This is a genomic window from Streptomyces sp. NPDC001902 (assembly GCF_042891295.1).
Classification (GTDB): Bacteria; Actinomycetota; Actinomycetes; order Streptomycetales; family Streptomycetaceae; genus Actinacidiphila.
The window spans coordinates 148,443-260,153 of record NZ_JBIATA010000002.1; the positions used below are offsets into that span (position 1 = coordinate 148,443).

Here is a 111,711-nt window from a genome sequence, read left to right on the forward strand (position 1 = left end):
CAGCGGGGGGCGGAGATGTCCTCCAGGTTCACCCCGCCGAAGGAGGGTGCGAGGCGCACGACGGTGTCGACGATCTCGTCCACGTCGGTGGTGGCGAGCGCGATCGGGACCGCGTCCACGCCGCCGAACTGCTTGAAGAGGATCGCCTTGCCCTCCATCACCGGCAGGGACGCCTCCGGGCCGATGTCACCGAGGCCCAGCACCGCCGTACCGTCCGTGACCACGGCCACGACCTGGGACTTCCACGTGTAGTCGTGGACCAGCTCGGGCTGCTCGGCGATGGCGGTGCACACCCGGGCCACGCCCGGCGTGTAGGCGAGCGACAGATCGTCGGCGTTCCGCACCGGGACGGTGGCGGTCACCTCCATCTTGCCGCCGCGGTGGAGGGCGAACACCGGGTCCACGGGGCTTTCCGGGCCGTCGCTGTCGGCGCTCTCCGCGTGATCGGTGCTGTCGGTGCTGTCCGTGCCGTCGGTGCGAGGATTGACAATCTCCGCTGCCACTGTTGACCCCTTTGTCCGAATTGTCTATGAGGGTACTACCCCCTACAACAGGGGATAGGTGGGCTCGGCTTCCGTACACCCGGACTCGAGTGGTCCCGGGCGCGACGGAGGCCAGGCGCGCCGCACGCACGCCGAGGGGCCCCCGGTGAGGGGTAAGGGTCCGTTGTACCGGAAGACGGTTTCCGCTGACGAGTCTGTGCGCCGCACCGCGGTGTCGCACATCGGGAACTTCTGCGCACAACGCAACAAGTCGTCCGAATAGCGGGACAAGGAAAGTGATGCACGCAACTTCGCAGCACGGCCCCATCACGGTCCGGCCTTGGTGTACCGGCCTGGTGGGGGGCCAGGGGATCGCCCGTTATGCGATTTTGACACATCCGGACACCCAAGAGGACGTGTCCGGATGGCAAGATGCGGAGATCACACGCGTTCGCGACACCCGAACATGTGTACCCGGAAGATCGGCTGCTCCCAGGATTCCCCGCAGGAGGAACCAGCAATGACCGCACGTACCACCCGTCGCTCGACCGTGACGAGCCGCTTCGCCGCGGTCGGAGCGATCGCGGTCGCCGGCGCCCTCGTCCTCACCGGTTGCGGCGACCAGACGGACAAGGGCGGCTCCTCGTCCGCGTCGAGCGACGCGTCCAAGGCGCCCCTCTTCGACAAGCTGCCGAAGTCGGTGCAGTCGGCGGGCGTGCTCAAGGTCGGCTCGGACATCGCGTACCCGCCGGTGGAGTTCGTCAAGGACGGCAAGAACGTCGGCATCGACCCGGACCTGGCCGACGCGATGGCCAAGCAGCTCGGCGTGAAGGTCGAGTTCAACAACGGCACCTTCGACACCCTGCTCACCGGTCTGCGCGCCAAGCGCTACGACATGGTGATGTCCGCGATGAGCGACACCAAGGACCGCCAGGAGGGTGTCGACTCCTCCACGGGCAAGAAGGTCGGCGAGGGCGTCGACTTCGTGGACTACTTCACCGCGGGCTCCTCGATCATCGTGAAGAAGGGCAACCCGGAGGGCGTCAAGTCGCTCGCCGACCTGTGCGGCAAGAAGGTCGCCGTGCAGCGCGGCACCACTTCCCAGGACCTGCTCAAGGCCCAGAAGTGCGACAAGCCGATGTCGATCCAGGCCTTCGACACCGACACCGAGGCGCAGACCCGCCTGAAGGCCGGCGGCGTCGTCGCCGACGTCTCCGACTTCCCGGTCGCCGCGTACGCCGTGAAGACCTCCGGCGGCGGCAACGACTTCGAGCTCGCCGGCGAGCAGGTCGAGGCCGGCCCGTACGGCATCGCGGTCGCCAAGACCAACACCGAGCTGCGCGACGCGCTGCAGGCCGCGCTGACCGCCGTCATCAAGGACGGCTCCTACACCAAGGTCCTGGAGAAGTGGGGCGTCACCGACGGCGCCGTCACCGAGGCCAAGATCAACGGCGGCTCCTGAGTCACGACAGCAAGAGGCTTCCCTCCATGTCCGAAGCGAATGACAAGGTCCCGGCCGGCACCCCGGCCGGGACCCCGCCCGCCGAGGCCTCCCGCCCGGAGGCCATCAAGGCGATCCCCGTACGGCACTACGGCCGCTGGATCTCGGCGATCCTGGTGCTCGCCGTGCTCGGGCTGCTGGTCAACGCGTTCGCCAACGCGAACGTGAACTACGGGGCGATCCCGGACTTCCTGTTCGACTCCGCGGTGCTCAAGGGCCTGCGGAACACGGTCGTCATCACCGTGGTCTCGATGGCGCTGGGCCTGGTCCTGGGCATCGTGCTCGCGGTGATGCGGCTGTCGAAGAACCCCGTGACCTCCTCGGTGGCCTGGGGCTACATCTGGTTCTTCCGCGGCACCCCGGTCTACGTCCAGCTGCTCATCTGGTTCAACCTGGCGCTGATCTTCCCGGTCATCAATCTCGGCTTCTACAAGGACGAGATGAACCAGTTCATGACCCCCTTCATGGCCGCGCTGCTCGGCCTGGGTCTGAACGAGGCCGCGTACATGTCCGAGATTGTGCGGGCCGGCATCCAGTCCGTCGACGAGGGCCAGACCGAGGCGTCGCACGCGCTGGGCATGACCCAGGGCCAGAACCTGCGCCGTGTGGTGCTGCCGCAGGCGATGCGGGTGATCGTCCCGCCGACCGGCAACGAGTTCATCAACATGCTGAAGACCTCGTCGCTGGCCGCGCAGGCCGCCCAGTACGCCGAACTGCTGCGCTCCACCACCGACATCGGCAACACCACCGGTGCCACCGTGGAGATGCTCTTCCTCGCCGCGGTCTGGTACCTGGTCCTCACCTCGGTGTTCTCGGTGGGCCAGTACTACCTGGAGCGCCGTTACGCCCGCGGGACGACCCGGAACCTGCCGCCCACCCCGTGGCAGCGGGTCAAGGCCAACCTGGGCACCTTCCGCCGCCCGGAGGTGGCACGATGACCGACTTCAGCAAGGGCACCGGCGCCCACCCGATGGTCAAGGCCGAGGCGGTGCACAAGCACTTCGGCCTGGCCCACATCCTCAAGGGCATCGACCTGGAGGTCGCCCCGCGTGAGGTGTTCTGCCTGATCGGCCCGTCGGGCTCGGGCAAGTCCACCTTCCTGCGGTGCATCAACCACCTGGAGAAGATCAGCGGCGGCCGGCTCTCGGTCGACGGCGAGCTGGTCGGCTACCGGCAGAAGGGCGACAAGCTCTACGAGCTCAAGGACCGCGAGGTCGCCGCGAAGCGCCGCGACATCGGCATGGTCTTCCAGCGCTTCAACCTCTTCCCCCACATGACCGCGATCGAGAACGTGATCGAGGCCCCGGTGCGGGTGAAGAAGGAGGCCAAGGCCGTCGCCCGCGAGCGCGCGCTGGCCCTGCTGGACCGGGTCGGCCTGCGCGACAAGGCCGGGCACTACCCCGCCCAGCTCTCCGGTGGTCAGCAGCAGCGGGTGGCCATCGCCCGCGCGCTGGCGATGGAGCCGAAGCTGATGCTCTTCGACGAGCCCACCTCCGCGCTCGACCCGGAGCTGGTCGGCGACGTCCTGGACGTCATGCGGGGCCTCGCCGAGGACGGCATGACGATGATCGTGGTCACCCACGAGATGGGCTTCGCCCGCGAGGTCGGCGACGCCCTGGTCTTCATGGACGACGGCGTCGTCGTCGAGTCCGGCCACCCGCGCGACGTGCTCACCGACCCGCAGCACGACCGCACCAAGGCCTTCCTCTCCAAGGTCCTCTGACCCGCGCGTGCGTGAGGGGCGGCGCCGATCGGCGCCGCCCCTCACGCGTTCCCCCGCTGCGGCGTACGGATCACTTCAGCCCGAGGACGATCGCATCCGACACCGAACGCCAGACCACCCGGGCCTCGCCGAAGCCGGCCTCCCGCAGGGCCGCGGCGTGCCAGGCCGGGGGCAGCTCGTCGCCGTCGGCGTGGGAACCGTAGATCACGAACCGCTCCTCGGTGGGACCGGCCAGCACGGGGTCGGCCTTGGCGGTGGCCCACCACTGCTCCCAGTCCAGCACGCCCTGCGCCCTCCGCCGCTCGCGGCGGGCCCGGTCCAGCTCGCGCACGGCCGCGTTGAGCCGCGGCGTCGAGGCGTCGGGCATGTGGTCGGCGTTGAGGAACACCCCGCCGTCGCGCAGCAGGCCGGCCAGCGTCCCGTACAGGGCCTGGAGCGGCCCGGGCTTCAGCCAGTGCAGGGCGGTCGCGGTGAGCACCGCGTCGTAGGTGTCGTACGGCAGGGCCTGCGGCCAGTGCGGGTCGCGCAGGTCGGCGGTGACGAACTCGATCCTGCGCTCGCCGGCGAAGTGGCCGCGGGCGATCGCCAGCAGCGCCGGGTCGAGGTCCACGCCGGTCGACACGGCGTCCGGGAAGCGCCGCAGCAGCCGGTCGGAGATGCTGCCCGTGCCGCAGGCCAGGTCCAGCACCCGGGGTGCGGGGCCGACCAGCGCCTCCACCATGTCGAGCATGACCCGGAACCGCTCCTCGCGGTCCGGCAGGTACCACTCCTGCTGCCGGTCCCAGCTGTCCTGCCAGGCCTGCCAGTCGGTCACCGCCGCAGTGGTGTCGGACATACGGTTCCCCCTCCAGTCGTAATACCCTTAGAGCAAGAGCAGTCATTACCGACCTTAGAGCGCACGCGTAAGGACTACAAGTGGAACTCGCCTATTACTCCGACTACGCCGTGCGCCTGGTGAACAGCGAGGAGCCCGAGCGCGGCCTCGACCATCTGACCTCGGTCGATGCCGTGCGCGAGCTGTTCGGTCCGGCCAGCCAGGCGGCGGGCCGCGTGGGCGACGCCGACGTACAGCGGCTGCGCACCGTCCGGACCCGGCTGCGCGGCGTCTTCGAGGCCGCCTCCGAGGGCGACGAGGTGCGCGCCGTGGACCTGCTGAACGCACTGCTGCTGGAGTTCCCGGTCAGCCCGCAGATCTCCGGCCACGAGTACCTCGACGAGAGCGGCCGGCCGGACTGGCACATGCACCTCGCCGAGCACGCGGCCACGGCGACCGCCTCCTACGCCGCGACCGCCTGCATGGGCCTGGCCTTCCAGCTCACCGACCTCGGCGTGGACCGGCTCGGCATCTGCCAGGCCACCACGTGCCGCAACGCCTACATCGACACCTCGACCAACCGGTCCCGCCGCTACTGCTCGGACCGCTGCGCGACCCGCGCCAACGTCGCGGCCTACCGCGCCCGCAAGCGCCTGGAGAACGAGCGGTCCGCCCTGAGCGGCCTGACGCAGGACACCAGCCAGCCCGCCACGCCGGCCGCCGACCGCTGAACCTCGCGCGGCGGCCGGAAGCGCCCCCGTCCCCGGGCGAGCACCAGCTCGTCCGGGACGGTGCCGAACTCCCTGCTGTCGTTCTCCACGAAGGTGTTGTCGCCCAGCACCCACCAGCCGCCCTCGCGGCGCTCCACGGCGCGTTTGACGATCAGCAGGTCCTGCTGGAGCGGATGGCGCAGCACCACCACGTCACCCTCGCGGACCTCCGCGGCGCTCCTGACGTGCTGCACCAGCAGCCAGTCGCCGTGCTGCAGCGTCGGCACCATCGACGGACCTGTCACCTCGACCAGCTGGTACGGCACTCTCCTCCTCTGCCCAAGCCCGGGCTCACGCATGCTCAGCCTCCTCCTCCATGCTCCACCAGCCCAGGGTGACACCAGACTTTTGTCCTAAGCACCAAGGGGCACCCGAGAAAACCACTCGACAGGGGAGTAATCTCCCTGGTGGAAAGACGATCACGAGGAAGGACAGTCATGCTCGCTCGCCTGTTCGCGCCCAAGGTCAAGGTCAGCGCCCACTGCGACCTGCCCTGCGGTGTCTACGACCCGGCCCAGGCCCGCATCGAGGCGCAGTCCGTCAAGGCGGTCCAGGAGAAGTACCAGGCCAACGAGGACCCGCACTTCCGGGCCCGCGCCATCGTCATCAAGGAGCAGCGCGCGGAGCTCGTCAAGCACCACCTGTCGGTGCTGTGGAGCGACTACTTCAAGGCGCCGCACTTCGAGAAGTACCCGCAGCTGCACCAGCTCTTCAACGACGCGCTGAAGGCGGGCAGCGCCGCCAAGGCCTCGACCGACCCGGCGACCGGCCAGAAGCTGCTCGACCTGATCGACCAGATCGACGCCATCTTCCAGGAGACGAAGAAGGCCTGACCTGGCGTCGGCGCACCGCGCCCGGTCCGGGCGGCCCCGCAGGGGCCCGCGCGGACCGGGCGCGGTCGTACGCGCCCTCCGATCGGACCGTGACCTCAGGACGGCGCTTCCCGGCGCGCTTTGAACGGGCGCCATGCCGCTGCGCTCCTCCCGGGTCCTGACCTCACGCCCCCGCGCCCTGGCCGCACTCGGCCTGGTGGCCGCGCTGACCGCCGGTGGTCTCGCCGGCGCGGTCGCCCTGGCACCCTCCGCGCACCGGGGCGGACCCGCCCCCTCCCCCTCCGGCGGCGCCGACACGCTCCCGGACGTACCGCCCGCCCAGCCGCCGCCGTACGGACCCCCCGGGCCGGAGGCAAGTGACGGCCCGGGGGGCGCTTCCGCGGGGTACCGGCGCGCCACCCCCGAGCTGTCACTCGCGCTCCCGCGTGCGCGCAGGCACGCGCTCCGGAAGGGCGGGGGCAATACCGCGGAAGTCCGTGTGCGGGGGGACCGGTCTTTGATGGACTCGCCCCCGTGGCGGTTCCGCTCCCGAGGCCCGGGGTGAAGGTGCAGGTGAGGGGGTGTGGGTCCGGGTCGGGTGGGTGGGGCCGCTGTAGACTCGATCTCACTCGTACGGGTCAACCGACGTGCTAGCAGGAAGAATCCATCCCGTGGTGAACGCACTGCAGGAACTGATCAAGCGCCGGCTGGAGCAGCGGGGCTGGTCGTACGGTGAGGTGGCGCGGCGCGGTGGCGTCCCGCGGTCGACGGTGCATCACCTGGCGACGACCGCGCGGGTGGCCCGGATGCCGCAGCAGTCCACGCTGGAGGGCCTGTCGCGGGGGCTGGAGCTGCCGCTGGAGGCGGTACGCCGCGCCGCGGCCGAGGCCTGCGGGATCCACCTGTACGTCGAGGACGGCACCGGCACCACCCCCGACCCCGAGGTGGCCACCCTCATCGCCAGCGTCCAGCAACTGTCCGAAGCCGACCGCCGCCACGTCGCCGCCCTCGTCGAATCCCTCCTCCGCAGCCCCACCCGGTCATAGTCCGCCCGCCGCCGGGCCGTCCGGCGCCGCGCCGTCCGGTGGTGCTGCGCCGTGTGCGGAGCGGCAGCGGTGCAGGAAGTCGTCCTGGTCGAGGCCGCACAGCGCCGCCATCGGTTCGGCGGGCGGTGGCTCGAAGCGGTACGCCGTCAGCGCGCCGAGCAGCGCGCGGCCGTACGCCGGGCGCGGTGTCCTGCGCTCCGGAGGGGCGGTCCGGAACATGTCAGCACGCCGCCGGTCTGACGACGCGCAGCCAGCCGATGACCGCGTTGACGGTGGCGTAGTCGAGTTCGGCGATCCTGGCGACGGCGTCCGCGTCGTCCCGGCGGACCGGGACCCCGGCGGCGTCGAGGGCGCAGTGCAGCATGACCTGGTGGGCCTGCGTGGGCGGCAGGGTCTGGCCCGCGCGGATCTGGGTGCGCAGCAGGTAGGAGATCGGCAACGGGGGCGTCGGTCTGTCCACGGTCATGCTCGGGTTCCCTCGAAGTAGTCGGACAGGGCTGTGGTGAGGTCGAGCCGGCTGTGCCATGTGCGGTGGTCGAGGAGCTCGGTCTGTGTCCGGGCCCAGAAGGCGCCGATCACGGCGTGGTCGTTCCGGTCGGCGACCAGGCCGGTGGGGGGCGCCAGTCCGCGGGCGTGGGCGCGTTCGGTGAAGACGAGGGTGGTGAAGCGCCCCTCGGGCCGGGGCCCGGGGTGGACGGAGTGCCGCAGCACCGCCCTGCTCAGGGCGTCCGCCGCCACGGCGGCGGCCGGCGCGGAACCCGTGCTCCAGCCCATCAGCCGGCGGGCGTGGGCGTCGAGCACGATCACGCAGAGCAGTTCGCCCTGGCGGGTGGCGAGTTCGACGGCGTCGGTCACCCAGAGCCGGTCGGGCACGCCGGGGCGGCCCTGGAGCCCGGCACGCCGCATGAGCAGTTCTACGGTGCCGTGGCTGATGGGGATGCCGTGCCGCAGGGTGAGCTCCTCGTGGATGCGCCGGTACCCGAAGGTGCCGCGCGAGGCGGCGTGGATGGAGCTGATGAGGTCCGTCAGCCACAGGTGCCGGGTGGAGCGGGGCGAGGGAGGCCGGCCGCGCCAGGTGAAGTACCCCGACTCGGAGATGCCGAGGACGCGCGTGGCGGTCCGGATCGGGAGCCCCTCACCAGCCATCACCTGCACGGCCTCAAATCGCCTTTTGGGGACACCACATCGCGCAGCAGCTCGGTGACCCGCCGGTGGACGGCGAGTTCGGTCTCCAGTTCGGTGATGCGCCTGCGGGCCGCGGTCAGCTCTGCGGTGCCCATCGGTGCGCGCCGCGGCCTGCCCAGGTGCGGCAGGTGCGTGCGCCGCCATTGGTAGATCGTCTGGTCGCCGAGGCCGAGGTCCAGGGCGACCTTCTTCACCGGCTCGCCCGCGACCAGCAGGTCGAGGGCCTTGCGGCGCAGCTCGGGCGGGTATCGCTTGGGCACTTCGTCCTCCGGAAGGCCGGTCGTGGTCCCGGGCCGGGGACCCGTCTGGGGGTTTGGGGAGGTGAGGGACGTGCCCCCGGCCCGGAAGCGGTGGGGGCGTCAGCTGACGTGGCGGTGCATGGTCACGGTGGGCCGGAACTCCCGCAGCGTGCTCGTTCCGGCTCCGGCCGGGACGGCGGCCGCCGCGCGGTCGAGGACGGCCCTGACCTCGGCGGCGAGGGCGTCCGCGCGGCGCTCGATCTCGGAGATCGGGTCGCCGCACCGCCTCAGCTCGGCCACCCGGCGCCGGATGTCGGCGAGCCGGTCCCGGTCGCGGGCGCTCAGGGAAAGCGGCCGCGGGGTCGCCACGATGAACTGGTAGGCGCCCGCGAAGGTCTGGCATCCGCTGCAGTGCTGGTTGACGGCACGGCTGATGTTCGTCGCGTTGATCCGCCGGAGGTCGACACCGGAGGTGGTGACGATCTGGAAGGAGAGGGCGATCGAACGGCACGGACGGGAGAGCGAGCAGCCGACGGAGGCGGCGACCGCCCGGTTGTGCGCCGCGGCGGCGACGAGCGGCCCGAACTGGTGGATCGAGAACTCCTCGTCGTACTGGACGGGGTGCGCCCGGTTGGCGAGGGTGTGCGCCTCGTCCACGGCGGCGCCGACGCTGCGGGGGATGTGCGACCCCGATGCCGCGCCGGCCGGGGCCGCGGTGGCGAGGGCGACGAGGCCGGCGGTGGTCAGCATGCCCAGCCGGACGGCCTTGCGGCCCACCGTGCTGGTGTGGGGCTTTCGGTGCGTCACGGACTTCTCCTGTACCGATGGAAGGGATGTCGGGGGAAGGGGGAAGGGGGAAGGGAAAGGGGAAGGGAAAAGAGGGAGGGCCGGCCCGCGTCAGGTCGGCAGGGGCGCGGGGAAGGACACGGTGAAGCTCGGGATGGGGGGCTCCGAGGGCGTCGCGGAGTCCGACGGTGTGGCGGAGGGCGAGCCGTCGGACGGGCTCGGCCCTGCCGTGGCCGTGGTCCGGGTGCTGCTCGGTTGCGGTTCGCTGCGCGAGGCCCGCGGGCTGGGCGAGTTCGACGGCGAGGGGCTGCCGCTCGCCGAGGCGGAGGCGTCGGCCGAGCCGGACTCCGAGGGTGCGGCCGAGGACGCGGTCGCCGACGGCTCGCCCACCGCCACGGTCACCGGGGGTGTGGTGACGCTGGGCAGCGGTGCGGGGGCGACCGGGCGCAGGGGCCTGATCTCGGGCACTCCGGGCTGCAGGATGGGCGCGATCGGCGGCTGCGGCGGCAGCGGCTTGGGGGTCACCCCGCCCACCCACGCGGCGCACAGCGCCGCAGCTCCGGCCAGTGTGGCCCCGCCGATGAGGAGCCTCAGCCGGAGATTCCCCTCCGTGGCGCGGACGACGTAGCGGACGAGCCGGCCCCCGAGGCGCACCGACAGGTACGCCGCCCCCGCCAGGGGGAAGATCAGCATCAGGCTGCCGATGACCCCGACCGTCCCGGCGGCGAACTGGCCCTCGGCGAAGGCGGAGCCGGTCCCGGTCAGCTGCTCGACCAGGGACCGCAGGCTCGTCTCGAGCAGGCGCGGCAGGTTCCACAGCACGTAGCCGAGCTCGGCCAGCAGCAGGGGCACCATGGTCAGCACCCAGGTGGTGACGATGATCCGGGCGGAGCGCTTGAGGTCGGAGACCTCGGGGGGCACCGGGCGGCCCGGCAGCATGCTGCGCAGGATCGGCTTGATCTTGCCGAAGAGGTCCGGGACGCCGGCGAGGTCACCGAGGATGTAGTAGCCGTCCAGCCGGACGGCCGGCATCAGCTGCTCGATGATCTCGAAGTGGGCCAGGTAGATGGCGGCGAGGAAGAAGGACTGCCCGGTGGCGAAGTAGCCGCCGGCCAGGGCCAGTATGAAGACGACGTTGAAGTAGACGCCGCCCAGGTCGGTGCGCATGCGCCCGCCCCGGCCGATCCGGTAGACGTCGGTGACGTCGGTGTACATCGACGGCCAGATGAGGAAGATGCCGCAGCCGATGGCCCCGGGGCGGGCCCCGCCGTAGCGGCACGCGGAGGCGTGCCCGAACTCGTGGAAGACGAGCGAGGCCACGGTCAGCGCGAACACCACGAGCATCAGCACCGGCTGCTCCAGCACCTGGAGCACCGGGGTCATCGCCCCGTGGACGGCGAACAGCCAGATCTCCATGGCGACCGCCGTCGCGAGCACCAGCGTCACCGCCAGCGGACGGTGCAGCCAGGCCAGGGAGCGGGCGATGCGGGCGACCTGCCGCTCGCGGAAGATGACCCGGTGGCCCTTCAGGACGAGCAGGAGGTCCGCGGTGGGCCCGGTGACCTCGTCGTCCTCCTGCCCGAAAGGGACGGTGACGCCCAGCGGCTGGAGCTTGTTCTCGATCAGGTAGTGCACGTTCTCGGCGCTGACCTCACGGCCGAAGCGCCCGCTCACCCGGTGCGAGATGGCCTCGGTGTCGCGCCGTCCGTCGATGGCGCGGGCGACCAGGTACAACAGCCGGCTCAGCTGGACGACCTGCCCGTCCCCCCGGCGGACGATGTACCGGGGTTCGGTGGTCCCCGAGCCCTTGTACTCGCCCAGGAGTTGCAGGCCCGCGCCGAGCCGCGGGACGGGGAAGCCCGTGTCGTGGAAGGGAGGTTCCATCACGTCCGCGCCGTACACCGCCGTTCCCGTGGGGCCGGGGCCGTGAGCAATGTGACTTTCCGTCACCGTCCTGCTCTTCCTCCCGAGACGGACCGCGCCACGACGGGCGCGGTCCGCACACGTACGGGTGTTGTTACTGGCGGATGTTGATGGCCTGGACGGCCTCGGACTGGGCGACCGCGAACGGGGAGAACTGGTTCGCCGCGAGCGACTCGTTGTGGGCGTCGACGTGCGCGATGTTCTTGGTCACGTGCGTGGTCTTGACGAAGCTGAACTTCAGCTTGCCCAGGGCCTCGCGGCCGGGCAGCAGCTCCGCGGACTCGGCGTCGAGCTGGTCCATGTTCATGGGAGGGGGATACCTTTCTCGGTATGCGGAAGGAGGTGGAACGCCGACTACTGCTTGATGTTGATGGCCTGGGTGGCCTGCGACTGGGCGACCGCGTACGGCGACCACTCGTTGGCCGCGAGCGACTCGTTGTGGGCGTCGACGTGGGCCACGTGCTTGGTCACGTGCGTGGTCTTGACGAAGCTGAACTTGAGCTTGCCCAGGGCCTCGCGGCCGGGCAGCAGCTCCGCGGACTCGGTGTCCAGCTCACGCATGTCGAGCATGGGGGATCCTTCGTACGAGGGGTGCGGACGGGGGCCGGGTCCCAGAACCCGTCCATCCACACCGGACGATCTGTCTGACGGCGTTGGACAGTAGTCGGGCGCCACGGGCCCGGCAAGCGATTCGGATCCATGACTGTCCGTCAACGCGGCGGCTGCACAAGGGAAACGACAGGTGGGAGCACCGGCGAGGGCACCTCGGGCACCCGGCCCCACCCCCCGGATATCACTCGAACGGGTCAATCCGCCCCCTGCCCGATGTGGGGAAGTCCCGGCAGAGGGGGCGAAGCACGACGAACCGGTGGCTATCCTCTCGATCCCCGAGGCGCTTGGGCCGACCAAGCCTCCGGTGAGAGGGGTGCACGTGCTTGTCGTTCAAGGGGCGACCGCCACCGCCGTCGTCCGCCACCGGACCGGAGAGCCGGTGGTCCTGCTTTCCGGCGAACTCCCCGCGGTCCTCACGCCGGCCGCCCTGAACGAACTGCTGAATCTGGCCGCGGCCGTCCTCACGGCCGAGGAGATGACCCTCTTCCGCAGTTGCCTGACCGCACTGCGCTGCGGGGAGAAACTCCAGGAACGCCGTATCGAGGTCAGCGGCGCCGTCCTCACCGTCTACAGCAGCTGACCCGAACCGAATTCCACCCTTTTTGGATTGCATTTCCCGGGGCATTTTCAATACGTCCCGAGTGGGCGACATGCCGAATGCAGATCACCCTGGAGGGTGTTTCCCCCGCCTCTCCCGAGGGATACCCGAGCATCAACTCCCGAAGCTCAGGAGCGGTTTTTCCCCGGAAGCGGGGGCAAGCCGACGGGTCGCCCGTTCGGCCGTGCGTCACCGATCGGCGGAATGAATGCGGCACAAGTCCCGAGTAACGTCTGGCGGGCCATCCGGCAATTCACCGAGTTTGAGGAGAAATGCGGTGAGAAAATTCGTTCGCGCTGCCGCAACGGCGGCACTGGCCACGGTCGCCCTGGCGGTCCCCATGACGGCGACGGCCTCCGCAACCCCGTCCCACTCCGCGTCCGGCCACTACCGGAACGCCGGGCACGGCAACTGGGGCGGGGACTACGGCCGCTGCGGGCCACGCCAGTGGGGGTACGGCAGGTGGGACGATCGCTGGGACCGCGGCCGGGGCCACGGCCACGGTCGCGGCCACGGTCGCGGCTTCGCCCACCAGCGGTACGACCGCTTCGGGTTCGGCCGGTACTGGCAGGACCGCGACTGCGACTGCCGCTACCGCTACTGAACCCGCCGGCCATGACGTGGGCCTCCGGGAAGGGGACTTTCCCGGGGGCCCACCCCTGTGCGCATTCCGTTCCGCCCGCCCCGCCGCTCAGCTGCTGTAGACGGTGAGGACGGCGCCGCTGACCTCGATACGGCGTTCCTGGAGTTTCTCCCCGCAGCGCAGTGCGGTCAGGCAACTGCGGAAGAGGGTCATCTCCTCGGCCGTGAGGACGGCCGCGGCCAGATTCAGCAGTTCGTTCAGGGCGGCCGGCGTGAGGACCGCGGGGAGTTCGCCGGAAAGCAGGACCACCGGCTCTCCGGTCCGGTGGCGGACGACGGCGGTGGCGGTCGCCCCTTGAACGACAAGCACGTGCACCCCTCTCACCGGAGGCCCCGGGTCCACGAACTCGTCGTCCCGAGACTGGAGAGAATATCCCCGTGCTCCCCACTCTTTGTCCGTTCTGGGTTACTTCACCACCACACGCCCCGTCAGGCACGGCATGGGCATGGCCAATCGAACGCCGGGTACCGGTCAGCGGACAGCAGCAAGGGCCAAATCAGCACGCTGCTGCACCAGATGGACCGGGCCGTCCGCAGTAGACGCCGAGCGGCGTTTGGCGTTGCGATGTTCCCTGCGCCGGCGCGCGCCCCCAAGGGTCAGCCGGACTCCGGACCGGACGCCGACCGGGGCTCGGTGGAGCTGCGGAGGAGGGATTCGACGAGGGCGGCGACGTGGCGGCGGTCGGCTTCGGACAGTTGCTGGACGCTGGCGATGAGGGTGGCCACCTCGGGGTCGGGGGTGGTGCCGGTGCCGTCCTCGACGTACAGGTGGATCCCGCAGGCCTCGGCCGCGGCGCGGCGTACCGCCTCCAGCGGCAGCTCCAGCCCCCGCGACAGGCCCTCCAGCGTGGACTGCTGCGGCATCCGGGCCACCCGCGCGGTCGTCGCCAGGTGATGCACCGTCGACCGCGGGACGCCACCGCGCCGCGCCACCTCACCGTACGACCAGCCCCGCTGCTCCAGCCGGCGCTTGATCAGTTCCTGCAGTGCGTTCACCACGGGATGGATTCTTCCTGCTAGCACGTCGGTTGACCCGTACGAGTGAGATCGAGTCTACAGCGGCCCCACCCACCCGACCCGGACCCACACCCCCTCACCTGCACCTTCACCCCGGTGTGCCACGCCAGCCGGACCGAACTGCCGCGAAATGCTTGCCGCGGGGCGCGCCAGGGGCTAGCGTCCAATGTCATCAGACAACTCGTCCGATGGCCATGGACAACGCGGTACGGACCCGCTTCCGCCCGACCGCCCCACCGGGCTCCCCTGCGAAGGCGGTCCGCACCCCGGAATCCCGACAGTGATTCTGCGCTTCCCCGGGCGGTTTCATCCGGCGTCGCCAAAACTGCCCTCCCTCCTCCGAAACCCGTACCTTCAACGCTCCGGGACGCGGTGCGTCACGCCCGGCGCCGGTGACGTCGGACGGAATCTAGGGGTGATCAACGCCCCCGAAACCCGGTTGCCCAAAACTGGCCGCTTTTGCCCCATCCGATCAAGTGATTCAACGTCATGGGCATTGCTCTCCGCACATGCCGACAGCAGATATATGCATGCTTCGTCGGCTCCCCCGGCCGGACGGTGTCCGTGCGCCGATCACTCGCAGCAGAATCCGGGAGTGGTATGTGCGACGAATTCTGCGGGCCCGCCCTCGCGGCATGGCTCGCCCGAGGAGCCGGTGACCCACGGCGCCGCCTGGACGAGTGGGCCCGCGCCAGGAACCGGGTGACGCTGCTGCCGGCCGGCCACCGGTGGGACGCCGTCAGGATCCCCGAACGACCGGGCCACGAGGTCCTGGCACGACTGCAGGACAGCACCGCGCCCGTGGGACCCGTCATGTGGGACCGGCGCTGCGGCTTCCTGTACTTCCTGGTGCCGCCGCGCGCCGAGGACGTCTGGTCCCCGCTCGGGCTGCGCTTCCTCGCCCTCGGCGGGTGGCTGGCCGCCACCGACCCGCGCAGGCCGGCCCGGCACCCGGCCCTGTGGATCCACTCCAGGAACGCCGTGGAACTCACCGGCCCGGCATATCTCTACATCGCCTGCCTGGAGGTGCTGACCGCCGGCGCCCGCTCCCTGCCGCGCGTTCCCGCGCCCCTGTGAGACGGCCGCCGGCCCGTCACACCCGCAGCGCCCGCCCGCGGCGCACGGCACGCACGCCCCGCACGGCGCGCAGGGTGCGCACCACCCGGCGCACGGCGCGGTGACGGCGGAGGGCCTCGGCGCGGACCGGGCTGCCCCCGGGCAGGCGCAGACTGGTGAGGCGGCGCCGCTTGAAGTACTGGGGGTGGCGCGGCAGATGACGGCGGAGCCACTCCTCGGCCTCCGGGCGCAGCCCGGGGTGGAGACGGGCCTGCATGCAGTAGCCCACGGTCCGCAACAGCGGGGCGAGGGTCCCCTCCACCACCTCCGCGGTGAGGGCCGGCGGGCGGCCGACGAGGGCGGCGTCCCGCTCCAGGTCCGGGAGGGCGGCGTCGACGAGGGTGAGCGGGATGCGGTCCTCGCTCTCGTACGGGGCGACCCGGTCCAGCAGCGGCCCGGTGCCGACGCGTGCGGCGGGGATGCCGTGCAGGGCCGCGGCGGTGAACAGGGCGGTCGAGGAACAGCCGACGACCAGCGCGGGGCGGAACCGCGCGAGCAGGGCCTCGGCGGCGACGGGCCCCTCCAGGACCGCCAGTTCCACGCCGAGCCCGGCGGCGGCCCTGCCGAGCGAGGACGTCAGGTCCTCGGGCGCGCCGGGATCGGGGGCGTAGACCAGCGAGGTGTGACCGGCCGCGACCGCTCCGCGGAGCATGCGCACGTGGAGCCCGGCCTCCTCCCGCCCGTCGACGAGGCCGCTCGCGCTCAGGTGCTCGCCGAGCAGGAGTGCGGTGTGCCGCTCGGGAACCGGCGGGACGAGGGCGGCCATGCCCTGGAGCGTGTTCAGCAGCACGTCCTCGGGGACGGCCACGGGCTCCACCGCGTGCTCGGCGAGCAGCAGCGGGCGCAGCCCCGGCAGCAGGTCGACGTGGAGCAGCCGCGCGATACGGCGACCGGGACCGGCCGGCAGCCGGTCGGCGGTGGGTCCGTAGCCCGTCAGGCCGGCGGCGTACACGTGGACCGGGCTCTCGGCGAAGATCTCGGCGACCGAGCGGGCGGGCGGCGAGTGCGGCGCCTCACAGACGATCTCCACGGGTCCCTCGCCCAGCTCCCAGGCGAGCCGCAGTGCCCGCTCCCACAGGGTGAGGTCCTCCTCGCGGGGCGACCAGTCGGCCGGGTGGTGCGGGGCGATGGCGGCGTTCCAGGAGCGCACGGCGTCGAACTCGGGCCGCAGCGCCGCGAAGCCCGGCGTGCGGTCGAGGGGCGTGGCGAGCTCGGGGACGGCCGAGACGTCGCTCACCACGAGGAGACGGCGGCGGCCCCCACGGGGTCCGAACAACCCCGCCCGGATGGCCGCCGTGACGGTCGCCGCCGCGTAAGGGGTGGCGGCGAAGAAGATCTGGGTCATCCATTCGTCCTTCATGTCGCCGCGCGCCCGGCGCGGCATCCGGTCCGGGGCGCGGCGCTGCCGCTCGTGGCCCAGCATCACGGACCCGTTCGTCCCGGTCCAAGCCGTGGCGCCGGATGTCACCGGTCCGAGTGAGCGGGGCCCGGAACGGCCCCGGAGCACGTCCGCGCGAAAAACTTCCTCCGACGTGTCGATCCGCGCGCCGCCCGTTCGACGCGTAGGCAGGAGCGGGGAGGATCCCCACCCGTGCCTGAGGAACCCGTACCTGAAGAAGGAGAACGCGATGCGTTTCATGTCCCTGATCCGGATCAACGAGGACAACGTCCCCGAGGGCGGCCCCGACGAGCGGCTGATGGAGGAGATGGGCAAGCTCATCGAGGAGATGTCCAAGGCCGGCGTGCTCCTGGACACGGCCGGTCTGCGGCCGACCTCCGAGGGGACCCGGCTGCACTGGGACCACGGGAAGCTGTCCGTCGTCGACGGGCCCTTCACCGAGTCCAAGGAGTTCATCGGCGGCTACGCGATCGTCCAGGCGAAGTCGAAGGAGGAGGCCGTGGAGTGGACCAAGCGCTTCCTGCAGGTCCACGGCGACGCCTGGGAGATCACCTGCGAGCTGCGGCAGGTCGAGGAGGCCCCCGAGCTCTCCTGAGGCGCCCGGAGCGCCGCCGGTTGCCCTCGCCCGGAGCGGCTGCTCTGATGGGTGGCTGTGACGGCTTCGGCTCCAGGTACCGATGACGCCCGCCGCGCGATCGAGGCGGTGTGGCGGATCGAGTCGGCCCGGGTGATCGCCGGTGTCGCGCGGATCGTGCGCGACATCGGCGTCGCCGAGGAGCTCGCGCAGGACGCCCTGGTCGCCGCCCTCGAACAGTGGCCGGGCGCCGGCGTCCCGGACAACCCCGGTGCCTGGCTGACGACCACGGCGAAGCACCGGGCGATCGACCTCGTCCGCCGCAAGGAGGTCTTCGCGCGCAAGCTCCGGGAACTCGGCCACACCCTGGAGGGCGGCCAGGCGTACGAGCCCGACTTCGCGGCCGCCGAGGCGGCCGCCGACGGCGACATCGAGGACGACCTGCTGCGGCTGGTCTTCACCGCCTGCCACCCGGTGCTGTCCACCGAGGCCCGCGTGGCGCTCACCCTGCGGCTGCTCGGTGGTCTGACCACCGCCGAGATCGCGCGCGCCTACCTCGTCCCCGAGGCGACCGTCGCCCAGCGCATCGTGCGGGCGAAACGGACGCTGGCGAAGGCGGACGTGCCCTTCGAGCAGCCGCACGGGCCCGACCGGGTCGAACGGCTCTCCTCCGTCCTGGAGGTCATCTACCTGGTCTTCAACGAGGGCTACTCGGCGACCGCGGGCGACGACTGGATGCGCCCGGCGCTGTGCGAGGACGCGCTGCGCCTCGCCAGGGTGCTGGCGGGGCTGATGCCCAAGGAGCCCGAGGCCCACGGCCTGGCCGCGCTGCTGGAGATCCAGGCCTCCCGTTCTGCCGCCCGCACCGGCCCGGACGGGCAGCCCGTCCTGCTGGCCGACCAGGACCGGCGGCGCTGGGACCAGCTGCTGATCCGGCGCGGCTTCGCCGCCCTGGCGCGCGCCGAGGCGGCGGGCGGCCCGCCGGGCCCGTACGCGCTGCAGGCGGCCATCGCCGCCTGCCACGCCCGCGCCCTGCACGCGCGGGACACGGACTGGCGGCGGATCGCCGAGCTCTACGCGGCCCTGGCACAGCGCGCGCCGTCCCCGGTGGTGGAACTCAACCGGGCGGTCGCGGTCACCATGGCGTACGGACCGCAGGAGGGGCTCGCGCTCGTGGACGGGCTCACCGACGAGCCGTCGCTGCGCGGCTACCACCTGCTGCCGAGCGTCCGCGGTGACCTGCTGGAGCGGCTCGGCCGGTACGCCGAGGCCCGCGAGGAGTTCCTGCGCGCCGCCTCCCTGACGCGCAACGAGCGCGAGCGTGCCCTGCTGGTCGAGCGCGCCGCCCGGGCGAGCCTGGCGGCTAAGCGGTAGGCGGCCGGGCGCCGGGTCCCGGGCCGCGGCGGCGGCCGGCGGTGCCGTCGATGGCCTCGACGACCGGGTGGCGGTGCGCCTCGGACCCGCGCAGGGCGTGCAGCATGACGAGCATCATCAGCGGGCACATCAGGGCCACGGCGAGGATGAAGATCGCACCGATCGGCACACCGAGCCCCACCGCGACCACCACCGCGGCCGCGGCGACGAGCCCGTACAGCCCGTAGTGCCGGCCGGTCGCCCTCGTCCTGTCCATCGCGGCCTCCCGCGGTCTCGCCGACGGCGTGGATTTCATCGTACGGCCGCGGGCGCGTGGCGCATCCGGACGCCGACGGCCCCTGCGCGGGGCCCGGGTGACGGGTGGGCCAGGGGGACGGCGCGCGCCCCCGCAGTCACCCGCGGACTCCCGCGCGCCCTCACCGAGCGGGTGCCGGGCGGGTGGACATACGTCCCGCTCATGGGATCATCCTGCGGTGCGCCGCCCGCGGCGCGGCGGGAACCGCGGCCCGCACGCGGGACACCCGACGTCGTCGACACCCGAGAGGGACAGGGCATGACCGGAACGGCGAGCCGCTACCTCTACCTCACCCGGCACGCAGAGGCGCTGCCGGACGGGAGCGGCCTGACGGAGAACGGCTTCCGGCAGGCCGGACTCCTCGGCGAGCGGCTGGGGGGCTCCCCGGTCTCCGCCGTCCACCACGGTCCGCTGCCCGGGGCAGCGCAGTCCGCGGCGCTGATCGGCGAGCGGCTGGGGAACGGGGTGCCCGTGACGCCCAACGAGCTCGCGGGGGACTACCCGCCGTACTTCCCCGCGGAGTCCGAGCTGCCGCCGGACAGCGCGTACTACCTCTCCCGCTTCCTCGACCACTTCTCCGCCGAGGAGCGCGCCTGGGGACCGCACTGGGCCGCCGAGGCGCTGACCCGCTTCGCCGGGCCGATGGCGGCGGGCAAGGCGGCGCACGAGCTGGTCGTGACCCACAACTTCCTGATCGGCTGGCTGGTCTCGGCGGCGCTGGACGCGCCCCGCTGGCGCTGGCTCAGCCTCAACCACGCCAACGCCGCCCTGACGGTGATCCGCTACACCCCCGGCCGGCCGAACTCTGTGCTGCTCCTCAACGACATGCGGCACCTCCCGGAGGAACTGCGCTGGACCGGTTTCCCGGCCGAGCTGCACTTCTGACGGCGGTCGCCCGGCTCCTTGCCGGCCACCCGACACCGGGCCCCGCGCCGCGCCGTACGCCCCGCGCGCAGGCCCGGCACCCGGTCCGGGGACCTTGTGGCCTATGGCAACCTCAAACCGGGCAGTGTTAGAAATGTCGGCATGGTCGACGTTTTCGACCGATTCGGGGCGTCACAATGCGGTCACTGACCGAGAAGAGCCCGCGGAGCGTCGCCGGACAGGTCTTCATCCTGCAGGTGGCGATCGTCGTGCTGCTCGTGGCGGGCGGCGTGTTCGCGCTCGTCGTGCAGTCCCGGCACGACAGCGAGCGCGAGGCCGTGAACCGTTCGATCGCGGCGGCGAGCACCTTCGCCCGCTCCCCCGGCCTGGTGGACGTGCTGAAGGAACCGGACCCCTCCAAGACCCTCCAGCCCATCACCGAACTGGCCCGCAAGGAGGCCGGGGTCGACTTCATCGTGGTGATGGACACCAAGGGGATCCGCTACACGCACCCCATCCCCGGCCGGATCGGCCAGCAGTTCGTCGGCACCATCGGGCCGTCCCTGCAGGGCAGGGTCTACACCGAGAGCGTGCAGGGCCCGCTCGGCCACGAGGTCCAGGCGGTCGTGCCCGTCTTCGACCCCGTCGACGACCCGCACGGCCAGGTCGTGGCACTGGTGTCGGCCGGCATGAAGGTGAAGAACGTGACCGGCGTGGTCGCCAAGCAGCTGCCGATCATCCTCGGCGCCGGCGCGGCCGCGCTCGCCCTGGCCATGGGCGGCACCGCCCTGGTCGCCAGACGGCTGCGCCGGCAGACCCACCGCCTGGACGCGGCCGAGATGACCCGCATGTACGAGCACCACGACACCGTGCTGCACTCCGTGCGGGAGGGCGTGCTCATCGTCGACGAGGACGGTCGGCTGCTGCTCGCCAACGACGAGGCCAAGCGCCTGCTCGACCTCGCCCCCGACGCCGAGGGCCGGCGGATCACCGACCTGCACGGGCTCGACCCGGGCACGGTCGAGCTGCTGACCTCCCAGCGGGTGGCCACCGACGAAGTGCTGCCGGCCGGCGACCGCCTGCTGGCGGTCAACCAGCGTCCCACCGACGGCCACGGCGGCCCCAAGGGCTCGATCGTGACCCTGCGCGACTCCACGGAGCTGCAGGCGCTGTCCGGCCGCGCCGAGGACGCCAGGGAACGCCTCAAGCTGCTCTACGACGCAGGCCTGGGCGTCGGCACGACCCTCGACGTGGTGCGCACCGCCGAGGAGCTGGCGCAGGTCACCGTGCCGCGCTTCGCCGACTTCGTCACCGTCGACCTGGCCGACCCGGTGCTGCGCGGCGAGGAGCCCAGCGGCACCGCCGGCTCCGACATGCGCCGCACGGCCGTCAACGGCATCCGCTCCGACGCCCCGCTCTACCCGCTCGGCAGGCTGATCGACTTCCTGCCCTCCACCCCGCAGGCGCGCGGCTTCGGCAGCGGCCGCGCGGAGATCGTCGCCGACCTCTCCGCGGACGCAGGCTGGCTCGCGCAGGACCCCGAGCGCACGGACCGGGTCGTGGGGTACGGCATCCACTCGCTGATCGCGGCCCCGCTCAAGGCCCGCGGCGTGGTGCTGGGCATCGCCAACTTCTGGCGTTCGGAGAAGCCGGAGCCGTTCGACGAGGAGGACCTCTCGCTCGCCGAGGAGCTCGTCGCCCGCGCCGCGATCAACATCGACAACGCGCGCCGCTACACCCGCGAGCACGCCCTGGCCGTCACCCTGCAGCGCAGCCTGCTGCCGCGCGCGCTGCCCGAGCAGAGCGCCCTGGACGTGGCCCACCGCTACCTGCCCGCGCAGTCCGGCGTCAGCGGCGACTGGTTCGACGTGATCCCGCTCCCGGGCAACCGGGTGGCGCTGGTCGTCGGCGACGTCGTCGGCCACGGGCTGCACGCCGCCGCCACGATGGGGCGGCTGCGCACCGCGGTGCACAACTTCTCCACCCTCGACCTGCCGCCCGACGAGCTCCTCGGGCACCTGGACGACCTGGTCGGCCGCATCGACCAGGACGAGTCCGGCACCGGCGTCGGGGCCGGCGTCATGGGTGCCACCTGCCTGTACGCGATCTACGACCCCGTCTCACGGCGCTGCGTGATGGCGCGGGCCGGGCACCACCCGCCCGCCCTGGTCCGCCCCGACGGCGGCGTGGAGTTCCCCGACCTGCCCGCCGGGCCGCCGCTGGGCCTGGGCGGCATGCCGTTCCAGACGGCGGAGCTGGAGCTGGCGGAGGGCACCCAGCTGGTCCTGTACACCGACGGGCTGATCGAGGACCGCAGGCGGGACCTCGACGTCGGCATGGAGATGCTGAAGCAGGCCCTGGCCGCCCACCCGGACCGGCCGCCCGAGGAGAGCTGCCAGGCCGTGCTGGAGGCGCTGCTGCCGGGCCGTCCCAAGGACGACGTGGCGCTGCTCATCGCCCGCACCCGGTGCACCCCCGCCGATCACGTCGCCGAGTGGGACGTGCCCCTCGATCCCGCGGCCGTGTCCGGGATGCGGGCCGCCGTCGCGGAGAAGCTGGACGAGTGGGGCCTGTCGGAGCTGGCGTTCGGCATGGAACTGGTGCTCAGCGAACTGATCACCAACGCGATCCGCTACGGCTCCGCGCCCATCAGGGTCCGGCTGCTGCTGGACCGCACGCTGACCTGCGAGGTGTCCGACGGCAGCAGCACCTCGCCGCACCTGCGCTACGCCGCCACCACCGACGAGGGCGGCCGCGGGCTGTTCCTGGTCGCGCAGGTCGCCGAACGCTGGGGCACCCGCTACACCCCCGAGGGCAAGGTGATCTGGGCGGAGCAGCCGCTGCCCGCCTGGGCGGACCGCGCCCTGGACGCGGGCGCCCGGCTGACGGGCGCGGTCGACGCCTCGACGCGGTGAACGCCCCGGGGCTCAGCCGGACGTCTGCGCCAGCACACGGGCCCGGCACCGGGCCGGCGTACCCCAGGCGGAGCGCAGCGCGCGGGCCTTGGTGAGCCACAGGGACAGGTCGTACTCGGCCGTGTAACCGAGGGCGCCGTGCAGTTGCAGCGCGGTCCGCGCGGCCCGGTAGGCGGCCTCGCCGCAGGCCACCTTCGCGGCGGCGACGTCGGCGCCGGTCCCGGTCACGGCGGCGCCGTGCAGCAGGGGCCTGGCGAACTCCAGGGCGATCAGGGTGTCGGCCAGCCGGTGCTTGACGGCCTGGAAGGAGCCGACCGGCACCCCGAACTGGTGGCGCCGCCGCACATGGTCGACCGTACGGGCCAGCAGCGCGAGCCCGACGCCGAGCGCCTGGGCCGCCGTGACGAGCGCCGCCCGGTCGGCGGCCCGGGCGGCCGCGGCCGCGACGGCGGGCCCGGCGGCCAGCACCGCCGCGGTGCCCTCCTGCGGGACGGCCAGACGCCGGACGGGGTCGAGGGAGGCCAGGACCGGGCCATGGTGGCGGGCCAGGAGCAGCCGGTCGCCGCTCACGACCAGGACGGCGTCGGCGGCGTCGGCGTCGAGGGCGTGGCCGCCCTCCGGCGCGGCGAGGCCCAGCACGGCCCGTCCCGCGGCGACGCGGGGCAGCCACTCCTTGGCCGGCCCCGGGTCGGGCAGCGCGTCCAGGAGCGCGGCGGCGGCCACCGTCTCGACGACCGGGCCCGGTACGGCGTGCCGCCCCAGCTCGACGAAAGCGAGGGCGAGCTCGACGGGGCGTGGGCCGTAGCCGTCGTACGCCTCCGGCACGGCGAGCGCGAAGAGCCCGGCGTCGGCCAGCCGGGCCCACAGCCGCCGCCCCGGTGCGTGCTCCCCCGCGGCCCAGGCACGCGCCGCCTCCGGCGTCCCGGCGGCGGCGAGCATGCGGTCCAGGGCGTGGGCGAAGTCCGCCTGCTCCACGGTCGGCAGGAACCTCATCCGCGACGCCCCCTCGGCAGCCCGGGCAACCGCTCGGCCATGACCTCGCGCTGCATCCCGCTCGCACCCGCACACGCAGGACGACGCGAGCCACCAGCGCCGTACGCCCCGGCACGGCCGGCGCCACGCACCCGGCAGCAGCAGGCCGGACCGTACTCCCCCACGACCCGGGCGCCCGGCGGGAACCTCATCCGCGACGCCCCCTCGGCAGCCCGAGCAACCGCTCGGCGACGATGTCGCGCTGGATCTCGTTCGTACCGGCGTAGACGGGCCCCGCGAGCGCGAACACCCAGCCCTCGGCCCAGGGGCCCCCGGCGGCCTCCCCCGGCGGCCCCAGGAGGTCCAGCGCAGTCTCGTGCAGGGCGATGTCCAGCTCGGACCAGAAGACCTTGGTGAGGCTGGACGCGCCTGCCTCCGGTGCGCCGCCCTCGGCGGCGCGGGCGGCGCCCGCGTAGGCGGCCAGCTGGTACGCACGGGCGCCGATCAGCGCGTCCGCGACACGGTCGGCGGCGGCCGGGTCCGCGTCCTCGCCGCAGGAGTGCCACAGGGCCGCCAGGCGGCGGGCGGCCGCCGTGAAGCGGCCGGGGCTGCGCAGGGTGAGGCCGCGCTCGTCGGCCGCCGTGCTCATGGCGACCCGCCAGCCGTCGCCGGGGGCGCCGACCACGTCGGCGTCGGGCACGAAGACGCCGTCCAGGAAGAGTTCGGCGAAGGCCGGCTTCCCGTCGAGGCGGGCGAGCGGCCGCACGGTCACCCCGGGCGCGTCGAGCCCGAACATCAGGTAGGTCAGTCCCTGGTGCGGCCGCGGCGCCCCGGGGTGGCTGCGGAACAGCCCGAACGCGCGGTCGGCGAAGGCGGCGCGGGAGGACCAGGTCTTCTGGCCGCGCAGCAGCCAGCCGCCCTCGGTGCGGGTGGCCGTGGAGCGCAGCGACGCCAGGTCGGAACCCGCCTCCGGCTCGGACCAGGCCTGCGCCCAGATCACCTCGCCGCGCGCCATGGGCGGCAGGACGCGGTCGCGCTGCTCCTGGGTGCCGTGCTCCAGGAGGGTCGGGCCGAGCAGGCTGATCCCGTTCTGGCCGACCCGGCCGGGCGCCCCGGCGGCGTAGTACTCCTCCTCGAAGACCAGCCACTGGAGGAGCGTGGCGTCCCGCCCCCCGTAGGCGGCAGGCCAGGAGACGACCGACCAGCGGTCGGCGGCCAGCCGGCGCTCCCAGGCGCGGTGGGCGGCGAAGCCCTCGGCCGTCTCCAGGGAGGGCAGCGGGACGGCGGGGACGTGCGCGGCGAGCCAGTCCCGGGCCTGGTGCCGGAAGGACCGTTCCTCCGCGGTGAAGTCGAGATCCACCCGCTCCCCCTTCCCTAACAAGTGTTTGGTAGATTAACGTCGACGGCGTGACTCCACCACCCCCGTACCACCCGGGCCACGCGCTGCTGGCGGACCGCACCGCGGTCGTCACCGCGGCGGCGGGCGCCGGCATCGGCGGCGCGACGGCCCGGCGCCTCCTGGAGGAGGGCGCCCGGGTGGTGATCGGCGACGTCCACCAGCGGCGGCTGAAGGAGTGCGCGGCCGCCCTGGCGGACGAGTTCGGGCCGGACCGGGTCGCCGCGCTCCCCTGCGACGTCACGGACGAGACCCAGGTCGCGGCGCTGCTCGACCTCGCGGAGCGCCGGCACGGGCGGCTGGACGTCGTGGTCAACAACGCCGGCCTCGGCGGCACCGCCGAACTGACCGAGATGACCGACGGGCAGTGGGCGGAGGTCCTCGACGTCACTTTGACCGGCACCTTCCGCTGCACCCGCGCCGCACTGCGCCGGATGAAGGCCTCCGGTGCCGGCGGCGTCATCGTCAACAACGCCTCCGTCGCCGGCTGGCGCGCCCAGGCCGGGCAGGCGCACTACGCCGCGGCCAAGGCCGGGGTCATGGCGCTCACCCGCTGCGCGGCGGTGGAGGCGGCGGCGTACGGGGTGCGGGTCAACGCCGTCTCCCCCAGCCTCGCCATGCACCCGCACCTGGTGAAGGTCACCACCCCCGGCCTGCTGGCGGAACTGACCGCGCGCGAGGCCTTCGGCCGCCCCGCGGAACCCTGGGAGGTCGCCAACGTGATCGTCTTCCTCGCCTCCGGCTACTCCTCGTACATGACCGGGGAGGTCGTCCCGGTGAGCAGCCAGCACGCGTGAAGCGAGAATGATCCCCGTGCCGAAGACCACTCCGAAGACCACGCCGAGGACCGCGAAGAGCCCCGCGGGGGCCACGGCCCCCTCCGACGGGCGCCGCGCCGAACTCCTCGCCATCGCCGCCAGGGTGTTCGCCGCGCAGGGCTACGACGCCACCACCGTCCGGCGGATCGCCGACGAGGCGGGGATGCTCGCGGGCAGCCTCTACTACCACTTCGACTCCAAGGAGTCGATGCTGGACGAGATCCTCTCGGCCTTCCTGGACGAGCTGTGGGCCGGGTACGAGGACGTGCTCGCCGCCGGCCTCGGCCCACGGGAGACCGTCGAGGCCCTGGTCACCGAGTCCTTCCGGGAGATCGACCGGCACCTGGACGCCGTCGCGATCTACCAGCGGGAGGCCCGGCAGCTGGCGTCCTCCCAGCCGCGCTTCGCCTATCTCGGCGATTCGCAGCGCAGGTTCGAACGGCTCTGGCTCGGGACGCTGGAACGCGGCGCAGCCACCGGGGTGTTCCGCGCCGACCTCGACCTGCGGCTGGCCTACCGCTTCATCCGCGACACCGTCTGGGTCGCGGCGTCCTGGTACCGGCCGGGCGGGCAGCACAGCCCCGAGGAGATCGCCCGGCAGTACCTGTCCATGGTGCTGGACGGCGTCACCGTCAGGGAATGACGCAGCCGCACCCGGTCCACCACCCGGTCCCCACGGAGGAGCAGTCATGGCCGAGGCCTACATCGTCGAAGCGGTCCGCACCCCGGTCGGCCGGCGCGGCGGCGGGCTGTCCGCGGTCCACCCCGCCGACCTCGGCGCCCATGTGCTGAAGGCGCTGGTGGAACGCTGCGGGGTCGACCCGGCCGCGGTCGAGGACGTCGTCTTCGGCTGCCTCGACCAGGTCGGCCCGCAGGCGGGCGACATCGCCCGCACCAGCTGGCTGGCGGCCGGGCTGCCCGAGGAGGTCCCCGGCGTGACCGTCGACCGCCAGTGCGGCTCCTCCCAGCAGGCCGTCCACTTCGCCGCCCAGGGCGTGCTGTCCGGCACCCAGGACCTCGTCGTGGCGGGCGGCGTCCAGAACATGTCGGCCATCCCCATCGGCTACGCCAACCACCGGGCCGTCGAACCGCTCGGCATGACCGCGGGCCCGTTCTCCGGCTCCGAGGGCTGGCGCGCCCGCTACGGGAGCACCCCGGTGAGCCAGTTCCACGGCGCGGAGCTCATCGCCGCGAAGTGGGGCATCACCCGTGAGGCCATGGAGGAGTTCGCGCTGCGCTCCCACCGGCGGGCGGTCGCCGCCATCGACGGGGGCCGATTCGACCGCGAACTCGCCCCCTTCGCCGGTGTGACCGCCGACGAGGGCCCGCGCCGCGACACCACTGCGGAGAAGATGGCCGGCCTCAAACCCCTGGTGGAGGGCGGGCGGCTGACCGCGGCCCTGTCCTCCCAGGTCTCGGACGGGGCCGCCGCCATGCTCATCGCCTCCGAGCGCGCGGTCCGCGAGCACGGGCTCACCCCTCGGGCGCGGGTCCACCACCTGTCGGTGCGCGGCGAGGACCCCATCCGCATGCTCTCCGCACCCATCCCGGCGACCGCGCACGCCCTGAAGAAGACCGGGTTGACCATCGACGACATCGACCTGGTCGAGATCAACGAGGCCTTCGCCCCCGTCGTCCTGGCCTGGCTCAAGGAGACCGGCGCCGACCCCGGCCGGGTCAACGTCAACGGCGGCGCCATCGCGCTGGGCCATCCGCTCGGCGCCACCGGCGTGAAGCTGATGACCACCCTGCTGCACGAACTGGAGCGCACCGGCGGGCGCTTCGGACTGCAGACGATGTGCGAGGGCGGCGGCCAGGCCAACGTCACGATCATCGAACGGCTCTGACCCGCCGGCCGGACGACCGGGAGGCCGAGCCCGGCATCGGCGCGACCGCACCGCGACGCGGGGGCCCGTGTCACCGCCCCCCGCGTCACTCCCCCGCCGCCCGCGCCCCGTACACCCGCCCGGGGGGCTCCGCCGCCGCGAGCAGCTTCACGGCGGCCTCCCCCGCCTCCGCGGGCGTCCAGCGGGCGCCCCGGTCGGCGGTGGGCCCCGGCCGCCAGCCCTCCATGACCGTGATGCGGCCGCCCTCGGCCTCGAAGACCCGCCCCGTGACACCGGCCGAGGCGGCCGACCCGAGCCAGACGACGAGCGGCGAGACGTTCCCCGGTGCCATGGCGTCGAAGGCGCCTGCCCCGGGCGCGGCCATGGCCTCGGCGAAGACCGCCTCGGTCATCCGGGTCCGGGCCGCCGGGGCGACGGCGTTGACCCGTACCCCGTACCGCGCCAGTTCGGCGGCGGCCACCAGGGTCAGGCCGACGACGCCCGCCTTGGCGGCCGCGTAGTTGCCCTGCCCGACGCTGCCCAGCAGCCCGGCACCGGACGTGGTCGTGACGATCCGCGCGTCAGGGGTGCGGCCCGCGCGGGTCTCGGCCCGCCAGTGCGCGGCCGCGTGCCGCAGCGGCAGGAAGTGGCCGGTGAGATGGACCCGCAGGACGGCGTTCCAGTCGTCCTCGTCCAGGTTGACGAGCATCCGGTCACGCAGGAAGCCCGCGTTGTTGACCAGGGTGTCCAGCCGCCCGAACGCCTCCAGTGCGGTGGCGACGAGGGACGCCGCCCCCTGCTGGGTGGCGATGTCGCCGTCGTGCACGACGGCCTCACCGCCCCGGGCGCGGATCTCGGCGGCCACCTCGTGGGCGGGCGCGGCCGAACTCCCGGCGCCGTCCGGCCCGCCGCCGAGGTCGTTGACCACGACCCGGGCGCCCTCGGCGGCGAACGCCAGGGCGTGCGCCCGGCCCAGCCCGCGTCCCGCACCGGTGACGGCGACCACGCGCCCGGCGCAGATGCCCGTCGTGGCGCCGCCCTGCGCGGTCATCCCGCCCATCCCGCTCCCCTTCCGTCTCCGGCCGCGGCGAGGAACGCCGGGGCCTCGCCGCCGCCGTGAAGGTGCAGGCTGGCGCCGCTGATGTAACGGGCCCGCTCGGAGGCGAGGAAGACACAGGCGTCCCCCACCTCCACCGGCTCCGCGAGCCGCCCGAGCGGCACCGTGCGCTCCACGGCGGCGACGCCGTCCTCGTCCCCGTAGTGCAGGTGCGACGACTCGGTGCGGACCATTCCGAGCACCAGGGTGTTGACGCGGATCAGCGGGGCCCATTCGACGGCCATGGAGCGGGCCAGGCTCTCCAGGCCCGCCTTGGCCGCGCCGTAGGCCGCCGTTCCCGGTGAGGGGCGGCCGCCGCTGACGCTGCCGATCATCACGACCGCACCGCCCCCCTGTTGACGGGCCATCACCTGGTGGACGGCGAGCGAGGCGTTGAGCGGCGCCAGCAGATTGAGCTCGACGACCCGCGCGTGCCGTTCGGGTCCCGCCTCGCCGAGCAGCCGGTAGGGCGTCCCGCCCGCGTTGTTGACCAGGACGTCGATGCGCCCGTACGCCTCCGCCACCGCGCCGAGGACCTCCGCGGTGGCGCCCGGATCGCGCAGGTCCACCGCGCGGAAGTCGGCTCCGTCGGGCGGCGGCCCGGGCGGCGGGCGGCGGGCGCAGACCACGACGCGGGCGCCGGCCTCCGCGAACGCACGGGCGATGCCGGCGCCGACCCCGCGCGTGCCGCCGGTGACGACGGCGACCCGGTCCGACAGATCGACAGTCATGCTCACGCCGGAGTACCTTTCCCCTAACAAACGTTTGGTGGAAAGGTAGCTGATCCACGGATGACTGTCTCCACCGCGCACCCCGAACCCGGCGTCGCCGCCGTCACCGTCGACCACCCGCCGGTCAACGCCCTTCCCGTGAGCGGCTGGTACGAGCTGGCGGACGCCCTGCGCGCCGCCGGCCGCGACCCGGGCACCCGCTGCGTCGTCCTGCGCGCCAAGGGCCGCGGCTTCAACGCGGGCGTCGACCTGAAGGAGATGCAGCGCACCGCGGGCCACACGGCCCTGATCGGCGCCAACCGCGGCTGCTACGAGGCCTTCGCCGCCGTCTACGAGTGCGAGGTGCCGGTCGTCGCCGCCGTGCAGGGGCACTGCCTGGGCGGTGGCATCGGTCTGGTCGGCAACGCGGACGCCGTCGTCGCCGCCGAGGACGCCTCCTTCGGCCTGCCCGAGCTGGACCGCGGCGCCCTGGGCGCGGCCACCCACCTCGCGCGGCTGGTCCCCCAGCACTTGATGCGCACGCTCTACTTCACCTCCCGCACCGTCAGCGCCGCCGAACTCCACCGCCACGGCTCGGTCTGGCAGGTCGTGCCCCGCGGGGAGCTCGACGCCGCGGCCCTCGCCCTCGCCCGCGAGATCGCGGCCAAGGACGGCGAGCTGCTCCGCCTCGCCAAGGCCGCCATCAACGGCATCGACCCCGTCGACGTCCGCCGCAGCTACCGCTTCGAACAGGGCTTCACCTTCGAGGCCAACCTCAGTGGCGTCGCGGACCGGCACCGCGACGCCTTCGTGTCGGGTTCCGGGTCCGGATCCGGGGGGCGACGATGAGCGGCAAGGTCATGACCGCGGACGAGGTGGCGGCCGAACTCCGCTCCGGGATGACCGTCGGCATCGGCGGCTGGGGCTCCCGCCGCAAGCCGATGGCCCTGGTGACGGCCGTCCTGCGGTCAGGCGTCACGGACCTGACGGTCGTCTCCTTCGGGGGCCCGGACGTCGGCCTGCTGGCCGCGGCGGGCCGGATCCGCAGGCTGGTCACCGCCTTCGTCACCCTGGACTCGATCCCGCTCGAACCGCACTTCCGCGCCGCCCGGCAACGCGGCGCCCTGGAACTCACCGAGCTGGACGAGGCCATGATGATGTGGGGCCTGACCGCGGCCGCCCACCGGCTGCCCTTCCTGCCGGTGCGCGCCGGGCTCGGCTCCGACGTGATGCGGGTCAACCCCTGGCTGCGGACGGTCACCTCGCCCTACGACGACGGGGAGGAGCTGGTCGCCGTCCCCGCGCTGCACCTGGACGCCGCCCTGGTCCACCTCAACCGCGCCGACGCCCGCGGCAACGGCCAGTACCTCGGCCCGGACCCGTACTTCGACGACCTGTTCTGCGAGGCGGCGGACGCCGCCTATGTGTCGTGCGAACGCGTCGTGGACACCGCGGACCTGCTCAAGGCGGCCGGCCCCCAGTCCCTCCTGGTGAAGCGGCAGTTCGTCACCGGGGTCGTCGAGGCCCCGCACGGAGCCCACTTCACCTCCTGCGTCCCGGACTACGACCGCGACGAGGACTTCCAGCGGGAGTACGCCCGGGCCGCCGCCGATCCCGCCGCCTGGACGGCCTTCGCGGAACGCCTGGTGTCCGGCGCGGGGAAGGAGCGGCCGTGAACCCCACCCGCGCCGAGTACGCCGTCGTCGCCTGCGCCGAGGCGTGGCGTGGCGACGGTGAGGTGCTGGCCGCCCCCATGGGGCTGATCCCCTCCCTGGGCGCGCGGCTGGCCCGGCTGACCTTCGCACCCGGCCTGCTGCTCACCGACGGTGAGGCCCTCCTCCTGGACGCGGCGGGCGAGGTGGAGGGCTGGCTGCCCTACCGGCAGCACCTGGCCCTGGTCACCGGCGGGCGGCGGCACGTCATGATGGGCGCGAGCCAGCTCGACCGGTACGGCAACCAGAACATCTCGTGCATCGGCGACTGGGGGCGTCCCGCACGGCAACTGCTGGGGGTGCGGGGCGCGCCCGTCAACACGCTCAACAACCCGACCAGCTACTGGGTGCCGCGGCACTCGCCCCGCGTCTTCGTCGAACGCGTCGACATGGTGTGCGGCGTCGGCCACGACAGGGCGGCCGCCGCCGGCCCGTCCGCCACCCGGTTCCACGACGTCCGGCGGGTCGTCAGCGACCTCGGCGTCTTCGACTTCGAGACCGCCGAACGCACCATGCGCGTCCGCTCCCTGCACCCCGGGGTGACCCCGGCCGCGCTCCAGGAGGCCACCGGCTTCCCGCTGCCGGTCCCCGCGCACCCGCCGCGCACCCGCGCGCCCGGCGCCGAGGAGCTGCGGCTGATCCGTACCGTCCTCGACCCCGAGGGGCTGCGGGAGCGGGAGGTGCGGGCCTGATGGAGACCGCGCTGACACGGCTCGTCGGGGTCCGCCACCCCCTGGTGCAGACCGGCATGGGCTGGGTCGCCGGTCCCCGCCTGGTGTCGGCGACGGCGAACGCCGGCGCGCTCGGCATCCTCGCCTCGGCCACCATGAGCCCGCAGCGGCTGCGCCGGGCGGTGCGGGAGGTACGGGAGCGCACCGAGGGGGCGCCGTTCGGGGTCAACCTGCGGGCGGACGCGGGGGACGCCGCGGAAAGGGTGCGCATCATCGTCGCGGAGGACGTCCGCGTCGCCTCGTTCGCGCTGGCCCCCACCCGTGAGCTCATCGGCCGCCTCAAGGACGCGGGGGTGGTCGTCATCCCCTCCGTCGGCGCGCGGCGGCACGCCGAGAAGGTCGCCGCCTGGGGCGCGGACGCCGTGATGGTGCAGGGCGCCGAGGGCGGCGGCCACACGGGGAACGTCGCCACCACGGTGCTGCTGCCCCAGGTCGTGGACGCCGTCGGCATCCCCGTGATCGCGGCGGGCGGCTTCTTCGACGGCCGCGGCCTGGCGGCCGCCCTCGCGTACGGCGCGGCGGGCGTCGGTATGGGCACCCGCTTCCTGCTCACCTCCGACAGCCCGGTGCCCGATGCCGTCAAGGCCCGCTACCTGGCCGCATCCGTGCGGGACGTCGTCGTCACCGACCGCGTCGACGGGCTGCCGCACCGCATGCTCCGCACCGACCTGGTGGCCGCCCTGGAGCGCTCGGGGAAGGCGGCCGCCCTGCTACGGGCCCTGCGGCACGCGGCGGCCTTCCGCCGCGTCTCGGGGATGGGCCCGCGCGCCATGGTCCGCGACGGCCTGGCGATGCGGCACGGCAGAAAGCTGACCTGGAGTCAGACCCTGCTCGCCGCCAGCACCCCGATGATGCTGAAGTCCGCGATGGTCGACGGCCGCCCGGACCTGGGGGTGATGGCCGCCGGGCAGGTCGCGGGCGTGATCGGCGACCTGCCCTCCTGCGCGGAACTCGTCGCACGCGTCATGGCCGACGCCGAGGAGGCCCTCGCCCGGCTGGCCTCCCTCGCCACGCCCGCCTGAGGGCTCGTGGCGGGCCCCCTCGCGGCCGCCCGGTCACGCCGCGGCAAAGCGGTACCCGCGGACCGCTGACGCCCCCCTCGCGGGCGACCACGCGCCTCCGGCGTGCAGGCCCCCGTGCCGTTTCCGGCCGCCGACGACGCCCGGCCCCAGCACTGTCGCGGCTGTAGCCGCATGCCGCAGCCGACTCCGCGACGGCGGCAACGCCCCGGGCACCGTGGGCGCCCGCCGAACTTGCGCAAGAGCTCGTCCTCGCCGCCAAGGGCCTCGCCGAGCAGACCCGGCCGATCCCGGCGATGCTCCCGCCGCGGCTGCCGGCCCATGAGGTCACCGATGCCCACGGCCCGGGGCCCAGACGCGCCGCGAGCGCTGCCAAGGCCGAGGGAGGCCCGCTGCGACGGGCACGCCACCCCTCATGGCCCGGCCGAGCGGAGCGGCCCGGCACACGGAGCCGAGCGGAGCGGCCCGGCACACGGACCGGCGAGGCGCCGCGTCTCCCGTCGTCCCCGCCGGCGGCGCCAGCCGGGCGAACGGGCCCGGCGGCGCTCACCCCACCGGTCGAGCCGCCCCCGGGGAGCGGCGCGCCGCCTTGATCACGTGCGTCACGGCTGTTGCCATGACGCACTATGGCGACGACGCATGAGCTGACGTCACCGGATGCCCGGCCCCGCGCGCGCCACGCCGCACCGCCGCGCAGCCGCCCGCACTCCGAGGTCCATCTGCTCGCCTCCCTGGCGGCGCTCTTCACCGTGGTCCAGCTCCTCCTGGTCGTCGCGCCCGGCATGGGCCTCGGCTGGGACGAGTCGGTCTACGTCAGCCAGGTCTCCCCGGACATCCCCTCGGCCTTCTTCAGCGCGCCCCGCTCCCGGGGCGTGCCGGTCCTCGTCGCGCCGATCGCGCTGCTGACCGCGTCGACCCTCGCGCTCCGGGTCTACCTGGCGGTCCTGTCGGGCGCGGCCCTGTTCCTGGCCCTGTGGCTGTGGCGGCCGCTGCTCGGCACCCGGGTGGTGGCGCTGGCCGGGCTGCTCTTCACCGGGCTGTGGGTGACCCTGCTGTACGGCCCCCAGGCGATGCCCAACCTCTGGGTCGCGCTGGTGGCCCTGATCGCGGTGGGCTGCTACCTGCAGGCGGCGGCGCCGGGCCACACCGGCCGGGGCGCGCTCGCCGGGCTGGCGGTGGCGTTCGCCGCGCTGACCCTGCTGCGCCCGCACGACGCCGCCTGGCTGGCCCTGCCCCTGGGCGTCGCCGCGCTCTTCGTGCGTGGCCGGCGCCGCCCGGTGCTGCTCGCGGCCATCACGGCCGGGGTGCTGCTGGGCGGCGCCCAGTGGGTGGTCGAGGCGTTCACCAGCTACGGCGGCATCCTGGCCCGGATGGACCGTGCGAACGCCATCGAGGGCGGCCTCGGCTGGCACCTGGCGTTCGCCGACCAGCTCAGCACCCTGGACGCGTCGCACACACTGTGCCGCCCCTGCGACGCCGTCTGGCAGCACAAGGGTGACGCCGTGTGGTGGTTCGCCCTGCCCGCCCTGGTGGCGGCCGGGGTCGCCCTCGCGCCGCGGCGTGAGGGGCAGGCGCCCGGGGCGCGGTTCCTGCCGGCGGTGTGCGGCCTGTCCCTTGCGCTGCCCTATCTGGTGCTCATCGACTACGCCGCACCGCGCTTCCTGCTCCCCGCGTACGCCCTGCTCGCCCTGCCCGCGGCCCAGTGCCTCCTCCTGCTCCCCGCGCGGGTACGGCCGGCGCTGCGTCCGGCCGTCACCGGCGCCGTGGTCGCCGTCGTGCTCGCGCAGCTCGTCACCCAGCAGATCGTGCTCCACCGCGCGGTGCGCAGCTCGACCATCGGCAACGAGGACTACGCCCGCATGGCCGCGGAACTGAACCGGCTGGGGGTGCGCCCGCCGTGCCTGGTGACCGGGCCGATGGCGACGCCCGTCGGCTACCAGGCGCGCTGCGCCTCCGGCCAGACCGCGGGGAACAACGAGAACCTGACCCCGGCCGGCATCCTGCGCCTGGCCCGCACCCAGCCCGTCGCCGTCCTCACCCCGCGGGGCGGGCAGCCGCCCGCGTACGCGCGTGACTGGCCCTCCCGCCCGCTGCCGGACCTGAACTACCACCAGGGCTACCGCGTCCACCTCTCGCCCAGGTAACGGCCACAATGGACGGGTGATCCCGGACGTCCGCCTGCCCTCCCCGCTGGTCGAGCTGCGCGACGACGAACGGCTGGCCGGGCGCGGCGTCCGGATGCTCGTCAAGCGGGACGACCTGATCCACCCCGACCTGCCGGGCAACAAGTGGCGCAAGCTCCACCTGAACCTGCGGGCCGCCCTCGACGGCGGCCACCGCCGCCTGCTGACCTTCGGCGGCGCCTACTCCAACCACCTGCGCGCCACCGCCGCCGCGGGCCGGCTGCTCGGCATGGCCACCACGGGCGTCGTCCGCGGCGACGAGCTGGCCGGACGCCCGCTCAACCCCTCCCTCGCGCAGGCCGCCGCCGACGGCATGCGGCTGCACTTCGTCGACCGGGGCACCTACCGCCGCAAGGACGAACCGGAGGTCCTGGCGGCCCTCCTGGACCGTCTGGGGCCCGCCTACGTCGTCCCCGAGGGCGGCAGCAACGCGCTCGCCGCACGGGGCTGCGTGGCGCTCGGCGAGGAGCTGCGCGGCAGGGCGGACGTCGTGGGCGTGGCCTGCGGAACGGGCGGCACCCTGGCGGGCCTGGCGGCCGGAGTGGATCCGGGGCAGCGGGTCATCGGGTTCCCGGTCCTCAAGGGCGGCGGTTTCCTGGCCGGGGAGATACGCCGGCTCCAGGAGGCGGCCTTCGGCGGACCGCGCGGGTCCTGGCTGCTGGACGAACGCTTCCACCACGGCGGCTACGCCCGTACCTCGCCCGAGCTGGATGCGTTCGCGGCGGACTTCGGCACGCGGCACGGCTTCGTCCCGGACTCCGTCTACGTCGCGAAGATGCTCCACGGCCTGTTCTCGCTGGCGCAGGAAGGTGCCTTCGCGCCCGGGACGACGGTCGCGGCCGTCGTGACCGGGCGGCCGACCGGTTAGCCTTGCTGGCATGATCCGAGCCGCGACACCTGCCGACGTCCCGGAGATCCACGCGATGATCCGCGAACTCGCAGAGTACGAGCGGGAGCCGGACAGCGCGCGGGCCACCACGCAGCAGCTCCACGACGCGCTCTTCGGCCCGGATCCGGCCGTCTTCGCGCTCCTGGCCGAGGACGACGCCCTGGGCACGCCCGTGGGCTTCGCGCTGTGGTTCCGGAACTTCTCCACCTGGACCGGGACCCACGGCGTCTACCTGGAGGACCTGTACGTGCGCCCCGCTGCGCGCGGCGGCGGCCACGGCAAGGCCCTGCTCGCCGGACTCGCCGCCATATGCGTGGAACGGGGCTACGAACGTTTCGAATGGTCCGTGCTGGACTGGAACGAGCCGTCCCTCGCCTTCTACCGTGCGATGGGCGCCCGTCCCCAGGACGAATGGACGGTGCAACGACTGACCGGCGACCCCCTTCGCGCCCTCGCTGAGCAGGCACGTGTCAACAAAGCGACATCTCTTTCGATTTGACACCGCAGACCACTAGCGACGTTGCGTGCTCGTGCGCCTACTATGGGTGACAGCCATGGGGTGCCGGGGCAGGGCTCATTCATGGCGGCGACCGTGCTCCGTCCGGGCGACACCGGGGTACGGATCGCGATAGCGTCGCTGGCGAACCGAATCAGATCCAGTGCAATGCCGATGTGGGCAGTGCGTGTGCCACCTTGGAGGTGAGGGTGTCCCAGATCGCAGGCGAGCCCGGGTCGAAGGACTTCGTCGAGGTCCGGCTGCCCGCGGCGGGGGCCTACCTGTCGGTGCTGCGTACGGCGACGGCAGGACTTGCGGCCCGCTTGGACTTCACCCTCGACGAGATCGAAGACCTGCGCATCGCCGTGGACGAGGCGTGCGCCATCCTGCTCCAGCAGGCCGTCCCGGGGTCCGTGCTGAGCTGCGTCTTCCGCCTGGTCGGAGACGCCCTGTGGGTGACCGTGTCGGCGCCCACCACTGACGGCCGCGCCCCGGAGCGCGACACCTTCGCCTGGACCGTGCTGTCCGCGCTGGCCGGCGAGGTGGACTCCAGCGTGGCCGACGACAAGACCGTGAGCATCGCCCTGCACAAGAAGCGCGGTGCCGGACCGGGACAGCTGTAACGGGGGAATCGCCGTGAACGATCTGGAAGGCAGCACGCCGGGGGTGCGGGGCCGCCCCGTACCCGCCCCTGCGGCGCGGCGCCAGGAGGCGCGGCCGCATCCCGGTCCCGGGCCCGTGTCCGGCCCCGGGAGCAGTGACGCGGCCGGGCAGACGGATCAGGCGGATCGGGCGGATCGCATGGCGCAGGAGCAGCAGGAGCAGGAGCAGGACCACGGGCAGGTGCAGCACGGGCACCACGAGACCCACGACCGGGCCGGGGCCCGGGCGCTCTTCGTGGAGCTCAGCAAGCTCCCCCCGGGCTCCCCGGAGCGCGCCGAACTGCGCAACCGGCTGGTCCGCATGCACCTGCCGCTGGTCGAGCACCTCGCCCGGCGCTTCCGCAACCGGGGCGAGCCGCTCGACGACCTCACCCAGGTCGCCACGATCGGGCTGATCAAGTCCGTGGACCGCTTCGACGTGGACCGCGGGGTGGAGTTCTCCACCTACGCGACCCCCACCGTCGTCGGCGAGATCAAGCGGCACTTCCGCGACAAGGGCTGGGCGGTCCGTGTCCCGCGCCGTCTGCAGGAGCTGCGGCTCGCCCTCACGACGGCGACCGGCGAGCTCTCGCAGCAGCACGGGCGGGCCCCGACGGTGCACGAGCTGGCCGAGCACCTGAAGATCACGGAGGAGGAGGTCCTGGAGGGCCTCGAATCCGCCAACGCCTACAGCACGCTCTCCCTGGACGTGCCCGACACCGACGACGAGTCGCCGGCCGTCGCCGACACCCTCGGCGCCGAGGACGACGCGCTGGAGGGCGTGGAGTACCGGGAGTCGCTCAAGCCGCTGCTGGAGCAGCTGCCGCCGCGCGAGAAGAAGATCCTGCTGCTGCGCTTCTTCGGGAACATGACCCAGTCGCAGATCGCCCAGGAGGTCGGCATCTCCCAGATGCACGTCTCCCGGCTGCTGGCCCGGACGCTGGCCCAGCTGCGCGACAAGCTCCTGGTCGAGGAGTGACGGTACGGCGGAGGTGACGGCGGCGCCCCCGGGCGCCGCGGCTCACTGCTCGGCCGTACGCCCGATCCCGAGGGCGTCGGTGGCCGCGGGGTGGACGAGGAGCACCAGCTCGGCGACGGCGGCCACTCCCAGCGCGGCACCGGCGGCGATCATGACGCCACCCGCCTGCACCATGCTCCAGGCGACGGGGAGCGCGACGAGCTGGATGATCAGCGCGGGGCCGCGGCTCCAGCGGCGCGCGTGCCAGAGCCCGTACGCGGCCGCCAGCGGCATGGCCGCCAGGGCGAGGACGGTCACGCCTCCGGCCTCCGCCTGGCGCGGGCTGTCGGGGTCGCCGAGGATCCCCAGGGCCAGCATCGCGATCCCCCAGGCCGCCAGGGCGGCGCCTTCCAGTGCCGCGACCGCGGCCGCCGCCGCGAGGCGGCGCGTACGGCCCGGCTGCGCGGGCTTCTCGTTGCCACTCACCCCAGCAGGGTAGCCGTCGTGTCCGGGCCACCAGGGGTGCGGCCCGGTACCGCCCGGTAGGTACCCTGGCGGGCATGCGCGCCCTTCTCGTGGTCAACCCAGCCGCCACCACCACCAGCGCCCGGACGCGTGACGTACTCGCGCACGCGCTCGCCAGCGACCTGAAGCTGGAGGTCGCCGCGACCGAGTACCGCGGCCACGCCCGCGACCTCGCGCGGCAGGCCGCGGAGGGCGGGGAGATCGAGCTGGTCGTCGCCCTGGGCGGGGACGGCACGGTCAACGAGGTGGTCAACGGTCTGCTGCACAACGGCCCCGACCCCGACGGCCTGCCGAAGCTCGCGGTGGTGCCCGGCGGGTCCACGAACGTGTTCGCGCGCGCTCTGGGGCTGCCCAACGACGCCGTGGAGGCGACCGGCGCGCTGCTGGACGCGCTGCGCGAGCGCAGCTCCCGCACGGTCGGCCTGGGCCTGGTGAGCGGAACCCCGGGCACGGAGGACGAGGGGGTGCCCGCGCGCTGGTTCACCTTCTGCGCCGGGCTGGGATTCGACGCGGGTGTCGTGGGACGGGTGGAACAGCAGCGCGAGCACGGCAAGCGCTCCACCCACGCGCTCTACATACGCCAGGTCGTGCGCCAGTTCCTCACCGAGCCGAACCGGCGCGCCGGCGCGATCACCCTGGACCGGCCGGGCGAGGACCCGGTGACCGACCTCGTGCTCGCCCTGGTGTGCAACACCGCGCCGTGGACCTACCTGGGCAACCGGCCGATCTACGCCTCGCCGCGCGCGTCCTTCGACACCGCCCTCGACGTGCTGGGACTCTCCCGGCTGACCAGCGCGACGGTCACCCGCTACGCCACCCAGCTGCTCCGTTCGACCCCGGAGCGCGGGCCGCAGGGCAAGCACGCGACCTCCCTGCACGATCTGACGGACTTCACCTTGCATTCGCAGGCGCCACTGCCGTTCCAGGTGGACGGAGACCACCTGGGACTGCGAATGAGCGCAACCTTCACAGGCGTACGCCGTGCACTGCGTGTGATTGTGTAAGCAGAAGGACATAAAGTCCTTTCACTCGAACGTTTAGGCTGCCCTGCACCCCATGGAAGTACGGCTGTGACGGAGCCGACACCGAGGATTCAAAAAAAACTTTTCGGAAGGGGTTGTATCCGCAGCCCAGGTTTGCGAGGCTCTTCCTGGCGATCGGGACAGCCGCTCATCGGGCGTCCTCGGCAGCCGGAATCCTCACCACACCCCCGCGGGACCGCACCAGGAGACTGGGCGATGTCCCGTGTCGTGTCTGAGGATTCGTGAAAGCGTTCACATTCACAAGCAACTTACATGCAACACAAGGAGATGGAGCAGCCATGGACTGGCGTCACAACGCCGTTTGCCGCGAGGAAGACCCCGAGCTCTTCTTCCCCATCGGCAACACCGGTCCTGCGCTGCTGCAGATCGAGGAAGCCAAGGCCGTCTGCCGCCGCTGCCCCGTGATGGAGCAGTGCCTGCAGTGGGCGCTGGAGACCGGCCAGGACGCCGGCGTGTGGGGTGGCCTCAGCGAGGACGAGCGTCGCGCAATGAAGCGCCGCGCCGCCCGCAACCGCGCCCGCAACGCCAGCGCCTGACGCACTCGCTTACCCCCGAGCCGCAGCGCGCAGCACCTCCGAACCGCGCAGCATCGCGACGCGAAGAGCCCCGGCCGCTCCCCGAGCAGCCGGGGCTTCGGCGTTCCCGGAGCCCGGTCCTGCGAGGTCCCCGCCCCACCGGACTCGCAGGACCTCGACGGGTTTCAGCCCTCCAGCGGCAGTTCCAGGACGACCTTCGTCCCGCGCTCCTCGGCCGGGACCATGTCGAAGCTTCCGCCCAACTCCCCCACGACCAGGGTCCGTACGATCTGCAGCCCGAGGTTGCCGGCACGCTGCGGGTCGAACTCCGCGGGCAGGCCGCGCCCGTCGTCCCGTACCGCGATGCCCAGCTTCTGCCCGTGCCGCTCGGCGGCCACCTCGACGGTGCCCTGCTCGCCCGGCCCGAACCCGTGCTCCAGGGCGTTCTGCAGCAGTTCGGTGAGGACCATCGACAGCGGGGTGGCCACCTCGGCCGTCAGGATGCCGAACCGCCCGCTGCGGCGCGCGGTGACCCTGCCCGGGGAGATCTCGGCGACCATCGCCAGCACGCGGTCGGCGATCTCGTCGAACTCCACGCACTCGTCGAGGTTCTGCGACAGCGTCTCGTGCACGATCGCGATCGAGCCGACCCGCCGCACCGCCTCCTCCAGCGCCTCCCGGCCCTTGTCGGAGTCCATCCGCCGGGCCTGCAGCCGAAGCAGCGCCGCGACCGTCTGCAGGTTGTTCTTCACCCGGTGGTGGATCTCCCGGATGGTGGCGTCCTTGGTCATCAGCTCGCGCTCCCGGCGGCGCAGCTCGGTCACGTCCCGCAGCAGCACCAAGGAGCCGTTGTGCGTGCCCTTGGGGCTCAGCGGGATCGCCCTCAGCTGGATGACGCCGCCGTTGCCCTCGATCTCGGTCTCTCGCGGCGCCTTGCCGCCGGCGACGGTCACCAGCGCCTCGTGGCTCTTGGTCCGCGAAGGGGCCAGTTCGGCGGAGACCGAGCCCAGGTGGTGGCCGACGAGGTCGGCGGCCAGGCCGAGCCGGTGGTAGGCGGAGAGCGCGTTGGGGCTGGCGTACTGGACGACGCCCTCGGCGTCGAGCCGGATCAGGCCGTCGCCGACCCGCGGCGAGGCGTCCATGTCGACCTGCTCGGAGGGGAACGGGAAGCTGCCCGCCGCGATCATCTGCGCCAGGTCGGACGCGCTCTGCAGGTACGTGAGCTCCAGGCGGCTGGGGGTCCGCACGGTGAGCAGGTTGGTGTTGCGGGCGATGACCCCGAGGACCCGGCCCGCTCGGCGCACCGGGATGGACTCGACCCGCACCGGGACCTCCTCGCGCCACTCCGGGTCACCCTCCCGGACGATCCGGCCCTCGTCGAGTGCGGCGTCCAGCATCGGGCGGCGGCCGCGCGGCACCAGGTGGCCGACCATGTCGTCCTGGTACGAGGTCGGGCCGGTGTTCGGCCGCATCTGGGCGACGGAGACGTAGCGGGTCCCGTCACTGGTCGGGACCCACAGCACGAGGTCCGCGAAGGAGAGGTCGGAGAGCAGTTGCCACTCCGATACCAGCAGGTGGAGCCACTCGAGATCGGAATCGTCGAGGTCCGTGTGCTGGCGTACGAGATCGTTCATGGAGGGCACGCAAATGAGCGTATCCCGCGCTCATGGAAGGCGCCGTCATCCAGTCCCCACAAAGGTCTCCGACGACCTATGATCTGACTGCGTCACCTTGTGGACAGGCGTTAGTGGTCTAGTCCAGAATTGACGTACAACCGAACTTCCATCCTTCCCGCACAGAAGGGTGGAGCGAGGCCCCGGCGCTCTCTGCCCTGACTGCGCCAGGCCTCATGGTCGGCCCTGACGGGCCGCGGGAACCGCACATCCCGCGTGCCACGGGCCGACGGCAGCTCCGGGCTGCGGTGCTGGGCGGGTTGAGGGTCCCGTCCCGGCGCCGCGGCCCGAAGTGGTGTCAGGGCCCTTTCCGGCCCGCCTTCCGGCTCAGCGCGTCTCGGTCACCTTCGCCAGCGCGCGCGGCGCATCGGGGTCCTGCCCGCGGGCGATGGTGATCTCGTAGGCCAGCATCTGCAGCGGGAGGATCTCCAGGACCGGCTGCACCTCCTCGGCGACGCCCTCGGTGGGCAGGACGAAGCCTGCGGAGGCGGCGTCTACCGACGCCTGGTTGCCGATGACCATCAGATCGGCCCCACGGCCGCGGAGCCGGTCCAGCACCGGCTGGAGCGCCTCGCCGCCCTTGCCCTCGGTGACGATCGCGATGACCGGGGAGACGTTGTCGACCATGGCCAGCGGGCCGTGCAGCAGGTCGGCGCCGGAGAAGGACAGGGCCGGGATGTAACTGGTCTCCATCAGCTTCAGCGCGGCCTCCTTCGCGGTCGGGTAGCCGTAGCCGCGCGAGGTGAGCACCAGGCGCTCGGCGAAGCGGTAGCGCGCGGCGAGCGCCCTGACCTCGTCCTGGCGGGCGAGGATCTGCTCCGCGAGTTCCGGCAGGACCTTGGCGGCGTTGCCGTCGCCGCCCCGCAGCCCCTCGACGAACAGGTAGAGCGCGAGCAGCTCGGCGGTGTACGTCTTGGTCGCCGGCAGCGCCTTCTCCGGGCCGGCCAGGACGTCGATGTGGAACTCGGAGACCTCGGCCAGCGGCGAGTCGGCGTTGTTGGTGACCGCCAGGGTGATCGCGCCGGCCTCGCGGGCGGCCCGGGTCGAGGCCACCAGGTCCGGCGAGCCGCCGGACTGGCTGACCGTGACGACCAGGCAGTCCGTCAGGTCCGGGCGCGCGCCGTAGGCGGTGGTGGTCGACATCGAGGTCAGCCCCGCGGGCTTGCCGAGGACCACCTCCACCAGGTACTTGGCGTACAGGGCCGCGTTGTCGGAGGTGCCGCGCGCGGTGAGCAGGACGAAGCGCGGTCCGCGCGCGGCGATCCGCTCGGCGGTCCGCCGGATCCGCGGGGCGCCCTCCTCGAGGATGCGGCGCAGCACCGCGGGCTGCTCGGCCATCTCGCCGGACATGATCCGGCCGGGCATCGGCTGCTGCTCGGCCGGCGACGGGGCGGACATTCTCGGGGCCTCCAGGTGGATCCGGAACGGATGTGCCGCGGCGGACCTCAGTCGCCGGCCTCCTTGCCCGCGATGACCTCCGCGGCCGCCCGCCCGCACACGCGGGCGGCGCCGTGGGTCGCGATGTGCAGCGCGCCGGACGGTGCCGCCTGGGGAACGCCCATCTCCACCACCACCGTGTCCGGACGGGCGGCGAGCAGCGCGCCCAGCGCCTCGGCCATCCAGGGGTGACGGTGCACGTCACGCACCACTGCGACGATCCTACGAGTCCCCGCCGACCGCAGCACGTGTGCGGTCAGCGCGTCACCTTCGCGAAAGCTCCCGGTCACGGTGCCCGGGAAGATCCGGTCGAGCTCGGCGGCGACGCCCCACGGGGTCTCGTCACCGACGGCGATGTTGGCGACCGGGGTGAAGGCGGCGACGTACGGCGCCTCGGCGACCGGCAGGTACGCGTCGGTACGGGTCACGCGCAGGGCGCGGCGGGCCGCGACCAGGCCGATCCCGGGGTCCGGTGCCGCGAGCGTCGGCGCCGCGGAGCGCTCGGCGGCCCAGGCGGCCAGGCTCCGCACCCGTCCGGCGGCGTCGGCGAGCCGCTCCCGGGGCAGGTCGCCGTCGCGTACGGCGGCGACGATGGCGTCGCGCAGGGCGACCACCGTCTCCTCCTCGGCGAGGCCGCCGCCCACGCAGATGGCGTCGGCGCCGGCGGCGAGCGCCAGGACGGTGCCGCGCTCGATGCCGTACGCGTCGGCGATGGCGCGCATCTCGATGCCGTCGGTGACGATCAGGCCGTCGTAGCCCAGTTCGTCGCGGAGCAGTCCGGTGAGCACGGCGGGGCTGAGGGTGGCCGGGCGGTCCGGGTCGAGGGCGGGCACGAGGATGTGCGCGCTCATCACGGCCTTGCTGCCGGCGGCCAGGGCGGCCCGGAACGGGGCGAGTTCACGGGCGTGCAGGGTGTCCGGGTCGACGTCCACCCGGGGCAGGGCGTGGTGGGAGTCGACGGAGGTGTCGCCGTGACCGGGGAAGTGCTTGGTGCAGGCGGCGACCCCGGCGGACTGCAGGCCCTCGACGTACGCGCCGGTGTGGCGGGCGACCAGCAGCGGATCGGAGCCGAAGGAGCGCACGCCGATGACCGGGTTGCGGGGGTCGGAGTTGACGTCCGCGGACGGCGCCCAGTTGAGGTTGACCCCGCACTCGGCCAGCCGGCGGCCGAGTTCGGCGGCGACGTCGCGGGTCAGGGCGGTGTCGTCGACGGCGCCGAGGGCGAGGTTGCCGGGGAAGGAGGAACCGCTGCGGGCCTCCAGCCGGGTCACGTCACCGCCCTCCTCGTCGGCGGCGACCAGGACGTCGGGCCGTACCGCGCGCAGCTGCGCGGTGAGCGCGGCCAGTTGCCCGGGCGACTCGATGTTGCGGGCGAACAGGGCGACGGAGCCCAGTCCCTCGGCGAGCCTGCGCAGCAGCCACTCGGGTGCGGTGGTGCCGTGGAAGCCCGGCTGCAGGACGGTGAGGGCGTCGCGGACGAGGCCGCCCGGGTCCGCGGTGCCGTCGTGGATCTGGCTCAAGGTCTCGGTCATCCCTTCACCGCCCCGGCGGTCAGTCCGGCGGCGACCCTGCGCTGCACGATCAGGAAGAAGATCACCACGGGCACGCCCATCATGGTCGAACCGGCCATCATCGGCGCGTAGTCCGTGCCCCGCGAGGTGACGAAGTTGCCGAGCCACACCGTCGCCGTCTGGTGCTCCTGGCTCATGATGAGCATCGCGTACAGGTACTCGTTCCAGGCCTGGATCAGCGCGTAGATGGAGGTGGCGACGAGGCCCGGGGCGAGCAGCGGCAGGATGATCCGGAAGAACGCGCCCATGCGCGTGCAGCCGTCGACCATCGCCGACTCCTCCAGCTCCTTGGGGATGTTGACGATGAATCCGCGCAGCGTCCACACCGTGAAGGGGAGCACGAAGGTCAGGTACGTGATGACGAGCCCGGAGAGCTTGTCGATCTGGTCGATCTGGTTGAGCAGCAGGAAGACCGGGATGATCATCGCCACCAGCGGCACCATCTGCACGGCGAGGATCGCGACGATCACCGCCTTGCGGCCGCGGAAGACGAAGCGGGAGATGGCCAGCGCCGCCAGCAGCCCGATGACCAGGCCGAGGCCGACGGTGGAGCCGGCGACGATCAGGCTGCGGCCGACCGATCCCCAGAAGTCGCCGACGTCGAGGGCGTCGGAGAAGTTCTGGAAGGACAGGCTGGTCGGGAAGAGCTTGGGGTCGGGGTCGATGGCGTCCTTGGCGGGCTTGAACGCCGTGTTGAGCATCCAGTAGACCGGGAAGCCGGAGACCACCACGACCAGCAGGCCGAGCAGGTTGTAGACCGTCCGCCCCTTGCGCCGGGGCCGCCGGGCGGCGCGCGCCGCCGGAGCGGCGGCCGGCACCCTCTCGGCGGGAGCCGTGTCGAGCATGGCCGTCACTCCACCTCTCCGATCTTCAGCATCTGGCGCATGTAGACGGCCATCACCCCGAGGAGGAGCAGCACGGTGACGACGGCGATGGCCGCGCCCGCGTCGTAGTCGTTGGCGACGAAGGCCTGGTCGTAGGAGTAGGTGGTGAGGACCTGGTACGCGGGCTCGGGGTGGCCGTCGCGCATGAGGAAGACCTGCGGGAAGACGCCCATGTCCCAGATGACCGACAGCGTCGTCAGCATGACGATGATCGGCTTGAGCACCGGCAGGGTGACGTGCCGGAAGACCTTGACCGGCCCGGCGCCGTCCATGCGGGCGGCCTCCTCCAGTTCCTTGGGCACCTGGGTGAGGCCGGCGTGCAGGGTGATGGCGACGAAGGGGATGGCGCCCCACACCACCATGAGGGTGATGACCAGGAAGCCCTGCTTGGTGTCGGTGAACCAGTTGTGGCCGCTGAGGTCCACCCCCGGCAGCCGGCTGAGCAGCCAGTTGAGGACGCCGTAGTCGCTGTCGAACATCCACTTGAAGATGGTGATGGCGACGACCACGGGCATCGCCCAGCTCGCCACCAGCACGATGTTGATCAGCGCCTTGACCCAGGGCGAGACCCGCTGCATCAGCAGGGCCACCCCCATGCCGACGACGAGCGTGAGCAGCACCGCCGCGAGGGTGAAGAGCAGCGTGCGCAGGACGACGCCCCAGAAGACCGAGTCCCCCAGGACGTGGGTGTAGTTGGCGACGCCCTGCCAGTCGCCGGGCAGCCCCTGCCAGAGCTCGGCCTGCCCGTACTGCTTGAACGAGAGGGTGACCAGCCGGACCAGCGGGTAGCCGAGGACCAGCAGCAGGACGCCGATGGTCGGCGCGAGCAGCGTCCACGGGAGCGCGGCTCCGCCGAAGCGGCGTGGCCTGCGGCCCGCTCCCGCCGGCCGCGGGCGCGGCACCTTGTCCAACGGTGTGTCAACGGCACTCATCATGTGCTCCTCGGCTGCTCCAGTCCCTGGCGTCGCGCCGGGGCCGGCCGCCCCGGGGCGGCCGGCCGGCGTCGATCACCGTGTTGCCCGTGTGCCGGTCAGCCGGCGTTGATCACCGCGTTGATCTGCTCGTCCGCGGACTTGGTCGCGTCCTCGATGGAGGCCTTGCCGACCGCGATGTCGTTGAGCATGTTCTGCAGGATCTGCTTCTTCTCGACCTGCAGCCAGCCCGGGGCGGTCGGGACGAACCAGGTGTTCTCGTTGGCCCGGGCGGATGCGGCCGTCGCCGGGTCGTCCTTCAGCGGGGCGAGCAGCGACTTGGCGTTGGGCAGGTTGCCCTTGGAGATGAGGACCTTCTGGGCGGCGCTGTTCGTGAAGCCGTTGATCCAGTCGGCGGCGAGGTCCTGCGCGGCGGACTTGGCCGGGATGACCAGGTCGGAGCCGCCGATGAAGTTCGGCAGCAGTTCGCCGTTGGGGCCGGGCAGCGCGAAGGTCTCCAGGTTGTCCTTCAGCTTGCCGGTCTTGTCGGTCTTCGGGTCGGCGGCGGCGCCGCCCTCCCAGCTGGCGCCGTAGATGAGCGCGGACTTGCCCTGGCCGTAGACGATGTAACGGTCGGACTCGTCCTTGTTCTTGTCGCCGTGGAAGTACGCGTCGAGGACGCCCTTCCAGGTCTTCAGGCCCTCGATGGACTTGGGGTCGGAGAGGGTGGCGGTCCACTTGCCGCCGTCCTCCTTGGCGACGTCGCCGCCGGCGTCCTTGACGAAGGCCAGCGCGGTGTACCAGTCGCGGCTGGGCTGGTACCAGGCGGAGAACTTGTCGCCGTTCTTCTTCTGGATCTTGTCGAGCGCGTCGGTCAGCTCGGCCCAGGTGGTGGGGGCCTTGGTGACGCCGGCCGCCTTGGCGACGTCCTTGCGCCAGGTGCCGACACGGGCACCGGCGTAGTAAGGCACGCCGTAGGTCTTGCCGTTGTACGTCACGGAGCCCTCGAGGGCGTCCAGCCAGTCGCCGGAGTTCTCGAACTTGCTCTTGTCGATGGGCGCGAACGCGCCCTTGACCAGGTAGCCGAGGGTCTCGGTGTTGCCCATCTCGACCACGTCCGGCACCTTCTTGGTGGCGAGGACGGCGTCGAGCTTCTGGTTCTTGGCGGTCCACTCGTAGTACTCGTGGTGGATCTTCACGCCCTTGTGCTCGGCCGTGAAGGCGTCGTCCGCCTGCTTGACCAGCTCGGGCCAGTTCTTCTGTGCGTCGACCGTCAGCCAGACGGTGATCTCCTTCGGCGCCGAGGCCTTGTCGGAGCCCTTGTCGTCCGAACCGCAGGCCGCAACGCCGGCGACCATGACGGCGACACCGATCGCCGCGATCAGCTTGCGCTTCACAACACCCTCCCCAGGGCAGTGAGTACCAAGTGGTGTAGACCAGTGCCCGAAGCTTGGCCTAGACCTTTAGGGGTGTCAAGGGTGTATAAGAGCACCGGACGCGTCCGTTACCGGACCGACATCTGGGCTCGTAACGCGATATGAGCCCGGCCCGTGCCACGATGTGAGCCGCGAATGACGGAGGAGCCGGTGACGGCAGCACGACAGCACTCGGGAGCAGAGGCGATGGAGACGGACGGCGAGGCCGGCACAGCGGTGACGGAGACCGCGGAGGCGCCCGGGACCGTGGCCGGACGGACCGCGCGGGTGCCCAAGTACTACGGCCTGAAGCGCCATCTGCTCGAACTGACGCAGACGATGCCCCCCGGCTCCCCGGTGCCCCCCGAGCGCACCCTGGCCGCCGAGTTCGACACCTCGCGCACCACCGTGCGGCAGGCGCTGCAGGAACTGGTGGTCGAGGGCCGCCTGGAGCGCATCCAGGGCAAGGGCACCTTCGTCGCCAAGCCCAAGGTCTCCCAGGCGCTGCAACTGACCTCGTACACCGAGGACATGCGGGCCCAGGGCCTGGAGCCGACCTCACAGCTGCTCGACATCGGCTACATCACCGCGGACGACCGGCTGGCCGAACTGCTGGACATGAAGGCCGGCGGCCGCGTACTGCGCATCGAGCGCCTGCGCCTGGCGAACGGCGAGCCGATGGCCATCGAGACCACCCACCTGTCGGCCAAGCGCTTCCCCGCGCTGCGCCGCAGCCTGGCGAAGTACACCTCGCTCTACACGGCCCTCGCCGAGGTCTACGACGTCCGGCTCGCCGAGGCGGAGGAGACCATCGAGACCTCGCTCGCCACCCCGCGCGAGGCGGGCCTGCTGGGCACGGACGTCGGGCTGCCGATGCTCCTGCTGTCCCGGCACTCGATCGACACCGGCGGCGAGCCGGTGGAGTGGGTGCGCTCGGTCTACCGCGGTGACCGCTACAAGTTCGTGGCCCGGCTGCAACGTCCGTAACCCCGGTACGGTTCCCCGGCCTTGTAGATCGTTTCCATACCGCAATGCGGGCGGTAGTGACGTGCCGACCGTCCTGACTCTAGATTGCCTGCGCATTACACAGGAGTAAGAGATCAGGACGGAGCCGTAGCAATGTCCGAACCATCCGGAACCTCCGGGCGGCCGCCGGTGGTCACCACCACACGTGTGATCGCCGGTGTCTGCCTCGTCATCCCCTTCGTCGCCATGCTCTGGGTCGGCTCGTACGCGAAGCTGACCCCGGAGTTCATCGGCATCCCCTTCTTCTACTGGTACCAGATGCTGTGGGTGTTCCTGTCCTCCGGGCTGACGTACGCCGCGTACGTCATGGTCCGTCGTGAGGAGCGGGCACGGAAGGAGGCCGCGAAGTGAAGGACGGGGTCAACGGCGTCGCACTCGCCGTCTTCATCTTCTTCTTCCTGGTCGTCACGGTCCTGGGCTTCCTGGCCGCGCGCTGGCGCAGGGCCGAGAACGCGCTACACCTGGACGAGTGGGGCCTGGGGGGCCGCAGCTTCGGCGGCTGGATCACCTGGTTCCTGCTCGGCGGCGACCTCTACACGGCCTACACCTTCGTGGCGGTGCCGGCGGCGGTCTACGCGGCGGGCGCGTCCGGCTTCTTCGCCGTGCCGTACACGATCCTGGTCTACCCCCTGATCTTCACCTTCCTGCCGCGCCTGTGGTCGGTGTCGCACAAGCACGGCTACGTCACCACCTCCGACTTCGTGCGCGGACGCTTCGGCTCCAAGGGCCTGTCGCTGGCGGTGGCCGTCACCGGCATCCTGGCCACGATGCCCTACATCGCGCTGCAGCTGGTGGGCATCCAGGCCGTGCTGGACGTGATGGGCGTGGGCGGCGGCGAGTCGTCCAACTGGTTCATCAAGGACCTGCCGCTGCTGATCGCCTTCGGTGTCCTGGCGGCCTACACCTACTCCTCCGGCCTGCGGGCACCGGCGCTGATCGCGTTCGTGAAGGACACGCTGATCTACATCGTCATCGCGGTGGCGATCATCTACATCCCGATCAAGCTGGGCGGCTTCGACGACATCTTCGCCAAGGCCGGCGACGCCTACTCCCAGGTCAACCCCGCCACCGGCAAGCCGCGCGGATCCCTGGCCCCCGGCGACACCGCCCAATGGGCCTACGGCACCCTCGCACTGGGCTCGGCGCTCGCGCTGTTCATGTACCCGCACTCCATCACCGCCGTGCTCTCCAGCCGCAGCCGCGACGTCATCCGCCGCAACACCACCGTCCTGCCGCTGTACTCGCTGATGCTCGGCCTGCTGGCCATGCTCGGCTTCATGGCGCTGGCCAGCGGTGTCGGCGCCGGGGTCAAGGGCTACAACGGCCAGCTGGCGATCCCGCAGCTGTTCGAGAACATGTTCCCGTCCTGGTTCGCGGGCGTGGCCTTCGCCGCGATCGGCATCGGCGCGCTGGTGCCGGCGGCGATCATGTCCATCGCCGCGGCCAACCTGTTCACCCGCAACATCTACAAGGACTTCCTCAAACCGGACGCCACCCCCGCGCAGGAGACCCAGGTCTCCAAGGTGGTCTCGCTGCTGGTCAAGGTCGGCGCCCTGATCTTCGTCCTCACCATGGACAAGACGGTCGCGATCAACTTCCAGCTGCTGGGCGGCATCTGGATCCTGCAGACCTTCCCGGCCCTGGTCGGCGGCCTGTTCACCCGCTGGTTCCACCGCTGGGCACTGCTGGCGGGCTGGGCCGTCGGCATGGTCTACGGCACCTGGGTGGCCTACGGCGTCGCCAGCCCGGCCCAGAAGCACTTCGGCGGCTCCTCCGACACCATCCCCGTCATCGGCCAGATCGGCTACATCGGCCTGACCGCCTTCGTGCTCAACGTCGTGGTCACCGTGGTCCTCACCTTCGTCCTGCGGGCCCTGAAGGCCCCCGAGGGCGTGGACGAGACCAGCAAGGCCGACTTCACGGCCGACGCCGGCGACCCCGGCGTGCAGAAGGACCTGCCGGTGGGCGCCGGTCACTGACCGCCGCCCCGGCCACGATCACGGGCCGCCGCCCTGGGACGGGGCGGCGGCCCGTCGTCATGCCGTACGGGCCGGCTCCGGGCAGCGGAAGGTGCGGCGGTACGCCTGAGGGGTGGTGCCCACCCAGCGGGCGAAGTGGTGCCGCAGGGTCGCCGCGTTGCCGAAACCGGCGCGCGCGGCGACGGCGTCCACCGTCTCGTCGGTGCCCTCCAGCAGCTCCCGTGCCAGCAGCACCCGCTGGCCCAGCAGCCAGCGGTACGGCGTCGTGCCGGTCTCCTGCTGGAAGCGGCGCGCGAAGGTGCGCGGCGACATGTGCGCCCGGGCGGCGAGCTCGTCGACGGTGACCTCGCGGTCCAGGTGGCGCTCCATCCACGCCAGGACCTCGCCCACGGTGTCGCAGCGCGTGCGCGGCAGCGGGCGGTCGACGTACTGCGCCTGGCCGCCCTCGCGGTGCGGGGGCACCACCATGCGCCGGGCGATGGCGTTGGCCACGTCGCTGCCCTGCTCCTTGCGGACCAGGTGCAGGCAGGCGTCGATCCCGGCGGCGGTGCCGGCCGAGGTGATCACCGGGTCCTCGTCCACGTACAGCACGTCGGGCTCGACGCGCACCCGGGGGTGACGCCGCGCCAGTTCCTCCGCGTGCCGCCAGTGGGCGGCGCAGCGGCGGCCGTCCAGCAGGCCGGCGGCGGCCAGCACGAAGACCCCCGAGCAGACGCTGAGCACCCGCGCCCCGCGCCCGACGGCGCGGTTCAGCGCCTCCAGCAGCTCCGGCGGGTACGACCGGCGCACGTAGGAGTCCCCGGCGGGCACCGCGACCAGGTCGGCCTCCTCCAGCCGTTCCAGCCCGTGCCGGGTGCCGATGGTGAACCCGGCGGGCGACGTCAGCGTCGGGCCCTCCGCGGACGCCACGGCGAAGTCGTACGCCGGCAGGCCGTCGTCCGACCTGTCGATTCCGAACACCTCGCAGACCACCCCGAGTTCGAAGGGATGGACACCGTCGAGCAGGACCACGGCCACGTTCTGCAGCATGCGTCCAGGATGACAGAGGGGCTGCGCGGGCGTGGCAGGATTTCGAGGTAGTGCGTCGGTCCTGCCACTCCCGGCGGGGTCGCACGAGGAGCACAGTCGAAGGCATGGAAACCTTCCTCGCCACCGTCACCGCACTGGTCTTCTTCCTGGCCCTGGCCCTCGCCGCCCTGACCGGGCACGTCCACGACTCCCGCGACGGCCATGACTGGCACCGGTGAGTCCGTCACTGTGTAACCGCACCGACACAACATCTGGTGGTGTCACGGGCGGGCGCCACTAGATGTATGCTCAACTCCGCTGTCGCCGCAGGGGAAGCCGGTGGGAATCCGGGACTGCCCCGCAACGGTGTGCGGGCGCCTGAAGGCGTGCCCGCGAGTCCGAGTACCTGCCGACGGCACCGTCCGGCGCGCCGTCCGGACGGTGAAGTGTCCGGGCCTCGCGGGTTGGGCCGGCGGACGCGCCGCGGCATGCCCTGGCCTGCCCTGCGTGCGCCCCGTCGCTCCTCCGCGTCGCCGCCGTACGAGGGAGAGAGCACACGTGACCATCGCGCCCGCCGCACCCGCCACCGCATCGGAACCTGCCTCAACCGGAGCCGATCTGCTGCGCGTCCTGACGGAACTGACCGCAGACCTCCCCGACACCGACCCCGGCCGGGTCGCCGCCGCCGCGCTGCGCGGCCGCAGCGCCACGGCGGACGAGGCGGAACTGCGCGGGCTGGCCACCGAGGCCGCCGCCGGGCTGATCGCGGAGGACCCGCAGTACTCGCGGCTCGCCGCCCGCCTGCTCACCCTCGCCGTCGCCGACGAGGCCGCGGGCGAGGGCGCCGTGTCGTTCTCCACGTCCATCGCGGTGGGCCACCGCGAGGGCCTGATCGCCGACGGCACCGCCGCCTTCGTCGCCGAGCACGCCGCGCGGCTGGACGCACTGGTCGACGGCGCGCTCGCCGACGGCGCGGACGACCGCTTCGGCTACTTCGGCCTGCGCACCCTGCACAGCCGCTACCTGCTGCGCCACCCGATCACCCGCCAGGTCATCGAGACCCCGCAGCACTTCATGCTCCGCGTCGCCTGCGGCCTGGCCGAGGACCGCACCGGCCGCTCGGTGGACGAGGTCGCCGCGCTCTACGGCCTGATGAGCCGGCTGGACTACCTGCCCAGCTCCCCCACGCTCTTCAACTCCGGTACCCGGCACCCGCAGATGTCCTCGTGCTACCTGCTGGACTCCCCGCTGGACGAGCTGGACTCGATCTACGGCCGCTACCATCAGGTCGCCCGGCTGTCGAAGCACGCCGGCGGCATCGGCCTGTCGTACTCCCGCATCCGCTCCCGCGGTTCCCTGATCCGCGGCACCAACGGCCACTCCAACGGCATCGTCCCGTTCCTGCGCACCCTCGACGCCTCCGTCGCCGCCGTGAACCAGGGCGGCCGCCGCAAGGGCGCGGCCTGCGTCTACCTGGAGACCTGGCACGCGGACATCGAGGAGTTCCTGGAGCTGCGCGACAACACCGGTGAGGAGGCGCGCCGCACCCACAACCTGAACCTGGCGCACTGGATCCCGGACGAGTTCATGCGCCGCGTCGACACCGACGGCACCTGGTCGCTGTTCTCCCCCGCCGACGTGCCCGAGCTGGTCGACCTGTGGGGCGAGGAGTTCGACGCCGCCTACCGCAAGGCCGAGGCCGCGGGCCTGGCCCGCAGGACCCTCCCCGCGCGCGAGCTGTACGGCCGCATGATGCGCACCCTCGCGCAGACCGGCAACGGCTGGATGACCTTCAAGGACGCGTCCAACCGCACCGCCAACCAGACCGCCGAGCCCGGCCGCGTGATCCACTCCTCCAACCTCTGCACGGAGATCCTGGAGGTCACCGACGACGGCGAGACCGCGGTCTGCAACCTCGGCTCGGTCAACCTCGGCGCCTTCGTGGGCGAAGACGGCGGCGCCGGGGAGGAAGCCATCGACTGGGAGCGGCTGGACGCCACCGTCCGCACCGCCGTGACGTTCCTCGACCGCGTGGTGGACATCAACTTCTACCCGACCCGCGAGGCCGCTTCCTCCAACGAGCGCTGGCGCCCGGTGGGCCTGGGCGCGATGGGCCTGCAGGACGTGTTCTTCAAGCTGCGGCTGCCCTTCGACTCCGCCGAGGCCAAGGCCCTGTCCACGAAGATCGCCGAGCGCATCATGCTCGCCGCCTACGAGGCCTCCTGCGACCTGGCCGAGCGCCACGGCCCGCACCCGGCCTGGTCGCAGACCCGCGCCGCCCGCGGCGTGCTCCACCCGGACCACTACGACACCGAGGAGAACTGGCCCGAGCGCTGGGAGGCGCTGCGCGCCCGCGTCGCCGCCACCGGCATGCGCAACTCGCTGCTGCTGGCCATCGCCCCGACCGCCACGATCGCCTCGATCGCGGGCGTGTACGAGTGCATCGAGCCGCAGGTCTCCAACCTCTTCAAGCGCGAGACGCTCAGCGGTGAGTTCCTGCAGGTCAACTCCTACCTGGTGGACGACCTGAAGAAGCTCGGCGTCTGGGACGCGCAGACCCGCGACGCCCTGCGCGAATCCAACGGCTCCGTCGAGGGCTTCAACTGGATCCCCGCGGACGTCCGCGAGCTGTACCGCACCGCCTGGGAGCTCCCGCAGCGCGCCCTGATCGACATGGCCGCGGCCCGTACGCCGTACCTCGACCAGAGCCAGTCGCTCAACCTCTTCATGGCCGCGCCCACCATCGGCAAGCTCAGCTCGATGTACGCGTACGCCTGGAAGCAGGGCCTGAAGACGACGTACTACCTGCGCTCCCGCCCGGCCACCCGCATCGCCCAGTCCGCCCGCGCGGCGGCCCCCATCCCGCTCCAGCAGACGACGCCCGACGCCGACGCGATCGCCTGCTCCCTTGAGAACCCCGAGTCCTGCGAGGCCTGCCAGTGATGAGCTCCACCAAGAGACTGCTCGACCCGGGCTTCGAGCTGACCCTGCGTCCGATGCGCTACCCGGACTTCTACGAGCGGTACCGCGACGCGATCAAGAACACCTGGACCGTGGAGGAGGTCGACCTCCACTCCGACGTCGCCGACCTCGCCAAGCTCTCGCCCGGCGAGCAGCACATGATCGGCCGTCTGGTCGCCTTCTTCGCCACCGGCGACTCGATCGTGGCCAACAACCTGGTGCTGACCCTGTACAAGCACATCAACTCCCCCGAGGCGCGGCTGTACCTGTCGCGGCAGCTCTTCGAGGAGGCCGTGCACGTCCAGTTCTACCTGACGCTGCTCGACACCTACCTGCCCGATCCCGAGGAGCGCACGGCCGCGTTCGCGGCCGTGGAGAACATCCCCTCCATCCGCGAGAAGGCGCAGTTCTGCTTCCGCTGGATGGACTCGGTGGAGTCCATCGACCGCCTGGAGACCAAGGAGGACCGCCGCCGCTTCCTCCTCAACCTGATCTGCTTCGCGGCCTGCATCGAGGGCCTGTTCTTCTACGGCGCCTTCGCGTACGTCTACTGGTTCCGCTCGCGCGGCCTGCTGCACGGGCTCGCCACCGGCACCAACTGGGTGTTCCGCGACGAGTCGATGCACATGGACTTCGCCTTCCACGTCGTCGACACCGTCCGCGCGGAGGAGCCCGAGCTCTTCGACGAGGAGATGGGCAAGCAGGTCACCGCGATGCTGGAGGAGGCCGTCGAGGCGGAGCTCCAGTTCGCCCGCGACCTGTGCGGCGACGGCCTGCCCGGCATGAACACCGACTCCATGCGCGCGTACCTGCAGTGCGTCGCCGACCAGCGACTGGTCCGCCTCGGCCTGCCGGCCCGCTACGGCTCGGAGAACCCGTTCTCCTTCATGGAGCTGCAGAACGTCCAAGAGCTGACCAACTTCTTCGAGCGCCGCGCCTCCGCCTACCAGGTGGCGGTCGAGGGCTCGGTCTCCTTCGACGACGACTTCTGATCCGCGCCGCGGGATGCACGAACGAGGGGGCCCGGCCGGGCCCCCTCGCCGTCACTTCAGGGCGACCGCGTCGGCGGCCGAGGTCACCTGGGCCGTCGTGGTCGTGCCCGGGAAGAACCAGCGCCAGCTGCCCGCCGCGGTGGCGGTCACCTTGGTGCTCAGCGAGCCGTTGCTGCTCGTGGTCGCCGTCTTGACGGTGCTCCACTTCGTGGAGCCCGCCTTCTTGAACTGCAGCTTCACGGGCTGCCCCGCGTAGCCCCAGTACTTCAGGCTCTGCCAGCTCGCCCGCGTGAGCTTGCCCTTGACGGTGAGCCTGCCGCCCTTGGCGACCGGCTCCGGGCCCGCGTCGGTGGTGAGCACCGAGGCGCGCTTCACCTTGAACCGGGCGATGTTGTCGCTGATCCAGTAGTCACGGTCGTTCGCGTTCACCGTGGCGTTGACCTGCCAGACGCCCGCGACCTGGTTGGCGTTCCAGCCCTCGATCCCGCCTTCGCCGTACGGCCGGATCCACTCCGGGTGGATCGTCATCGTGGCCGTGCACACCGACGTGGTGGCGCTCTTCTTCTCGCAGCGGGTGCCGGTCCAGTCGACGGGTCCGAACCCGTTCTTCGTGTTGAAGGCGCTCACGTGCGAGACCTTCTTGATCCCCGAGTTGTCCCTGATCGTCATGGCGACCGGGAACTCGACGGTCTTCTTCGTCCCGACGATCACATTGGTGCCGTGGTCCACCACGGTCTTGATGACCCGGATGTCCCCCCGCCCCTCGGCGTGCGCGGCCGGCGCCGTCAGGACCACCATCGCCGCAGCACCCGCCGCCGCGGCCGTCAGCGCTCTGTGTCGCATGTCCCTCCCCTGCTCGTCCCCGGCGCGATCATGCCGGGGGACGAACAGGTTAACGGCAGGAACCGATCAGTCGTTCGGGACGGTCTCGTACTTCGGCGTCAGCTCCGCCATCTGCTTCAGCGCGTCCTTGCGGTCCCGCTTGGAGAGCCGGTCGATGTAGAGGTACCCGTTGAGGTGGTCGGTCTCGTGCTGCAGGCAGCGCGCGAAGAAGCCCTTGCCCTCGATGACGACGTCGTTGCCGTGCAGGTCCTGGCCGCGGCAGACCGCGTAGTCGGGGCGCGGCAGTTCGGCGTAGGCGCCCGGCACGGACAGGCAGCCCTCGTTGCCGTCGTCCAGGACGCGGCGCTCGGCGGGGAGGTCGTCGACGACGGGGTTGACCACGTGGCCGACGTGGCGGACGCCGTCGTCGTCCGGGCAGTCGTACACGAAGACCCGCAGGGGCACGCCGATCTGGTTGGCGGCGAGGCCGACGCCCTCGGCGGCGCGCTGGCTGGCGAACATGTCGTCGATCAGCGTGGCCAGCTCGTCGTCGAAGGACGTCACCGTCTTGCACGGCTGGTGCAGCACCGGGTTGCCGACGACCGTGATGGGGCGGGCGGTGCCGCGCTCGCGGTGGGCGGCCTCACGCTCCTCCGCGTCCGTCACGTCGTCGGTGAATGCGGTCTGCTCGGTCTCCTGCTGCGACATGGTCCGTCGTACGCCTTCCTGGGGCCTTCTCCAAAGCTCAATAGCCCATCAAGGGTACGTGCCCGCGACGGTGTCAGCAGACCTCTTCGAGATCACGCCAGTCCCGGGTGTCCGGACTGTCGGCGACCCAGCTGTCCAGCAGCCCGCGCACCAGGCCGACCGGGGCGGCGATGCCGCACTCGCGCTCGGGGGCCCACAGGGCGCCGGGGGTGCGGTGGCTGAGGTGGCCCGGGTGGCCGGGTTCGCCCTGGTCGTGCGGGTCGCGGGAGGCGTCGGAGCCGTCGTCGGTCGGCATGCGGCTCTCGGAGCAGGTGCGGCAGAGCAGCCGTACGGAGGACGACCAGTCCTCGGCGGCGTACCCGGCGTCGGCGGCGAGCTGCTCCAGGGCGTCGCGGTCCGACTCGGTCGCCGCCTCCAGCAGGACGAGCCAGGTCGGCACCGGCGAGGGCGCCCACAGCTCGATCTCGTCGAAGACGGGGTACGTGGCGCCGCCGGCGGTGCGCCGCTCGCCGTGCGGGACGCCGTCGTGGAGCACGACCTCGCCCCAGCGGCGGCCGGAGGACGGCAGCGGGATGCTCAGCACCTCGATGCGGGCCGGGTCGATCCGGCGGCCCCAGACCACCTCGGCCTCGCCCTCCGGGGAGAGCCGCACCGCCGAGCTGCCCAGCTCCATCTCGACGGGGCCGGTCCCTGACGCGTCGGGCCGCAGCCCATACGCCTGCCAGGCGCGGCGGGCGAGCGGCCAGTCCTGCAGGGCGGTGGCGGCGATGCCGACGTTCCACCAGTCGGGGGCGCCGGGCGCGCGGTCCAGCAGGGCGACGGCCCGCAGACCGGTGGTGCGGGCCTGCTCCCAGTCGTGCCGGAACTTGTGCAGCAGCGCGAGGTTGTACCAGGACTCCGAACGCCAGGGCTCCAGGTCGGCCGCACGGATCAGCAGCGCACCGGCGTCCTCGTACCGTCCGTCGCTGATCAACGTGAACGCCCGGTCGGTCGCCTGCCGCCACGTGGCGGAGGGCCGGTGCCGTGCCCTGCCGAAGATCCTCAAGGTGTCCCGCCTGCCGTTCGCTTTCGCTGGTGCCCCACGGTGCCCCGTCCGTCCCCCCACGTCCCGTGCTCAGCGGTGCTCATCAGTCCTCCTTGCCATCGGCAGGGCCTGTCACACACGGCCGGGCGCGTCGGTTTGGCAGCATCGCCGCCATGGTGCGCCTCTTGAGCGCTCTGCGCCCCTGCGGGCATCCAACCATGCCCCTTGGTGCGCCCGCTCATTACCGGTGGGTTCACTGCCCGGCCCGGGCAACGACCCTGGTCAGCGCCTCGACCACGCGAGGGTCGTATTCGTGCGCGGTATCGAGGCGTAACCGCTCCAGCGCCTGCAGCCCCCGGCCCACGGCGGTGCCGCCTCCGGCCAGGTCCTCGTAGGCGTTGGCCGTACGCACGATGCGTCCCGCGAGCGGTTGCTCCCGGTACGGATCGGCCTGTCCCTCCACGATCCGCGCGACTTCCTCGGGGGCACCCGTCCGGCGTACGACCTCCGCGCCGAGCAGGGCGATGCGGCGGCGTTCCACCTGATCGAGGGACGAGGTGGCACCGCCGGGCACGGGGTCGACGAGGGAGAGCTGGCCGATGTCGTGCATCAGCGCGGCGTGCTCCAGGGCCGCCAGCGACCGTCCGCCCAGGCCGAGTTCCCGTCCCATGGCGTGGCTGAGCTCGCTGACCCGGCGGGCGTGCCCCACCGGGGTGTAGCCGGCGACCTCGGTGGCCCTGGCCAGTGAGGCGATGGTCTCCCGATGGGTGGCCCGGATCGCCGCGTGCCGCCGGAAGGCCGTCTGCGTCAGCAGCAGCGGCACCCCGCACACGGGCAGCGCCCACAGCCCGGCCGCCTGCTCGGCCTGCGCCAGCACGACCCCGCCGGCGCACACGGCGGAGCCGACGCCCGGCAGGACGGCCAGTTCGTCGCGGAGGACGGAGGCGAAGGGATGCCCGGTGCGGGCGGCGCCCAGCACGGCGGCCAGCACGGCGTCGCACAGGATCGTGCTGGCCAGCAGGAGGACGGCGTAGCCCGGATGGCCGCCGCTGCCGCCGTAGAGCGGCTGCCCGGTCGCCGCGGCGAACGCCACCGTCAGCACGCGCCGCGCCGCCGCGTCCCGTGGCGCGCCCCTCAGCTGCCCGGCGATCACCGCGGCGGCGGAGACCGCCACCACCACCGCCACCGCCTCGGCCGCGAGCAGCGCGTACGCCAGGGCCCCGGCGAAGGCGACGGGGGCGGCCTCCCGTCCCTCGGGCTCCGGGATCCGGAAGGCCTCGCCGACCACGACCAGCGCCCCGAACGCGGCCGCCGCCGCGGGATCGGCGACGCCGTGCGACGCCGTCCAGACCAGGGCGGCGCCGCCCACGGCGAGCGCCACCCCGTGGACGGCGAGCACGACCAACGGCGTGCGTCTGCGCCGGCGCCGGTGGTCGCCGCCTCCGCGGCGTCCGGAGGCGCTCACGGGCGCGGCTCGGGGGTACGGCCGGGCGGGGCCTCGCGGCGGGCGTGGCGCCGGGTCTGCGCGGGGGCGAAGGGTTCCGGCTCGTCGGCGGTGACCGCCGGGTTCCAGCCGTCCCGCCGGACGGCGCGGACCAGGGCCTGCACCATGAGGGGGTCGAAGTGGCTGCCGGCGCAGCGGCGCAGCTCACCCAGCGCGTCGTCGACTCCGCGGGTGGCCTGGTAGGCCCGCGTGGAGGTCATCGCGTCGAAGGCGTCCGCCACGGCCACCAGCCGCGCCGAGGACGGGATGGCCTCGCCGGCCAGGCCGTACGGGTAGCCCGATCCGTCGAGGCGTTCGTGGTGGTGGAGGATCGCGGTGCGGGCGTCGTCGAGGAAGGCGATGCCGCGCACCATCTCGTGGCCGTAGCCGGGGTGCAGTTCGATGATCCGCCGCTCCTCGGGGGTGAGCGGGCTGTCCTTGCGCAGCACCCGGGTGGGCACCCCCAGCTTGCCGATGTCGTGCAGGATGCCGGCCAGCCGCAGGGCCTCCACCCGCTCGGGCGGCAGTCCGATCTCGCGGGCGATCAGTGCCGACGCCCGGCCGACGCGCTCGCTGTGGCCCCGGGTGTAGCGGTCCTTGATCTCCACGGCCTGCACCAGCGCCCGCACCGTCGCCTGGTGCGCGGCCCGCTCGCGGCGCGCCTGCCCGACGACCCAGCGGGCGATGTGCGTCGGCAGCAGGGCGAGGACCGCGGCCACCGCCCCGTACGGGCCCTGCCAGAGCACCGCGGCCATGAGCCCCACCAGGCCGTAGGTGAGGTGCGGGGCGAGCGGTTCGAGCAGGGCCTCCCGAAAGGCCACGGCCGGGGCGGTGCGCTCGGCGGTGATCAGCACGCCGGCGGTGAGGGCGGCGGAGTAGAGGCAGAAGGCGAGGACGGCCGCCAGTGCGGGCACCAGCAGTCCCGGCAACCGCGCGAAGTCGCCTTCCCCGAAGGCGTCCCGGACCTGGGCCGCGGCGGCCGTGGCCAGGGCGAGCTGCGCGGCGTGCCAGACCCGGCGCACCGGGCCCGGCTCGCCCCGGACCGGCGCGAGGAGGCCACCGGGCACGGCGACGAGTGCGGCCGCGCCCGGGGGAAGCAGGAGCGCGGCCGCGAAGAGCACCGGGGGCAGGGACGCCCCCGTCCGTTCCCCTGCCGCGTAGACCACCGCCAGCACGGCCGCGGTCGCCCAGGGAGTGCCCTCGTGGGGGCCGGTGACGAGGGCGCCGCACGCCGACACCACGACGAGCGGGATGTACACCCGCGCCGCCGCGGGGAGCATCCAGACCGTCCGCTTCGCACGCACCCCACAGAGGCTAGGGGCGCGGCCGTCGCGCGGTGGGCGAGCGGCCGCGATTCCCGCCTTCGGGTGATCCCGGGTGGCTTGCCTGTACGGGCTGCGTCAGCCGGCCGGGAAACCGGTCGGCGTGCTGCCGCCGTCCGCGGGCTCCGGCACCGGCGCCACCTCGCCCGCGCGGATCAGCTCGATCCGCGTGAGCACCTTGGACCGCAGGTCCGTGGGCACGTCGTCGTGCCCGCAGCAGCGCTTGACCAGCTTCTTGACGGCCTGCTCGAGGCCGTACTTCTCCAAGCAAGGGTGGCACTCGTCGAAGTGCTGCTTGAACTTGGCGCAGGCGTCGTCGGACATCTCGTTGTCCAGGTACTCGTAAAGGTGTTCGAGTACCTCGGAGCAGTCCGTCTCATGCGGGTTGCCGCAGCTCATGTGCCCGAGCCCTTCTCATCTCCCGCGCCCGCCGGGACGAGCCCGCGCTCCCGCGCGTAGTCCTCCAGCAACGAACGCAGCTGCCGCCGCCCCCGGTGCAGACGGGACATCACCGTACCGATGGGGGTTCCCATGATGTCGGCGATCTCCTTGTAGGCAAAGCCCTCGACGTCCGCGAGATAGACCGCGATCCGGAATTCCTCCGGGATCGCCTGCAGCGCCTGCTTCACGTCCGAGTCGGGAAGGTGGTCCAGGGCCTGGGACTCGGCGGAGCGCAGACCCGTCGACATGTGCGACTCGGCGCGGGCCAGCTGCCAGTCCTCGATCTCCTCCGTGCCGCTGCGCTGGGGCTCGCGCTGCTTCTTGCGGTAGGAGTTGATGAAGCTGTTGGTGAGGATGCGGTACAGCCACGCCTTCAGGTTGGTGCCCTCACGGAACTGGTGGAACGACGCGTACGCCTTCGCGTACGTCTCCTGCACCAGGTCCTCGGCATCGGCCGGGTTGCGGGTCATGCGCAGCGCCGCCGAGTACATCTGGTCCAGGTACTCCAGGGCGTCCCGCTCGAAGCGCGCGCTGCGCTCGACGTCGGACTCCGGAGCCACCTGCACCTCAGGCACCTCGGACGGGCTGTCGTCGTTGCCGCTGACCGGACCCACCTCCTCCACGACGGTCACGGGGCCGTAAGCGGACCCCACGCCATCGGAGGATATCCCGGGCGGGATCGGCGCGCTGTTCCTGTCCGCCCCGCCCATCGCCGGCCACTCCGGCCACGACAGGTAGGGCGCCTCGGCACGGGCGCGGCACTCGGCTCTGACCATCCGGCTGCCTTCCTCACTGTGCGTACGTTCTTTCGCGTGGACGCCTCGCACAACACGGGTCGCGCACCGCTCATTCCCGAAGCGGGGGCAGTTCCTCCAGCCAGCCCAGCACCGCGTCCGTGATGACGCTGAGTGCTGCCTCCTGGGTGAGGTCCGCGGACTTCGGCACGGCGAACCCGTGGTCGCCGTACGGCACCTCGACCGGCTCGTGCCCCTCCGGGAACTCGTCGGGGCGGCCGAAGGGGTCGCGCCCGCCCTGCAGGGCCAGGACCGGCACCCCGGCGCCGGTCAGCTCGCCGGCCCGGGACTTCTCCGGCCTGCCCGGGGGGTGCAGCGGGAAGGACAGCGCCAGCACCGCGACCGCGCCCAGTTCCACCGCCGTACGGCAGGCGACCCGGGCCCCCGCGCTGCGGCCGCCGGCGACGACCGGCAGGCCGGGCCGGGCCAGTGCGGGCCACAGCGCCGTCCACGCGGTGTCCAGGGTCTTCGGTGCGGGCGCCACCTTCTTGCCGGCCACCCGCCATGGCTGCTCCACCAGCGCGACCGTCCAGCCGCGCGGCGGCAGGGCAGCGGCCAGGGCCTGCAGGTCACGGGCCTCGACGCCGCCTCCCGCACCGTGGCCCAGCGCCACGACGGCGCGCGGCCGGCGGGCCCGGTGCCAGGTGACGCGGGCGTCCCCCACGGGCGTCGGCACGGTCTCCATGATCTCGCTCACAGCGGCCAGTCTGGCACCGCGGGCGGTCAGAACAGCGTCGCCTCCTCGGGCGCCTCGATCGGCTCGACCAGCTCTGGCCCGTTGTTGCGGACGTTGCTCACCTCGGTGCGCACGGGGTACGCGCGCAGCAGGCCGGGCCGCGGCGGCACGAGCAGGCCGCGCAGCTCCGCGACGTCGCTGCGCGCGGGGTCGAGCCAGTCGTCCCAGTGCTCCGGGGTGATCCACAGCGGCACGCGCGGGTGGATCTCGGCCAGGGAGCGCGGGCCGCCGGGGCGCTCGTCGGCGTCGGCGAAGGGCTCGGTCTCGGCCTCGGTGGTGATGACGGTGCAGGTGACCCACCAGGCGCGCGGGTGCTCGTCGGGCAGGGTGCGGTCGCGCCAGAACTCGTACAGCCCGGCCATCGCGAAGACGGAGCCGTCGACGGGGGTGACGAAGTACGGCTGCTTGCGGGACCGCTTCTTCCTCCCCTCCTCCTCCAGCTGCCGCTCGTCCTTGCCGGTGACCCACTCGAAGTAGCCGTCGGCGGGCAGCAGGCAGCGGCGCGAGGCGAAGGGGCGCCGGTAGGAGGACTTCTCGTGCACGGTCTCGGCCCGGGCGTTGATCATCTTCACGCCGACGTCGGGCGTCCTGGCCCAGCTCGGCACCAGCCCCCAGCGCAGGGTGCGCAGCTGGCGCACGATCTCGCCGGTCTCCTTGTCGGGCCGCTCCAGCACCGCGTAGGTGCTGTCGGTCGGCGCGACGTTCCAATTGGGGTCCAGCGCCTCGGTGGGATCCCATTTCCGCACGTCGAAGAGCCCGACGAGATCCTCGGGCCCCCGGCTCGCTGCATATCGACCGCACATGAGTGCCAGATTGCCACGGCGCGGACACAGCAGGCCGTCGTATGGTGCGGAACCGTGCAGCTCTTCGACTCCATCTTCGGCACCCAGCCCGCGCCCTCCCCCTGGCTGGTCGGCGCCACGGCGGCCGTCGCCCTCGCCGCGGTGCTGCCGCACGTCCTGTGGCGGCTGTCCCGCAACGCGATCACGATCGCCCACGAAGGCGGCCACGGCCTGGTCGCCCTGCTGTCCGGACGCCGTCTGCAGGGCATCCGGCTGCACTCGGACACCTCGGGCCTGACCGTCTCCCGCGGCAAGCCGTACGGCCTCGGCATGATCCTCACCGCGGCGGCCGGCTACACCGCGCCGTCCCTGCTGGGCCTCGGCGGGGCCCTGCTGCTCGCGGCGGGGCACATCACGGCACTGCTGTGGGGGGCGACGGCCCTGCTGCTGGTGATGCTGGTGATGATCAGGAACGCGTACGGGGTGCTGACCGTCTTCGTGACCGGCGGCCTCTTCCTGCTGGTGTCCTGGCTGACCGAGCCCGGGGTCCAGGCGGCCTTCGCCTACCTGGTGGTGTGGTTCCTGCTGTTCGGGGGCGTACGGCCGGTCCTGGAGCTCCAGCGCAAGCGGCGCGGTGGTGCGGCGCCCGGATCGGACGCGGACCAGCTGGCCCGGCTGACGCACACCCCGGCGGCACTGTGGATGCTGTTGTTCTACGCGGTGGCGCTGCTGTCGCTGTTCGGCGGCGGCCGCTGGCTGGTGGGTCTGTAGGCCTTGCGGGCGGGTATCTGTTTCCTTCAGGTTTCGTCCGCTTTGTGAGCGATTCGCCTTCTTCTTGAGCCACTACGCTGGGGGTCATGACCGGTAACCCCGCGCACACCGCCCTGTGGCCCGCGCCGCTCGCGTCCGCCCCCGTCCAGGCGACGGTCACCGTGCCCGGATCCAAGTCGGTCACCAACCGCGCCCTGGTGCTCGCTGCGCTCGCCTCCGAGCCGGGCTGGCTGCGCCGCCCGCTGCGCAGCCGCGACACCGTGCTGATGGCCGACGCGCTGCGCACCATGGGCGTCCAGATCGACGAGGTGGTCAATCCCTACGGCGGCGAGGCCTGGCGGGTCATCCCGGCGGGGCTGCACGGTCCGGCCTCCGTCGACGTCGGCAACGCCGGCACCGTGATGCGGTTCCTGCCGCCGGTCGCCGCGCTCGCCGACGGCCCGGTGCACTTCGACGGCGACCCGCGCAGCCACGAGCGCCCGCTGAACGGGGTCATCGACGCGCTGCGCACCCTGGGCGCCCGCATCGACGACGAGGGCCGCGGCGCGCTGCCGCTGACCGTGCACGGCGGCGGGGCGCTGGACGGCGGCCCGGTGTCGGTCGACGCGTCCTCGTCCTCCCAGTTCGTCAGTGCCCTGCTGCTGTCCGGCCCCCGCTTCAACCAGGGTGTCGAGGTGCGGCACACCGGCCCGACGCTGCCGTCGCTGCCGCACATCAAGATGACCGTGGAGATGCTGCGGCACGCCGGAGCCAAGGTCGACACCCCGGAGAACGGCGGCGAGCCCGACGTGTGGCGGGTCGACGCCGGCGCGCTGCTCGGCGTCGACCTCACCGTCGAGCCGGACCTCTCCAACGCCCAGCCCTTCCTCGCCGCCGCGCTGGTCACCGGCGGCCGTGTGGTCATCCCCGACTGGCCGCGGCGCACCACCCAGCCCGGTGACGCGCTGCGCGAGCTGTTCACCCGGATGGGCGGTTCGTGCGAGCTGACGGACACGGGCCTGGTCTTCACCGGGTCCGGCCGGATCCACGGCATCGACGCCGACCTGTCGGACGTCGGCGAACTCACGCCCGGCATCGCGGCGGTCGCCGCGCTCGCCGACTCCGAGTCCGTGCTGCGCGGCGTGGGGCACCTGCGTCTGCACGAGACCGACCGGCTGGCCGCGCTGAGCAAGGAGATCAACGAGCTCGGCGGCGACGTCACCGAGACCGAGGACGGACTGCGCATCCGGCCGCGGCCGCTGCGCGGCGGCGTCTTCCACACCTACGAGGACCACCGGCTGGCCACCGCGGGCGCCGTCCTGGGCCTCGCCGTGGACGGCGTCCGGGTCGAGAACGTCGCGACCACCGGCAAGACCCTCCCCGACTTCCCCGAGATGTGGACGGCCATGCTGGGCACGGCACCGGCGGCCTCCGCGTCCCCCGTGCGGGCCTGAACCATGCGGCGCTACGGCAAGCACACCGACGAGGACGACGTCCGGGTCCGCCCGAACCGCAAGGGCAACCGCCCCCGCACCAGCATCCGGCCCAAGCACGAGGACGCCGAGGAGGGCTTCGTCCTCACCATCGACCGCGGCCGCATCACCTGCCTCGTCGAGGACCGCACGGTCACCGCGATGAAGGCGCGCGAACTGGGCCGCAAGGGCATCGCGGTCGGCGACCGGGTCGGCATCGTAGGCGACCTGTCCGGCGAGAAGGACACGCTGGCGCGCATCGTGCGCGTCGAGGAGCGCAGCTCGGTGCTGCGCCGCACCGCCGACGACACCGATCCGTACGAGCGGGTCGTCGTCGCCAACGCCGACCGGCTCGCCATCGTCACCGCCCTCGCCGACCCCGAGCCGCGCCCCCGGCTCATCGACCGCTGCCTGGTGGCGGCGTACGACGCCGGGCTCGAACCGCTGCTGGTGCTCACCAAGTCCGATCTCGCCTCGGCGGAAACGCTGCTGGAGACGTACGCGCCCCTGGGCGTCCCCTACGTCGTCACCAGCCACGAGCACTTCGACGCCGACGCGACGGCGGCCGTCCGCGAGCACCTCAAGGGCGGGATCACCGCCTTCGTCGGCCACAGTGGCGTCGGGAAGACCACCCTGGTCAACGCCCTGGTGGAGCGTCAGCGCGCGACCGGCCTCGTCAACGCGGTCACCGGACGGGGCAGGCACACCACCACCTCGGCGCTCGCGCTGCCGCTCAGCGGCGCGGAGGGCTGGGTCATCGACACCCCGGGGGTGCGCTCCTTCGGCCTCCACCACGTCGATCCGTCCCGGGTCATCCACGCCTTCCCCGACCTGGAGCCGGGCACGGAGGACTGTCCGCGGGCCTGCAGCCACGACGAACCCGACTGCGCGCTGGACGCCTGGGTCGCCGACGGGCACGCGGAACCCGCCCGGTTGTTCTCGCTGCGGCGGCTGCTCGCGACGCGTGAGCGCAAGGAAGGGGACTGAGACCCCATTTCCGGGCATGCTGTGTGATGATCGCTCATCGACAGACGGAAACGGGAGGGCGTTCGATGGCCTGGCTCCTCGTGGTGGTCGCTGGACTCCTCGAAACCGGCTTCGCGGTCTGCCTCAAGCTCTCCCACGGGTTCACCCGCCTGTGGCCGACCATCGCGTTCTGCGCCTTCGCGCTCGGCAGCTTCGGCCTGCTCACGCTCGCCCTGAAGAAGCTGGACGTCGGGGCCGCGTACGCGGTGTGGACGGGCATCGGGGCGTCCGGGACCGCGATCTACGGCATGGCCTTCCTCGGCGACGTCGTCTCGACCCTGAAGCTGATCTCCATCAGCCTGGTCGTCCTGGGCGTCATCGGGCTCCAGCTCTCCGGCTCCACCCATTGACCGCCCCGGCCGGTCCGCACCGGGGGCCGGGCCGCGCCCGTCACCAGCCGCGCTGGAGCAGCCCCCGGACCAGCCGGGCGACCCGCCGGCACGCCTCCTCGTCGGAGGCCGCGGGCGCGACGACGTAGGAGACGGTGACGCGCACCGCGGCCTCGCAGGCCCAGTCGGCCTCGGCCCGGTCGAGTCTGGGGAAGCGCCGCCCCAGCACGGTCGCTGCGCGCGCCCGGAAGCCGTCGAGGAGTTCGGCCGGGGCGAGCGGGGCGTCGTCCCCCCGCTGCCGCCGGCCCGGCAGCCGCAGCACCGGCACCGGCACGACGGCCGCCGCCGGGACCCGGTCCCCGCGGCAGCCGGTGAGGACCGCGCGCACCAGCGGGCTGCGGCGGGCACTGTGCAAGGTCCAGGCGGTCGCGGCGGCGAAGCAGTCGCCGGCGTCGCCGCCCTGCCGCCCGGCGGCGTCCAGGGCGCGCTCCACGCCCGCCAGGAACGTCTCCGCCTCCCGCCTCGCCAGGGCTCTCGCGAGCCCCTCCTTGGTGCCGAACTCGTTGTAGAGCGTCTGCCGCGACACCCCGGCCGTGGCCGCGACGTCGACCATCCTGATCGTCGCCCACGAGCGGTCGCCCAGTGCGGACAGCGCCGCGTCCAGGAGTGATTCACGCGCTGTCGGCACGATCGCCTCCAAGCGGTCTCAAGCGGGTCTCAAGCGGTCTCCACCGGTACCGGGCGGCCTCAGGGGGCCGTGGGCCAGAATTGACGGGCCGTCGGTCCGTGTCAACCCTCCCCGCGCACCCTGCGTGACCTCGACCTGCCGCGATCGATACTGTTCGCTCCATGCCGGACTTCAACGACGATCTGCGCCTGGCGCACATCCTTGCCGACGCCGCCGACGCCGCCACCATGGAGCGCTTCAAGTCCCTGGACCTCAAGGTCGAGACCAAGCCCGACATGACGCCGGTCAGCGAGGCGGACAAGCGCGCCGAGGAACTGATCCGCAGTCAGCTCGGGCGGGCCAGGCCGCGCGACGCCGTGCTCGGCGAGGAGTACGGCACGGAGGGCAGCGGTCCGCGCCGCTGGATCGTCGACCCGATCGACGGCACCAAGAACTACGTCCGCGGGGTGCCCGTGTGGGCCACCCTCATCGCGCTCATGGTGCGGGGGGAGCGGGGCGACGAGGGCGTGGTCGGCATGGTGTCCGCGCCCGCCCTGGGGCGCCGCTGGTGGGCCGTGAAGGGTGGCGGGGCGTACACCGGGCGCAGCCTGTCCTCGGCCACGCGGCTGCGGGTGTCGCAGGTCAGCCGGCTGGCGGACGCCTCCTTCGCCTACTCCTCGCTGAGCGGCTGGGAGGAGCAGGGCCGCCTGGACGGCTTCCTCGACCTGACCCGGTCCTGCTGGCGGACGCGCGCCTACGGTGACTTCTGGCCCTACATGATGGTCGCCGAGGGCGCCGTGGACATCTGTGCCGAGCCCGAACTCAGCCTGTGGGACATGGCGGCGAACGAGGTGATCGTGCGCGAGGCCGGAGGGCGCTTCACCAGCCTGGACGGGACCGCGGGACCGTACGGCGGGAACGCGGCGGCGTCCAACGGGCTGCTGCACGAGGACATGCTCGACTTCCTGAACCGCCCGTAGTCGACCGACCCCTCACACTACCGATCACCCTCCGCGCGCCCCTTGCTGCGGACCGCGGCGCATGTGAACATGAGAATGCGTGAGCTTGTGCATTTGTGAAACGGTTCTCAAGACGGCCACGACGCAGCCCGAGGGGTATCCCATGCTCGTACGCGACGCCATGAGCACGGTCGTTCTCACGGTCGGTCCCGCCCACACCCTCCGCCAGGCCGCCCGGCTGATGTCCGCCCGACGGGTGGGCGCGGCGGTGGTACTCGATCCCGACACCTGCGGTCTCGGCATCCTGACCGAGCGCGACATCCTCAACGCCATCGGTGCGGGGCTCGACCCCGACCTCGAACTCGCCGCCGCCCACACCACCACCGACGTGGTCTTCGCCGCGCCCCAGTGGACCCTCGAAGAGGCGGCCGCCGCGATGGTACGCGGCGGCTTCCGGCACCTGGTGGTGCTGGACGACCGCAACCCGGTCGGCATGGTCTCCGTACGCGACATCGTGCGCTGCTGGCAACCTGCGCGCGCCCTGGCCGGCTGACGGCCCGGACATGGATCGGAGGGGACCGGGTGCCTGGACGCACCCGGTCCCCTCCGGGTCTGCGGGACGGACGCCCGTCAGCCGCGCAGGGCTTGGACGGCGGCCTCCAGCCGCTTGCCGAAGTCCTCGTCGGCACGGCGGAAGTTGCCGATCGCGCGCTCGGCGATGTCGTCGCGCGACACCTTGGCGATGAATCCGGAGAGGTTGGCGACCAGGCGCTCCTTCTCCTCCTGCGACATCAGCCGGTAGAGGTTGCCGGCCTGCACGAAGTCGTCGTCCTCGGCGTGCGAGGGCGCCTCGTGGTTGCCGGTGTACCCGGCGACCGCGGTGGCCGGCCACAGGGGACGGCCGGTCTGCGCCGGGCCGCCGAAGCTGTTCGGCTCGTAGTTCCTGGCCCCGCCGTGGCGGCCGTCGTAGAGCGCGCCGTCGCGGCCGTGGGTGCGCGCCTCGGTCGCGTGCGGGCGGTTCACCGGCAGGTGGTCGGCGTTGATGCCGACGCGGTAGCGGTGGGCGTCGCCATAGGCGAAGAGCCGGCCCTGCAGCATCTTGTCCGGGGACGGGCCGATGCCGGGCACGAAGTGCGCCGGGGAGAAGATCGACTGCTCGACCTCGGCGAAGATGTTCTGCGGGTTGCGGTTGAGTTCCAGCCTGCCGATCTCGATCGGCGGGTAGTCCTCGTGCGGCCACACCTTGGTGAGGTCGAACGGGTTGAAGCGGTAGGCCGCCGCCTCGGCCGCGGGCATGATCTGCACCTGCACGGTCCAGCTCGGGAACTCGCCGCGCTCGATGGCCTCGCGCAGGTCGCGCTGGTGGGAGTCCGGGTCCTCACCGGCGAGCCGGTTGGCCTCCTCCTGGGTGAGGTTCTGGATGCCCTGGTCGGTCTTGAAGTGGTACTTGACCCAGAAGACCTCGCCGGCCTCGTTGTTCCACTGGTAGGTGTGCGAGCCGTAGCCGTTCATGTGGCGGTAGCTCGCCGGGATGCCGCGGTCACCGAACAGCCAGGTCACCTGGTGCGTCGACTCGGGTGACAGCCCCCAGAAGTCCCAGACGTTGTCCGCCTCCTGGGAGCCGGTGTACGGGTCGCGCTTCTGGGTGTGGATGAAGTCGGGGAACTTGATGGCGTCCTTGATGAAGAACACCGGGGTGTTGTTGCCGACGAGGTCGTAATTGCCCTCCTCGGTGTAGAACTTCAACGCCCAGCCGCGCGGGTCGCGCACCGCGTCCGCCGCGCCCAGGTTGCCGGCGACGGTGGAGAACCGCAGGAAGGTCTCGGTCTGCTTGCCGACCTCGGAGAGGAACTTCGCCCGCGTGTACTTCGTCACGTCGGCGGTCACCGTGAAGGTGCCGTAGGCGCCGGCGCCACGGGCGTGCACCACGCGCTCCGGGATGCGCTCGCGGTTGAAGTGGGCGAGCTTCTCGAGCAGCTGCTGGTCCTGGACCAGGACCGGTCCCCCGGGGCCCGCGGTCTCGCTGTTCTGGTTGTCCGCGACCGGGGCGCCCGCCTCCGTGGTCAGCGGGCCGGTCTCCTGAACCGTCACGTGCTTCTCCCTGGGTTGGTGCTGTGCCGTGGCTTACGCCGGAAGCGATCCTACGATAGACAGAGTCCAAGTCAAGAAGAGCCCCAAACTCGTACCAGGTCGGAACACGGACTGTCACTGTTAAGCTGTTGCCATCCCACTGATAGGTGAAATGGAATGAGTGACCTGCTGGAACGACTGCGCGGCCGCGGATGGCGCATGACCGCGCAGCGGCGCGTCGTGGCCGAGGTCCTGGACGGCGACCACGTCCACCTGACCGCCGACGAGGTGCACGCCCGCGCGGCGGCGCGACTGCCCGAGATCTCCCGCGCGACCGTCTACAACACCCTGGGCGAACTGGTGTCGCTCGGCGAGGTCATAGAGGTCGCCACCGACGGCCGCGCCAAGCGCTACGACCCCAACGCCCACCGCCCGCACCAGCACCTGGTGTGCTCCAGCTGCGGCACCGTCCGGGACGTCCACCCGCACGGCAACCCGCTGGCGGACCTGCCCGACGCGGAGCGTTTCGGGTTCACCGTCTCCCAGGTCGAGGTCACCTACCGGGGCCTGTGCCCCGCCTGCGCCTGACGCTGCGCGGCCCGCCGCACACGTTCCGCGGCCTTGCGCACCCCCGGCTCCGGCCGGGTGCGGCCCACCCACACCGTCTCCACCGGCACCTGGCCGGCGACCTTGGAGAGCGCCTCGAAGGCCTCCCTGGCCACCCCGGGGTCCGGATCCACGGCCAACGGCGCCAGCTGCCGCAGCAGCCCCTCCCGCGGGACGAGCCGTCCCGCCGCGCGCACCGCGGCACGGCGCACCACGGCCGGCCACGGAGTGCGCACCTCACGGGCCAGCCGCAGCAGCAGCGGCGCGTCCGAGGCGTCCCCGCACTCCCCCAGCCCCGTCACCAGCCCGGCCACCAGCCGCGGCGGGCTCTGCGGGCCGCAGCGCAGTAGTTGCCTGCGGTACGCCAGCGCCGGCGGCTCTCCCCTGCTGTACAGCCGCCAGCGGGCCTGGGCGCGGACGATCCGCGCCGGGTCGGCCAACGGCGCGGTCAGCCGGGTCGCCGGCACGTCGTCGGGCAGCGCCGCGACCGCCAGTTCCCGCACGGCCGCCGAGCGGGCCCACAGCAGCCGCCCCGCCTGGTCCGGGTCCATCTGCAGCAGCCGCTCGGCGCACAGTCTGCGGCACACCTGGTCCGGGTCGCGCAGCGCCGTGCGCACCAGGTCCCCGCGGACGAACTCGCCGAGTTCCAGGGCCAGCTCGACCCCGAAGCGCCGGGTCAGCGGGTCCGTGTCGGCGGCCAGCGCACGCACCGCCCGCCGGGCCTCGGGCGCCGCCAGCACCCCGCGGTACGCCTCGGGGGTGTGCGTCGCCCGGCTCCGTCCGCGCAGCCTCAGCAGCAGCCGTACGGCCGCGGCGGCCTCGTCCGGGGCGGTACGGCGCAGCAGCGCCTCCAGGGCCCGGTCGCGGACCTGGTCCACCCAGTCCGCCGTCCGCAGCGCGAGGGCGGAGGCCACCAGCGGCCCGCCGTGCACCGCCAGCTCCTCCACGGCGGCCTGCCGGATGCGGCCGTCCCGGTCCATCGCGGCCAGCAACAGGCGCAGCGGTTCACTCTCGCCGGGCGCCGGGGGCGTGCCCTCCTGCACCCGGGCGGCACGGTCCAGCAGCAGCCACAGCCGGGGCGGCGCCGCGGCCAGCGCCTTGAGGGCCGCCGCGCGGTCGTAGGCGGCCTCCTCGTCGTCGGCGGCGCTGCGCAGCTCGCGCAGCAGGCCCTCCACCTCCGCGGCCGCGCACAGCCGACCCCACCGCGTCACATCCCTGAGTTCCGTCGGCCGCCGCTTACGCCGCCTGCGCAGCAACCCCGCCTCCTCGCGCCGCCTGAGGGCCTGTCCTCAGGATCGCGCGCCGGCGCCGGCGGGCCCAGGATCGTCGGCACCCTTTTGCCCGAACCATGCCTGGCCTGTACCCAACGCATACGAGAAGGGCCCGGAAGCCATGGCTTCCGGGCCCTCTCTTCAGTAGCGGGGACAGGATTTGAACCTGCGACCTCTGGGTTATGAGCCCAGCGAGCTACCGAGCTGCTCCACCCCGCGTCGTTGTGTCTTCAGACTACCCTCCCGGCGCTGAGCAGCGCAAATCGCTTCTCACGCGGACAGCTCGTGCTCCAGGGCGTCGGTCAGCCGGGCGGCCCGCTCGGCCACCTCGGCGGGGCCGCACTCCACCGCGCGGGCGCACCACGCCTGGGCGTCCGCGAGCTGTCCGTGCCGTGCGGCCAGCAGCGCCAGCCGCAGCGCGGCGCGTCCGTGGCCCGCGTCCGCGGCACGCGTCCACCACAGGGCGGCCTCCGGCTCCGCGCCCTCGCGGGCGAGGAGCAGCCCGAGGTTGAAGGCCCCGTTGCGGCTGCCGCCCTCGGCGGCCTCCCGGTACCAGTGGGCGGCATCCACGACGTCCCCGCGCTTGGCGGCGCACATGCCGAGCCGCACCTGGGCACGGCGGTGCCCCTGGCCTGCGGCGCGGGCGTACCACTCCTCGGCCTCGCCCTCGGCCTCCTGCGTGCCCTGCCCGTCCAGCAGCGCGCCGAGCCGGAAGGCGCCCTCCGGGCTGCCGCCGCCCGCCGCGCAGCGCAGGTGGCGCTCGGCGCCGTGCGCGTCGCCCTCCTTCTGCAAGGCGATGGCCACCTGGAGCGCGGCCTCGCCGTGGCCGCTGGCCGCGGCACGCTCGTACCAGCGCCGCGCGGTGGCGTCGTCGCCCCGCCCGGCGTACAGGATGCCGAGGTTGAAGGCGGCGTCCACGCTGCCCGCCTCCGCCGCCTTGGAGAACCAGGGCTCTGCGCCCGCCGCGTCGCCGCGCTGCAGCAGGAGCACGGCGAGTGCGTTGGCCGCCTCTCGGTGCCCGGTGTAGGCGGCCTTGCGGTACCACTGCTCGGCCTGGGCCGTGCGGCCCTGACCGGCGCAGAGCAGACCGAGGTTGAAGGCGCCGTTGATGTCCCCCGCCTCGAGCGCGGCCCGGTACCACCGCTCGGCGGTCTGGGTCTCGCCCTCCTGGGCGTGCAGCGCGCCCAGGGCGTTGGCGGCGTTGCCGTCGCCGGCGTTGGCGGCACGCCGCCACCAGGTGGCGGCCCCGTCGACGTCCCCGGCGTCGCGCAGCAGGAAGCCGAGGGCGCAGGCGGCGCGCGGCTCCCCGTCGCGGGCGGCGGTCAGGTACCAGCGCTTGGCCTCCTCGAACTCGCCGCGCTCCTCCAGGAGCGTGCCGAGGCGCAGGGCGGCCCTGCGGTGCCGGCGGGCGGCGGCCTGCCGGTACCACTGCTCGGCCTCGCGCTCCTCGCCGCGCTCGGCGCAGATGCCGGCGAGCCGGTAGGCGGCCTCGCGGTGGCCGTGCTCGGCGGCGGCGTGGAACCAGCGCTCGGCGCCTACGTCGCGCCGGTGGTCCAGGAGGTCGGCCAGCGCGTACGCGCCCAGGGTGTGCCCGGACTCGGCGGCCTGGCGCAGCCAGTACTCGGCGCCGGGCTCGTCGCCGCGCTCGCGGAAGTGCCGGCCGAGCGCGTGCGCGGCCGCGGCCGAACCGGCGACCGCCGCGATGCGCCACCAGGCGGCGGCCTCGTCGGCGTAGCCGCGCTGGTGCAGCAGCAGGCCCAGGTTGTTGGCGGCCGGGCGGTCCCCTCCGGCGGCGGCGCCGCGCAGATGGGGCTCGGCGCCCTCGAGGTCGCCGCGGCGCAGCAGCAGGGTGCCCAGGACGCTCATGGCCCCGATGTCGCCGTGCTCGGCGGCCCGCCGGTGGCGCGCCTCGAGTTCGGCCTCCTCGCGGGCCTCCAGGGTCTCCTCGTCCGGGAGGTCGGACTCGATGAGGCGCTCCTCGTCGAGACCGCCCACCCGCGGAGCGGGCAGCAGGTCGGCGACGGCCGGCACCAGCGCGGCCCCGGCCGCGGGCACGGTCGTCCGCCCCGTGGACCCGGGATCCCGGATCTGACGAGTCTTCAGCAGCCTTGCACCATCCCCCATGAGGTCCATCGTCGCATCACCCGTACCCGCAGTACACCTGGTATGCGGCAAACCTGCAGAGTTCAGCCGATCCCAGTTGGTCACTTCGTAGGTCACTACAGCGTTTTGTCGACTTCCCGACATGATGCCAACCGAAACCTCTGCGGTACCAGTTCCCCCCTACAAGTGAAAGGGCCCGGAGTCTATTGACTCCGGGCCCTTTCCAACAGTAGCGGGGACAGGATTTGAACCTGCGACCTCTGGGTTATGAGCCCAGCGAGCTACCGAGCTGCTCCACCCCGCGTCGGTGGAACAACAGTACCACGACGCGGGGTGGGCCCCGTCAGCCCTGCCTGCCCGCCTGCTGCTCGGCCTCCTGGGCCCGCTTCAGCGCGTCGGCGAGATCCTTCTGCGCCTGGCCGTATGCGCCCCAGTCGCCTTCCTTGAGCGCCTTCTGGCCCGCGTCGTACGCCTGCTGGGCGTCCTCCAGGGCCTGGGCGACCGTCGGATTGCCGGAGGCCGGCGGCTGGGTGCCCCCGCCCGTCTCCGGCGGCGTCTCGGGCGTGCCGCCGTCCGAGCCGAACACCGCATCGAGCGCCTGCGCGAGCGTGTCCTCGAACTCGGTCTGGCCGCCGTAGCTCACCAGCACCTTCTTCAGCAGCGGGTAGTTGGTGCCCGCGCCGCGGACGTAGACCGGCTCGACGTACAGCAGCCCGCCGTCGAGGGGCACGGTCAGCAGGTTGCCGTACTCGACCTCCGAGTCACCGCCCTTGAGCAGCCTGATCTTCTCCGCCACGTCGGGATCGGAGTTGAACTGGCTCTGCACCTGCTGCGGTCCGGACACCGTGGTGTTCGACGGCAGCTTCAGCACCCTGATCGCGCCGTACTCCGGACTCTTCGCGTCCGCGTCGACCGCCATGAAGGCGCTGAGGTTCTCGCGCTTGTTCGGCGTGAAGGTCGTCGTGAGCGAGAACGCCTGGTCGTTCTGGCCGGGCATCTTCAGGCTCAGGTAGTACGGCGGCACCGACTTGCCGGTCTTGGCGGCCGGGTCGTTGGGCACCGCCCACACCTCACTGCCGCTGTAGAAGGTCGACGCCTTGGTGACGTGGTAGCGCGTCAGCAGCTCACGCTGCACCTTGAACAGGTCCTGCGGGTAGCGCAGATGCGCCATCAGCGCGTCGTCGATCGCCGTCTTGGGCTCGACCGTGTCCGGGAAGGCCTTCATCCAGGTCTTCAGCACCGGGTCCTCGGTGTCCCACTGGTAGAGCGTGACCTTGCCGCTGTACGCGTCGACGGTCGCCTTCACCGAGTTGCGGATGTAGTTGACCTGGTTCTGCTGCGCCAGCACGGCGCGCTGTCCGTCGGTCAGCGAGTCCGCGGTGGTGTCGCCCAGCGTCGTGCGCGACGAGTACGGGTAGCCGTTGCTCGTCGTGTAGGCGTCGACGATCCACACGATCCGGCCGTCGACGACCGCCGGGTAGGAGTCGCCGTCGATCGTCAGCCAGGGCGCGACCGCCTCGACCCGCTCCTTGGGCATGCGGTTGTACAGGATCTGCGAGTCGTCGCCGACGGCGCCGGAGTAGAAGATCTGCGGCTCCCCGAAGGACACCGCGTAGGCGAGCCTGGTCACCGGGTTCTTCAGGCCGACGCCGCTCTTGGCGGTGTACGTGTACGGCTTCTCGCCGCTGTCGTCGGTGTAGTCGATCTCCGGCGTGGTCTTGTCGCCGACGATCGACCACTGCTTGGTCTGCTCGCCGTAGTAGATCCGCTGCTGGTACGTCCCGAGGTCGCCCTTGGTCGGCAGGTTGTACTCGGTGAAGTCCGGCTCGCCGCTGGCGGTCGTGGTGGTGCCCTTGGCCGCCACCATGCCGTAGCCGTGCGTGTACTTGAAGTGGTCGTTGATCCAGCTGTGCTGCGGGATGCCCTCGAGGTTCAGCTCCCGCAGGCCCACCACGGTGTCCTGCTCCTTGCCGTCGATCGTGTAGCGGTCGACGTCGAGCGTGGACGGGAACGCGTAGTAGCCGCGCACCTTCTGCAGCTGCTGGTAGGTCGGCGAGACCACGTTCGGGTCCAGCAGGCGGATGGACGCCGCCGTGTCGGCGTCGCTGCGCAGCTTCTCCTTGCCGTCGCCGCTCGTGCCCGAGTAGTCCGTCACGTCGGCGTGGTCGATGCCGTACGCCTCACGCGTGGCGTCGATGTTCTTCTGGATGTACGGCTGCTCCTTGGCGGCCTCGTTCGGCTGCACCTGGAACTTCTGCACGATCGCCGGGTACAGGCCGCCGATCAGGATCGCCGACAGCACCATCAGGCCGAAGCCGATCAGCGGCAGCGACCAGGTGCGCCGCCACAGGGTGGCGAAGAACAGCAGCGCGCAGATGATGGCGATGGCGAACAGGATCGTCTTGGCCGGCAGGTAGGCGTTGGCGTCCACGTAGCGCAGGCCCGTCCAGTCGCCCGACCTGAGGTTGCCGGACTTCACCGCCAGCGAGTAGCGGTCCAGCCAGTACGCGACGGCCTTCAAGGTGACGAACAGGCCCAGCAGCACCGACAGGTGCCCGGTCGCCGCCGCCGTCGCCCGGCCGCCCGGGGAGGTGAGCCGCAGGCCCCCGTACAGGTAGTGCACCAGCGCCGCCGCCAGCAGCGACAGCACGACCGCCGCGAAGCCGAAGCTCAGCAGGAAGCGGTACCAGGGCAGGTCGAAGGCGTAGAAGGAGATGTCCACGTGGAACTGCGGGTCCTTGGTGCCGAACGACGTGGAGTTCGTCCACAGCAGCCATGTGCGCCACTGGCTGGAGGCGGAGGCTCCGGCGATCAGCCCCACGAGCGCGCAGACGGTGAGCAGCACCCACTTCTTGTAGGGGGCGATGCCCATCCGGTAGCGGTCGAGGCTCTGCTGCTCCATCGACATCGCGCTGAGCGGCGGCCGGAGCCGGTGCGCGAGGTACACGTTGACGCCGACGGCCGCGGCCATCAGCAGACCGAAGACGAAGAACAGGCCGATCTTGGTCCACAGGGTGGTGGTGAAGACCGAGGAATAGTGGACGGAGCGGTACCAGAGCCAGTCGGTCCAGAAACCCGAGAACATGACGAAGGCCATGGCCAGCACGGCCAGGACGCCCAGGGTCATGAGCAGTGTCCGGGCTCGCCGCGACGGGCGGCCCACTCTGATCCGCGGCCCGTGCGGACCCCCGCCGCGGTCCGGCATCTGGAATACCAAGGTGCGCACCTCGAAGTGTCGGTCTCCGTCGGACGCCCTACCGGCGCCCACTGATGCAACTTACTCAGCGTTTACTCAGTTCCCCAAGGCTCCCGATTGGGGATGCGGGTCACAGAACAGGCAGGATGATGAGCATGTCCAACAACACGTCCGAAGGTGCGCCGCTCACCGCGAACCCGCTCACCCGTGCCGTCCTGGAAATCGACGACTACGCGTCCGGCCTCGGCTGGGACCAGCCCGCCCGGCTCTTCGCCCTCGTCGACACCGCGGCGCTGCGCGTACAGGAGCCCAAGCTGGCCGAGGAACTCGGCCTCGGAGACGGGGCGGCCGCGGGGCTGACCCCGATCGAGCAGGACGAGCTGCCGCCGGGCGCCGCGCTGGACGAGTTCCTGGCCACCATCGCCTGGCCCGGTGTCGTCAGCGGCTGCGCGCTCACCGTGGAGCGGCTGATGCTGCCGCCGTCCGCGGAGGAGTCCATCCCGCAGGGGCTGGACGACGCCGCGCTGGCCCGCTGGGTCGCCGCGCACCCCGACCGCCAGGAGGTCCGCATGACGGTGGGCGTGCTGCGGGACGGGTCCCGGGAGTCGGCGGTGCGGCTGCGCGAGAAGGACTCCCCCACCGAGGTGCTGACCGGTTCCGCGCTGGTGCCGGGGCTGGCCGACGCCCTGGCGGCGACCTTCGAGGAGTGACACGGACGGCCCCGGGGAGTTCCCCGGGGCCGTCGGGCCGTACGGATGCGTCCGCCGCTCAGCCCTTCGTGCAGGAGGGCAGGGCCGACGTCTTGCCGTCGCGGATGTCCTTGAGCGCGTCCAGGGCGTCGTCGATGGTCTTCACCTTGACCAGGGTGAGGCCGCTCGGGGTGCCGGTCGCCGCCTCCGCGCAGTTGTCGGCGGGGGTCAGGAAGTACTCGGCGCCCTTCTGCCGCGCGCCGATGGTCTTCATGTCTATGCCGCCGATGGGACCGACCTTGCCCTCGTCGTCGATCGTGCCGGTGCCCGCGACGAACTTGCCGCCGGTGAGGTCCTCCGGGGTGAGCTTGTCGACGATGCCCAGCGCGAACATCAGGCCGGCGCTCGGGCCGCCGACGTCCGCCAGCTTGATGTCGATCTTGAACGGGAAGGTGTGCTCGACGCCGGCCTGGATGCCCACGACCGCCCGGGCCTCGCCGTCGTCGTCCGACTTCGCCGTGGTGATGGTCACGTCCTGGGTGGCGTCGCCCTTGGCGCCCTTGGGCACGACGGTGAAGACCACCTTCTGCCCCGGCTGGTGCTTGGTGACCAGCGATGCGACGTCGCCCGCCGCCTTGACCGGCTCGCCGTCCACGGCCTTGATCACGTCTCCGGCGTGCAGCTCGCCCTCGGCCGGGGCGCCCTTGACCACGGCGGAGACGATCACCCGGGAGCCGACGGGTATGCCGAGCTCGTCGAGCGCCGCGACCTTCGCGCTGTCCTGGGACTGCGTGAACTCCTCGGCGTTCTCCTGGTCGGCCTCCTCGGCCGTCTGCCCCTTGGGGTAGAGCGTGTCGTGCTCGACGACCTTCTGGTCGTGCGCCAGCCAGCCGACGACCGCCTCCACCAGGTTCATCGAGTAGTCCGCGCTCGTCACCCGCACCGTGGTCATGTTGAGGTGACCGCTGGTCGGGTACGTCTTGTGCCCCGAGATCTGCAGCACCGGATCCCCGCCGTGCGACCCGAGCGTGTTCACCGTCGGACCCGGCGACATCTCCGCGTACGGCACGGGCCACAGGAGCGCGACACACAGCAGCGCTATCAGGGTCAGGGTCGATGCGAGCAGCGTCGCGGTGCGGCGTGGCATGGAACGACAGTACGGTACGGAACCCGCAGCCGCCCCGTGGGGCCTCAGGCCGGGCCGCCCGATCCGGTGCGCTGCATGGCCTCGCGGAAACGCTCGTAGTCGGCGAGCGAGGCGCCGTCCCCGGTGGACCGCGTACGCGCCGCCCAGCTTCCCCAGACGGCCGCGGCGATCGCGGCGACCAGCGGGATGAGCAACCATGCGAGCGCTGCCACTTCGGCCTCCTGGACGCGCATGCCGATCAAGAACTATGAGCAGACTAATCTTCTGCTGCTACAACGTTCAGAGCGGGTGGCAGGTTACGCAACCGCAGGTGGGCCACTCAGTGGCGAGGCGGGCGGCGACCGCCCTCCCCGGGGGTCAGTGGGCGCAGGCGCCGACCCACTCCTCGGTGCCGTCGGCGAAGGCCTGGTGCTTCCAGATCGGGACCTCGCGCTTGAGGTCGTCGATGAGCCGCCGGCAGGCGGCGAAGGCCTCGGCCCGGTGCGGGCAGGAGACGGCGACGACGACCGCGAGGTCGCCGACGCGCAGGTCGCCCACCCGGTGGACGGCGGCCAGTGCCTTGACCGGGAAGTCCGCGACGACCTTCTCCGCGACCCGGCGCAGTTCGGCCTCCGCGCCCGGGTGCGCCGAGTAGCCGAGCCCGGTCACCTCCGCGTCCGACGGGCCGTCGTGGTCACGGACCGTGCCGACGAACAGCGCGGTGCCCCCGGCGGAATCGTGCCCCACGGCGCGGAAGACCTCGTCCACGGACAGCTCCGTGTCCCGGACCGCGATGAGCCGGACGGGTTCGTCGTGCGTCTGTGCCATGCCGCTCATGCTGCCCCATCACCCGCCATGCGGAAACCCCCTTCCGGAGCGAGTTCGCGCGGCGACGCTCAGACACCGCGGCGCTTGCGCGCCCGCCGCACCATCGCCGCCGTGCCGACCAGGGCGACCGTCGCGCCGGCCGCACCGAGCGTGGCCGCGTCCTTGCGGCCCAGGCGCCGCCCGACGACGGAGTTGCGGCCGGAGACCTCCTCCAGCAGGACGGCCAGCACCTCCTCGTTGGTCCACTTCGGCCGCCAGCCCGACTCGTGCAGCCTGCTGCCGCTGACCACCCACGGGTGCATCGTGTACGCCAGGTCCCCCGCCGGGGAGGGGGTGAGCCCCAGCCGGTGCAGCCGGGAGGCCGCGCCGAGCGCCACCGCGGGCGGCAGCTCCATGCGGCGGATGCCCGAGAGCTCCTCGACCTCCTCCTGCTCCAGCCAGCCGTCGCAGCCCACGGTCATCTCGCCGTCCACCTTCTCCAGCGCCGCGTGCTCCAGCGCCGTCACCAGGTCCTCCACGTGGCAGAACTGCCAGCAGGGGCGGCTGCCGCCCACCACCAGCAGCCGCGGCGACTCGAAGTAGCGGGTCAGCGCGGTGTCGGTGCCGCCGACCAGCACGGCCGGGCGCAGGACGGTCACGTTGAGGCCGGGGTGCGCGCGGGGGGCGCGCTTGCCCAGCCGCTCGATCTCCAGCAGGTCGCCCACGAAGGACGCCTCCGCGGTCGCGCGCAGCGGGGCGTCCTCGGCGAGCGGGACGTCGTTGTCCGGGTGGGCGCCGTAGACCATGGCCGAGGTGCACAGCACCACGCGCGGCACGCCGGCGGCGGCCGCCGCGGTGAGCACCGTCTGGGTACCGCGCACGTTGAAGGCGCTGCGCGCCTTGGGGTCGGACTCCAGGTCCAGGTCGAGCGCGAGGTGGACGACGACGTCCACGCCGCGCAGCCGCTCGGCGATCGCCGGGTCCCGAACGTCGAGCACCGCCCACTGGGCACCGGGGACGTCGCCGCGGCGCTCGTCGATCGCCACGACCTTCTTGACCTGGTCGGATTCGGCCAGCCGCAGGGCCAGCAGCAGGCCGACACCGGAGGCGGCGCCGGTGACGGCGACCACAGGTCCGGCGGGGGCCCTGCCGCCGCTCCGCTCTGGGCGAACGGTCGGTTCTGGGGAACTCACCAGGTGTCTCCCACGGTTGTCTCTGGTACCGGGTGCGCGGTCCGCAACCGCGGTCCGTACGCAGCCATCCTGCCTGACGGGTGTCTAGGCTGGAGGTACAGCCCACAACACACAGAGCCGAGGAAACCGTGAGCGACATCCCATTCGGATTCGGAGTCCCTCCCGAGGAGCCCGAGGAAGGGGACGACGGCAAGAAGTCCGGCGGTTCCGGCGGCGGCTCCCGGGGACCGGCCAATCCCTTCGGCTACGGCGGCGGGAGTCCCTTCGGCGGCGGCGCCGGCGGGGACAACCCGTTCGCCGCCATGTTCGGTTCGCTGAACCCCAACGACCTGGGCGCGGCCTTCCAGCAGCTGGGGCAGATGCTCTCGTACGAGGGCGGCCCGGTGAACTGGGACATGGCCAAGGACATCGCCCGGCAGACGGTGGCCCAGGGCACCCCGGAGGGCTCGAAGGACGTCAGCGTGGGTCCCGCGGACCGGGCGAAGGTCCAGGAGTCGCTGCGGCTGGCGGACCTGTGGCTCGACGGGGTGACGTCGATGCCCTCCGGCGCCGGCTCGGCCGTGGCGTGGAGCCGGGCCGAATGGGTCGAGGCGACCCTGCCCGTGTGGAAGGAGCTGGTCGACCCGGTCGCCGAGCGCGTCGGGACGGCGATGGGCGACGTGCTGCCCGAGGAGATGCAGGCCATGGCGGGCCCGCTGCTCGGCATGATGCGCTCCATGGGCGGCGCCATGTTCGGCACGCAGATCGGGCAGGCGCTGGGCACGCTCGCCGGTGAGGTCGTGGGCTCGACCGACATCGGCCTGCCGCTCGGCCCGGCCGGCAAGGCCGCGCTGCTCCCCGCCAACGTGGAGGCCTTCGGCGAGGGCCTGAGCGTGCCGCAGGACGAGGTCCGGCTCTACCTGGCGCTGCGCGAGGCGGCGCACCAGCGGCTGTTCGCCCACGTGCCGTGGCTGCGGGCACACCTGTTCGGCGCCGTCGAGGGGTACGCCCGCGGTATCAAGGTGGACACCGCGAAGCTGGAGGACGCGGTCGGCCAGCTCGACCCGTCGAACCCCGAGGCGCTCCAGGACGCCCTGCAGCAGGGCATGTTCCAGCCCGAGGACACCCCGGCGCAGAAGGCGGCGCTGGCCCGTCTGGAGACGGCCCTGGCCCTCGTCGAGGGCTGGGTGGACGCGGTCGTGCACGCGGCCGCCGCCCCGCACCTGCCGTCGGCCGGGGCGCTGCGCGAGACGCTGCGCCGGCGCCGGGCGAGCGGTGGCCCCGCGGAGCAGACCTTCGCCACGCTGATCGGCCTGGAGCTGCGGCCCCGCCGGCTGCGGGACGCCTCGCGGCTGTGGGCCTCGCTCACCGACGCGCGCGGCGTCGACGGACGCGACGGGCTGTGGGCCCACCCCGACATGCTGCCGACCGCCGCCGACCTGGACGACCCCGACGGCTTCGTCCACCACGAGCAGCTGGACTTCTCCGAGCTGGACAAGATCCTCGGCGAGGCCGCGGGCGGCCACGGGAAGGACGTCCGGCGGGACGAGGACGAGCACGAGCACGACGGCACCGACGAGGGCAAGGACGACGACGAGAAGTGAGCCTGCACGACGACGCCGTACGCGTCCTGAAGGACTGGTCCGCGCCCGACACGGGGCAGGAGCGGCTCCGGGAGACCTACCTGGCCCACCTGCAGGCGCACCCGGACGGCATGTGGAAGGCCTGCGCCGCGGGACACGTCACGGGCAGCGCCCTGGTGGTGGACCCCGAGCGCGGGCGGGTGCTGCTGACCCTGCACAAGAAGCTCGGCATGTGGCTGCAGATGGGCGGGCACTGCGAGCCGGAGGACACCTCGCTGGCCGGGGCCGCGCTGCGTGAGGGAGTCGAGGAATCGGGCATCCGCGGACTCACCCTGCTGCGTCCCGGGCCGGTCAACCTCGACCGGCACCTGACGCCGTGCGCCTGGCACCTCGACGTGCAGTACGCCGCCGTCGCGCCGCCCGGCGCGGTGGAGGAGATCAGCGAGGAGTCGCTGGACCTGAAGTGGTTCTCCTACGACGAGGTCGCCGACGTCGCGGACGGTTCCGTCCGGACGCTGCTGGCCCGCACCCGCGCGCTGCTCTGAGGCGGCGCGCGGGGCGGGACCGGCCGCGGGAGTTCAGCGGTTGCTGAAGATGTTGCCCTGGTTCATCCCGTGCGCGCCCTGCTGGCCGAAGCCGTACTGGGCGGCGGCGCCACCGCCGAGTTGGGCGTTCTGCGGCGGCATCAGTTCGCTGGGCTGCACCAGGACGTGGCCCTGGCCGAGGAAGTTGAGCTCCCAGCCCTCGCCGGTGTTGCCGCGCCGCCGCCAGACTCCCGAGGAACTGGTCTGCGCCTGCATCTGCACCCGGAGCGAGGACGACCAGGCGACGACCGCGTCGGAGTCGGCCGAGACGTACTTGTCCGGGGTGACCGGCATCAGCAGCGGCTTGCCCGAGGTCATCAGCGCGACCTTGCCGTGCCCCGAGATGTTGAGGTTGTAGGCGCCGCTGCCGGAGATGCCGAACTGGCTGTCGACGGAGATGACCTCCCAGTGCAGCCCGGAGTCGAGCGCCAGCACATAGGCGCCGTCCACGGTCAGGCCCTCCTGGTCCACGTCGACGACGTGGATGTGCTGGGCCAGGTTGGCGAGGTAGACCGTGCCCTGCCCGGAGCAGCGCATCAGCTCCAGGCCCTCCCCGGTGCGGTAGCGGGCGGTGCGCTGGGCGTGGCTCTGGTACTCGCCGTCGAACTCGATCAGGCCCTGGTACGCGACCATGGCGCCCTTGCGGGCCAGGCAGTCGGTGCGGCCGTCGAGCTTGACCCTCAGCAGGTACGGGTTCTGGAGTGCGTACTGGTCCTCGGTCTGGACCTCGGTGTAGCCGAAAAGCGGGCTCTGCATGGTGTCTCGCTCCCCCTCAGCCCCGGACTCGGAGGCGGTCGGTGCTGTCCTCACTGGGCTGTACGACGACGAAGCCCTGACCGGAGAAGCCGATCTGGAAGGCCTCGCCGCTGCCGCGCCCGATGAGGGCCGACGCCTTGAAGCTGCGCTTCGCCTTCGTCTTCAGCCCGCTCGACCAGGCCACGAGGGCGTCCGGGTCGACGTAGGTCTCGTCCTCGCCGCGGCCGCAGTCGACCACGACCGGGGTGCCGCGCGAGGTGATGGCCACCCAGCCGGTGCCCGAGATCCCGACGTTGAACAGACCCTGGCCGGCGAACTTGGCCAGGCCCTTCACCCGCTCCACGCCCCACTGGAGGTGGGCGTCGAAGGCGAGCAGATTGCTGCCGTTGACCGACAGCGCCTCGTTGTTGAGGTAGACGCAGACGACGTCGGCGCCGTAGTCGGCGAGGTAGAGCAGTCCGTCACCGGAGCACTTCATGATCGGTGCCCCCTCGCCAGTGAGCCACTGCGAGGCCATCTGGCGGACGGCGGGCGGGTTGGGCTCGTACTGGACGAAGCCCTCGTAGGCGACCATCGAACCGGTGCGCGCGAAGAGGTCCTGGCCGCTCTGCATGGCCACCTTCAGCATGCTGCTGCCGTGGTTCTCCATGCGGGCGGTGACCGGTGCCGGGGCGTACCCGGAGATCAGTGACTGGTCCATGACGGGCTCCCCTCAGACCTCGTACGGCTGGACGATGATGAAGTTGCCGGGGGCGCCCCGGAACTGCAGGTTCACGGTCTCCCCGCTGTGTCCCGGGTAGGCGTTCCTGCGCAGCCGCACCTGGCTGGAGAGCACCACCTGCGAGGCCGCCGACCAGGCGACGATCGCGTTGCTGTCGGCGTAGGTGGTCGGGGTGACCGGCAGCACCACCGGGGTGCCGTGGGTCTTGACCACGACGGTGCCCGTGCCCTGGAACTGCATGGTGAACAGGGCGCCGCCGGGGATGCCGTGACCCTCGATGCGGCGCACCTCGTGCTGGAGGGACTCGTCGAAGGCGAGCACGTTCTCGGCGGAGACGCAGATGGCGTCGCCCTGGAGCTCGATGGGGTGCAGGTAGGACGCGTCCTCGGCGAAGAAGACCTGGCCGCGGCCGGTGCAGCGCATCAGCTGCATCTCCTGGCCGGTCATGTTGCCGACGATACGGCCGGTGAACCCGGCGCCCTTGTAGCCGAATTCGACCTTGCCCTGGTAGAGCACCATGCTGCCCTGACGGGCGAGCACGGGCTGGCCGCCGGCCTGCGAGAGGTCGGCGCGCATCAGCTTCGGGTTCTGCTGGGTCCAGCGCTGGCCGGTGGGCAGCTCGCGGTACTTCTGCATCGCGGCCGCCAGACCGGCGCCCGGGGCCTGTGGGACCTGGCCGGCGTGCGGGGCCTGCGGCGGCTGGCCGAACGCGGGCTGGCCGGGCATGCCCTGACCCGGCATCGGCTGACCGGGGACGGGCTGACCGTAGGAGGGCTGGCCGTACGGGGACTGGCCCGGTGCGGGCTGGCCGTACGGGGGCTGGCCCGGTGCGGGCTGGCCGTAGGGTGGCTGACCCGGCATCTGGCCGGGGACCTGGCCCGGAGGCGCCTGCGGCGGCGGGACCTGGCCGAACGGCGGCTGGCCCGGCGGCGCCTGCGGCGGGGCCTGCGTCGGCGTGGTCATCGGCGCCACCATGGTGGGGGCGGCGTGCACGGGGGCCGGAGCCGGTGCGGGCGGAGCGCCGAAGGCCGGGGCGGGCTGGGGCGGGGCGGGCGGCGCGGAGGCCGCCGGGGGCGCGAACCCGGGCGCGGCACCCGCCGGAGGCCCGAAGCCCGGTGCCGCGGCGGGCTGCTGCGGCGCGGCCTGCTGCTCCTCGGCGACCTCGCCGCCGAAGTTCTTCAGCAGGGCGTCGAGCCCGCCGTCGAAGCCCTGGCCGACGGCGGCGAAGCGCCAGACGTCCTTGAGGTAGAAGTCGGCGAGCATGACCGCGCGCTCGGTGCTGAACTCGGCGCCCGAGAAGGCGTAGCGGGCGACCTCCTCGCCCCCGGCGACGATCCTGACGTAGCCCGGGCCGATCTGCGACATCTGCCCGGCGCCGTCGATCGTCGCGGTGAAGCTCAGCTTCTGGATCTGCGCGGGGATCCGGTCCAGCGTCACGCGGAAGGACTCGGTGTCCCCGGCCTGCGCCCCCAGCTGCTGGATCGCCTCCTCGGGCGACTTGGGCTGGTTGAAGAAGATGAAGTAGCGGTCGTCGGACAGCTGTTCCTCGGCGTCGAGCCCGAAGCAGCTGATGTCGAAGCCGAGACCGGGACCGCTGATCTGCACGCCGATGTACAGATCCGTCCCTGCGGTCAGGTCACTGATCTTGGCCTTGTGGCCGCGCTGGAATTCCCTGGCCATTGCTAAGGACCGTCCCCCCATCCGTACGTACGTACTTGCTGCGTTGCGCCAGGCTAACCGCTGGCCGTGACAGGGGCTATTCCCCCGTTATTCCTCGCGTGCCGTGGGCGGGTGGGGCAGCCGGGCCGCGGCGGCGACGCCCTCGAGGTACCCGCGCGCACGTTCGGTGCGCGGGTAGGACTCCAGCAGCTTCCAGAAGTCCGGCCCGTGGCCGGGCACCAGGAGGTGGGCGAGCTCGTGGAGGAGCACGTAGTCGACGACGTACTCGGGCATGCCCTGGAGGCGGTGGGACAGGCGGATGCTGCCCTCGGCCGGTGTGCACGAGCCCCAGCGGGAGTTCTGGTTGGTGACCCAGCGCACGGTCCGCGGCATGGCGCGGCCGCCGAGGTACTGCGCGGACAGCTGCGCGGCGCGGGCGGCCAGCCCGTCGTCGCCGATCCTGCGGCGGCTCTCCTGGGCGGCGAGCTTGTCCAGCATGACCGTCACCCAGCGCTTCTCCTCGGCGACGGACATCCGGGCGGGGATGAGGACCACGGTGACGTCGCCCTCGCGGTACGCCGACACCGTCCGGCGTCGACGGGCGCTTCGGCGCACTTCGACCGCGCTGGTCCGAGGGGCGCGCGGGGGCTGGCCGGAAAGGCTCTGGGCGGGGTCGGCGGACACGCCCCGACGTTACCCGCACCGGGTCCGGGAAGTCCCGCCCGCGGGGGTGCTCGGTGAGAAAGGAGAGCAGAGAGATACCGGGCCGTAGTCATATCGAATGATCATTTGCATCGCCTGTGGATAACTTTCACAGCCCGTGCGGGGATATCGGGCATGCTGGCCCGACACGGAATCGGAACGATCTCTCGATCGGGAACTCTGCCCACGGGGGTGGCGATGCGTCCCATGCTCAAGCCGGCGATGCGCCGCAGTTGGCGCAGCCGGGAAAGCCTGCAATTCGGCGTCGACCCGGCGCACGCGGTGGTCCTGGACCCGGTGGACGGTGCGGCCGCCGCCTTCCTCGACCTGCTCGACGGCACGCGCGGACTCGGTCCGCTCGCCCGCGATGCCGAATCGCTGGGGCTGCGGCCCCCGCAGGCGCGGCGGCTGCTCGGATTGCTGGCCGAGGGCGGTGTGCTCGACGACGCGACGGCGCACGCCGAGCTGTCCGAGACGATACGGCACCACTCGGCCGCGCTGGACCGGCTCCGCCCCGACCTGGCGGCGCTGTCCGTGGTGCACTCCGACCCCGGTGGTGCGGCGGACCGGATGGGTCGGCGGCGGGCGGCCCGCGTACGGGTGGCCGGGGCGGGCCGGGTCGGCGCGACCATCGCGGCGGTCCTCTCCGCGGCAGGGGTCGGCCGGGTCGACGTGCGCGACGGGGGCCGGGTCGAGCCCTGGGACACCGCGCCGGGCGGCATCCCCGCCGAACACATCGGCGAGCGCCGGGACGCGGCGGCGCGAGGTCTGGTGCGCAGGGCGGCGCCCGATCCGCGGGCGGCGGCGGTGGGCCGCCGGGGGCCGTCCGCCGCGCCCGAGCCCGGACTGTCACTGGTGGTGGTCGCGCCGCGCGACGGCCTGGCCGCCTACGCCCCTGACGCCCAGGAGGCCGAACCGCTGATGGCCGCCGGGATCCCCCATCTGTACGCGGGGGTGCTGGAAGGCCGGGGCGTGGTGGGTCCCCTGGTGGTGCCGGGGAGCACGGGGTGTGCGGGATGTCTGGGACTGCGGATGGCGGATGCCGACGCGGCCTGGCCCAGGGTGCTGGCGCAGCTGAGGTCCGGGCGCAGCGGGGTCCCCGCCTGCGACGTCGCGCTGGCCACCACGGTCGCGGGACTCGCCGCGGCGCACGCCCTGGCCTTCGTCGACGGCGGCCGGCCGCCGAGCTGCGGGGGGCGCGTCGAGATGGGCCTCGCCCGGCTGACCACGGAGGTGCGGCCGGTACCGGGTGACCGCAGATGCGGCTGCGGTGCGCACGCCGCGGGTGCCGGTGCGGCGGACGGCGCCGGAGGTTTGTGACACGGCCGGTGCCATGGTCCGGGAGGGGCGGGGGACAATGACGACGTGACCGATCGGAAAGAGGGGGCGCATGTCTGATCTTCCGCGCAAAGCGGTGACCCGTACCGCCAAGTTGGCGGCGCTCCCACTGGGATTCGCCGGGCGGGCGACACTGGGACTGGGCAAGCGGCTCGGCGGGCGCCCCGCGGAAGAGGTCGCCACCGAGCTGCAGGAGCGGACGGCCGAACAGCTCTTCAAGGTCCTCGGCGAGCTGAAGGGCGGTGCCATGAAGTTCGGGCAGGCCCTGTCGGTCTTCGAGGCCGCCCTGCCCGAGGAGGTCGCGGGCCCCTACCGCGCCGCCCTCACCAAGCTGCAGGACGCGGCGCCGCCGATGCCCGCCCGCACCGTGCACGCCGTACTGGCCGAGCGCCTCGGCGAGGACTGGCGCACCTTCTTCACCGAGTTCGAGGACCAGCCGGCGGCGGCCGCCTCGATCGGGCAGGTGCACCGGGCCGTGTGGCACGACGGCCGCAAGGTGGCGGTGAAGGTCCAGTACCCCGGCGCGGGGGACGCCCTGCTGTCGGACCTCAACCAACTCGGCAGGGTGGCGAGGCTGTTCGGGCCGCTGATCCCCGGCATGGACATCAAGCCGCTGATCTCGGAGCTGCGCGACCGGGTCTCGGAGGAGCTGGACTACGAGCTGGAGGCGCAGGCCCAGCACGCCCACGCGGTGGAGTTCGCCGACGACCCGGACGTGGAGGTGCCGGACGTGGTGCACCACACGGACCAGGTGCTGGTCACGGAGTGGATGGACGGGGTGCCGCTGGCGGAGGTGATCTCGCGGGGCACGCCGGAGATGCGCGACCGCGCCGGTCAACTGCTGGCGCGCTTCCTGTTCGCCGGCCCCGCCCGCACGGGGCTGCTCCACGCCGACCCGCACCCGGGCAACTTCCGGCTGCTCGTCGACGACGGCCCGGCGGAGGGCTGGCGGCTGGGCGTGCTCGACTTCGGCACCGTCGACCGCCTGCCGGAGGGCCTGCCGGTGCCGATAGGGACGGCGCTGCGCCTGGCGCTGGCCGACGACGCGGAGTCGGTGCACTCGATGCTCCGCCAGGAGGGCTTCGTCAAGCCGACGATCGCACTCGACCCGGACGCCGTGCTGGACTACCTGCGGCCGATCATCGAGCCCGCGGCGGTGGACGAGTTCACCTTCGCGCGTGGCTGGATGCGCGCGCAGGCGGCGCGGGTCGCCGACCCGCGCTCACCCGCGCACCAGTTGGGCAAGCAGCTCAACCTGCCGCCCTCGTACCTGCTCATCCACCGGGTGACGCTCAGCACCATCGGGGTGCTGTGCCAGCTGGCGGCCACGGTCAGGCTGCGGGACGAGCTGCTCGAGTGGCTACCGGGCTTCTCCGGGGAGGACCTGGCCCCGCTGCCCGAGGCCGAGGACGCCTCGGCCTAGGCACAGGGGGGCCGCCGGGACGGCCCTACCACCAGGAGGAGTCCAGCCGGCCCTCGATACTGCGGATGTTGGTGCGGGCGCAGTCGTCGCAGAAGTACACGCGACTGCCGTTCTCGACGGAGCAGGTCCAGGTGAGGGGGAGTCCCTCGGCGACGGCCCCGCAGCGGGCGCACGTCGTCGTGGTGGGAGCAGTCCCGACCCGTTCGAATTGAGTCTTCTGGTCCACTTCGTGACGATACCGCGGGGCCGGTCGAAATCGACCGGCCCCGCGGTTGTGTGTCGTTGCCGATGTGTGAGCGCTACTGCATCACGGCCATCGCCAGCGCCCGGCGGGCGCGCAGCGAGGCGCGTTCGGCGCGGCGCTGCAGGCGCCGGGCGTTGAGCACGCGGAGGGCCATCCGTTCGTGCTCGGCCTCGTAGAGGCGCTCTTGCATATGGGCACGGGCCATGGCTTCTGGCATGAGTTGCATTTCGAGGTTCCTGTTCTGACGCTCAGCGGGAGCGTCGGAGGGCGGGGCGGGGCGTTCGGTGGCGGACGGGTTCATCGGGGCCTGCTTCTTGGGGTCGTGCGTGAGGGGACGGTCGATCGTTCCGACGGCAGGGCGCTTCATGCCACAACCGCGTTCTTGCGCGGACGGCCACGGGGACGCTTGCGCGGCACCACGACACCCTGGACGAAGAGCTCTCCACCCCAGACACCCCAGGGCTCACGGCGGTCCTTCGCGCCGGCGAGGCAGGCCTCGAGGACCGGGCAGGTCTGGCAGAGCGACTTGGCGTACTCGACATCGGCCGGGGACTCGGCGAAGAAGACCTCCGGGTCGTAGGTCCGGCACGGGACGGGGACGCCGAGGCGGTCGATCTCGTCGTCGAGCTCGGTGAGGGGCAGCAAGGGGACCTCCGGGTCAGGCGGGCGTACGGGGGCGGGTACGGACGGTGCGTGCGGGGTGAGATGCACGATCGCTTCGTTCCTCATCTGTTTGTCGGGGGGTGGGGAAAACAGAAGGGCCGCGGATCCCGGTCTGGGATTCCGCGGCCCTGGAGGTGCCGGCCTGATCGTCGATCAGGCTGGATCACTCCAGGGTTCGAGCCCGCGGGAGGCCCACTTCGGGTGCTGCTGCTTCTGGGTTCCGGCACCATTGGTCGCCGCAAAGGCATAGGCCTGGGCCTCAGCCATTACTGCCACCGCCGGCGCCTGCGTCGGTCGCTCGCCGCCGCGCTCCCGGATGGAGAGAACGGTGGTGGGCAGACCGCCGGACAGGCGGCTGGACAGACCGGTGCCACGGAGCGAGGCACCAAGGGAGCAGGCGGCGGCGACCGGACGATCGGTCATTTTCGTCATGAACCTGGTCACTGGTCTCGCCTCCTCTCGGCGTCTCGTTGGGCTGGTCTGACAGGTGGTGCTGGGTCAGTACATCACGGATCGCACCGCTCCGGGAAGGTCCTTCACAGAGCCGCGCCGTTCGCGCTCACGCAGGCTATGGGGATTTCCTCGGGGCGCGCAAACTATTTTCCGGGCTCTTCCGCAACAGCTTCGTCACCGGCCCCACCGACGGGCTCCCGCCCCGTGCACAGGGCGAGGACGTCGGCGCCGAACTTGTCCAGTTTGCGGGCCCCGACCCCGGAGATGACGGACAATTCACCCTCCGTGGTGGGCCGCACCTCGGCGATCGCCAGCAGCGTCTTGTCGGTGAAGACGCAGTAGGCCGGCTGGCCCAGTGCCTTCGCCTGCTCCACCCGCCACTCGCGCAGCCGCTCGTACAGCGCCTCGTCCATGTCGGAGGGGCAGTCCTCACAGCGCATCAGCTTGATCTCACCCGCGTCGGACAGGGTGCGGCCGCACACGCGGCACTGCACCGGCCCGCGCCGCTTCCTGCCGCCCGAGCCGCGCTCCACGCCGCCCGTGGCGGCCGAACGGCCGCCCGCCCTGCCCCGGGCCGCCGAGCCCGGCCGCAGCCCGTCCAGGAACCGCGAGGGCCGCCTGCCGCCGCGGCCGCCCGGCGAGCGGGACAGGGCCCACGACAGGGCGAGGTGGAACCGGGCGCGGGTGACGCCGACGTAGAGCAGCCGGCGCTCCTCCTCGACCTGCTCGTCGGTCTTGGCGTAGGTGATCGGCATCGTGCCCTCGGTCAGGCCGACCAGGAACACCGCGTCCCACTCCAGGCCCTTGGCGGCGTGCAGCGAGGCCAGGGTGACGCCCTCGACGGTCGGGGCGTGCTGGGCGCCTGCGCGTTCGTCGAGCTCGGCGACGAAGTCCGCGAGCGTGGCCTCCGGCCGGGCCCGCGCGAAGTCCTCGGCGAGCCGCACCAGGGCCGCCAGCGACTCCCAGCGGTCGCGGACCGCGCCCGACCCGGCCGGGGGCTCGGAGGACCAGCCGCGGCTGCTGAGCACCGCCCGCACGTGCGCGGGCAGGTCCGCGTCGTCCAGACCCGGGTCGGATCCGCCGCCCGCCCGCGCGGCGCCGCGCAGCAGCATCCCGGCCTCGCGGACCTCGGGACGCTCGAAGAAGCGCTCGGCACCGCGCAGCTGGTACGGCACGCCGGCGTCGGCCAGCGCCTGCTCGTAGACCTCGGACTGGGCGTTCACCCGGTAGAGCACGGCGATCTCGCTGGGCCGCACGCCCTCGTCGATCAGCTCGCGGATCCGCCGGGCGGTGCCCTCGGCCTCGGCGGGCTCGTCGGCGTACTCGGTGTAGACCGGCTCGGGGCCGGCCTCGCGCTGCGAGACCAGCTCCAGACGGTGCTGGGCGGCCTGGCCCCGGGCCTGGGACAGCAGCCCGTTGGCCAGGTGCACCACCTGGGGGGTGGAGCGGTAGTCGCGGACCAGCTTGACCACCGTGGCCTCCGGGTGCCGGCTGCGGAACCCGAGCAGGAACTCCGGGGTGGCGCCGGTGAAGGAGTAGATGGTCTGCGAGGCGTCGCCGACGACGCAGAGGTTGTCCCGGCCGCCGAGCCACAGGTCCAGCAGCCGCTGCTGCAGCGGGCTGACGTCCTGGTACTCGTCGACGACGAAGTGCTGGTACTGGGAGCGGACGGCCTCGGCGACGTCCGGCCGGTCCTCCAGGACGCCGACGGTGAGCAGCAGCACGTCCTCGAAGTCGATGACCCCGCGGTCGCGCTTGAGCTGCTCGTACGTCGTGTAGATGCGGGCGATCTCGGCGGCGTCGCGCGGGATGTCGCGGGCCGCCTTGGCGGCGGCCGCCGGATAGTCCTCGGGGACGGTCTGGGTGACCTTGGCCCACTCGATCTCGCCGGTGACGTCGCGCAGCTCGTTGCGGTCCAGCCGGATGCGGGAGCGCGCCCCGGCCTCCGCGACCAGCTGGATCTTGCGCTCGGCCAGCCGCGGCATGTCGCCGCCGATGGCCCGCGGCCAGAAGTACTGCAGCTGGCGCAGCGCCGCGGAGTGGAAGGTGCGCGCCTGCACGCCGCCCGCGCCGAGCTGCCGCAGCCGTCCGCGCATCTCACCGGCCGCACGGGCGGTGAAGGTGACCGCGAGCACACTGGCGGGCTGCATCATCCCGGCCCGCACCCCGTACGCGATCCGGTGGGTGATCGCGCGCGTCTTGCCCGTGCCGGCTCCCGCCAGCACGCACACCGGGCCGTGCAGGGCGGTGGCGACCGCGCGCTGCTCGGGGTCGAGCCCGGCGAGCACGGCGTCCGCCGAGTCCGGGACGGCGGGGAAGTCCGGGAAGAGCGGGGTGTGGGTTGGTGCAGTCACCCCGCCATGCTGCCAGGTCCCGGGAGACGGCCGGGAAAGTTATCCACAGCTGAGGTGGGATGGTCGTACCGCGAACGATTGCAAGGAATGCCGAGGCAAGGGGTTAGCGTTCTCGGGATCGACGTCATCCCCCACCTTGAGGAGCGAACACCGATGTCCGGCACTGTGACGATGTACAGCACCACGTGGTGCGGATACTGCCGCCGCCTGAAGGGTCAGCTGGACCGTGAGGGAATCACCTTCACGGAGGTCAACATCGAGCAGGACCCGGAGTCGGCGAAGTTCGTCGAGAGCGTCAACGGGGGCAACCAGCTCGTCCCGACCCTCCTGGTGTCCCCCAAGAGCGGCGCCGAGCCGGTCGCGCTCAGCAACCCGAGCCTGGCCCAGGTCAAGCAGGCCCTCGCCGGCTGAGGCCGGCCCGGCCCGGCCCGGCCGCGCGGCAGGCACGGCCGGGCCGCACGGGCCCGCGCTCAGCGGCGGGCCGGCAGCGGCATCCCGTACCAGCGCTCGATCAGCCGCGCCGCGATGGAGATCCCGTACGGCGGCAGCACCTCGCCGGTCTCCATCGCCTTGCGGTACTCCTCGCGGGAGAACCAGCGCGCCTCGTGCAGTTCCTCGCCGTCCACGGTGATCTCCGCGGACGTGGCGCGCGCCATGAAGCCCAGCATCAGGCTGGAGGGGAACGGCCAGGGCTGGCTGGAGACGTAACCCACCTCGCCGACGGTCACGCCGGCCTCCTCGGCGACCTCGCGCACCACGGCCTGCTCGATGGACTCCCCCGGCTCGACGAAGCCGGCCAGCGTCGAGAAGCGTCCCTCCGGCCAGTGCGCCTGGCGGCCCAGCAGCGCCCGGTCCTCCTCGTCGGTGACCAGCATGATCACCGCCGGGTCGGTGCGCGGGTAGTGCTCCGCGCCACAGGCCGGGCAGCGGCGGATGTGACCCGCGGCGGCCACCACGGTGCGCTCGCCGCAGCGCGAGCAGAAGCGGTGCATGCGCTGCCAGTTCTCCAGGGCGACCGCGTGCACCATGAGCCCCGCGTCGCGGTCCGACAGCAGGGCCCCGACCTCCCGCAGCCCCGCCGGGCGGGCGGCCTCGTCCAGGCGTCCGGGCAGCGCGTCCTTCTGCAGCGCGAAGTAGCGCACCCCCTCCTCGTCGACGCCGAGGAAGTAGCGGTGCACCTCGCTCTCCGGTGCCTCGAAGCTCGGCATCATGACCAGCTCGGTGCGGCCGTCCGGGGTGTCCTCGACCAGGACCTGCCCCCCGGAGACCACGAACACCTGCGTCTTCGGGTGGCTCCAGGCCGCCGCCAGCCACGCCTCGTCGAGCCGGTGCTCGGCGGCGCGGTCCACGCCCGACGGGCGGGCGAGGGGCGGCGGGAAGGCCGTCGCGTCGAAGGTGGTTCCGGTTCCGGACGTATCGGACAAGATTGCTGTCAACTCCCCGTAGCGCGCGGATGGATGCGGATGCTCACAGAGTCGTGAACTCGCTCCAGAGGTACGCGGACGTCTCCACGCCCTTGAGCAGAAGGTCGAGTTCCACCTTCTCGTTCACCGAGTGCCAACCGTCGGACGGCACGGAAATTCCCAGGAACAGGACGGGGACATCGAGCACGTCCTGCAGGTCGGCCGCCGGGCCCGAGCCGCCCTCGCGGGTGAACAGGACCTCCTTGCCGAAGGCCCGGCCCATGGCCCGGGTCACCGCGCCCAGCGCGGGGTGGTCCAGCGGGGTCAGGCAGGGGCGGGTGGCCCCCCAGAAGGTGATCTCGTGCCGGATCCCGGCCGGGACGCGCGCGGCGACCCAGTCGGCGACCAGCCGCTGCACCCGGTCGGTGTCCTGCCCGGCCACCAGCCGGAACGACAGCTTCAGCTGCGCCGAGGACGGCACGATCGTCTTGCCGCCGGGGCCCTGGTAGCCGCCGCCGATGCCGTTCACCTCGGCGGTCGGCCGGGCCCAGACCCGCTCCAGGGTGGAGTAGCCGGCCTCGCCGCTCGTCGCGTGCGACTTCGCGGTGCGCAGCCAGCGCTCCTCGTCGAAGGGCAGCCGGGCGAACAGCTCGCGCTCGCGGTCGGTGAGCTCGACGACGCCGTCGTAGAAGCCGGGGATCGTCACGCGGCCGTCCGCGTCGTGCAGCGCCGCGGCCAGCCGCGCGGCCTCGGTCGCCGGGTTGGGGACGGCGCCGCCGAAGGAACCGGAGTGGATGTCCTGGTCGGGGCCGTACAGGTCGATCTGGCAGTCGGCCAGGCCGCGCATGCCGGTGCACACGGTGGGGGTGTCCTCGTCCCACATGCCGGTGTCCGAGACGATCACGGTGTCGCAGGCCAGCCGTCCGGCGTGGGCGCGGACGAGGTCGGTGAAGTGCGGGGAGCCCGACTCCTCCTCGCCCTCGACCAGCAGCTTCAGGTTCACCGCGGGGGCGGTGCGGCCGGTGGCGGCCAGGTGGGCGCGGACGCCGAGCGTGTGGAAGAACACCTGTCCCTTGTCGTCGGCGGCGCCCCGTCCGTACATCCGGCCGTCGCGGACCCGCGGCTCGAAGGGCTCGCCGTCCCAGCCGTCCTCGAGGGCGGCGGGCTGCACGTCGTGGTGGCCGTAGACCAGCACCGTCGGCGCGTCCGCCGCGTCGGAGGGCCACTCGGCGAAGACCGCGGGAGCACCCGGGGTCTCCCACACCTCGGCCACCGGGAAACCGGTCTCCTTCAGCTTCGCCGCCAGCCACTCGGCGCTGCGCCGTACGTCGGCGGAGCGCTCCGGATCGGCCGAGACCGAGGGGATGCGCAACCACTCGGCGAGGTCGCCGAGGAAGGCGTCACGATGTGCTTCGACGTAACTGCGGACGGCGCTGTCCGGGGTGGTGCTCATGCCCTTGAGCCTATCGGGCGACGCCGGGACCCTCGGCGTCGGCACCGGGCGCGTCCCCCGGCCCGGGCTCCGGGCCGCCCAGCAGGAGGCGTTCCAACGCGGCCCGGCCGGGCAGCGCCTCGGGCCGGGTCAGCTCCCCCGTCCTCACGTGCAGGAAAGCGGCCGTGACCTGCGACAACGGCACTCCGTGCCGCTCGGCCCAGGCGAGCCGGTAGACGGCGAGCTGCAGCGGGTCGGCGGTGCCGGCCCGCCCGGTCTTCCAGTCGACGATCTCGTAGCCCTCACCCTCCCGGTACACCGCGTCGATCCGGCCGCGGATCACCCTCCCGGCGAGGTCGATCTGGAACGGCGCCTCGACGCGGTAGGGGGTGCGCTCGGCGTACGGGGTCCGCAGGAAGGCCTCCTTGAGTTCGGCGAGGTCGCGCTCGTCGGCGATCTCGTCGTCGCCCTCGATGCCGGGCAGCTCCTCGGGGGCGATCAGCGGCAGTTCCTCGAACCGGGACTCGACCCAGGCGTGGAAGCGGGTGCCGCGCCGGGCCGCGGGACGTGGCGGGCGGGGCATGGGGCGGGCCAGCTCGCGGGCGAAGCCGTCGGGGTCGGCGGCCAGCCGCAGCAGCGCGGAGGCGCTGAGCGTGGCGGGCAGGGGGACGTCGCGGACGGCCGCGCGCGAGCGGAGCAGCTCCTCGGTGAGCGCGTCGAGGTCCCGGTCCCAGGACGCGACGGCGCGGGCCTCCTCGGGGAGCAGCAGCTCACCGCCGTCGAACCCGGACGCGGCCACGGGTACGGAGGCGGGCCCGGGTACGGAGGGCCCGGGCCCGTGCGGGCCGGGCTGCCCGGGGATGGCGGGCGGCCGGTCGTCGGACCAGTCCTCCCAGTCGCCGGTGTCCTCCTCGCCGTACTGGTCGTCGTACGCGTCGTACGGCGGCTCCTCCTCGTCCTCGGGGGGCGGCGGCCAGTCGGGGTCGGGAGGAGCGGCCACCGGGTACGCGGCCGGCGCCCGCAGGTGGGCCAGCACCTTGCGCGCGGCCTCGCGACGGCGGGCCAGGGCGGCCGGGTCCAGGGGCAGCGGCCACGGCGTCTCGGCCGTACGGGCCAGGGCCGGGTTGACGGCCTCGGGCGCGGGCTCCTCCGCCCAGTGCTCGACCTCGCCGTGGCCGGCCTCGCAGTGCGCGCGCAGGGCGTCGAGGAAGGCGGACGGGCCGAAGGGCCGCTTCTGGCTGGGTCCCCACCAGTGGCCGGAGCCGAGCAGCAGGGAGCGGGGCCGGGTGAAGGTGACGTAGCCGAGCCGGAGCTCCTCGACCCGGTTGTGTTCGGCCATGGCCGCCTTGAAGGCGGCCAGGCCCGCCCGGGACCACTCCTCGACGTCGGGGAGGGTCGCGGCGTCACCGCGCAGCGCGTGCGGCAGCGCCTTGGCGTTGAAGTGCCACAGCTCGCGGCCCCGCTCGCTCGGGAAGCCCTTGCGCACCAGCCCGGGGACGGCGACGACGTCCCACTCCAGCCCCTTGGACTTGTGCGCGGTGAGCACCTTCACCGTGTTCTCGCCGCCGGGCAGCGAGCTGTCCAGGCCCTTCTCGTACTGGGCGGCGGTGCGCAGGAAGCCCAGGAAGGCCAGCAGCGTGGCGTCGCCGTCCAGCGAGGCGAAGCCGGCCGCCACGTCCAGGAAGGCGTGCAGGGTCTCCCGGCGGCGGGCGGCCAGCGCGTGCGGGGACGCGGAGAGCTCGACCTCCAGGCCGGTGACGGCGAGCACCCGGTGCAGTACGTCCATGAGCGGGTCGGCCAGCGACCGGCGCAGCTCGCGTATCTCGGTGGCCAGGCGCGCGAAGCGCACCCGCGCCTCGGCGGAGAAGGGCAGGTGGTCGTCGGGCTCGCCGTCGACGAAGGTCTCCAGGGCGTCGGCGAGCGAGATCACCTCGGCCGGGTCGACGCCTTCCACGGCGGCCGCCAGCCGGTCCGCGGTGCCGCCGCGGCCCGGTACGAGCAGCCGGGCCCGCCGTCCCAGCAGCGCCAGGTCGCGCGGCCCGATCCGCCAGCGCGGCCCGGTGAGCAGCCGGACGAGGGCGGCGTTGGCCGTCGGGTCCTGCAGCACCTCGCAGACGGCGACCAGGTCGGCGACCTCCGGCAGGTGCAACAGCCCGGACAGGCCGACCACCTCCACCGGCACGTCCCGGGCGACGAGCGCCGCGTGGATGTCGGCGAAGTGAGCGGCGGCCCGGCACAGCACCGCGATCTCGCCGGGCGCGGTGCCCGTGCGCACCAGGTGCGCGATGGAGTCGGCGATCCAGGCGATCTCCGCCTCCTGGGTGGGCAGCAGCGCGCAGCGCACGACACCGTCCCGTTCGGCGCCGGGCGCGGGCCGCAGGGCCTCGACGCCCTCGTGACGCTCGCGCAGCTCGGCGGCGAGGTCGTTGGCGAGGTCGAGCAGCCGGCCGCCGCTGCGCCGGTTCTCCGACAGGGACTGGCGCCGGGCGGGCGTCCCGTCGGCGTGCGCGAAGTGGAGCGGGAAGTCGTCGAGGTTGGCCACCGAGGCGCCGCGCCAGCCGTAGATGGCCTGGCAGGGGTCGCCGACCGCGGTCACCGGATGGCCCGTGCCGTCGCCGAACAGGGCGGAGAGCAGCAGGCCCTGGGCGACGGAGGTGTCCTGGTACTCGTCGAGCAGCACCACGGCGTACTGCTCGCGCAGGATGCGGCCGACCTCGGGGCGGGTGCGGGCCAGGGTCGCCGACAGGGCGATCTGGTCGCCGAAGTCGAGCAGGTCGCGCTGCTTCTTCTCGGCGCGGTACGCGGCGGCGAGCCCGGTCAGGTCGATGCGGGCGCGCGCCGTCTCGGGGAGCCTGCGCAGATCCGCGTTGGTGAGCCGGACGCCGTCGAGGGCGGCGAGCCACTCCCGGTCGTGGACGAGCAGCCGCTCGGGCGGCACCAGGTGCTCCGCCAGCTCGCCCTCCAGCGCCAGCAGATCGCTGACCAGGGTCGGGATACCCTTGGTGAGCGCCGGGAAGGGACCGGGCGCGGCCCGCAGGACGCGCGCCGCCAGCTGGTAGCGCGTCGCGTCGGCGAGCAGCCGCGCGGTCGGCTCCAGCCCGATGCGCAGCCCGTGCTCCTTCAGGAGCTGTCCGGCGAATGCGTGGTACGTGGAGATCTGCGGCTCACCCGGCGCGTGGTCGGGGTCCGCCGGGTCCGGGTCGGTGACCCCGGCCCGGACGAGGGCCTTGCGTACGCGCTCCGAGAGCTCGCCGGCGGCCTTGTTGGTGAACGTCAGCCCCAGCACCTGCTCGGGGGCGACCTGCCCGGTGCCGACCAGCCACACCACGCGGGCCGCCATGACCGTCGTCTTCCCGGAACCGGCACCGGCCACGATCACCTGCGGGGCGAGCGGCGCGGTGATGCACGCCAGCTGCTCCGGGGTGAACGGGATGCCCAGCAGCTCCTTGAGCTGCTCGGGACCGGTGATGAGGGAGGACACGAAGGGGAGGTTATCGGGCACCACCGACACCGGCCGCCGCCACCCGTTACCGCCGGATGCCATCCGGCCCCGCAGGCACTCGCCGGCGTCCCCGGTGTGATCACCCGGCTCTACCGGTTCGAGATCGATGCAGCCGTCCGTGCCACGGCCTCCGCCTACGGTGATCCACTGCTCCGCCCGCTCGACTCGATCCACCTCGCGACGGCGCAGCTCCTCGCCGGCCAGGCAGGCGCGGATCCGCTCGTGTTCGTCACGTACGACCAGCGCCTGCTGAAGGCGGCCCAGGACCTCGGGCTGCGGGCCGAGGCCCCCGGCTGCTGAGACCCCCGCCTCACTCCACCACGTGCCGGCCCTCGGGGCGGCCGCTGCAGGAGGCCCGGAAGGCGCAGTTCTCGCAGTGCTGGCCGGTGGAGGGGGTGAAGCGCTCGTCGAGGACGCGGGCGGCCGCGCCGGCGAGCAGGGTGTCGGCCCAGTCGCCGCTCAGCGCCTCCTGGTGCTGGACGGTGGGCTGGGTGTCGCCGCCGTCGCGGCGGGCGGCGCCGAGGCGGAGCTGGACGAGCTCGGCGCCGCCGGGGGCGGGCCGGGTGCCGTGGAAGAGCTCGTCGACGGCGCCCTCGCGGACGGCGAGCTGGTAGACGGCGAGCTGCGGGTGGCCCTCGACCTCGGCGGCGGTGGGCTTGGCCTTGCCGGTCTTGAAGTCGACGACGTAGGCGTTGCCTTCGGCGTCGGTCTCGACGCGGTCCATGCTGCCGCGGATGCGGACGGCCACGTCCCCCGTCTCCAGGGTGACGTCGAAGCCGTGCTCGGAGGCGACGGCCTGGCGGCCGCGTTCCATGACGTGCCAGCGCAGGAAGCGCTCCAGGGCGGCCCGGGCGTTCTCCTTCTCCTGCTGGGACTTCCAGGGCGCGTCGAAGGCCAGGGCGTTCCACACCGAGTCCAGCCGCTCCATGAGCACGTCCAGGTCGGCCGGGGTGCTGCCGGAGGCGACCTCGTCGGCGAGGACGTGCAGGACGTTGCCGAAGCCCTGGGCCGCCGTGGAGGGCGGCTCGGCCTTCACCTCGCGGCCGAGGAACCACTGCAGGGCACAGGTGTTGGCCAGCTGGTCCAGCGCGCTGCCGGAGAGGGTGACCGGCTGGTCCCGGTCCCGCAGCGGGACCTCGGAGCGGGTCTGCTCGTACAGGCCCCACCAGCGTTCGGGGTGGGCGGCGGGCACCAGCGGCTGGCCCGCGTCCTCCAGGGCCGCCAGGCGCGCCAGGCGCCGCGCGGCGGCCTCGCGCAGGGCGGGGGAGGCGGCCGGGTCGACGGTCGTGGCGCGCAGCTCGGCGACGAGGGCCGCGACCGACAGCGGGCGGCGGGCCCGGTGGGTGACGTCGACGGGCTCGACGCCGAGTTCGGTGAGGAAGCGGGAGGGCTGGTCGCCGTCGTCGGCGGCGGCCTTCACGGCGGTCACGACGAGCCGCTCACGGGCGCGGGTGGCCGCGACGTAGAACAGCCGGCGCTCCTCGGCGAGCAGGGCGCCCGGGGTGAGCGGTTCCGCGAGGCCGTCGCGGCCGATGCGGTCGGCCTCCAGCAGCGAGCCGCGGCGGCGCAGGTCGGGCCAGAGCCCCTCCTGGACGCCGGCGACAACAACGAGCCGCCACTCCAGGCCCTTGGAGCGGTGCGCGGTCATCAGCCGTACGGCGTCCGGCCGGACGGCGCGCCGGGTCAGCACGTCGGCGGCGATGTCCTGGGCGGACAGCTCCTCCAGGAAGTTCAGCGCGCCACGGCCGCCGGTGCGCTCCTCGGCGCGGGCGGCGGTGTCGAAGAGCACGCACACCGCGTCCAGGTCCCGGTCGGCGTTGCGTCCTGCCGCGCCGCCGCGCGCCGCGGCCCGCTCCAGCCGGCCGGGCCAGGGGGTGCCGTCCCACAGCTCCCACAGCGCCTCCTCGGCGGTGCCGCCGCCGGCCAGCAGCTCGCGCCCCTTGCGCAGCAGCCCGCCGAGCCGCTGGGCGCCCCGCGCGTACGACGGGTCGTGCGCCACCAGCCGCTCGGGCTCCGCGAGCGCCTCGGCGATCAGCTCGTCCGACGGCCGCGGTACGGCGACCCCGGCGGCCCGCTCCTCCTCGCGCAGGGCACGGCCCAGGCGGCGCAGGTCGGCGGCGTCCATGCCGCCGAGCGGGGAGACCAGCAAGGTGAGCGCGTCCTCGACGCGCAGGCCCGGCTCGGGGGCGTCGGGCAGGGCGGCGTGCGCGCAGACCCGCAGGGCGAGCAGGAGGGGGGCGACGGCGGGCTCGTCGCGCAGCGGGAGGTCGTCCCCGTCGATCTCGACCGGCACCCCGGCGGAGGTCAGGGCCCGCCGCAGCACGGGCAGCGAGCGGGAACCCGCGCGCACCAGGACGGCCATGTCGGACCAGGGGACGCCGTCCTCGAGGTGGGCGCGGCGCAGCACGTCGGCGATGCCGTCGAGTTCGGCACCGGGCGTGGGGTAGGTGCGGACGGCGGCCGAGCCGCCCTCGCGGACCGGCGCGAGCTCGCGGTGGGCGCGGACGGCGGCGGCCGGGAGCCGGGTCAGCGGCATCCGCCGCGTCAGGAGCCGGGTGGCGGCCAGCAGGGCGGCACCGGAGCGGCGGGAGGTGGTGAGGACGCGGACGCCGGCGGGGCGGCCGTCGGCGTGCCGGAAGGCCTCGGGGAAGCCGAGGATGCCGTTCACGTCGGCGCCGCGGAAGGCGTAGATGGACTGGTCGGGGTCGCCGAGGGCCACCAGGTGGCGGCCGCCGCCCGCGAGCGCCTGCAGCAGCCGCACCTGCGCCGGGTCGGTGTCCTGGTACTCGTCGACGAAGACGGCCTCGTAGGCCCCGGCGAGGTGGCGGGCCACCTCGGGACGCCCGGCCAGGAGCACCGCGCGGTGCACCAGTTCGGCGTAGTCGATGACGCCCTGGAGGTCGAGGACGTCCAGGTACTCGGCGAGGAAGCCGGCCGCCGCCGACCAGTCGGGGCGGCCGGTGCGGCCGGCGGACGCGGCCAGGGCGCGCGGGCCGAGGCCGAGCTCGCGGGTGCGGGCCAGCACGGCCCGCACCTCGTCGGCGAAGCCGCGGGTCGTCAGCGCCGCGCGCAGCTCGTCCGGCCAGCGCACCCGGGTCCGGCCCCGCCGCTCCAGTTCGGCCTCGCCCGCCAGGAGCTCGCGCACCGCCAGGTCCTGTTCGGGGCCGGACAGCAGCCGCAGCGGGTCGGCGAACAGCTCGGGGTCCTGGTGGGCGCGGACCAGGGCGTAGCAGAACGAGTGGAAGGTGGTCGCCTGCGGTGCGGCCGCGCCGCCCATCCGGGCGGCCATGCGGTCCCGCAGTTCGCCCGCGGCCTTGCGGCTGAAGGTGAGGACGAGGATCCGTTCCGGGTCGGTGCCGCGTCGCACGCGTTCGGCGACGGCCTCGACCAGGGTGGTGGTCTTCCCGGTGCCCGGACCGGCGAGCACGAGGAGCGGACCGCCCGCGTGCTCAACCACCGCGCGCTGTGCGGCGTCCAGTTCAGGGGGCGTCACCGGTTCCGGAGCGGTCCGTAGCAGTCGGTAGCCGCCGGAAGGCCCGACCGTCCCCCCGGAGCGCCGTGCGGCGGCGTCCGTCTGGCGGGTGGAGGAGGAGGTCACGTGGTTCGCCGGTTCCGTGTGCGTGCGGGTGCGTGTGCGGCGGCCTGTGCCGCCGGTGGCCGGGGGAGGCCGGGTGCCGACGGTACGCCACCGGTCGACGGGACCGCCGCGCGTCCCGTCCTTCCCGTACGGATGCGGGAGCGGCCGGGCGCGGGGCACCGTACTCCGTCCGGACGGCCGATGGCATCAACCGGTCGCCGATGGCGGAAGCTGGATGGTGTGAGCGTCCGGTCGTCAGTCGTCCCCGCCGGGGGCGGGCACGGGGTCCGTGCCGTCCCAGCGGGCCCTGCGCATGTCGAGGCGGGGTATGTGGCCCTTCGCGGCCCGAGGGGCCTGGCGCAGCGGGGTGCCCTCGGCGCGGTAGTGCTCCAGGGCGCGCAGCTCGTGGCCCGGCAGCAGCCCGCCGTCCGCGCGCACCACGCGCCACCACGGCACGGCCCCGCCGTACAGCGCCATGACGTGGCCCACCTGCCGGGGACCGCCCTCCTCCAGCCACTCGGCGACGTCGCCGTAGGTCATGACCCGTCCGGGCGGGATCCGCTCGGCGACGTCCAGCACGCGCTCCGCGTACGCGGGCAGCTCCTGGACGTCGTCGTCCGGACCGTCGTCCGGGTCGTGTGCGGTGTCCTTGCTCATCCGTCACATGGTGCCCCACGGCACCGACAGTCGCGGCCGGCGCATGCGCGTACGGGGGCGCCCGGGACGGCGAATTGCCCCCTCCTGCGCCCATGCGCGCGCCGCTCGTGCCACCATCATCCGGGCGGTGACTGGTGATACGAGATCAAAAAGAGACAGCAGGAGAGCACGACGTGAGCGGGAAAGGAGCCGCTCGCGCGGTCCCGGCTGCCTCCGAGGGCCCCGGGGACGGCGCCCCGGCGACCCCGGACGAGCGCGCCGGGCAGGCCGTGTCCGCGTCCGGTGACGCCCCGCGCGGTGAGACCCGCGCCACATCGAAGGCCCCGGCCGGACAAGCGGCGGTGACGCCCGCGCGGTCCGGGGACGACGCCCAGGACGGCACCCCCGGCACCGCCGAGGCCCCGGACACCGAAGCCCCCGGCACCGCCGACGGCCCCGGCGCCGAGGAGTCCGTCACCGGCACCACCCCGCACACCGACCCGGTGGCGCGGGACGAGCCGCTGCTGCCCGCGCGCGTGCACCGGCCCGTCGACCTCATGCGCTTCCTCTTCGGACTCCTCGGCATCGCGATCGTGCTGATGATCGCGGGCTTCGCGCACGCGACGACCTCCGGCGTGGAGCAGGACATCGCCGAGGGCGCGACGCACGCGCCCGAGCCCTTGATCACGATCGCCGGGCTGCTGGCGACCGTGGCGGTGCTGATCGTGCCCGTGGCGTTCGCCGTGGAGCGGCTGATCAAGCGGGACGGACTGCGCATCGCCGACGGCGTGCTGGCCGCGGTCCTGGCCCACGGGGTGTCGCTCGCCACCGACCTGTGGGTGTCGGACGCGGCGCCGGTGGCGATCCGGGACGCGCTGACCCGCGACGCGCCCGGCGGCGGGATCACCGACCCGGTCCACGGCTACCTGGCCCCGGTGATCGCCTACATGACGGCGGTCGGCATGGCCCGGCGCCCGCGCTGGCGGGTGGCGCTGTGGTTCGTGCTGGTCGTGGACTCCTTCGCGGTGCTGGTGGGCGGCTACACGACACCGTTCTCGATCATCGTGACCGTGCTCATCGGCTGGACCGTGGCGTACGGCACGCTTTACGGGGTCGGCTCGCCGAACGTCCGCCCGACCGGCCAGAACCTGCTCGCGGGCCTGCGCCGGGTGGGCTTCGCCCCGCTGACGGCGGTCCGCGCGGAGGACGAGTTCCCCGACGCGCCCGACTCCGACCGGGGCCGCCGCTACCTGGTGACCCTGGAGCAGGGCCCGCTGCTCGACGTCACGGTCGTGGACCGCGAGCAGCAGGCGCACGGCTTCTTCTACCGCATGTGGCGCCGGCTCCAGCTGCGCGGGATCACCCAGCGGCGCAGCCTGCAGTCGCTGCGCCAGGCGCTGGAGCAGGAGGCGCTGCTGGCCTACGCGGCCATCGCCGCCGGCGCCAACGCCCCGCGGCTGATCGCCACCTCCGAGCTGGGCCCGGACGCCGTGATGCTGGTGTACGAGCACATGGGCGGGCGCTCCCTGGACGCGCTGTCGGACGAGGAGATCACCGACGAGGTGCTGCACGGCGCCTGGGAGCAGGTGCGGGCGCTGCAGTCGCGGCGGATCGCGCACCGCAGGCTGGTCGGCGAGGCGCTGAAGATGGATCGCCACGGCGACGTCTTCCTGACCGACCTGCGCGGCGGGGAGATCGCGGCGGGCGACATCGTGCTGCGCATGGACGTGGCGCAGCTGCTCACCACCCTGGCGCTGCGCGTCGGCCCGGAGCGGTCGGTGGCCTCGGCCGTGGCCGTGCTGGGCCCGGACGCCGTCGCCGACTCCCTGCCGCTGCTGCAGCCGATCGCGCTGAGCCGCACCACCCGGGCCACGCTGAAGCAGCTCGCCAGGGAGCGGGCGCAGCGTGAACGCGAGGCGGTGCTGGCCGCGTCCCGCGCCCGGAGGGCGGACGAGGAGACCGGTGACGCGGGTGAGGCAGCCGGCAAGGACGCGGGCAAGGAGACCAAGGCCGAGCGGCGGGCCGAGAAGAAGGCGATCGAGGACGCGCTGGACGGGGTCCGCGAGGAGGACCTGCTCACCCGGATCCGCCACCAGGTGCTGCTCATCCGTCCGCAGGCCCCGGTGGAGCCGGTACGGCTGGAGCGGGTGCGGCCGCGCACGCTGATCAGCATCATCGCGGGCGCCTTCGCCGCGTACTTCCTGCTCTCCCAGATCAGCAGCATCGACCCGGCGACGCTGCTGGCCGAGGCGAACTGGATCTGGGTCATCGTGGCCGTGCTGGCCTCCGCGCTCAGCTACGTCGCGGCGGCGATGGCGCTGTCCGGCTTCGTGCCGGAGAAGCTGTCCTTCGTCCGCACCACGCTGGCGCAGGTCGCCGGTTCCTTCGTGAAGCTGGTGGCCCCCGCGGCCATCGGCGGCGTGGCGCTCAACACGCGCTACCTGCAGAAGTCGGGCGTGCGCCCGGGCCTGGCGGTGGCGAGCGTGGGGGCCTCGCAGCTGGTCGGCCTCGGTTCGCACATCAGCCTGCTGCTGGTGTTCGGCTACATCACGGGCACCGAGAAGACGCCCTCCCTGTCGCCGTCGCGGACGGTGATGGCGGGTCTGCTGACGGCCGGGGTGCTCTTCCTGGTCGTCACCGCGGTGCCGCCGTTGCGGCGCTTCGTGTCCACGCGGGTGCGGGCGCTGTTCGCCGGGGTGGTGCCGCGCATGCTGGACGTGCTGCAGCAGCCGATGAAGCTCACCACGGGCATCGGCGGCACGCTGCTGCTGACCCTCGCCTTCGTGCTGTGCCTGGACGCCAGCATCCGCACCTTCCACGGCGAGGTGAACTTCGCGGCGGTCGCGGTGATCTTCCTGGCGGGCAACGCGCTGGGCTCCGCCGCCCCGACCCCGGGCGGCCTGGGCGCGGTCGAGGGCGCGCTGATCGCCGGTCTGACCACCATCGGCCACCTGGACTCGGCGACGGCCACCTCCGCGGTGCTGCTGTTCCGGGTGCTGACCTTCTGGTTGCCGGTGCTGCCCGGCTGGCTGGCGTTCACCCAGCTCACCAGGCGGCAGGCGCTGTGACGCGGGCCCACTGACAGGGGATGTCAGTGGGCCGCCCCTACGGTCCCCGGTCATGGACACCACGCACATCGTCGAGTTGCGGCAGTACACCCTGCGCCCCGGCGCCCGGGACACCCTGGTCGAGCTGTTCGAGCGCGAGTTCGTCACCGGTCAGGAGGCCGCCGGGATCCGGGTCGGCGGCCGGTTCCGCGACCTGGACGACCCGGACCGGTTCGTATGGATGCGGGCCTTCCCCGACATGGCGGCCAGGATCCGCGCCCTGCACGCCTTCTACGACGGCCCCGTCTGGCGGGCGCACCGCGAGGAGGCCAACGCGACCATGACCGACTCCGACGACGTCCTGCTGCTGCGCGGCCCCGGTTACCGCGTGCCGGACGACGCCGGGCTGGTCGTCGCGACCGTCTGCCACCCCGCAGACCCGTCCGGCTTCGCGCCCCCGGACTGCGCCCGCGCCGTGCACCGCACCGAGCACGCGGCCAACGGCTTCCCGGCGCTGCCCGTGCGCACCGGCGAGGACGTCGTGGTCTGGTTCGCCGCCTACGCGCAGGCCGGTGCACGCCCCGCGGAGCCCGCCCTGCCCGCCGGCCCGGAGGGGCGGTTGCTGCGGCCGCCGCAGCGGCTGCGGCTCGCCCCGGTGCGCGTTGCGGGTCCTCAGCGCAGGATGTCGCCGAGGTCGTAGCCGACCGGTTCCTCCAGCTGCGCATAGGTGCAGCCGGCGGGGTCGCGGTCGGGCCGCCAGCGGCGGAACCGGGCGGTGTGCCGGAAGCGGTCGCCCTGCATGTGGTCGTACGCGACCTCCAGGACCCGCTCGGGCCGCAGCGGGATCCAGGACAGGTCCTTCCCCGCGCTCCAGCGGCTCTGGGCCCCGGGCATGCGGCCGCCGGGCTCTCCCCCTGGCTTCGCCGGGTGTGCCCCCACCTCGGCCCAGTCGGCCCAGGGGTGGCCCTCGGCGGACTCCATGCGCAGCGGCTCCAGTTCGGCGACGAGTTCCTCGCGCCGGCGCATCGCGAAGGAGGCGCAGACGCCGACGTGCTGGAGCCGGCCGGCGGCGTCGTGCAGGCCGAGCAGGAGGGAGCCGACGACGGGACCGGACTTGTGCCAGCGGAAGCCGGCCAGCACGCAGTCGGCGGTGCGCTCGTGCTTCACCTTGATCATGACGCGTTCGTCGGGGCGGTAGCCGACGTCCGGGGGCTTGGCGACGACGCCGTCCAGTCCCGCGCCCTCGTACTGCTCGAACCACCGCCGGGCCAGCTCGATGTCGGTGGTGGCGGGGGCGACGTGGACCGGTGGCCGTGCCGTGCCGAGCGCGTCGACCAGGGCCTGGCGGCGCCAGGTCTGCGGGTCCGCCATCAAGGAGCGGTCGCCGAGCGCCAGCAGGTCGAAGGCGACGAGCGAGGCGGGGGTGCGTTCGGCGAGCTGCCGCACGCGCGAGTCGGCGGGGTGGATGCGCTCCAGCAGGGCGTCGAAGTCCAGCCGGCCCTCGCCGGCGATGACGATCTCCCCGTCGACGACGGTGCGCCGCGGCAGTTGGGCGCGGACCGCCTCGACGACCTCCGGGAAGTAGCGGGTCAGGGACTTGCCGGTGCGGCTGCCGATCTCCACCTCGGCGCCGTCGCGGAAGACGATGGCGCGGAACCCGTCCCACTTGCCCTCGTACAGCATGCCGGGCGGGATCTCGGTGGCGGACTTGGCGAGCATCGGCTTCACGGGCGGCATCACCGGCAGGTCCATGCCGCGATTCTCCGCCCGACGGGCGCCGCCCGCCCGTCGGGCCTACCGTGTCGGGGACGGGAGAGGCGGTGACGGCATGGCAGAGGCGGTCGAGCTGACCGTCGGCGAGCGGACGGTCCGGATCTCGAACCCGGGGAAGGTGTACTTCCCGGAACCGGGCTTCACCAAGCTGGACGTGGCCCGCTACTACCTCACGGTCGGCGACGGCGTCCTGCGGGCGCTGCGCGACCGGCCGACGACGATGGAGCGTTACCCGGACGGGGTCGAGGGCGAGTCGTTCTTCCAGAAGCGCGCGCCGAAGAACACCCCGGACTGGATCCCCACCGGCCGCATCCGCTTCCCCTCCGGCCGCCACGCCGACGAGATCTGCCCGACCGAGGTGGCCGCGGTCGTCTGGGGCGCCAACCTCGGCTGCCTCACCTTCCACCCGTGGCCGGTCCGGCGCGGCGACCTCGACCACCCGGACGAACTGCGCATCGACCTGGACCCGCAGCCGGGCACCGACTTCGCCGACGCCGTGCGCGTCGCCGGCGAACTGCGCGGGCTGCTGGAGGAGCTGGGCCTGCGCGGCTGGCCCAAGACCTCCGGCGGGCGGGGCCTGCACGTCTTCGTGCCCATCGAGCCCGAGTGGACGTTCACCGGGGTGCGGCGGGCCGCCATCGCCATCGCCCGGGAGATGGAACGTCGGATGCCCGGGCAGGTCACCAGCGCGTGGTGGAAGGAGGAGCGCGGCGAGAAGATCTTCGTCGACTACAACCAGACCGCGCGCGACCGCACCATCGCCTCCGCCTACTCCGTACGGCCCAAGCCGCACGCCCCGGTCTCCGCGCCGCTGCGCTGGGAGGAGGTGCCACAGGCGCACCCGCGGGACTTCGACCTGGTCACCATGCCCGCGCGCTACGCCGAGCTGGGCGACGTCCACGCCGGCATGGAGGAGCACGCCTTCCGGCTGGACTCCGTCCTGGAACTGGCCGAACGCGACGAGCACGACCGCGGGCTGGGTGACATGCCGTACCCGCCGGACCACCCCAAGATGCCCGGGGAGCCGCTGCGGGTGCAGCCGAGCCGGGCCAGGCGCACGCCGGACGGCGACGCCGGCGGGGACTGACGGCGCGGCAGGACGGCGCGGCACGACCCCTTCCCACCGCGACCGCGCTGACGCATCATCAGGCGCATGCCCGCGCCTCGACCCGTGCCCCTGGACGAGTACCCGGTCCATCAGATCGCCCGTTCCATGCGCCACGTCGCGACCGGTGACCGCAACGCCTACGACCGTTCGATCTTCCACTTCTTCGACCACGAGGGCCGGGCCCTGCTCGTCACCGGCCTCGGCGTCCATCCCAACCTCGGCGTCACCGACGCCTACGCGACCCTGACGCGCGGCACCGGCATGCTCGCGGTGCGCGCCTCGGACGCGCTCGGCGAGGACCGCATGCGGCAGCAGGTCGGGCCG

At 72.9% G+C, this 111,711-nt stretch carries 110 protein-coding genes, 2 tRNA genes and 1 riboswitch (2 of these 113 running past the window's edge); of the genes, 50 read left to right on the forward strand and 62 right to left on the reverse strand.

The features are described from left to right. A protein-coding gene (locus ACFYYN_RS03890; RefSeq protein WP_500544577.1) for an NAD(P)-dependent malic enzyme crosses the window boundary here: on the reverse strand, nt 1-503 show its 5' portion. The gene continues 745 nt to the left of window position 1, outside the view; 503 of the gene's 1,248 nt are visible here — the first part of the coding sequence; its start codon is at nt 501-503; the stop codon falls past the left edge of the window. 499 nt (nt 504-1,002) lie between these two features. Between ACFYYN_RS03890 and ACFYYN_RS03895 the strand changes: the two genes are divergently transcribed. Genes ACFYYN_RS03895 through ACFYYN_RS03905 form a run of 3 tightly spaced genes read left to right on the forward strand, consistent with a single transcriptional unit; the run spans nt 1,003 to nt 3,706 of the window. Further along, nucleotides 1,003-1,944, forward strand: a complete 942-nt coding sequence (locus ACFYYN_RS03895) for an ABC transporter substrate-binding protein (protein WP_500331165.1) — start codon at nt 1,003-1,005, stop codon at nt 1,942-1,944. Between the two features lie 26 nt (nt 1,945-1,970). After that, on the forward strand, nt 1,971-2,921 hold the full coding sequence (locus ACFYYN_RS03900) for an amino acid ABC transporter permease (protein WP_500331163.1): 951 nt from the start codon (nt 1,971-1,973) through the stop codon (nt 2,919-2,921). Continuing rightward, nucleotides 2,918-3,706: an amino acid ABC transporter ATP-binding protein gene (locus tag ACFYYN_RS03905; RefSeq protein ID WP_500331162.1), complete on the forward strand. Its 789-nt coding sequence runs from the start codon at nt 2,918-2,920 to the stop codon at nt 3,704-3,706. The genes ACFYYN_RS03900 and ACFYYN_RS03905 overlap by 4 nt, the downstream gene beginning before the upstream one ends. Before the next feature lie 70 nt (nt 3,707-3,776). Here ACFYYN_RS03905 and ACFYYN_RS03910 read toward each other — a convergent pair whose 3' ends face one another. Next, nucleotides 3,777-4,541, reverse strand: coding sequence for a methyltransferase domain-containing protein (locus ACFYYN_RS03910; protein ID WP_500544578.1), 765 nt, complete (start codon nt 4,539-4,541; stop codon nt 3,777-3,779). Between the two features lie 80 nt (nt 4,542-4,621). Between ACFYYN_RS03910 and ACFYYN_RS03915 the strand changes: the two genes are divergently transcribed. Next, the gene (locus ACFYYN_RS03915; protein ID WP_499513910.1) at nt 4,622-5,251 is read left to right on the forward strand and encodes a CGNR zinc finger domain-containing protein; all 630 of its coding nucleotides are present in this window, start codon (nt 4,622-4,624) and stop codon (nt 5,249-5,251) included. Here ACFYYN_RS03915 and sodX read toward each other — a convergent pair. Continuing rightward, entirely contained in the window at nt 5,155-5,589 is a 435-nt protein-coding gene (gene sodX, locus ACFYYN_RS03920) for a S24/S26 family peptidase (protein WP_499513909.1), read from the reverse strand. The genes ACFYYN_RS03915 and sodX overlap by 97 nt on opposite strands. Before the next feature lie 138 nt (nt 5,590-5,727). Between sodX and sodN the strand changes: the two genes are divergently transcribed. Beyond that, on the forward strand, nt 5,728-6,123 hold the full coding sequence (gene sodN / locus ACFYYN_RS03925; RefSeq protein WP_018563636.1) for a superoxide dismutase, Ni: 396 nt from the start codon (nt 5,728-5,730) through the stop codon (nt 6,121-6,123). A 650-nt stretch (nt 6,124-6,773) separates the two neighbouring features. Then, nucleotides 6,774-7,148 carry a helix-turn-helix domain-containing protein gene (locus ACFYYN_RS03930; RefSeq protein WP_500331154.1) on the forward strand — a complete coding sequence of 125 codons (375 nt, stop codon included), beginning with the start codon at nt 6,774-6,776 and terminating at the stop codon, nt 7,146-7,148. On the opposite strand, the gene ACFYYN_RS03935 is transcribed toward ACFYYN_RS03930, so the two are convergent. The 8 genes from ACFYYN_RS03935 to ACFYYN_RS03970 all read right to left on the reverse strand — a co-directional run bounded on the left by ACFYYN_RS03935 (nt 7,143) and on the right by ACFYYN_RS03970 (nt 11,851). Then, nucleotides 7,143-7,367 (reverse strand): hypothetical protein, encoded by a 225-nt coding sequence (locus ACFYYN_RS03935; RefSeq protein WP_500544580.1) that lies wholly within the window; start codon nt 7,365-7,367, stop codon nt 7,143-7,145. The two genes, ACFYYN_RS03930 and ACFYYN_RS03935, sit on opposite strands and share 6 nt — an antisense overlap. Before the next feature lies 1 nt (nt 7,368). Further along, complete coding sequence (locus ACFYYN_RS03940) at nt 7,369-7,614, reverse strand: hypothetical protein (protein ID WP_500331151.1); 246 nt, start codon at nt 7,612-7,614, stop codon at nt 7,369-7,371. Further along, nucleotides 7,611-8,294, reverse strand: a complete 684-nt coding sequence (locus tag ACFYYN_RS03945) for an IS3 family transposase (protein ID WP_500440206.1) — start codon at nt 8,292-8,294, stop codon at nt 7,611-7,613. Before ACFYYN_RS03945 ends, ACFYYN_RS03940 begins: the two co-directional genes overlap by 4 nt. Then, nucleotides 8,294-8,593, reverse strand: coding sequence for a transposase (locus ACFYYN_RS03950; RefSeq protein ID WP_499513905.1), 300 nt, complete (start codon nt 8,591-8,593; stop codon nt 8,294-8,296). The genes ACFYYN_RS03945 and ACFYYN_RS03950 overlap by 1 nt, the downstream gene beginning before the upstream one ends. A gap of 99 nt (nt 8,594-8,692) precedes the next feature. Further along, nucleotides 8,693-9,379, reverse strand: coding sequence for a hypothetical protein (locus ACFYYN_RS03955; protein WP_500331147.1), 687 nt, complete (start codon nt 9,377-9,379; stop codon nt 8,693-8,695). A gap of 90 nt (nt 9,380-9,469) precedes the next feature. Further along, nucleotides 9,470-11,242 (reverse strand): zinc metalloprotease, encoded by a 1,773-nt coding sequence (locus ACFYYN_RS03960; protein ID WP_500544846.1) that lies wholly within the window; start codon nt 11,240-11,242, stop codon nt 9,470-9,472. 133 nt (nt 11,243-11,375) lie between these two features. After that, nucleotides 11,376-11,588, reverse strand: a complete 213-nt coding sequence (locus tag ACFYYN_RS03965; RefSeq protein WP_431969350.1) for a hypothetical protein — start codon at nt 11,586-11,588, stop codon at nt 11,376-11,378. 47 nt (nt 11,589-11,635) lie between these two features. Then, nucleotides 11,636-11,851, reverse strand: coding sequence for a hypothetical protein (locus ACFYYN_RS03970; RefSeq protein WP_179280271.1), 216 nt, complete (start codon nt 11,849-11,851; stop codon nt 11,636-11,638). 361 nt (nt 11,852-12,212) lie between these two features. Here ACFYYN_RS03970 and ACFYYN_RS03975 point away from each other — a divergent pair, with 361 nt between their 5' ends. Further along, nucleotides 12,213-12,473, forward strand: a complete 261-nt coding sequence (locus ACFYYN_RS03975) for a hypothetical protein (RefSeq protein WP_499513901.1) — start codon at nt 12,213-12,215, stop codon at nt 12,471-12,473. A gap of 295 nt (nt 12,474-12,768) precedes the next feature. After that, entirely contained in the window at nt 12,769-13,095 is a 327-nt protein-coding gene (locus ACFYYN_RS03980; protein ID WP_500331145.1) for a hypothetical protein, read from the forward strand. An 87-nt stretch (nt 13,096-13,182) separates the two neighbouring features. Here ACFYYN_RS03980 and ACFYYN_RS03985 read toward each other — a convergent pair whose 3' ends face one another. Both ACFYYN_RS03985 and ACFYYN_RS03990 read right to left on the reverse strand, forming a co-directional pair. Beyond that, nucleotides 13,183-13,443 (reverse strand): hypothetical protein, encoded by a 261-nt coding sequence (locus ACFYYN_RS03985; RefSeq protein WP_499513901.1) that lies wholly within the window; start codon nt 13,441-13,443, stop codon nt 13,183-13,185. Nucleotides 13,444-13,730: 287 nt separating this feature from the next. Next, nucleotides 13,731-14,132 carry a helix-turn-helix domain-containing protein gene (locus ACFYYN_RS03990; RefSeq protein ID WP_499513900.1) on the reverse strand — a complete coding sequence of 134 codons (402 nt, stop codon included), beginning with the start codon at nt 14,130-14,132 and terminating at the stop codon, nt 13,731-13,733. Between the two features lie 618 nt (nt 14,133-14,750). Here ACFYYN_RS03990 and ACFYYN_RS03995 point away from each other — a divergent pair. Next, the gene (locus ACFYYN_RS03995; protein ID WP_500544581.1) at nt 14,751-15,227 is read left to right on the forward strand and encodes a hypothetical protein; all 477 of its coding nucleotides are present in this window, start codon (nt 14,751-14,753) and stop codon (nt 15,225-15,227) included. Nucleotides 15,228-15,243: 16 nt separating this feature from the next. Here the strand turns inward: ACFYYN_RS03995 and ACFYYN_RS04000 are convergent, their stop codons facing one another. Continuing rightward, nucleotides 15,244-16,611, reverse strand: a complete 1,368-nt coding sequence (locus ACFYYN_RS04000) for a polysialyltransferase family glycosyltransferase (protein WP_500544847.1) — start codon at nt 16,609-16,611, stop codon at nt 15,244-15,246. A 283-nt stretch (nt 16,612-16,894) separates the two neighbouring features. On the opposite strand from ACFYYN_RS04000, the gene ACFYYN_RS04005 reads away from it, so the two are divergent. Both ACFYYN_RS04005 and ACFYYN_RS04010 read left to right on the forward strand, forming a co-directional pair. Then, nucleotides 16,895-17,260 (forward strand): YciI family protein, encoded by a 366-nt coding sequence (locus ACFYYN_RS04005; RefSeq protein ID WP_499513898.1) that lies wholly within the window; start codon nt 16,895-16,897, stop codon nt 17,258-17,260. A 51-nt stretch (nt 17,261-17,311) separates the two neighbouring features. Then, nucleotides 17,312-18,613 (forward strand): RNA polymerase sigma factor, encoded by a 1,302-nt coding sequence (locus ACFYYN_RS04010; protein ID WP_500544582.1) that lies wholly within the window; start codon nt 17,312-17,314, stop codon nt 18,611-18,613. Here ACFYYN_RS04010 and ACFYYN_RS04015 read toward each other — a convergent pair. Further along, nucleotides 18,603-18,869 carry a hypothetical protein gene (locus ACFYYN_RS04015; protein ID WP_500544583.1) on the reverse strand — a complete coding sequence of 89 codons (267 nt, stop codon included), beginning with the start codon at nt 18,867-18,869 and terminating at the stop codon, nt 18,603-18,605. The two genes, ACFYYN_RS04010 and ACFYYN_RS04015, sit on opposite strands and share 11 nt — an antisense overlap. A 297-nt stretch (nt 18,870-19,166) precedes the next feature. Here ACFYYN_RS04015 and ACFYYN_RS04020 point away from each other — a divergent pair, with 297 nt between their 5' ends. Both ACFYYN_RS04020 and ACFYYN_RS04025 read left to right on the forward strand, forming a co-directional pair. Then, a complete protein-coding gene (locus ACFYYN_RS04020; protein WP_500544584.1) occupies nt 19,167-19,793 on the forward strand; it encodes a histidine phosphatase family protein in 627 nt (208 codons plus the stop codon). Nucleotides 19,794-19,969: 176 nt separating this feature from the next. Further along, nucleotides 19,970-22,687, forward strand: a complete 2,718-nt coding sequence (locus ACFYYN_RS04025; protein WP_500544585.1) for a SpoIIE family protein phosphatase — start codon at nt 19,970-19,972, stop codon at nt 22,685-22,687. A 12-nt stretch (nt 22,688-22,699) separates the two neighbouring features. Here ACFYYN_RS04025 and ACFYYN_RS04030 read toward each other — a convergent pair whose 3' ends face one another. Next, entirely contained in the window at nt 22,700-23,680 is a 981-nt protein-coding gene (locus ACFYYN_RS04030; protein ID WP_500544586.1) for an acyl-CoA dehydrogenase family protein, read from the reverse strand. 187 nt (nt 23,681-23,867) lie between these two features. Then, entirely contained in the window at nt 23,868-25,019 is a 1,152-nt protein-coding gene (locus tag ACFYYN_RS04035; RefSeq protein ID WP_500544587.1) for an acyl-CoA dehydrogenase family protein, read from the reverse strand. A gap of 47 nt (nt 25,020-25,066) precedes the next feature. Between ACFYYN_RS04035 and ACFYYN_RS04040 the strand changes: the two genes are divergently transcribed. Genes ACFYYN_RS04040 through ACFYYN_RS04050 form a run of 3 tightly spaced genes read left to right on the forward strand, consistent with a single transcriptional unit; the run spans nt 25,067 to nt 27,720 of the window. Further along, nucleotides 25,067-25,852, forward strand: coding sequence for an SDR family oxidoreductase (locus ACFYYN_RS04040; protein WP_500544588.1), 786 nt, complete (start codon nt 25,067-25,069; stop codon nt 25,850-25,852). A gap of 16 nt (nt 25,853-25,868) precedes the next feature. Next, nucleotides 25,869-26,516 (forward strand): TetR/AcrR family transcriptional regulator, encoded by a 648-nt coding sequence (locus ACFYYN_RS04045; RefSeq protein WP_500544589.1) that lies wholly within the window; start codon nt 25,869-25,871, stop codon nt 26,514-26,516. Between the two features lie 46 nt (nt 26,517-26,562). Continuing rightward, nucleotides 26,563-27,720, forward strand: a complete 1,158-nt coding sequence (locus ACFYYN_RS04050) for an acetyl-CoA C-acetyltransferase (RefSeq protein ID WP_500544590.1) — start codon at nt 26,563-26,565, stop codon at nt 27,718-27,720. Nucleotides 27,721-27,805: 85 nt separating this feature from the next. On the opposite strand, the gene ACFYYN_RS04055 is transcribed toward ACFYYN_RS04050, so the two are convergent. Both ACFYYN_RS04055 and ACFYYN_RS04060 read right to left on the reverse strand, forming a co-directional pair. Beyond that, nucleotides 27,806-28,750: an SDR family oxidoreductase gene (locus tag ACFYYN_RS04055; RefSeq protein WP_500544848.1), complete on the reverse strand. Its 945-nt coding sequence runs from the start codon at nt 28,748-28,750 to the stop codon at nt 27,806-27,808. Beyond that, the gene (locus ACFYYN_RS04060) at nt 28,747-29,532 is read right to left on the reverse strand and encodes an SDR family oxidoreductase (protein WP_500544591.1); all 786 of its coding nucleotides are present in this window, start codon (nt 29,530-29,532) and stop codon (nt 28,747-28,749) included. Before ACFYYN_RS04060 ends, ACFYYN_RS04055 begins: the two co-directional genes overlap by 4 nt. A gap of 54 nt (nt 29,533-29,586) precedes the next feature. Between ACFYYN_RS04060 and ACFYYN_RS04065 the strand changes: the two genes are divergently transcribed. The 9 genes from ACFYYN_RS04065 to ACFYYN_RS04105 all read left to right on the forward strand — a co-directional run bounded on the left by ACFYYN_RS04065 (nt 29,587) and on the right by ACFYYN_RS04105 (nt 38,155). Then, nucleotides 29,587-30,354 (forward strand): enoyl-CoA hydratase family protein, encoded by a 768-nt coding sequence (locus tag ACFYYN_RS04065; protein WP_500544592.1) that lies wholly within the window; start codon nt 29,587-29,589, stop codon nt 30,352-30,354. Beyond that, nucleotides 30,351-31,181, forward strand: a complete 831-nt coding sequence (locus tag ACFYYN_RS04070) for a CoA transferase subunit A (protein WP_500439838.1) — start codon at nt 30,351-30,353, stop codon at nt 31,179-31,181. Before ACFYYN_RS04065 ends, ACFYYN_RS04070 begins: the two co-directional genes overlap by 4 nt. Next, complete coding sequence (locus ACFYYN_RS04075) at nt 31,178-31,909, forward strand: CoA-transferase subunit beta (RefSeq protein WP_500544593.1); 732 nt, start codon at nt 31,178-31,180, stop codon at nt 31,907-31,909. The genes ACFYYN_RS04070 and ACFYYN_RS04075 overlap by 4 nt, the downstream gene beginning before the upstream one ends. Then, the gene (locus tag ACFYYN_RS04080; protein ID WP_500544594.1) at nt 31,909-32,970 is read left to right on the forward strand and encodes an NAD(P)H-dependent flavin oxidoreductase; all 1,062 of its coding nucleotides are present in this window, start codon (nt 31,909-31,911) and stop codon (nt 32,968-32,970) included. The genes ACFYYN_RS04075 and ACFYYN_RS04080 overlap by 1 nt, the downstream gene beginning before the upstream one ends. A 623-nt stretch (nt 32,971-33,593) precedes the next feature. After that, a complete protein-coding gene (locus ACFYYN_RS04085; RefSeq protein WP_500544595.1) occupies nt 33,594-35,111 on the forward strand; it encodes a glycosyltransferase family protein in 1,518 nt (505 codons plus the stop codon). A gap of 16 nt (nt 35,112-35,127) precedes the next feature. Next, a complete protein-coding gene (locus ACFYYN_RS04090; RefSeq protein ID WP_500544596.1) occupies nt 35,128-36,018 on the forward strand; it encodes a 1-aminocyclopropane-1-carboxylate deaminase/D-cysteine desulfhydrase in 891 nt (296 codons plus the stop codon). 10 nt (nt 36,019-36,028) lie between these two features. Next, on the forward strand, nt 36,029-36,538 hold the full coding sequence (locus tag ACFYYN_RS04095; RefSeq protein WP_500544597.1) for a GNAT family N-acetyltransferase: 510 nt from the start codon (nt 36,029-36,031) through the stop codon (nt 36,536-36,538). 206 nt (nt 36,539-36,744) lie between these two features. After that, a complete protein-coding gene (locus ACFYYN_RS04100; RefSeq protein WP_319138557.1) occupies nt 36,745-37,158 on the forward strand; it encodes an ATP-binding protein in 414 nt (137 codons plus the stop codon). A gap of 43 nt (nt 37,159-37,201) precedes the next feature. Beyond that, nucleotides 37,202-38,155, forward strand: a complete 954-nt coding sequence (locus ACFYYN_RS04105) for an RNA polymerase sigma factor SigF (protein WP_500544849.1) — start codon at nt 37,202-37,204, stop codon at nt 38,153-38,155. Nucleotides 38,156-38,197: 42 nt separating this feature from the next. On the opposite strand, the gene ACFYYN_RS04110 is transcribed toward ACFYYN_RS04105, so the two are convergent. Further along, the gene (locus ACFYYN_RS04110) at nt 38,198-38,620 is read right to left on the reverse strand and encodes a hypothetical protein (RefSeq protein WP_499513879.1); all 423 of its coding nucleotides are present in this window, start codon (nt 38,618-38,620) and stop codon (nt 38,198-38,200) included. A 74-nt stretch (nt 38,621-38,694) separates the two neighbouring features. Between ACFYYN_RS04110 and ACFYYN_RS04115 the strand changes: the two genes are divergently transcribed. Further along, the gene (locus ACFYYN_RS04115; RefSeq protein WP_500544598.1) at nt 38,695-39,663 is read left to right on the forward strand and encodes a diacylglycerol/lipid kinase family protein; all 969 of its coding nucleotides are present in this window, start codon (nt 38,695-38,697) and stop codon (nt 39,661-39,663) included. A gap of 317 nt (nt 39,664-39,980) precedes the next feature. After that, entirely contained in the window at nt 39,981-40,238 is a 258-nt protein-coding gene (locus ACFYYN_RS04120) for a WhiB family transcriptional regulator (protein ID WP_018563321.1), read from the forward strand. A gap of 164 nt (nt 40,239-40,402) precedes the next feature. Here ACFYYN_RS04120 and ACFYYN_RS04125 read toward each other — a convergent pair whose 3' ends face one another. The 6 genes from ACFYYN_RS04125 to ACFYYN_RS04150 all read right to left on the reverse strand — a co-directional run bounded on the left by ACFYYN_RS04125 (nt 40,403) and on the right by ACFYYN_RS04150 (nt 48,090). Then, nucleotides 40,403-41,851: a sensor histidine kinase gene (locus ACFYYN_RS04125; protein ID WP_500331109.1), complete on the reverse strand. Its 1,449-nt coding sequence runs from the start codon at nt 41,849-41,851 to the stop codon at nt 40,403-40,405. A gap of 366 nt (nt 41,852-42,217) precedes the next feature. Then, entirely contained in the window at nt 42,218-43,288 is a 1,071-nt protein-coding gene (locus tag ACFYYN_RS04130) for an SIS domain-containing protein (protein ID WP_500331107.1), read from the reverse strand. A 47-nt stretch (nt 43,289-43,335) separates the two neighbouring features. Beyond that, entirely contained in the window at nt 43,336-44,859 is a 1,524-nt protein-coding gene (locus tag ACFYYN_RS04135; RefSeq protein ID WP_500544599.1) for a glycoside hydrolase family 3 protein, read from the reverse strand. Further along, nucleotides 44,856-45,743 (reverse strand): carbohydrate ABC transporter permease, encoded by an 888-nt coding sequence (locus ACFYYN_RS04140; protein WP_499513874.1) that lies wholly within the window; start codon nt 45,741-45,743, stop codon nt 44,856-44,858. Before ACFYYN_RS04140 ends, ACFYYN_RS04135 begins: the two co-directional genes overlap by 4 nt. Nucleotides 45,744-45,748: 5 nt before the next feature. Beyond that, the gene (locus ACFYYN_RS04145; RefSeq protein ID WP_500544850.1) at nt 45,749-46,714 is read right to left on the reverse strand and encodes a carbohydrate ABC transporter permease; all 966 of its coding nucleotides are present in this window, start codon (nt 46,712-46,714) and stop codon (nt 45,749-45,751) included. 98 nt (nt 46,715-46,812) lie between these two features. Next, nucleotides 46,813-48,090 carry an extracellular solute-binding protein gene (locus ACFYYN_RS04150; protein WP_500331103.1) on the reverse strand — a complete coding sequence of 426 codons (1,278 nt, stop codon included), beginning with the start codon at nt 48,088-48,090 and terminating at the stop codon, nt 46,813-46,815. 225 nt (nt 48,091-48,315) lie between these two features. Between ACFYYN_RS04150 and ACFYYN_RS04155 the strand changes: the two genes are divergently transcribed. The 3 genes from ACFYYN_RS04155 to mctP all read left to right on the forward strand — a co-directional run bounded on the left by ACFYYN_RS04155 (nt 48,316) and on the right by mctP (nt 51,113). Next, nucleotides 48,316-49,095: a GntR family transcriptional regulator gene (locus tag ACFYYN_RS04155; RefSeq protein ID WP_499516940.1), complete on the forward strand. Its 780-nt coding sequence runs from the start codon at nt 48,316-48,318 to the stop codon at nt 49,093-49,095. Nucleotides 49,096-49,227: 132 nt separating this feature from the next. Next, on the forward strand, nt 49,228-49,485 hold the full coding sequence (locus ACFYYN_RS04160; protein ID WP_026251773.1) for a DUF3311 domain-containing protein: 258 nt from the start codon (nt 49,228-49,230) through the stop codon (nt 49,483-49,485). Next, entirely contained in the window at nt 49,482-51,113 is a 1,632-nt protein-coding gene (gene mctP / locus ACFYYN_RS04165) for a monocarboxylate uptake permease MctP (RefSeq protein ID WP_500544600.1), read from the forward strand. Before ACFYYN_RS04160 ends, mctP begins: the two co-directional genes overlap by 4 nt. 57 nt (nt 51,114-51,170) lie before the next feature. On the opposite strand, the gene ACFYYN_RS04170 is transcribed toward mctP, so the two are convergent. After that, the gene (locus ACFYYN_RS04170; RefSeq protein ID WP_500544601.1) at nt 51,171-52,142 is read right to left on the reverse strand and encodes a GlxA family transcriptional regulator; all 972 of its coding nucleotides are present in this window, start codon (nt 52,140-52,142) and stop codon (nt 51,171-51,173) included. A 247-nt stretch (nt 52,143-52,389) separates the two neighbouring features. Next, nucleotides 52,390-52,549, forward strand: a riboswitch (cobalamin riboswitch). A gap of 130 nt (nt 52,550-52,679) precedes the next feature. Here ACFYYN_RS04170 and ACFYYN_RS04175 point away from each other — a divergent pair. Beyond that, the gene (locus ACFYYN_RS04175) at nt 52,680-55,064 is read left to right on the forward strand and encodes a ribonucleoside-diphosphate reductase subunit alpha (protein ID WP_500327900.1); all 2,385 of its coding nucleotides are present in this window, start codon (nt 52,680-52,682) and stop codon (nt 55,062-55,064) included. Next, nucleotides 55,064-56,074 carry a ribonucleotide-diphosphate reductase subunit beta gene (locus ACFYYN_RS04180; protein WP_499513867.1) on the forward strand — a complete coding sequence of 337 codons (1,011 nt, stop codon included), beginning with the start codon at nt 55,064-55,066 and terminating at the stop codon, nt 56,072-56,074. The genes ACFYYN_RS04175 and ACFYYN_RS04180 overlap by 1 nt, the downstream gene beginning before the upstream one ends. 51 nt (nt 56,075-56,125) lie before the next feature. Here the strand turns inward: ACFYYN_RS04180 and ACFYYN_RS04185 are convergent, their stop codons facing one another. From ACFYYN_RS04185 to ACFYYN_RS04225, 9 genes are all read right to left on the reverse strand, one after another. Next, nucleotides 56,126-56,917 carry a hypothetical protein gene (locus tag ACFYYN_RS04185; RefSeq protein WP_500544602.1) on the reverse strand — a complete coding sequence of 264 codons (792 nt, stop codon included), beginning with the start codon at nt 56,915-56,917 and terminating at the stop codon, nt 56,126-56,128. A 66-nt stretch (nt 56,918-56,983) separates the two neighbouring features. Then, nucleotides 56,984-57,604 carry a peptide deformylase gene (gene def, locus ACFYYN_RS04190; protein ID WP_500327904.1) on the reverse strand — a complete coding sequence of 207 codons (621 nt, stop codon included), beginning with the start codon at nt 57,602-57,604 and terminating at the stop codon, nt 56,984-56,986. 73 nt (nt 57,605-57,677) lie between these two features. Further along, entirely contained in the window at nt 57,678-58,649 is a 972-nt protein-coding gene (locus tag ACFYYN_RS04195) for a tetratricopeptide repeat protein (RefSeq protein ID WP_499513864.1), read from the reverse strand. A gap of 232 nt (nt 58,650-58,881) precedes the next feature. Next, nucleotides 58,882-60,093: an HD-GYP domain-containing protein gene (locus ACFYYN_RS04200; RefSeq protein WP_500544603.1), complete on the reverse strand. Its 1,212-nt coding sequence runs from the start codon at nt 60,091-60,093 to the stop codon at nt 58,882-58,884. Beyond that, on the reverse strand, nt 60,090-61,391 hold the full coding sequence (locus tag ACFYYN_RS04205; RefSeq protein WP_500544851.1) for an HD-GYP domain-containing protein: 1,302 nt from the start codon (nt 61,389-61,391) through the stop codon (nt 60,090-60,092). The genes ACFYYN_RS04200 and ACFYYN_RS04205 overlap by 4 nt, the downstream gene beginning before the upstream one ends. 120 nt (nt 61,392-61,511) lie before the next feature. Beyond that, nucleotides 61,512-61,832, reverse strand: a complete 321-nt coding sequence (gene rsrA, locus ACFYYN_RS04210) for a mycothiol system anti-sigma-R factor (protein WP_499513862.1) — start codon at nt 61,830-61,832, stop codon at nt 61,512-61,514. After that, a complete protein-coding gene (locus ACFYYN_RS04215; protein ID WP_375819388.1) occupies nt 61,829-62,488 on the reverse strand; it encodes a sigma-70 family RNA polymerase sigma factor in 660 nt (219 codons plus the stop codon). Before ACFYYN_RS04215 ends, rsrA begins: the two co-directional genes overlap by 4 nt. Nucleotides 62,489-62,720: 232 nt before the next feature. After that, nucleotides 62,721-63,353 carry an alpha/beta hydrolase family protein gene (locus ACFYYN_RS04220; protein WP_500544852.1) on the reverse strand — a complete coding sequence of 211 codons (633 nt, stop codon included), beginning with the start codon at nt 63,351-63,353 and terminating at the stop codon, nt 62,721-62,723. Nucleotides 63,354-63,391: 38 nt separating this feature from the next. Then, the gene (locus ACFYYN_RS04225) at nt 63,392-64,207 is read right to left on the reverse strand and encodes an SOS response-associated peptidase (protein ID WP_500544604.1); all 816 of its coding nucleotides are present in this window, start codon (nt 64,205-64,207) and stop codon (nt 63,392-63,394) included. Between the two features lie 54 nt (nt 64,208-64,261). On the opposite strand from ACFYYN_RS04225, the gene ACFYYN_RS04230 reads away from it, so the two are divergent. The 4 genes from ACFYYN_RS04230 to ACFYYN_RS04245 all read left to right on the forward strand — a co-directional run bounded on the left by ACFYYN_RS04230 (nt 64,262) and on the right by ACFYYN_RS04245 (nt 67,784). Then, nucleotides 64,262-64,957, forward strand: a complete 696-nt coding sequence (locus tag ACFYYN_RS04230) for a M50 family metallopeptidase (protein WP_500327908.1) — start codon at nt 64,262-64,264, stop codon at nt 64,955-64,957. Nucleotides 64,958-65,043: 86 nt separating this feature from the next. Then, on the forward strand, nt 65,044-66,390 hold the full coding sequence (gene aroA, locus ACFYYN_RS04235) for a 3-phosphoshikimate 1-carboxyvinyltransferase (protein ID WP_499513859.1): 1,347 nt from the start codon (nt 65,044-65,046) through the stop codon (nt 66,388-66,390). A 3-nt stretch (nt 66,391-66,393) separates the two neighbouring features. Further along, the gene (gene rsgA, locus ACFYYN_RS04240; protein WP_500544605.1) at nt 66,394-67,395 is read left to right on the forward strand and encodes a ribosome small subunit-dependent GTPase A; all 1,002 of its coding nucleotides are present in this window, start codon (nt 66,394-66,396) and stop codon (nt 67,393-67,395) included. Nucleotides 67,396-67,460: 65 nt separating this feature from the next. Further along, nucleotides 67,461-67,784: a DMT family transporter gene (locus ACFYYN_RS04245; protein ID WP_361798116.1), complete on the forward strand. Its 324-nt coding sequence runs from the start codon at nt 67,461-67,463 to the stop codon at nt 67,782-67,784. 40 nt (nt 67,785-67,824) lie between these two features. On the opposite strand, the gene ACFYYN_RS04250 is transcribed toward ACFYYN_RS04245, so the two are convergent. Next, a complete protein-coding gene (locus ACFYYN_RS04250) occupies nt 67,825-68,451 on the reverse strand; it encodes a TetR/AcrR family transcriptional regulator (RefSeq protein WP_500544606.1) in 627 nt (208 codons plus the stop codon). 161 nt (nt 68,452-68,612) lie between these two features. Between ACFYYN_RS04250 and hisN the strand changes: the two genes are divergently transcribed. Then, nucleotides 68,613-69,410 (forward strand): FIG domain-containing protein, encoded by a 798-nt coding sequence (gene hisN / locus ACFYYN_RS04255; protein ID WP_499513856.1) that lies wholly within the window; start codon nt 68,613-68,615, stop codon nt 69,408-69,410. Between the two features lie 142 nt (nt 69,411-69,552). Beyond that, entirely contained in the window at nt 69,553-69,942 is a 390-nt protein-coding gene (locus tag ACFYYN_RS04260; protein WP_500327911.1) for a CBS domain-containing protein, read from the forward strand. Between the two features lie 77 nt (nt 69,943-70,019). Here ACFYYN_RS04260 and ACFYYN_RS04265 read toward each other — a convergent pair whose 3' ends face one another. After that, nucleotides 70,020-71,480: a catalase gene (locus ACFYYN_RS04265; RefSeq protein WP_500544607.1), complete on the reverse strand. Its 1,461-nt coding sequence runs from the start codon at nt 71,478-71,480 to the stop codon at nt 70,020-70,022. Between the two features lie 156 nt (nt 71,481-71,636). On the opposite strand from ACFYYN_RS04265, the gene ACFYYN_RS04270 reads away from it, so the two are divergent. Continuing rightward, entirely contained in the window at nt 71,637-72,047 is a 411-nt protein-coding gene (locus tag ACFYYN_RS04270; protein WP_499513853.1) for a Fur family transcriptional regulator, read from the forward strand. Here ACFYYN_RS04270 and ACFYYN_RS04275 read toward each other — a convergent pair. The 5 genes from ACFYYN_RS04275 to ACFYYN_RS04295 form a co-directional block, all read right to left on the reverse strand. Continuing rightward, nucleotides 72,017-73,276 carry a hypothetical protein gene (locus ACFYYN_RS04275; RefSeq protein WP_500544608.1) on the reverse strand — a complete coding sequence of 420 codons (1,260 nt, stop codon included), beginning with the start codon at nt 73,274-73,276 and terminating at the stop codon, nt 72,017-72,019. The genes ACFYYN_RS04270 and ACFYYN_RS04275 overlap by 31 nt on opposite strands. Nucleotides 73,277-73,481: 205 nt before the next feature. After that, nucleotides 73,482-73,555, reverse strand: a tRNA-Met gene (locus ACFYYN_RS04280). 51 nt (nt 73,556-73,606) lie between these two features. Beyond that, nucleotides 73,607-75,469: a tetratricopeptide repeat protein gene (locus ACFYYN_RS04285; RefSeq protein WP_500544609.1), complete on the reverse strand. Its 1,863-nt coding sequence runs from the start codon at nt 75,467-75,469 to the stop codon at nt 73,607-73,609. A gap of 200 nt (nt 75,470-75,669) precedes the next feature. Next, nucleotides 75,670-75,743 (reverse strand) — tRNA-Met (locus tag ACFYYN_RS04290). 39 nt (nt 75,744-75,782) lie between these two features. After that, the gene (locus ACFYYN_RS04295) at nt 75,783-78,644 is read right to left on the reverse strand and encodes a UPF0182 family membrane protein (RefSeq protein WP_500328045.1); all 2,862 of its coding nucleotides are present in this window, start codon (nt 78,642-78,644) and stop codon (nt 75,783-75,785) included. Between the two features lie 146 nt (nt 78,645-78,790). On the opposite strand from ACFYYN_RS04295, the gene ACFYYN_RS04300 reads away from it, so the two are divergent. Continuing rightward, on the forward strand, nt 78,791-79,345 hold the full coding sequence (locus tag ACFYYN_RS04300) for a PPA1309 family protein (RefSeq protein WP_500544610.1): 555 nt from the start codon (nt 78,791-78,793) through the stop codon (nt 79,343-79,345). A gap of 58 nt (nt 79,346-79,403) precedes the next feature. On the opposite strand, the gene ACFYYN_RS04305 is transcribed toward ACFYYN_RS04300, so the two are convergent. The 4 genes from ACFYYN_RS04305 to ACFYYN_RS04320 all read right to left on the reverse strand — a co-directional run bounded on the left by ACFYYN_RS04305 (nt 79,404) and on the right by ACFYYN_RS04320 (nt 82,450). After that, nucleotides 79,404-80,471: a YlbL family protein gene (locus tag ACFYYN_RS04305; RefSeq protein WP_500544611.1), complete on the reverse strand. Its 1,068-nt coding sequence runs from the start codon at nt 80,469-80,471 to the stop codon at nt 79,404-79,406. A 44-nt stretch (nt 80,472-80,515) separates the two neighbouring features. Next, entirely contained in the window at nt 80,516-80,683 is a 168-nt protein-coding gene (locus ACFYYN_RS04310) for a hypothetical protein (RefSeq protein WP_179279782.1), read from the reverse strand. A gap of 145 nt (nt 80,684-80,828) precedes the next feature. Then, a complete protein-coding gene (locus ACFYYN_RS04315; RefSeq protein ID WP_500544612.1) occupies nt 80,829-81,287 on the reverse strand; it encodes a molybdenum cofactor biosynthesis protein MoaE in 459 nt (152 codons plus the stop codon). Nucleotides 81,288-81,346: 59 nt separating this feature from the next. Further along, complete coding sequence (locus ACFYYN_RS04320) at nt 81,347-82,450, reverse strand: SDR family oxidoreductase (RefSeq protein WP_500327920.1); 1,104 nt, start codon at nt 82,448-82,450, stop codon at nt 81,347-81,349. Between the two features lie 128 nt (nt 82,451-82,578). Here ACFYYN_RS04320 and ACFYYN_RS04325 point away from each other — a divergent pair, with 128 nt between their 5' ends. After that, complete coding sequence (locus ACFYYN_RS04325) at nt 82,579-84,033, forward strand: zinc-dependent metalloprotease (RefSeq protein ID WP_500544613.1); 1,455 nt, start codon at nt 82,579-82,581, stop codon at nt 84,031-84,033. Further along, the gene (locus ACFYYN_RS04330; RefSeq protein ID WP_500544614.1) at nt 84,030-84,557 is read left to right on the forward strand and encodes an NUDIX hydrolase; all 528 of its coding nucleotides are present in this window, start codon (nt 84,030-84,032) and stop codon (nt 84,555-84,557) included. Before ACFYYN_RS04325 ends, ACFYYN_RS04330 begins: the two co-directional genes overlap by 4 nt. A gap of 33 nt (nt 84,558-84,590) precedes the next feature. On the opposite strand, the gene ACFYYN_RS04335 is transcribed toward ACFYYN_RS04330, so the two are convergent. The 4 genes from ACFYYN_RS04335 to ACFYYN_RS04350 form a co-directional block, all read right to left on the reverse strand. Beyond that, nucleotides 84,591-85,352: an AIM24 family protein gene (locus ACFYYN_RS04335; RefSeq protein WP_500327925.1), complete on the reverse strand. Its 762-nt coding sequence runs from the start codon at nt 85,350-85,352 to the stop codon at nt 84,591-84,593. A gap of 16 nt (nt 85,353-85,368) precedes the next feature. Next, nucleotides 85,369-86,052, reverse strand: coding sequence for an AIM24 family protein (locus ACFYYN_RS04340; protein WP_326572541.1), 684 nt, complete (start codon nt 86,050-86,052; stop codon nt 85,369-85,371). 12 nt (nt 86,053-86,064) lie between these two features. Then, nucleotides 86,065-87,753 (reverse strand): TerD family protein, encoded by a 1,689-nt coding sequence (locus ACFYYN_RS04345; RefSeq protein WP_500544616.1) that lies wholly within the window; start codon nt 87,751-87,753, stop codon nt 86,065-86,067. 87 nt (nt 87,754-87,840) lie between these two features. Then, nucleotides 87,841-88,416: a M48 metallopeptidase family protein gene (locus ACFYYN_RS04350; RefSeq protein WP_500327928.1), complete on the reverse strand. Its 576-nt coding sequence runs from the start codon at nt 88,414-88,416 to the stop codon at nt 87,841-87,843. A 216-nt stretch (nt 88,417-88,632) separates the two neighbouring features. Between ACFYYN_RS04350 and ACFYYN_RS04355 the strand changes: the two genes are divergently transcribed. Together ACFYYN_RS04355 and ACFYYN_RS04360 are read left to right on the forward strand one after the other, a co-directional pair. After that, entirely contained in the window at nt 88,633-89,754 is a 1,122-nt protein-coding gene (locus tag ACFYYN_RS04355) for a TOMM precursor leader peptide-binding protein (protein ID WP_500544617.1), read from the forward strand. A gap of 70 nt (nt 89,755-89,824) precedes the next feature. Then, a complete protein-coding gene (locus ACFYYN_RS04360) occupies nt 89,825-91,195 on the forward strand; it encodes an ABC1 kinase family protein (protein WP_500544619.1) in 1,371 nt (456 codons plus the stop codon). Nucleotides 91,196-91,220: 25 nt separating this feature from the next. Here the strand turns inward: ACFYYN_RS04360 and ACFYYN_RS04365 are convergent, their stop codons facing one another. From ACFYYN_RS04365 to ACFYYN_RS04385, 5 genes are all read right to left on the reverse strand, one after another. Next, a complete protein-coding gene (locus ACFYYN_RS04365; protein ID WP_326572546.1) occupies nt 91,221-91,421 on the reverse strand; it encodes a hypothetical protein in 201 nt (66 codons plus the stop codon). Between the two features lie 73 nt (nt 91,422-91,494). After that, a complete protein-coding gene (locus ACFYYN_RS04370; RefSeq protein WP_499513839.1) occupies nt 91,495-91,806 on the reverse strand; it encodes a putative WhiB-interacting protein in 312 nt (103 codons plus the stop codon). Further along, the gene (locus tag ACFYYN_RS04375) at nt 91,803-92,150 is read right to left on the reverse strand and encodes a WhiB family transcriptional regulator (protein ID WP_499513838.1); all 348 of its coding nucleotides are present in this window, start codon (nt 92,148-92,150) and stop codon (nt 91,803-91,805) included. The genes ACFYYN_RS04370 and ACFYYN_RS04375 overlap by 4 nt, the downstream gene beginning before the upstream one ends. A gap of 105 nt (nt 92,151-92,255) precedes the next feature. Then, nucleotides 92,256-92,546, reverse strand: coding sequence for a hypothetical protein (locus ACFYYN_RS04380; RefSeq protein WP_499513837.1), 291 nt, complete (start codon nt 92,544-92,546; stop codon nt 92,256-92,258). A 152-nt stretch (nt 92,547-92,698) separates the two neighbouring features. Beyond that, nucleotides 92,699-94,909, reverse strand: a complete 2,211-nt coding sequence (locus ACFYYN_RS04385) for an ATP-dependent DNA helicase UvrD2 (protein ID WP_500544620.1) — start codon at nt 94,907-94,909, stop codon at nt 92,699-92,701. A 153-nt stretch (nt 94,910-95,062) separates the two neighbouring features. Between ACFYYN_RS04385 and ACFYYN_RS04390 the strand changes: the two genes are divergently transcribed. Further along, nucleotides 95,063-95,320 carry a glutaredoxin domain-containing protein gene (locus tag ACFYYN_RS04390; RefSeq protein ID WP_500327935.1) on the forward strand — a complete coding sequence of 86 codons (258 nt, stop codon included), beginning with the start codon at nt 95,063-95,065 and terminating at the stop codon, nt 95,318-95,320. 59 nt (nt 95,321-95,379) lie between these two features. On the opposite strand, the gene nudC is transcribed toward ACFYYN_RS04390, so the two are convergent. Genes nudC through ACFYYN_RS04405 form a run of 3 tightly spaced genes read right to left on the reverse strand, consistent with a single transcriptional unit; the run spans nt 95,380 to nt 101,225 of the window. Continuing rightward, the gene (gene nudC, locus ACFYYN_RS04395) at nt 95,380-96,333 is read right to left on the reverse strand and encodes an NAD(+) diphosphatase (RefSeq protein ID WP_499513834.1); all 954 of its coding nucleotides are present in this window, start codon (nt 96,331-96,333) and stop codon (nt 95,380-95,382) included. Nucleotides 96,334-96,376: 43 nt separating this feature from the next. Further along, the gene (locus ACFYYN_RS04400; protein WP_500544622.1) at nt 96,377-97,765 is read right to left on the reverse strand and encodes a dipeptidase; all 1,389 of its coding nucleotides are present in this window, start codon (nt 97,763-97,765) and stop codon (nt 96,377-96,379) included. Nucleotides 97,766-97,775: 10 nt separating this feature from the next. Then, entirely contained in the window at nt 97,776-101,225 is a 3,450-nt protein-coding gene (locus ACFYYN_RS04405; RefSeq protein ID WP_500544623.1) for an ATP-dependent helicase, read from the reverse strand. A gap of 96 nt (nt 101,226-101,321) precedes the next feature. On the opposite strand from ACFYYN_RS04405, the gene ACFYYN_RS04410 reads away from it, so the two are divergent. Then, on the forward strand, nt 101,322-101,546 hold the full coding sequence (locus ACFYYN_RS04410) for a hypothetical protein (RefSeq protein ID WP_500544624.1): 225 nt from the start codon (nt 101,322-101,324) through the stop codon (nt 101,544-101,546). Between the two features lie 10 nt (nt 101,547-101,556). Here the strand turns inward: ACFYYN_RS04410 and ACFYYN_RS04415 are convergent, their stop codons facing one another. Both ACFYYN_RS04415 and ACFYYN_RS04420 read right to left on the reverse strand, forming a co-directional pair. Continuing rightward, nucleotides 101,557-104,844: an ATP-dependent helicase gene (locus ACFYYN_RS04415; protein WP_500544625.1), complete on the reverse strand. Its 3,288-nt coding sequence runs from the start codon at nt 104,842-104,844 to the stop codon at nt 101,557-101,559. A gap of 234 nt (nt 104,845-105,078) precedes the next feature. Then, entirely contained in the window at nt 105,079-105,480 is a 402-nt protein-coding gene (locus ACFYYN_RS04420; protein ID WP_500544626.1) for an MGMT family protein, read from the reverse strand. Between the two features lie 173 nt (nt 105,481-105,653). Between ACFYYN_RS04420 and ACFYYN_RS04425 the strand changes: the two genes are divergently transcribed. Together ACFYYN_RS04425 and ACFYYN_RS04430 are read left to right on the forward strand one after the other, a co-directional pair. Beyond that, nucleotides 105,654-108,527 carry a lysylphosphatidylglycerol synthase transmembrane domain-containing protein gene (locus ACFYYN_RS04425; protein ID WP_500544627.1) on the forward strand — a complete coding sequence of 958 codons (2,874 nt, stop codon included), beginning with the start codon at nt 105,654-105,656 and terminating at the stop codon, nt 108,525-108,527. Nucleotides 108,528-108,579: 52 nt separating this feature from the next. Next, nucleotides 108,580-109,206, forward strand: a complete 627-nt coding sequence (locus ACFYYN_RS04430) for an NIPSNAP family protein (RefSeq protein ID WP_500544628.1) — start codon at nt 108,580-108,582, stop codon at nt 109,204-109,206. Here ACFYYN_RS04430 and ACFYYN_RS04435 read toward each other — a convergent pair. Continuing rightward, a complete protein-coding gene (locus ACFYYN_RS04435) occupies nt 109,179-110,258 on the reverse strand; it encodes an ATP-dependent DNA ligase (protein WP_500544629.1) in 1,080 nt (359 codons plus the stop codon). The genes ACFYYN_RS04430 and ACFYYN_RS04435 overlap by 28 nt on opposite strands. A gap of 76 nt (nt 110,259-110,334) precedes the next feature. On the opposite strand from ACFYYN_RS04435, the gene ligD reads away from it, so the two are divergent. Together ligD and ACFYYN_RS04445 are read left to right on the forward strand one after the other, a co-directional pair. Next, the gene (gene ligD / locus ACFYYN_RS04440; RefSeq protein WP_500327950.1) at nt 110,335-111,366 is read left to right on the forward strand and encodes a non-homologous end-joining DNA ligase; all 1,032 of its coding nucleotides are present in this window, start codon (nt 110,335-110,337) and stop codon (nt 111,364-111,366) included. Nucleotides 111,367-111,432: 66 nt separating this feature from the next. Then, nucleotides 111,433-111,711 carry the 5' portion of an Rv3169 family protein gene (locus ACFYYN_RS04445; RefSeq protein WP_500544630.1) on the forward strand. The gene runs 813 nt beyond the window's last position, so the window shows 279 of its 1,092 coding nt (coding positions 1-279); the start codon lies at nt 111,433-111,435; its stop codon lies off the right edge, out of view.

Bases quoted from the DNA above. Each gene is read 5' to 3' on its own strand.
- ACFYYN_RS04345 (WP_500544616.1), bottom strand. From the start codon at position 87,753: ATGGCCAGGGAATTCCAGCGCGGCCACAAGGCCAAGATCAGTGACCTG.
- ACFYYN_RS04055 (WP_500544848.1), bottom strand. From the start codon at position 28,750: ATGACCGCGCAGGGCGGCGCCACGACGGGCATCTGCGCCGGGCGCGTG.
- aroA (WP_499513859.1), top strand. From the start codon at position 65,044: ATGACCGGTAACCCCGCGCACACCGCCCTGTGGCCCGCGCCGCTCGCG.
- def (WP_500327904.1), bottom strand. From the start codon at position 57,604: ATGTCGCAGCAGGAGACCGAGCAGACCGCATTCACCGACGACGTGACG.
- rsrA (WP_499513862.1), bottom strand. From the start codon at position 61,832: ATGAGCTGCGGCAACCCGCATGAGACGGACTGCTCCGAGGTACTCGAA.
- ACFYYN_RS04050 (WP_500544590.1), top strand. From the start codon at position 26,563: ATGGCCGAGGCCTACATCGTCGAAGCGGTCCGCACCCCGGTCGGCCGG.
- ACFYYN_RS04140 (WP_499513874.1), bottom strand. From the start codon at position 45,743: ATGCTCGACACGGCTCCCGCCGAGAGGGTGCCGGCCGCCGCTCCGGCG.
- ACFYYN_RS04125 (WP_500331109.1), bottom strand. From the start codon at position 41,851: ATGAACGATCTCGTACGCCAGCACACGGACCTCGACGATTCCGATCTC.
- ACFYYN_RS04340 (WP_326572541.1), bottom strand. From the start codon at position 86,052: ATGGACCAGTCACTGATCTCCGGGTACGCCCCGGCACCGGTCACCGCC.
- ACFYYN_RS03970 (WP_179280271.1), bottom strand. From the start codon at position 11,851: ATGCTCGACATGCGTGAGCTGGACACCGAGTCCGCGGAGCTGCTGCCC.
- ACFYYN_RS04115 (WP_500544598.1), top strand. From the start codon at position 38,695: ATGCGCGCCCTTCTCGTGGTCAACCCAGCCGCCACCACCACCAGCGCC.
- ACFYYN_RS04180 (WP_499513867.1), top strand. From the start codon at position 55,064: ATGAGCTCCACCAAGAGACTGCTCGACCCGGGCTTCGAGCTGACCCTG.
- ACFYYN_RS03940 (WP_500331151.1), bottom strand. From the start codon at position 7,614: ATGACCGTGGACAGACCGACGCCCCCGTTGCCGATCTCCTACCTGCTG.
- hisN (WP_499513856.1), top strand. From the start codon at position 68,613: ATGCCGGACTTCAACGACGATCTGCGCCTGGCGCACATCCTTGCCGAC.
- ACFYYN_RS04015 (WP_500544583.1), bottom strand. From the start codon at position 18,869: ATGGACAGGACGAGGGCGACCGGCCGGCACTACGGGCTGTACGGGCTC.
- ACFYYN_RS03945 (WP_500440206.1), bottom strand. From the start codon at position 8,294: ATGGCTGGTGAGGGGCTCCCGATCCGGACCGCCACGCGCGTCCTCGGC.
- ACFYYN_RS04000 (WP_500544847.1), bottom strand. From the start codon at position 16,611: ATGACCCAGATCTTCTTCGCCGCCACCCCTTACGCGGCGGCGACCGTC.
- ACFYYN_RS04030 (WP_500544586.1), bottom strand. From the start codon at position 23,680: ATGAGGTTCCTGCCGACCGTGGAGCAGGCGGACTTCGCCCACGCCCTG.
- ACFYYN_RS04220 (WP_500544852.1), bottom strand. From the start codon at position 63,353: ATGGAGACCGTGCCGACGCCCGTGGGGGACGCCCGCGTCACCTGGCAC.
- ACFYYN_RS03995 (WP_500544581.1), top strand. From the start codon at position 14,751: ATGTGCGACGAATTCTGCGGGCCCGCCCTCGCGGCATGGCTCGCCCGA.
- ACFYYN_RS03905 (WP_500331162.1), top strand. From the start codon at position 2,918: ATGACCGACTTCAGCAAGGGCACCGGCGCCCACCCGATGGTCAAGGCC.
- ACFYYN_RS04145 (WP_500544850.1), bottom strand. From the start codon at position 46,714: ATGAGTGCCGTTGACACACCGTTGGACAAGGTGCCGCGCCCGCGGCCG.
- ACFYYN_RS04185 (WP_500544602.1), bottom strand. From the start codon at position 56,917: ATGCGACACAGAGCGCTGACGGCCGCGGCGGCGGGTGCTGCGGCGATG.
- ACFYYN_RS04300 (WP_500544610.1), top strand. From the start codon at position 78,791: ATGTCCAACAACACGTCCGAAGGTGCGCCGCTCACCGCGAACCCGCTC.
- ACFYYN_RS04155 (WP_499516940.1), top strand. From the start codon at position 48,316: ATGGAGACGGACGGCGAGGCCGGCACAGCGGTGACGGAGACCGCGGAG.
- ACFYYN_RS04005 (WP_499513898.1), top strand. From the start codon at position 16,895: ATGCGTTTCATGTCCCTGATCCGGATCAACGAGGACAACGTCCCCGAG.
- ACFYYN_RS04430 (WP_500544628.1), top strand. From the start codon at position 108,580: ATGGACACCACGCACATCGTCGAGTTGCGGCAGTACACCCTGCGCCCC.
- ACFYYN_RS03965 (WP_431969350.1), bottom strand. From the start codon at position 11,588: ATGAACATGGACCAGCTCGACGCCGAGTCCGCGGAGCTGCTGCCCGGC.
- ACFYYN_RS03960 (WP_500544846.1), bottom strand. From the start codon at position 11,242: ATGGAACCTCCCTTCCACGACACGGGCTTCCCCGTCCCGCGGCTCGGC.
- ACFYYN_RS04315 (WP_500544612.1), bottom strand. From the start codon at position 81,287: ATGAGCGGCATGGCACAGACGCACGACGAACCCGTCCGGCTCATCGCG.
- sodX (WP_499513909.1), bottom strand. From the start codon at position 5,589: ATGCGTGAGCCCGGGCTTGGGCAGAGGAGGAGAGTGCCGTACCAGCTG.
- ACFYYN_RS04160 (WP_026251773.1), top strand. From the start codon at position 49,228: ATGTCCGAACCATCCGGAACCTCCGGGCGGCCGCCGGTGGTCACCACC.
- ligD (WP_500327950.1), top strand. From the start codon at position 110,335: ATGGCAGAGGCGGTCGAGCTGACCGTCGGCGAGCGGACGGTCCGGATC.
- ACFYYN_RS04370 (WP_499513839.1), bottom strand. From the start codon at position 91,806: ATGAAGCGCCCTGCCGTCGGAACGATCGACCGTCCCCTCACGCACGAC.
- ACFYYN_RS04085 (WP_500544595.1), top strand. From the start codon at position 33,594: ATGGCGACGACGCATGAGCTGACGTCACCGGATGCCCGGCCCCGCGCG.
- ACFYYN_RS04020 (WP_500544584.1), top strand. From the start codon at position 19,167: ATGACCGGAACGGCGAGCCGCTACCTCTACCTCACCCGGCACGCAGAG.
- ACFYYN_RS04295 (WP_500328045.1), bottom strand. From the start codon at position 78,644: ATGCCGGACCGCGGCGGGGGTCCGCACGGGCCGCGGATCAGAGTGGGC.
- ACFYYN_RS04080 (WP_500544594.1), top strand. From the start codon at position 31,909: ATGGAGACCGCGCTGACACGGCTCGTCGGGGTCCGCCACCCCCTGGTG.
- rsgA (WP_500544605.1), top strand. From the start codon at position 66,394: ATGCGGCGCTACGGCAAGCACACCGACGAGGACGACGTCCGGGTCCGC.
- ACFYYN_RS04130 (WP_500331107.1), bottom strand. From the start codon at position 43,288: ATGTCCGCCCCGTCGCCGGCCGAGCAGCAGCCGATGCCCGGCCGGATC.
- ACFYYN_RS04225 (WP_500544604.1), bottom strand. From the start codon at position 64,207: ATGTGCGGTCGATATGCAGCGAGCCGGGGGCCCGAGGATCTCGTCGGG.
- ACFYYN_RS04065 (WP_500544592.1), top strand. From the start codon at position 29,587: ATGACTGTCTCCACCGCGCACCCCGAACCCGGCGTCGCCGCCGTCACC.
- ACFYYN_RS04095 (WP_500544597.1), top strand. From the start codon at position 36,029: ATGATCCGAGCCGCGACACCTGCCGACGTCCCGGAGATCCACGCGATG.
- ACFYYN_RS03900 (WP_500331163.1), top strand. From the start codon at position 1,971: ATGTCCGAAGCGAATGACAAGGTCCCGGCCGGCACCCCGGCCGGGACC.
- ACFYYN_RS04170 (WP_500544601.1), bottom strand. From the start codon at position 52,142: ATGCTGCAGAACGTGGCCGTGGTCCTGCTCGACGGTGTCCATCCCTTC.
- ACFYYN_RS03910 (WP_500544578.1), bottom strand. From the start codon at position 4,541: ATGTCCGACACCACTGCGGCGGTGACCGACTGGCAGGCCTGGCAGGAC.
- ACFYYN_RS04025 (WP_500544585.1), top strand. From the start codon at position 19,970: ATGCGGTCACTGACCGAGAAGAGCCCGCGGAGCGTCGCCGGACAGGTC.
- ACFYYN_RS04205 (WP_500544851.1), bottom strand. From the start codon at position 61,391: ATGCTCCCCGCGGCGGCGCGGGTGTACATCCCGCTCGTCGTGGTGTCG.
- ACFYYN_RS04335 (WP_500327925.1), bottom strand. From the start codon at position 85,352: ATGCAGAGCCCGCTTTTCGGCTACACCGAGGTCCAGACCGAGGACCAG.
- ACFYYN_RS04135 (WP_500544599.1), bottom strand. From the start codon at position 44,859: ATGACCGAGACCTTGAGCCAGATCCACGACGGCACCGCGGACCCGGGC.
- ACFYYN_RS04285 (WP_500544609.1), bottom strand. From the start codon at position 75,469: ATGGACCTCATGGGGGATGGTGCAAGGCTGCTGAAGACTCGTCAGATC.
- sodN (WP_018563636.1), top strand. From the start codon at position 5,728: ATGCTCGCTCGCCTGTTCGCGCCCAAGGTCAAGGTCAGCGCCCACTGC.
- ACFYYN_RS04435 (WP_500544629.1), bottom strand. From the start codon at position 110,258: ATGGACCTGCCGGTGATGCCGCCCGTGAAGCCGATGCTCGCCAAGTCC.
- ACFYYN_RS04400 (WP_500544622.1), bottom strand. From the start codon at position 97,765: ATGAGCACCACCCCGGACAGCGCCGTCCGCAGTTACGTCGAAGCACAT.
- ACFYYN_RS04355 (WP_500544617.1), top strand. From the start codon at position 88,633: ATGCGTCCCATGCTCAAGCCGGCGATGCGCCGCAGTTGGCGCAGCCGG.
- ACFYYN_RS04420 (WP_500544626.1), bottom strand. From the start codon at position 105,480: ATGAGCAAGGACACCGCACACGACCCGGACGACGGTCCGGACGACGAC.
- ACFYYN_RS04270 (WP_499513853.1), top strand. From the start codon at position 71,637: ATGAGTGACCTGCTGGAACGACTGCGCGGCCGCGGATGGCGCATGACC.
- ACFYYN_RS04120 (WP_018563321.1), top strand. From the start codon at position 39,981: ATGGACTGGCGTCACAACGCCGTTTGCCGCGAGGAAGACCCCGAGCTC.
- ACFYYN_RS04360 (WP_500544619.1), top strand. From the start codon at position 89,825: ATGTCTGATCTTCCGCGCAAAGCGGTGACCCGTACCGCCAAGTTGGCG.
- ACFYYN_RS04305 (WP_500544611.1), bottom strand. From the start codon at position 80,471: ATGCCACGCCGCACCGCGACGCTGCTCGCATCGACCCTGACCCTGATA.
- ACFYYN_RS04260 (WP_500327911.1), top strand. From the start codon at position 69,553: ATGCTCGTACGCGACGCCATGAGCACGGTCGTTCTCACGGTCGGTCCC.
- ACFYYN_RS04245 (WP_361798116.1), top strand. From the start codon at position 67,461: ATGGCCTGGCTCCTCGTGGTGGTCGCTGGACTCCTCGAAACCGGCTTC.
- ACFYYN_RS04070 (WP_500439838.1), top strand. From the start codon at position 30,351: ATGAGCGGCAAGGTCATGACCGCGGACGAGGTGGCGGCCGAACTCCGC.
- ACFYYN_RS04390 (WP_500327935.1), top strand. From the start codon at position 95,063: ATGTCCGGCACTGTGACGATGTACAGCACCACGTGGTGCGGATACTGC.
- ACFYYN_RS03935 (WP_500544580.1), bottom strand. From the start codon at position 7,367: ATGTTCCGGACCGCCCCTCCGGAGCGCAGGACACCGCGCCCGGCGTAC.
- ACFYYN_RS03895 (WP_500331165.1), top strand. From the start codon at position 1,003: ATGACCGCACGTACCACCCGTCGCTCGACCGTGACGAGCCGCTTCGCC.